General features: G+C 44.6%; 105 protein-coding genes, 1 tRNA gene and 1 pseudogene (1 of these 107 running past the window's edge). 74 read left to right on the forward strand and 33 right to left on the reverse strand.

Annotated features, from left to right (window positions below; genetic code table 11):
• Positions 1–60: 60 nt before the first annotated feature.
• On the reverse strand, positions 61–630 hold the full coding sequence (gene rsxB, locus AKG33_RS01240) for an electron transport complex subunit RsxB (RefSeq protein ID WP_012030888.1): 570 nt from the start codon (positions 628–630) through the stop codon (positions 61–63).
• Positions 627–1,259, reverse strand: a complete 633-nt coding sequence (rsxA, locus tag AKG33_RS01245) for an electron transport complex subunit RsxA (protein ID WP_012030889.1) — start codon at positions 1,257–1,259, stop codon at positions 627–629. The genes rsxB and rsxA overlap by 4 nt, the downstream gene beginning before the upstream one ends.
• A 71-nt stretch (positions 1,260–1,330) precedes the next feature.
• Between rsxA and AKG33_RS01250 the strand changes: the two genes are divergently transcribed.
• The 4 genes from AKG33_RS01250 to AKG33_RS01265 are packed head-to-tail and all read left to right on the forward strand — an operon-like array spanning position 1,331 to position 6,345.
• Entirely contained in the window at positions 1,331–1,975 is a 645-nt protein-coding gene (locus AKG33_RS01250; RefSeq protein WP_012030890.1) for a DUF2959 domain-containing protein, read from the forward strand.
• Positions 1,972–2,436, forward strand: coding sequence for a peroxiredoxin (locus AKG33_RS01255; RefSeq protein WP_012030891.1), 465 nt, complete (start codon positions 1,972–1,974; stop codon positions 2,434–2,436). Before AKG33_RS01250 ends, AKG33_RS01255 begins: the two co-directional genes overlap by 4 nt.
• A gap of 15 nt (positions 2,437–2,451) precedes the next feature.
• Positions 2,452–4,461 (forward strand): excinuclease ABC subunit UvrB, encoded by a 2,010-nt coding sequence (uvrB, locus tag AKG33_RS01260; RefSeq protein ID WP_012030892.1) that lies wholly within the window; start codon positions 2,452–2,454, stop codon positions 4,459–4,461.
• A 30-nt stretch (positions 4,462–4,491) separates the two neighbouring features.
• Complete coding sequence (locus AKG33_RS01265; RefSeq protein ID WP_050707841.1) at positions 4,492–6,345, forward strand: DUF4422 domain-containing protein; 1,854 nt, start codon at positions 4,492–4,494, stop codon at positions 6,343–6,345.
• 3 nt (positions 6,346–6,348) lie between these two features.
• Here AKG33_RS01265 and AKG33_RS01270 read toward each other — a convergent pair whose 3' ends face one another.
• Positions 6,349–6,852, reverse strand: coding sequence for a Smr/MutS family protein (locus AKG33_RS01270; RefSeq protein WP_050707842.1), 504 nt, complete (start codon positions 6,850–6,852; stop codon positions 6,349–6,351).
• Between the two features lie 29 nt (positions 6,853–6,881).
• Here AKG33_RS01270 and dapB point away from each other — a divergent pair, with 29 nt between their 5' ends.
• From dapB to recJ, 31 genes are all read left to right on the forward strand, one after another.
• Complete coding sequence (gene dapB, locus AKG33_RS01275) at positions 6,882–7,706, forward strand: 4-hydroxy-tetrahydrodipicolinate reductase (protein WP_012030895.1); 825 nt, start codon at positions 6,882–6,884, stop codon at positions 7,704–7,706.
• A 69-nt stretch (positions 7,707–7,775) separates the two neighbouring features.
• Positions 7,776–8,132 (forward strand): LapA family protein, encoded by a 357-nt coding sequence (locus tag AKG33_RS01280; protein ID WP_012030896.1) that lies wholly within the window; start codon positions 7,776–7,778, stop codon positions 8,130–8,132.
• Entirely contained in the window at positions 8,133–9,278 is a 1,146-nt protein-coding gene (lapB, locus tag AKG33_RS01285) for a lipopolysaccharide assembly protein LapB (RefSeq protein WP_012030897.1), read from the forward strand.
• Positions 9,275–9,964, forward strand: coding sequence for an orotidine-5'-phosphate decarboxylase (gene pyrF / locus AKG33_RS01290; RefSeq protein ID WP_050707843.1), 690 nt, complete (start codon positions 9,275–9,277; stop codon positions 9,962–9,964). The genes lapB and pyrF overlap by 4 nt, the downstream gene beginning before the upstream one ends.
• Before the next feature lie 9 nt (positions 9,965–9,973).
• Positions 9,974–10,711, forward strand: coding sequence for a CDP-diacylglycerol--serine O-phosphatidyltransferase (pssA, locus tag AKG33_RS01295; RefSeq protein WP_050707844.1), 738 nt, complete (start codon positions 9,974–9,976; stop codon positions 10,709–10,711).
• The gene (locus tag AKG33_RS01300) at positions 10,704–11,384 is read left to right on the forward strand and encodes a hypothetical protein (RefSeq protein WP_050707845.1); all 681 of its coding nucleotides are present in this window, start codon (positions 10,704–10,706) and stop codon (positions 11,382–11,384) included. The genes pssA and AKG33_RS01300 overlap by 8 nt, the downstream gene beginning before the upstream one ends.
• A gap of 1 nt (position 11,385) precedes the next feature.
• The gene (locus AKG33_RS01305) at positions 11,386–12,054 is read left to right on the forward strand and encodes a TIGR04211 family SH3 domain-containing protein (RefSeq protein WP_012030901.1); all 669 of its coding nucleotides are present in this window, start codon (positions 11,386–11,388) and stop codon (positions 12,052–12,054) included.
• A gap of 33 nt (positions 12,055–12,087) precedes the next feature.
• Positions 12,088–12,876: a prolipoprotein diacylglyceryl transferase gene (gene lgt / locus AKG33_RS01310; RefSeq protein WP_012030902.1), complete on the forward strand. Its 789-nt coding sequence runs from the start codon at positions 12,088–12,090 to the stop codon at positions 12,874–12,876.
• A gap of 7 nt (positions 12,877–12,883) precedes the next feature.
• Positions 12,884–13,660 carry a thymidylate synthase gene (locus tag AKG33_RS01315; protein ID WP_012030903.1) on the forward strand — a complete coding sequence of 259 codons (777 nt, stop codon included), beginning with the start codon at positions 12,884–12,886 and terminating at the stop codon, positions 13,658–13,660.
• A gap of 16 nt (positions 13,661–13,676) precedes the next feature.
• Positions 13,677–16,052 carry a penicillin-binding protein 1B gene (gene mrcB, locus AKG33_RS01320; protein ID WP_012030904.1) on the forward strand — a complete coding sequence of 792 codons (2,376 nt, stop codon included), beginning with the start codon at positions 13,677–13,679 and terminating at the stop codon, positions 16,050–16,052.
• An 82-nt stretch (positions 16,053–16,134) separates the two neighbouring features.
• Positions 16,135–17,022: a tetratricopeptide repeat protein gene (locus tag AKG33_RS01325; protein WP_012030905.1), complete on the forward strand. Its 888-nt coding sequence runs from the start codon at positions 16,135–16,137 to the stop codon at positions 17,020–17,022.
• A 9-nt stretch (positions 17,023–17,031) separates the two neighbouring features.
• Complete coding sequence (locus tag AKG33_RS01330; protein ID WP_050707846.1) at positions 17,032–18,969, forward strand: ATP-dependent DNA helicase; 1,938 nt, start codon at positions 17,032–17,034, stop codon at positions 18,967–18,969.
• Positions 18,956–19,615, forward strand: a complete 660-nt coding sequence (gene tsaB / locus AKG33_RS01335; protein WP_012030907.1) for a tRNA (adenosine(37)-N6)-threonylcarbamoyltransferase complex dimerization subunit type 1 TsaB — start codon at positions 18,956–18,958, stop codon at positions 19,613–19,615. The genes AKG33_RS01330 and tsaB overlap by 14 nt, the downstream gene beginning before the upstream one ends.
• Positions 19,612–20,013 carry an acyl-CoA thioesterase gene (locus AKG33_RS01340; protein WP_012030908.1) on the forward strand — a complete coding sequence of 134 codons (402 nt, stop codon included), beginning with the start codon at positions 19,612–19,614 and terminating at the stop codon, positions 20,011–20,013. Before tsaB ends, AKG33_RS01340 begins: the two co-directional genes overlap by 4 nt.
• 3 nt (positions 20,014–20,016) lie before the next feature.
• Positions 20,017–21,501: a GTPase gene (locus tag AKG33_RS01345; RefSeq protein WP_012030909.1), complete on the forward strand. Its 1,485-nt coding sequence runs from the start codon at positions 20,017–20,019 to the stop codon at positions 21,499–21,501.
• Entirely contained in the window at positions 21,437–22,783 is a 1,347-nt protein-coding gene (locus AKG33_RS01350; RefSeq protein WP_041729476.1) for a YcjF family protein, read from the forward strand. Before AKG33_RS01345 ends, AKG33_RS01350 begins: the two co-directional genes overlap by 65 nt.
• Positions 22,776–24,200, forward strand: a complete 1,425-nt coding sequence (tldD, locus tag AKG33_RS01355; protein WP_012030911.1) for a metalloprotease TldD — start codon at positions 22,776–22,778, stop codon at positions 24,198–24,200. Before AKG33_RS01350 ends, tldD begins: the two co-directional genes overlap by 8 nt.
• On the forward strand, positions 24,193–25,536 hold the full coding sequence (locus AKG33_RS01360) for a TldD/PmbA family protein (protein ID WP_012030912.1): 1,344 nt from the start codon (positions 24,193–24,195) through the stop codon (positions 25,534–25,536). The genes tldD and AKG33_RS01360 overlap by 8 nt, the downstream gene beginning before the upstream one ends.
• The gene (gene tadA, locus AKG33_RS01365; protein WP_012030913.1) at positions 25,529–26,002 is read left to right on the forward strand and encodes a tRNA adenosine(34) deaminase TadA; all 474 of its coding nucleotides are present in this window, start codon (positions 25,529–25,531) and stop codon (positions 26,000–26,002) included. Before AKG33_RS01360 ends, tadA begins: the two co-directional genes overlap by 8 nt.
• Positions 25,995–26,366, forward strand: coding sequence for a DUF6394 family protein (locus AKG33_RS01370; RefSeq protein ID WP_012030914.1), 372 nt, complete (start codon positions 25,995–25,997; stop codon positions 26,364–26,366). The genes tadA and AKG33_RS01370 overlap by 8 nt, the downstream gene beginning before the upstream one ends.
• A gap of 10 nt (positions 26,367–26,376) precedes the next feature.
• Positions 26,377–28,086 carry a potassium channel family protein gene (locus AKG33_RS01375; RefSeq protein ID WP_012030915.1) on the forward strand — a complete coding sequence of 570 codons (1,710 nt, stop codon included), beginning with the start codon at positions 26,377–26,379 and terminating at the stop codon, positions 28,084–28,086.
• 10 nt (positions 28,087–28,096) lie between these two features.
• Entirely contained in the window at positions 28,097–28,846 is a 750-nt protein-coding gene (locus tag AKG33_RS01380; RefSeq protein ID WP_012030916.1) for an alpha/beta fold hydrolase, read from the forward strand.
• Between the two features lie 12 nt (positions 28,847–28,858).
• A complete protein-coding gene (pfkB, locus tag AKG33_RS01385; protein WP_228369825.1) occupies positions 28,859–29,809 on the forward strand; it encodes a 1-phosphofructokinase in 951 nt (316 codons plus the stop codon).
• A complete protein-coding gene (locus AKG33_RS01390) occupies positions 29,809–30,378 on the forward strand; it encodes a pseudouridine synthase (RefSeq protein WP_012030918.1) in 570 nt (189 codons plus the stop codon). Before pfkB ends, AKG33_RS01390 begins: the two co-directional genes overlap by 1 nt.
• A 185-nt stretch (positions 30,379–30,563) precedes the next feature.
• Positions 30,564–31,367: an indole-3-glycerol phosphate synthase TrpC gene (gene trpC, locus AKG33_RS01395; RefSeq protein ID WP_012030919.1), complete on the forward strand. Its 804-nt coding sequence runs from the start codon at positions 30,564–30,566 to the stop codon at positions 31,365–31,367.
• A 1-nt stretch (position 31,368) separates the two neighbouring features.
• Positions 31,369–32,001 carry a uracil phosphoribosyltransferase gene (upp, locus tag AKG33_RS01400; protein ID WP_012030920.1) on the forward strand — a complete coding sequence of 211 codons (633 nt, stop codon included), beginning with the start codon at positions 31,369–31,371 and terminating at the stop codon, positions 31,999–32,001.
• Complete coding sequence (locus AKG33_RS01405; protein WP_012030921.1) at positions 31,988–32,686, forward strand: DUF3108 domain-containing protein; 699 nt, start codon at positions 31,988–31,990, stop codon at positions 32,684–32,686. The genes upp and AKG33_RS01405 overlap by 14 nt, the downstream gene beginning before the upstream one ends.
• Entirely contained in the window at positions 32,683–33,612 is a 930-nt protein-coding gene (locus AKG33_RS01410; protein WP_012030922.1) for a glycosyltransferase, read from the forward strand. Before AKG33_RS01405 ends, AKG33_RS01410 begins: the two co-directional genes overlap by 4 nt.
• Positions 33,613–33,622: 10 nt before the next feature.
• Complete coding sequence (locus tag AKG33_RS01415) at positions 33,623–35,035, forward strand: hypothetical protein (protein ID WP_161802452.1); 1,413 nt, start codon at positions 33,623–33,625, stop codon at positions 35,033–35,035.
• On the forward strand, positions 35,032–35,997 hold the full coding sequence (locus AKG33_RS01420) for a KamA family radical SAM protein (RefSeq protein ID WP_081423586.1): 966 nt from the start codon (positions 35,032–35,034) through the stop codon (positions 35,995–35,997). Before AKG33_RS01415 ends, AKG33_RS01420 begins: the two co-directional genes overlap by 4 nt.
• Positions 35,994–37,664 carry a single-stranded-DNA-specific exonuclease RecJ gene (recJ, locus tag AKG33_RS01425; protein WP_012030925.1) on the forward strand — a complete coding sequence of 557 codons (1,671 nt, stop codon included), beginning with the start codon at positions 35,994–35,996 and terminating at the stop codon, positions 37,662–37,664. Before AKG33_RS01420 ends, recJ begins: the two co-directional genes overlap by 4 nt.
• Here recJ and AKG33_RS01430 read toward each other — a convergent pair.
• Both AKG33_RS01430 and AKG33_RS01435 read right to left on the reverse strand, forming a co-directional pair.
• Positions 37,661–37,870, reverse strand: coding sequence for a SlyX family protein (locus AKG33_RS01430; protein ID WP_012030926.1), 210 nt, complete (start codon positions 37,868–37,870; stop codon positions 37,661–37,663). The two genes, recJ and AKG33_RS01430, sit on opposite strands and share 4 nt — an antisense overlap.
• Positions 37,870–38,685, reverse strand: coding sequence for a Cof-type HAD-IIB family hydrolase (locus AKG33_RS01435; protein ID WP_012030927.1), 816 nt, complete (start codon positions 38,683–38,685; stop codon positions 37,870–37,872). Before AKG33_RS01435 ends, AKG33_RS01430 begins: the two co-directional genes overlap by 1 nt.
• 222 nt (positions 38,686–38,907) lie before the next feature.
• Here AKG33_RS01435 and hfq point away from each other — a divergent pair, with 222 nt between their 5' ends.
• The 12 genes from hfq (at position 38,908) to AKG33_RS01495 (ending at position 53,419) form a co-directional block, all read left to right on the forward strand.
• Positions 38,908–39,228 carry an RNA chaperone Hfq gene (gene hfq / locus AKG33_RS01440; protein ID WP_012030929.1) on the forward strand — a complete coding sequence of 107 codons (321 nt, stop codon included), beginning with the start codon at positions 38,908–38,910 and terminating at the stop codon, positions 39,226–39,228.
• A gap of 79 nt (positions 39,229–39,307) precedes the next feature.
• On the forward strand, positions 39,308–40,594 hold the full coding sequence (gene hflX / locus AKG33_RS01445; RefSeq protein ID WP_050707847.1) for a GTPase HflX: 1,287 nt from the start codon (positions 39,308–39,310) through the stop codon (positions 40,592–40,594).
• Positions 40,595–40,613: 19 nt separating this feature from the next.
• On the forward strand, positions 40,614–41,891 hold the full coding sequence (gene hflK / locus AKG33_RS01450) for an FtsH protease activity modulator HflK (protein WP_012030931.1): 1,278 nt from the start codon (positions 40,614–40,616) through the stop codon (positions 41,889–41,891).
• Positions 41,892–41,893: 2 nt separating this feature from the next.
• A complete protein-coding gene (gene hflC, locus AKG33_RS01455; RefSeq protein ID WP_012030932.1) occupies positions 41,894–42,832 on the forward strand; it encodes a protease modulator HflC in 939 nt (312 codons plus the stop codon).
• The gene (locus AKG33_RS01460) at positions 42,829–43,020 is read left to right on the forward strand and encodes a DUF2065 domain-containing protein (RefSeq protein WP_041729480.1); all 192 of its coding nucleotides are present in this window, start codon (positions 42,829–42,831) and stop codon (positions 43,018–43,020) included. Before hflC ends, AKG33_RS01460 begins: the two co-directional genes overlap by 4 nt.
• 49 nt (positions 43,021–43,069) lie before the next feature.
• Complete coding sequence (locus AKG33_RS01465) at positions 43,070–44,356, forward strand: adenylosuccinate synthase (RefSeq protein ID WP_012030934.1); 1,287 nt, start codon at positions 43,070–43,072, stop codon at positions 44,354–44,356.
• A 43-nt stretch (positions 44,357–44,399) separates the two neighbouring features.
• Positions 44,400–46,658, forward strand: coding sequence for a ribonuclease R (gene rnr, locus AKG33_RS01470; protein WP_012030935.1), 2,259 nt, complete (start codon positions 44,400–44,402; stop codon positions 46,656–46,658).
• Positions 46,655–47,383, forward strand: a complete 729-nt coding sequence (gene rlmB / locus AKG33_RS01475; RefSeq protein WP_012030936.1) for a 23S rRNA (guanosine(2251)-2'-O)-methyltransferase RlmB — start codon at positions 46,655–46,657, stop codon at positions 47,381–47,383. The genes rnr and rlmB overlap by 4 nt, the downstream gene beginning before the upstream one ends.
• Positions 47,384–47,635: 252 nt before the next feature.
• Entirely contained in the window at positions 47,636–49,423 is a 1,788-nt protein-coding gene (locus AKG33_RS01480; RefSeq protein ID WP_012030937.1) for a S8 family serine peptidase, read from the forward strand.
• A 39-nt stretch (positions 49,424–49,462) separates the two neighbouring features.
• Complete coding sequence (epmA, locus tag AKG33_RS01485) at positions 49,463–50,413, forward strand: EF-P lysine aminoacylase EpmA (RefSeq protein ID WP_228369826.1); 951 nt, start codon at positions 49,463–49,465, stop codon at positions 50,411–50,413.
• Between the two features lie 222 nt (positions 50,414–50,635).
• Positions 50,636–52,447 carry a S8 family serine peptidase gene (locus AKG33_RS01490; protein ID WP_012030939.1) on the forward strand — a complete coding sequence of 604 codons (1,812 nt, stop codon included), beginning with the start codon at positions 50,636–50,638 and terminating at the stop codon, positions 52,445–52,447.
• 237 nt (positions 52,448–52,684) lie between these two features.
• Positions 52,685–53,419 carry a transporter substrate-binding domain-containing protein gene (locus AKG33_RS01495; protein WP_012030940.1) on the forward strand — a complete coding sequence of 245 codons (735 nt, stop codon included), beginning with the start codon at positions 52,685–52,687 and terminating at the stop codon, positions 53,417–53,419.
• A 57-nt stretch (positions 53,420–53,476) separates the two neighbouring features.
• Here the strand turns inward: AKG33_RS01495 and AKG33_RS01500 are convergent, their stop codons facing one another.
• The 3 genes from AKG33_RS01500 to AKG33_RS01510 all read right to left on the reverse strand — a co-directional run bounded on the left by AKG33_RS01500 (position 53,477) and on the right by AKG33_RS01510 (position 59,646).
• Positions 53,477–55,138: a ribonucleoside-diphosphate reductase subunit alpha gene (locus tag AKG33_RS01500; RefSeq protein ID WP_041729862.1), complete on the reverse strand. Its 1,662-nt coding sequence runs from the start codon at positions 55,136–55,138 to the stop codon at positions 53,477–53,479.
• A complete protein-coding gene (locus tag AKG33_RS01505; RefSeq protein WP_012030942.1) occupies positions 55,125–56,102 on the reverse strand; it encodes a ribonucleotide-diphosphate reductase subunit beta in 978 nt (325 codons plus the stop codon). Before AKG33_RS01505 ends, AKG33_RS01500 begins: the two co-directional genes overlap by 14 nt.
• A gap of 160 nt (positions 56,103–56,262) precedes the next feature.
• Positions 56,263–59,646 (reverse strand): chromosome segregation SMC family protein, encoded by a 3,384-nt coding sequence (locus AKG33_RS01510; protein WP_050707848.1) that lies wholly within the window; start codon positions 59,644–59,646, stop codon positions 56,263–56,265.
• Between the two features lie 140 nt (positions 59,647–59,786).
• Here AKG33_RS01510 and AKG33_RS01515 point away from each other — a divergent pair, with 140 nt between their 5' ends.
• Together AKG33_RS01515 and AKG33_RS01520 are read left to right on the forward strand one after the other, a co-directional pair.
• Positions 59,787–61,631, forward strand: a complete 1,845-nt coding sequence (locus tag AKG33_RS01515; protein ID WP_012030944.1) for a fructose-specific PTS transporter subunit EIIC — start codon at positions 59,787–59,789, stop codon at positions 61,629–61,631.
• Positions 61,632–61,646: 15 nt separating this feature from the next.
• Positions 61,647–62,183, forward strand: coding sequence for a shikimate kinase (locus AKG33_RS01520; RefSeq protein ID WP_050707849.1), 537 nt, complete (start codon positions 61,647–61,649; stop codon positions 62,181–62,183).
• A gap of 34 nt (positions 62,184–62,217) precedes the next feature.
• Here the strand turns inward: AKG33_RS01520 and gyrB are convergent, their stop codons facing one another.
• Positions 62,218–64,620, reverse strand: a complete 2,403-nt coding sequence (gene gyrB / locus AKG33_RS01525; RefSeq protein ID WP_012030946.1) for a DNA topoisomerase (ATP-hydrolyzing) subunit B — start codon at positions 64,618–64,620, stop codon at positions 62,218–62,220.
• 139 nt (positions 64,621–64,759) lie between these two features.
• Positions 64,760–64,836: transfer RNA gene (locus tag AKG33_RS01530), tRNA-Ile, on the reverse strand.
• Positions 64,837–65,102: 266 nt separating this feature from the next.
• Here AKG33_RS01530 and hpf point away from each other — a divergent pair.
• From hpf to hflD, 14 genes are all read left to right on the forward strand, one after another.
• Complete coding sequence (gene hpf, locus AKG33_RS01535) at positions 65,103–65,393, forward strand: ribosome hibernation-promoting factor, HPF/YfiA family (protein WP_012030947.1); 291 nt, start codon at positions 65,103–65,105, stop codon at positions 65,391–65,393.
• Between the two features lie 137 nt (positions 65,394–65,530).
• Positions 65,531–65,767: a hypothetical protein gene (locus tag AKG33_RS01540; RefSeq protein WP_012030948.1), complete on the forward strand. Its 237-nt coding sequence runs from the start codon at positions 65,531–65,533 to the stop codon at positions 65,765–65,767.
• 1 nt (position 65,768) lies between these two features.
• Positions 65,769–66,206, forward strand: a complete 438-nt coding sequence (locus tag AKG33_RS01545; protein WP_012030949.1) for a polyhydroxyalkanoate synthesis regulator DNA-binding domain-containing protein — start codon at positions 65,769–65,771, stop codon at positions 66,204–66,206.
• A gap of 19 nt (positions 66,207–66,225) precedes the next feature.
• Positions 66,226–66,738 (forward strand): hypothetical protein, encoded by a 513-nt coding sequence (locus AKG33_RS01550; RefSeq protein WP_012030950.1) that lies wholly within the window; start codon positions 66,226–66,228, stop codon positions 66,736–66,738.
• Positions 66,739–66,900: 162 nt separating this feature from the next.
• Positions 66,901–68,178 carry an NAD(P)/FAD-dependent oxidoreductase gene (locus AKG33_RS01555; protein ID WP_012030951.1) on the forward strand — a complete coding sequence of 426 codons (1,278 nt, stop codon included), beginning with the start codon at positions 66,901–66,903 and terminating at the stop codon, positions 68,176–68,178.
• A gap of 356 nt (positions 68,179–68,534) precedes the next feature.
• On the forward strand, positions 68,535–69,905 hold the full coding sequence (locus AKG33_RS01560; RefSeq protein WP_012030952.1) for an L-serine ammonia-lyase: 1,371 nt from the start codon (positions 68,535–68,537) through the stop codon (positions 69,903–69,905).
• A 93-nt stretch (positions 69,906–69,998) separates the two neighbouring features.
• On the forward strand, positions 69,999–70,190 hold the full coding sequence (locus AKG33_RS01565; RefSeq protein WP_012030953.1) for a hypothetical protein: 192 nt from the start codon (positions 69,999–70,001) through the stop codon (positions 70,188–70,190).
• 171 nt (positions 70,191–70,361) lie between these two features.
• Positions 70,362–74,270, forward strand: a complete 3,909-nt coding sequence (gene hrpA, locus AKG33_RS01570; RefSeq protein ID WP_050707850.1) for an ATP-dependent RNA helicase HrpA — start codon at positions 70,362–70,364, stop codon at positions 74,268–74,270.
• The gene (locus AKG33_RS01575) at positions 74,267–74,452 is read left to right on the forward strand and encodes a hypothetical protein (protein WP_012030956.1); all 186 of its coding nucleotides are present in this window, start codon (positions 74,267–74,269) and stop codon (positions 74,450–74,452) included. The genes hrpA and AKG33_RS01575 overlap by 4 nt, the downstream gene beginning before the upstream one ends.
• 9 nt (positions 74,453–74,461) lie before the next feature.
• Entirely contained in the window at positions 74,462–75,151 is a 690-nt protein-coding gene (locus AKG33_RS01580) for a 5'-methylthioadenosine/adenosylhomocysteine nucleosidase (RefSeq protein WP_050707851.1), read from the forward strand.
• A 125-nt stretch (positions 75,152–75,276) separates the two neighbouring features.
• Positions 75,277–76,827, forward strand: coding sequence for a glucan biosynthesis protein (locus tag AKG33_RS01585; RefSeq protein WP_012030958.1), 1,551 nt, complete (start codon positions 75,277–75,279; stop codon positions 76,825–76,827).
• Positions 76,812–78,917 carry a glucans biosynthesis glucosyltransferase MdoH gene (gene mdoH / locus AKG33_RS01590; protein WP_119185495.1) on the forward strand — a complete coding sequence of 702 codons (2,106 nt, stop codon included), beginning with the start codon at positions 76,812–76,814 and terminating at the stop codon, positions 78,915–78,917. Before AKG33_RS01585 ends, mdoH begins: the two co-directional genes overlap by 16 nt.
• Before the next feature lie 25 nt (positions 78,918–78,942).
• Complete coding sequence (gene mnmA, locus AKG33_RS01595) at positions 78,943–80,073, forward strand: tRNA 2-thiouridine(34) synthase MnmA (RefSeq protein WP_050707852.1); 1,131 nt, start codon at positions 78,943–78,945, stop codon at positions 80,071–80,073.
• Complete coding sequence (gene hflD, locus AKG33_RS01600; RefSeq protein WP_050707853.1) at positions 80,060–80,671, forward strand: high frequency lysogenization protein HflD; 612 nt, start codon at positions 80,060–80,062, stop codon at positions 80,669–80,671. The genes mnmA and hflD overlap by 14 nt, the downstream gene beginning before the upstream one ends.
• Here hflD and ppsR read toward each other — a convergent pair.
• Positions 80,668–81,483, reverse strand: a complete 816-nt coding sequence (ppsR, locus tag AKG33_RS01605) for a posphoenolpyruvate synthetase regulatory kinase/phosphorylase PpsR (protein ID WP_012030962.1) — start codon at positions 81,481–81,483, stop codon at positions 80,668–80,670. The genes hflD and ppsR overlap by 4 nt on opposite strands.
• Positions 81,484–81,736: 253 nt before the next feature.
• Between ppsR and ppsA the strand changes: the two genes are divergently transcribed.
• Positions 81,737–84,121, forward strand: a complete 2,385-nt coding sequence (ppsA, locus tag AKG33_RS01610; protein ID WP_050707854.1) for a phosphoenolpyruvate synthase — start codon at positions 81,737–81,739, stop codon at positions 84,119–84,121.
• Between the two features lie 56 nt (positions 84,122–84,177).
• On the opposite strand, the gene ung is transcribed toward ppsA, so the two are convergent.
• The 9 genes and pseudogenes from ung to AKG33_RS01655 form a co-directional block, all read right to left on the reverse strand.
• Entirely contained in the window at positions 84,178–84,864 is a 687-nt protein-coding gene (gene ung / locus AKG33_RS01615) for a uracil-DNA glycosylase (RefSeq protein ID WP_041729866.1), read from the reverse strand.
• A 5-nt stretch (positions 84,865–84,869) separates the two neighbouring features.
• Entirely contained in the window at positions 84,870–85,268 is a 399-nt protein-coding gene (locus tag AKG33_RS01620) for an MliC family protein (protein WP_152907705.1), read from the reverse strand.
• Entirely contained in the window at positions 85,238–87,103 is a 1,866-nt protein-coding gene (locus AKG33_RS01625) for a transglycosylase SLT domain-containing protein (RefSeq protein WP_050707856.1), read from the reverse strand. Before AKG33_RS01625 ends, AKG33_RS01620 begins: the two co-directional genes overlap by 31 nt.
• A gap of 15 nt (positions 87,104–87,118) precedes the next feature.
• Positions 87,119–87,811: a lytic transglycosylase domain-containing protein gene (locus AKG33_RS07240; protein WP_123962257.1), complete on the reverse strand. Its 693-nt coding sequence runs from the start codon at positions 87,809–87,811 to the stop codon at positions 87,119–87,121.
• A gap of 2 nt (positions 87,812–87,813) precedes the next feature.
• A pseudogene (locus AKG33_RS07610) lies at positions 87,814–88,206 on the reverse strand (lytic transglycosylase domain-containing protein); the annotation flags it as partial.
• Between the two features lie 1,157 nt (positions 88,207–89,363).
• A complete protein-coding gene (locus AKG33_RS01640; RefSeq protein WP_050707857.1) occupies positions 89,364–90,254 on the reverse strand; it encodes a DUF4339 domain-containing protein in 891 nt (296 codons plus the stop codon).
• Positions 90,255–90,265: 11 nt separating this feature from the next.
• Complete coding sequence (locus tag AKG33_RS01645; protein ID WP_012030970.1) at positions 90,266–91,363, reverse strand: toxic anion resistance protein; 1,098 nt, start codon at positions 91,361–91,363, stop codon at positions 90,266–90,268.
• Positions 91,353–92,222 carry a 5-bromo-4-chloroindolyl phosphate hydrolysis family protein gene (locus AKG33_RS01650; protein ID WP_012030971.1) on the reverse strand — a complete coding sequence of 290 codons (870 nt, stop codon included), beginning with the start codon at positions 92,220–92,222 and terminating at the stop codon, positions 91,353–91,355. Before AKG33_RS01650 ends, AKG33_RS01645 begins: the two co-directional genes overlap by 11 nt.
• 221 nt (positions 92,223–92,443) lie before the next feature.
• The gene (locus tag AKG33_RS01655; RefSeq protein WP_041729871.1) at positions 92,444–92,812 is read right to left on the reverse strand and encodes a YraN family protein; all 369 of its coding nucleotides are present in this window, start codon (positions 92,810–92,812) and stop codon (positions 92,444–92,446) included.
• A gap of 10 nt (positions 92,813–92,822) precedes the next feature.
• Here AKG33_RS01655 and rsmI point away from each other — a divergent pair, with 10 nt between their 5' ends.
• Entirely contained in the window at positions 92,823–93,665 is an 843-nt protein-coding gene (rsmI, locus tag AKG33_RS01660) for a 16S rRNA (cytidine(1402)-2'-O)-methyltransferase (protein WP_012030973.1), read from the forward strand.
• Here rsmI and AKG33_RS01665 read toward each other — a convergent pair.
• Genes AKG33_RS01665 through AKG33_RS01680 form a run of 4 tightly spaced genes read right to left on the reverse strand, consistent with a single transcriptional unit; the run spans position 93,647 to position 97,050 of the window.
• A complete protein-coding gene (locus tag AKG33_RS01665) occupies positions 93,647–94,459 on the reverse strand; it encodes a metal ABC transporter permease (protein ID WP_012030974.1) in 813 nt (270 codons plus the stop codon). The genes rsmI and AKG33_RS01665 overlap by 19 nt on opposite strands.
• 14 nt (positions 94,460–94,473) lie before the next feature.
• Positions 94,474–95,304 (reverse strand): metal ABC transporter permease, encoded by an 831-nt coding sequence (locus AKG33_RS01670; protein ID WP_012030975.1) that lies wholly within the window; start codon positions 95,302–95,304, stop codon positions 94,474–94,476.
• On the reverse strand, positions 95,301–96,146 hold the full coding sequence (locus tag AKG33_RS01675) for a metal ABC transporter ATP-binding protein (protein WP_012030976.1): 846 nt from the start codon (positions 96,144–96,146) through the stop codon (positions 95,301–95,303). The genes AKG33_RS01670 and AKG33_RS01675 overlap by 4 nt, the downstream gene beginning before the upstream one ends.
• 1 nt (position 96,147) lies before the next feature.
• Entirely contained in the window at positions 96,148–97,050 is a 903-nt protein-coding gene (locus AKG33_RS01680) for a metal ABC transporter substrate-binding protein (RefSeq protein WP_012030977.1), read from the reverse strand.
• A gap of 168 nt (positions 97,051–97,218) precedes the next feature.
• Here AKG33_RS01680 and gmk point away from each other — a divergent pair, with 168 nt between their 5' ends.
• Positions 97,219–97,839, forward strand: a complete 621-nt coding sequence (gmk, locus tag AKG33_RS01685) for a guanylate kinase (RefSeq protein ID WP_012030978.1) — start codon at positions 97,219–97,221, stop codon at positions 97,837–97,839.
• A 42-nt stretch (positions 97,840–97,881) separates the two neighbouring features.
• On the opposite strand, the gene AKG33_RS01690 is transcribed toward gmk, so the two are convergent.
• From AKG33_RS01690 to AKG33_RS01715, 6 genes are read right to left on the reverse strand one after another with little or no spacing between them, the layout of a single operon-like run.
• Entirely contained in the window at positions 97,882–99,669 is a 1,788-nt protein-coding gene (locus AKG33_RS01690; RefSeq protein ID WP_041729492.1) for a bifunctional chorismate-binding protein/class IV aminotransferase, read from the reverse strand.
• 55 nt (positions 99,670–99,724) lie between these two features.
• The gene (gene mutY, locus AKG33_RS01695; RefSeq protein ID WP_050707858.1) at positions 99,725–100,768 is read right to left on the reverse strand and encodes an A/G-specific adenine glycosylase; all 1,044 of its coding nucleotides are present in this window, start codon (positions 100,766–100,768) and stop codon (positions 99,725–99,727) included.
• A gap of 25 nt (positions 100,769–100,793) precedes the next feature.
• On the reverse strand, positions 100,794–101,636 hold the full coding sequence (locus AKG33_RS01700; RefSeq protein WP_012030981.1) for a polyprenyl synthetase family protein: 843 nt from the start codon (positions 101,634–101,636) through the stop codon (positions 100,794–100,796).
• 24 nt (positions 101,637–101,660) lie between these two features.
• Positions 101,661–102,611, reverse strand: a complete 951-nt coding sequence (gene rsgA, locus AKG33_RS01705; RefSeq protein WP_012030982.1) for a ribosome small subunit-dependent GTPase A — start codon at positions 102,609–102,611, stop codon at positions 101,661–101,663.
• A 6-nt stretch (positions 102,612–102,617) separates the two neighbouring features.
• Positions 102,618–103,370, reverse strand: coding sequence for an MlaA family lipoprotein (locus AKG33_RS01710; protein ID WP_012030983.1), 753 nt, complete (start codon positions 103,368–103,370; stop codon positions 102,618–102,620).
• A gap of 58 nt (positions 103,371–103,428) precedes the next feature.
• On the reverse strand, positions 103,429–104,490 hold the full coding sequence (locus AKG33_RS01715; RefSeq protein WP_012030984.1) for an AI-2E family transporter: 1,062 nt from the start codon (positions 104,488–104,490) through the stop codon (positions 103,429–103,431).
• Between the two features lie 134 nt (positions 104,491–104,624).
• Between AKG33_RS01715 and prmB the strand changes: the two genes are divergently transcribed.
• Positions 104,625–105,527: a 50S ribosomal protein L3 N(5)-glutamine methyltransferase gene (gene prmB, locus AKG33_RS01720; RefSeq protein ID WP_050707859.1), complete on the forward strand. Its 903-nt coding sequence runs from the start codon at positions 104,625–104,627 to the stop codon at positions 105,525–105,527.
• Between the two features lie 53 nt (positions 105,528–105,580).
• Here the strand turns inward: prmB and AKG33_RS01725 are convergent, their stop codons facing one another.
• Positions 105,581–106,306: a gamma-glutamyl-gamma-aminobutyrate hydrolase gene (locus AKG33_RS01725; RefSeq protein WP_012030986.1), complete on the reverse strand. Its 726-nt coding sequence runs from the start codon at positions 106,304–106,306 to the stop codon at positions 105,581–105,583.
• Between the two features lie 204 nt (positions 106,307–106,510).
• Here AKG33_RS01725 and AKG33_RS01730 point away from each other — a divergent pair, with 204 nt between their 5' ends.
• Positions 106,511–108,001 (forward strand): Na+/H+ antiporter NhaC family protein, encoded by a 1,491-nt coding sequence (locus AKG33_RS01730; RefSeq protein WP_050707860.1) that lies wholly within the window; start codon positions 106,511–106,513, stop codon positions 107,999–108,001.
• A gap of 42 nt (positions 108,002–108,043) precedes the next feature.
• Here AKG33_RS01730 and clpA read toward each other — a convergent pair whose 3' ends face one another.
• Together clpA and AKG33_RS01740 are read right to left on the reverse strand one after the other, a co-directional pair.
• The gene (gene clpA / locus AKG33_RS01735) at positions 108,044–110,335 is read right to left on the reverse strand and encodes an ATP-dependent Clp protease ATP-binding subunit ClpA (RefSeq protein WP_050707861.1); all 2,292 of its coding nucleotides are present in this window, start codon (positions 110,333–110,335) and stop codon (positions 108,044–108,046) included.
• A gap of 12 nt (positions 110,336–110,347) precedes the next feature.
• Positions 110,348–110,728: an ATP-dependent Clp protease adaptor ClpS gene (locus AKG33_RS01740; RefSeq protein WP_321163736.1), complete on the reverse strand. Its 381-nt coding sequence runs from the start codon at positions 110,726–110,728 to the stop codon at positions 110,348–110,350.
• 176 nt (positions 110,729–110,904) lie between these two features.
• On the opposite strand from AKG33_RS01740, the gene pyrC reads away from it, so the two are divergent.
• The 6 genes from pyrC to AKG33_RS01770 form a co-directional block, all read left to right on the forward strand.
• The gene (gene pyrC / locus AKG33_RS01745) at positions 110,905–111,945 is read left to right on the forward strand and encodes a dihydroorotase (RefSeq protein ID WP_187145774.1); all 1,041 of its coding nucleotides are present in this window, start codon (positions 110,905–110,907) and stop codon (positions 111,943–111,945) included.
• A 46-nt stretch (positions 111,946–111,991) separates the two neighbouring features.
• A complete protein-coding gene (locus AKG33_RS01750; RefSeq protein ID WP_012030991.1) occupies positions 111,992–112,609 on the forward strand; it encodes an RNA pyrophosphohydrolase in 618 nt (205 codons plus the stop codon).
• Positions 112,610–112,630: 21 nt separating this feature from the next.
• Positions 112,631–113,530, forward strand: a complete 900-nt coding sequence (locus tag AKG33_RS01755; protein ID WP_012030992.1) for a cation diffusion facilitator family transporter — start codon at positions 112,631–112,633, stop codon at positions 113,528–113,530.
• Between the two features lie 62 nt (positions 113,531–113,592).
• On the forward strand, positions 113,593–113,997 hold the full coding sequence (locus AKG33_RS01760) for a hypothetical protein (RefSeq protein WP_012030993.1): 405 nt from the start codon (positions 113,593–113,595) through the stop codon (positions 113,995–113,997).
• Between the two features lie 60 nt (positions 113,998–114,057).
• Complete coding sequence (locus tag AKG33_RS01765) at positions 114,058–114,864, forward strand: methyltransferase domain-containing protein (RefSeq protein ID WP_012030994.1); 807 nt, start codon at positions 114,058–114,060, stop codon at positions 114,862–114,864.
• A gap of 34 nt (positions 114,865–114,898) precedes the next feature.
• On the forward strand, positions 114,899–115,343 hold the 5' end (the start) of the coding sequence (locus tag AKG33_RS01770) for a uracil-xanthine permease family protein (RefSeq protein WP_012030995.1). The gene runs 770 nt beyond the window's last position; 445 of the gene's 1,215 nt are visible here — the first part of the coding sequence; its start codon is at positions 114,899–114,901; the stop codon falls past the right edge of the window.

The following is a 115,343-nucleotide window of genomic DNA, read 5'->3' on the forward strand; positions in this document are numbered from 1 at the left end:
GGGGGAAACGTAAAACCGCCGTGAAAATGATAAGGCGCCGCCGGCGTTTCCCAAAAACGCTTAAAGAGTTTCATGATGTTCCTGTGTTGATTCTAATGGTGTTTGAGGCGGTTGCCATTGCCAAAAAGCGGCATCGCGCGGTTTCATCACGATGCAATCTACTGGACACGGCGCAATGCATAATTCGCAACCTGTGCATTCGGCGCTTAAAACGGTATGCATGCGTTGCGTACTGCCGACAATGGCATCAACGGGGCAGGCTTGAATGCAACGCGTACACCCAATACACCAATCTTCCACAATCCATGCAACTTGCGGCGGTTTGGGCGCGCCGACTTCAGCGTCTAACAGTTTTGCTGTGACGCCGAGCAGTTCGGCAAGTTTGGCAACGCCTTCTTCTCCGCCCGGCGGGCAGCGATTAATATCGGCTTTTCCAGCGGCGATGGCTTGTGCATACGGTTTGCAGCCGGCAAATCCGCATTGTCCGCATTGAGTTTGCGGTAAAACCGCTTCAATTTTTTCTACGATCGGATCGCTTTCATTGTGAAACCGTTGCGCGAAATAGCCCAGCAATAAACCGAGAAGCGCCATAAAAAAGATTAATCCTAAAAGCGCGAGGAGTGTTGTCATGCCGTCCAACCTCCAAAACCCATAAATGCGAGCGCGAGAATGCCGGCGGTGATTAAAGCAATAGGCGGGCCGCGAAAAGGACGCGGAATATCAGCAGTTTGCAGACGTTCACGCAGCGCGGCAAAAATCACGAGAACGAACGTAAAACCTAAAGCGGCGCCAAAACCGTAGCACGCGGATTCCAGCAAATGATGATGGCGATGGCTGTTTAATAATGCCACGCCTAAAACGGCGCAATTGGTCGTAATCAGCGGCAAATAAATGCCGAGCAAGCGATGCAGCAGTGGACTGGTTTTAGCGATAAAAAGTTCGGTGAGTCCCACGAGCGCCGCGATGGTGACGATAAAAATAATGGTGCGCAGAAATGTTAAGTGATAAGGAATAAGAATATAGTTATCAATAAGATATGTTGCGCACGCGGAAAGCGTTAATACAAATGCCGTGGCAAATCCCATGCCGATGGCGCCGTCGATTTTGCGCGAAACGCCCATAAATGGGCATAATCCTAAAAATTGACTCAAAACGAAATTATTCACCAACGTTGTGGCGAAAATAATACTGATGTAATGCACAAAAGCCTCTATAAAAAAACGATGAGCAGGGCAATTAGAATGTTTATCATTTATCATTTTAGCCTAAACTCAATGAGCGCGATACAATGCCGCCCGTGATTAAAAATGAGCAGAAGGAATTTATAAAGATGAAACGATATTTTTCAATGATATTGGTGCTGGCGGTGGTGGCGTGTTCTTCAACGTATTACGACGCAATGGAAAAATTTGGCGTTTATAAACGCGATATTTTGGTTGATCGTGTGGTGGAGACGCGCGATGCGCAAAACGCGGCGAAAAAAGAATTTGATTCGGCGTTGATGCAATTTCGTTCGGTGGTGCGTTTTTCTGGCGGTGATTTAGAAAAAGAATATAAACGGTTACAAAATGCCTACGATCGCAGCCAAAAAGCCGCCGATGAAGTTAGCCAACGCATTCGCAGCATTGAACGCGTGGCGCAAGATTTATTTCGAGAATGGCAGAAAGAATTGAAATTATATGAAAATCCGATGTTGCGCGAACAAAGCGCGGCGCAACTCGCGCAAACGCAGCACGAATATCGGCAATTGATGCAGGCATTAAAAACGGTAGAAGCGAAAATGCCGCCGGTGTTAAATGTATTCCGCGATCAAGTTTTATATTTAAAACATCATTTAAACGCGCAGGCGGTGAGCGCTTTACATCAAGAATATCGCCGGATTGAATACGACGTGAGTCAATTAATTGCGCAAATCAATCGTTCCATCAATGAAGCCAATCAATTTATTAACAAAATGAAGCGAGCGGCATCATGAATATCACTTTTCCCGAATTGCCGACCACCGACGGCGGCAGTTTTTCGCGCGATGATTTATTGGGCGCGTGGACGGTTTTATATTTTTATCCCAAAGATGCCACGCCCGGGTGCACTTTGGAAGCGCAAGCATTTCGCGATAATTTTGCGCGTTTTGAAGCGTGCGGCGCGCGGATTTACGGCGTTTCCCGCGACAAAATGGCATCGCATGAAAAATTTAAAGAAAAACAATGTTTACCGTTTCCATTAATCAGCGATGAATCAGAGCTATTGTGCGCGGCTTTTGACGTTATCAAACCCAAAAGCATGTTTGGAAAACAATTTTTAGGCGTTGAACGCAGTACTTTTTTAATCAATCCCAAAGGCGAACTTGCCCACAGCTGGCGGCGCGTTAAAGTGCGCGGACATGTTGAAGAAGTTTTGCAAACGCTACAAAAATTGCAAAAAGACTGTGCCGAATAAGGAATCAAAATAAAAGTGGCGACGAAAAACTTTCAATTAGTTGCGGATTATGCACCGGCTGGCGATCAAGCGCCGGCAATTGAGCAATTATTGTCGGGACTTGATGCGGGGCTGGCAAAACAAACTTTATTGGGCGTAACTGGTTCTGGTAAAACGTTTACGATGGCAAACGTGATCGCGCGCGCCAATCGTCCCACTTTAATTTTGGCGCCTAATAAAACGCTCGCCGCGCAATTGTACGGCGAAATGCGGGCATTTTTTCCGCATAACGCCGTGGAATATTTCGTTTCTTATTACGATTATTATCAACCGGAAGCTTATGTTCCGTCTTCGGATACGTTTATTGAAAAAGACGCTTCCGTTAACGAACATATCGAGCAAATGCGGCTTTCTGCCACTAAAGCGATTTTAGAGCGCCGCGATACCGTTATTGTGGCATCGGTTTCCGCAATTTACGGTTTGGGCGATCCGCGCGAATATCTAAAAATGTTGTTACACGTTACCCGCGGCAGCCAAATTGATCAGCGATCGTTGTTATCGCATTTAGCAGAGTTGCAATATACCCGTAACGATACGCAACTTTTGCGCGGAACGTTTCGCGTGCGCGGTGATGTCATCGATATTATGCCGGCGGAAGCGGTGGAGCACGCGGTGCGGATTGCGTTATTTGATGATGAAGTAGAACGTATTCAATATTTTGATCCGTTAACCGGCGCCGTGATTGCCGATGTGCCGCGCGTCAGTATTTATCCGAAAACGCATTATGCAACCACGCGCGATCGGTTGCTTGCCGCCATTGATGAAATTAAAGCGGAATTGCATGAACGCTGCGCGCAATTGCGTGCGCAAAATAAATTATTAGAAGCGCAACGTTTGGCGCAACGCACGCAATTTGATTTAGAAATGATTATGGAATTGGGTTATTGCTCCGGCATTGAAAATTATTCCCGCTATCTTTCCGGACGCGCTGCCGGCGAGCCGCCGCCAACTTTGCATGATTATTTGCCGGCTGATGCGTTGTTATTGATTGATGAAAGTCACGTGACGCTGCCGCAATTGCACGGCATGTATCGCGGTGATCGTTCGCGCAAAGAAACGTTAGTGGCGCACGGTTTTCGGTTACCGTCGGCTTTGGATAATCGTCCGTTGCGTTTTGAAGAGTTTGAGGCGATTTCGCCGCAGACGATTTATATTTCGGCAACGCCAAGCGATTATGAACGCGAACAATCGGGGCAAATCGTTGAGCAATTAGTGCGTCCGACGGGTTTATTGGATCCGCGGGTGGAAGTGCGACCGGTGGCGCAGCAAGTTGATGATGTTTTGGCAGAAATTCAGCGCCGGCGGGCAAAAAATGAGCGGGTTTTGATTACTACGTTAACCAAAAAAATGAGCGAGGATTTAACCGATTTTCTGCAAGAACAAGGGATTGCCGTGCGTTATATGCATTCTGATATTCATACGGTGGAACGCATGGAAATCATTCGCGATTTGCGATTGGGCGTGATTGATGTTTTGGTGGGCATTAACTTATTACGCGAGGGTTTGGATATTCCGGAAGTGTCTTTGGTGGCAATTTTTGATGCGGATAAAGAAGGTTTTTTGCGCGGCGAACGGGCGTTGATTCAAACGATTGGACGCGCGGCGCGGCATGTGGACGGTATGGCGATTTTATATGCCGATCACGTGACGCAATCGATGGAAAAAGCGTTAACGGAAACCCAAAGACGGCGCGAAAAGCAAACCGCTTTTAATGAACAACACGGCATCGTGCCGCAAACGATTCAGAAAAAAATTACCGATATCATGGAAGGCGCGCATCGCGTATCCGAGAAAAAAACAACGCGGACGCCGTCAGAAGAAACATTTTCATCTGATCCCAAAGTAATCATTAAAGAAATTGAGCAATTAGAAAAAGCAATGCTTGCCGCCGCGCGCGATTTGGAATTTGAACGGGCGGCAGAAATCCGCGATCGCATCAAAACATTAGAAAAAGCATTATTAATGCATATGCCGTTAAAAGCATAAAATTTTATTTTGAAATAAGGTATTTTTTTGATGACACACACTATTTCTCTTTATACCGTTTATCATCAGCCGGTGCATTTAATTCAAAATCGTTATATAAAACCAATTCAAGTTGGCAACGGCACAGCAATTTCTGGAATTTTATATCGCGATAATGAAGGCGATCATATTGCGGATAAAAATCCTTTTTATTGTGAATTAACGGCACAATATTGGGCGTGGAAAAATGATCTTAATGCTGATTATATTGGCATGATGCATTATCGGCGGTTTTTCAATTTTAATGGTGAAAAAGAATATGCGGATAATCGTTTTGGTGTCATTGAAACGGAAAGTTTTACTTTAAATTTTACGCAGCAGTTTGGTTTAGAAGAATCGGCTATTGAAGCGCAAGTTTTGCCCTATGATATTGTTTTACCGCAGGCGTGGAGCGTTAAAAATGAAGGTGCAAAAGATTTATTAACGCATTATGCGTATGCGCCATTTCATCATAAGAAAGATTTAATGATAGCGCGCGATGTCATTGCAGAAATTTTTCCGGATTATTTATCAGATTTTGATTACGTAATGCGGCAAGATTCCGGTTATTTTACCAATATGTTTATTCTTAAAAAAACATTATTCGCCGATTATTCGCAATGGTTATTTTCAATTTTAGAACGGGTTGAAAAAAGAATTGATTTTTCTCGTTATCAACAGCAAGAACAACGCGTTTTAGGTTATTTATCTGAACGATTATTTAATGTTTGGATTGCACAATTGTTGCGCAATAATCCTGAATTAAAAGTGAATTATTTACCACGGGTTTTTATGAAAAATACGGCAGAAAAACATTGGATTGCGCAAAAAGTGTGTCAAAAAAATGCGGTTTCTGTTGTTATTGCAGCTGATGAACATTATGTGCCGCATTTAGGTGCTTTAATTTGTTCAATTATTGATCATTTATCTTGTGATGCATTTTTAGATTTAATTATTTTAGATGGCGGCATTGACTTTATTAGTCAAAAACAATTAGCGCATTTATTAGGAAAAAGAGGCGCGATTCAATTTTTAGATTTAAGCGATGAATTTACCGATCAAAAAGTGCATATGCATTTTTCAAGAGCAACTTTTTATCGTTTAATTTTAGATAAATTAATTATCGATCGGAAACGCGTTTTATATATTGATTGCGATACGATCGTTTTAGCTGATTTAGCAGAATTATTTGCTACAGATTTAAATGGAAAAGCAATTGGTGCCGTATTTGATTATATCATGCATCATTTTTGCCAAGTGGGCGTGCGCTCTATTGAATTTACGAATTATTTACCGGCGAAAAAATATTTAGAAGATTATGTGGGATTAAAAGAAAATTGGCAGCATTATTTTCAAGCGGGTGTGATTTTGTTTGATTTAGAACAATTAAAAGCATTAAATTATGCCGATAAAATGATTGCATCATTAACAGAAAAACGTTATTGGTTTTTAGATCAGGATATTTTAAATAAATATTTTGTGGGTAATGTGCATTTTTTAAATCCGTGTTGGAACGTGGTTAATGTGGGAGCGGATATTTATGAAGGATTATCTGCCGAATTAATTGCGGAATTAAAAGCTGCCGAGCGCGCACCGGCAATTATTCATTATGCTGGTTATGAAGCGAAACCTTGGGTGGATTTATCGGCGAAATTTGCGGAATTTTATTATTACTATTTGCGGCAAACTTTTTGGTATGAATCTGTTTTAACGTCAAAAATGCTGCTTAATGTTCGAAAAAAATCGCAAAAATCTGGCGAAAAAAGTTGGCGTTGGAAAATCGCTTACCGCATTTGGTTACGTTTGCCGATCGGAATCCGAAAAATGTTAAACGGTGTGAAAGACTATTTAAAAGAGCGGTTGTAAAGATTAAAAAGTTTGCGCTTTTACCGCGACTACGACGGCGCCACTTTCTCCACGACCGTCGCGCAGCGCACGAATGGCAGAAATTGCAGGGTGGCAACGAAGATGCCCGATAACGGCAAATTTAACCGGTGCGCGGTCGCCAATTAAACTGTTACGTCCTTTACCGTGAATGATTAACCAATAGCATAACCATTTGTTTTTCCTAAAATTAAGTGCATCTTGAATATAACGCAATGCGTCATCAACATATTTGCCGTGGCAATCAATTTCGCGCGCGAAATATAAATCGGGGCGCAACATTTTTTGGTAAGCGCGCGCGGTAAGGTCATAATTTTCATCAATTTCTTGTTCAAAATATTGCGGAATTTCGCGTTTGTGTTGCGCTTGCAGCCGCAAAGGTTGAAGTGTTTTGGCAACGCGTCCAAAATCCGGCGACTGCGGTGGTTTATGAATTTTTTGCACCGCGCCAATTAATTCAGCAAAAGAAGGTGTTTTTTTATCGGTCATGAGAGTAGTTTTTCTGATAACAAGGTTCTATGATACGACCTTTGCCGGCAGAAATTGAAAGGTTTGATATGAATATTGCTATCCACGGAATCAGCGGAAAAATGGGGCAGGAAATTGCAAAAGCGGTTTTGGCTGATGCGCAATGTCAATTAGTGGCGGCGTCCGTTCGCGAAGGACACGCTTGGCTGGGAAAACCGTTGTCTGATGTTGGCGATTTTGCCAGCGATCTAAAGCCGGTGAGCAATTTGGAATTATTGTGTCGGGCAGATGTGGTGGTGGATTTTACGCGCCCTGATGCTACGTTTGCCATGCTCAACGTTTGCCGGCGTTTTAATACCTCTTTAATGATCGGAACTACGGGTTTTACGGCGGAAACGCGGCGCTGGATAGAACAAGCAGCGGAAGATTTACCCATTGTTTTAGCAGAAAATACCAGTATTGGCATAACGATTTTATGCGAATTGACGCGCAAATTAGCGCAAGTTTTACCGCCGGAAGAATGGGACGCGGAAATTTTGGAATTTCATCATCGGCGCAAAATTGATGCGCCATCGGGAACGGCGCTGCGTTTGGGCGAAGAAATTGCTGCCGCGCGGCAAGTAGTTTTAAGCGATTGCAGTTGTTATCCGCATCAACAAGCGCGCAAAAATGGACAAATTGGTTTTTCGTCGCTGCGCGGTGGCGATATCGTGGGAGAACATACGGTTTATTTTATTCACGATGATGAACGCATTGAATTGACGCATCGGGCGCAAAATCGTTCGGTTTTTGCGAAAGGCGCCGTGTTGGCGGCAAAATGGTTGGTCGGGAAACCAAAGGGCTTATATACCATGAGCGACGTTTTAAACTTTTAAAGCGCGCGATAGTTATTATTTCTATGATAAGCTGCCCATCATTAATGACAACATAAAAGGAGTATTGAGATGAAATTGTTAGGTTATTTGATGACTGCGCTGTTGTGCATTTGTTTTGCGTTTGTAGGCAAACTAAATGCCGATGTGGTCAATTTTCATTACGTTTCTTTGGAATGGTTGACTTCTGAACGTTTGGCAGGATTTTTGCCTTTAAAATTAACCGTTAATGCTTGTGAATTACCGGTAATTGTGGTGATGGCAGGCTGTTTTGTGTTAGGCGCTTTGATTACTTTGCTGATTTTCGGCGTGAAAGTGACTTATTGGCGAGCGCGTGCCACCGCGGTTGAGCAACAAATTCGTGATGAACACGAAGAAATGGAACGGATTAAAGTGCGGACGGCTTTTGAAGCTTCTCGAAAAGTATAAATGGGTAACTGGCTGGTCACTTTACTGCTGCCTTTAGCTGCGTGGTCGGGTTGGTGGGTGGCGATGCGAAAAGAGGTGCGCGATTTGCGTAAAAGTAAGTCGCGCGAGGCTTATTTTGAAGGATTAAGCTTTTTACTTAATGATCAAACCGGACAGGCAATCGATGTTTTTTTATCGATGGCAGAAATTGACCAGCAAACTTTTGATAATCAACTCACTTTAGGCACGCTTTTTCGCAAACGTGGTGAATTGGATCGCGCTTTGCATTTACACCAACAACTGCTGGATTATCCGAATGCAACGCCATTGCAACGTCAATCTGTCGCCTATGAATTAGCCGAAGATTGTATTCAAGCGGGCATGTATGAACAGGCAAAACATTTGTTGGAATCTTTGCGCGATGAGCATTTTCGTTTGAAAGACGTGTTAAATACTTTGTACCGATTATATGAGCGCACCGCAGATTGGCAGGGCGCTATCAAAGCGCGGGAACTTTGGCAAAACAGCGGTTTTGGCGATTGTCGGCAGCAAATTGCGCATTATTATTGTGAAATTGCCCAACGTGCATTGGCACAGAATGAAACGCAAGCGGCGCATGCGGCGGTTGTGTCCGCGCTGCAAATCGATGCCCGCTGTGGGCGTGCTTATTTAATGCGCGCGCAACTCGCAGAACAACAGGGTGAATACGTCAGCGCCATTCATAGTTATCAATCTATTGCCGAACAAGCGCTTGATTTCTTGCCGGAAATTTTGCCGTTTCTCATGAAAGCGTATCAACACATCGATCGCGAAGATGAATATTTAGCGTGGCTGGAGCAAAAGGAAGCTGAACAACCTTTTGTGCGATTAACGCTGGCGTTAGTGCATATTTTGGAAAAACGTGCGCCTGATGCGGCTTTGCAATTGCTGGAAAAGCGTTTACAAACCAGCGCAAATCCCTTATTGCTGGCGGATTATTTACGCTTGCATCAAAGTGATGACATTCGCGCGCTTTATCAAACATTGGGCAATGTATTAACGCCGAAAACGGTTTATCAATGTAATCAATGCGGTTTTCGGCAACAACGGGTTATTTGGCATTGTCCGGCTTGCCACGCGTGGAGCAGTTTTCGCCCCGTTTTAGAATTAAAATTGGAACAACGATGAATCATTCTCCAATCATTATTGCTTTGGATTTTCCTCAAAAAGAACCAGCGCTTACTTGCGCTAAACAACTTTCGCCGCAGCACTGTCGTTTAAAAATTGGCAGCGAACTTTTTACACGTGAAGGCGCGCCGTTAATTGCGCAATTGCGAGAATTGGGTTTTGAGATTTTTCTTGATTTGAAATTTCACGATATTCCAAACACGGTTGCCGCTGCGGTGCGCGTTGCGGCAGATTTGGGCGTTTGGATGGTTAATGTACACGCAAGCGGCGGACTTGCCATGATGCAAGCAGCAAAAGAAGCCGCTACCGCCGCCAAACAAGCGCCTTTGCTAACGGCGGTTACGGTGCTGACGAGTTTTGATGATGCAGCTTTGGGCAGCGTTGGCGTTGACGATCTTATGGAATCGCAGGTTCGGCGTTTAGCGCGATTGGCGTTTACCGCGGGTTTAGATGGTGTGGTGTGTTCGGCAGCAGAAGTGCCCGTAATTAAAAAAAGTACCGCGCCCCAGTTTTTAACCGTCACGCCCGGAATTCGTCCCCAACAGAGTGCACATGATGATCAAAAACGCGTATTTACACCTAAGGAAGCGCTGGCTCAAGGAAGCGATTATTTAGTGATCGGACGACCGATTACGCGCGCCGCCGATCCTGCGCAAGCATTAAATGCCATCATGGCAACATTATGAGGAAAAATCATGCAAGAACATAAATTAGCCTATTTGCTCCCCAATTCTTTTACCACCGCCTCTTTATTTTGCGGTTTTTACTCCATTTTGGCGGCGACCAACGGCAATTTTCGTAAAGCTGCCGTTTTGATATTTGCTGCCATGATTTTTGACGGCTGCGATGGTCGGGTGGCGCGTTTAACTAAAACGGAAAGCGAATTTGGTATTCAATACGATTCATTATCGGATTTAGTATCATTCGGCGTTGCGCCGGCGATGGTGATGTATCAATGGTCGTTACATTTGATGGCAGAAATTTCCATGGTGCCCACGCGGTTAGGTTGGATGACGGCTTTTATTTATACTGCTTGCACCGCGCTGCGTTTGGGACGTTTTAATGTTCAAGTTGGCAGCATCGATAAAGCGTATTTTATTGGTTTACCGAGTCCATCGGCAGCAGCGGTTATTGCTGGTTATGTTTGGGTGGGCAGTAGTTACGGTTGGCAGCCCAAACAATTCGCTTTAATTTCAGGAATGTTGCTGCTTTTTTGCGGACTGGCGATGGTTTCTAACATTCGTTATTTCAGCGGTAAAAGTATCAATTGGGAAGCGATGAAACCTTTCCATATTTCCGTTTTGCCGGCGTTGGTTTTGGGGTTGATTTGGTTAGAGCCCGCCATTGTTTTATTTACGATTTTCCTTTTATACGGTTTACACGGTCCGGTTTTATTATTGTGGCGCATGTACCAACAGCGTCATCATGAATAACGTATTAATTCCGACTGCCGCGCAAAAAACCGCGTGGCAATTATTGGGTTATCGGCGCTGGATTGAACGCAAAACGGTGCGGATCGCTGCTCAAAGCGCGCGCCGTGAACAATCATCATTGCAAACGACTGCCGCCATTTTGCGGCAAAGTTTTGCGGCAGAACAAACACCGAAAAACGTTTCTAAAATAGAATTGCCGTCCAGTCAAACCATTACCGAAAACCCTCAAACTACCACCACCGCCAGCGTTTTTCATGCGGCAAATGGGGCGTTATATGCCGTGCCGTCGATGACGGTATTGGCTGCTAACGATAGTCATTTTTTGTGGATTTTACCGACATTATGGTGGCAAAACGCTCGTTGGCGTCTTTTTGCTGATGCTTTGGAAATGCAATTGTGGCAACAGGCATTAAGCGTTTGCGGTTTGCAAAAAGAAGCGGCGGCTTTTAGTGATTTTGATACGTTAACGTTACCAAAACCGCAGCCGATGGCGATTCCAGAATTTGCTGAACGGAAAAAATTGTGGATCGGCACGCGGGAATATTGGCAAAAAATCGTCTCTACGGCGGCAGCCACGGATATTTATTGTCCGCATCCGGCAATTTTATTGCGTAAACCGGAGCAAAAGTATCAATTGTGGCAGACTTTTATTCACTTATCACATTGTGGTTAAAATGCGTAATTATTTCATTTTATTTAGTTTATTTTTAATAAACGGTTTTGTTTTTGCCACTGAACCTATGTGGATTATCGATCGCGTTCCGGTTTCTATTAGCGATGCGCCGAATATTCACGCGCGTTTTGTTGGCACTGTTCCGGCTGGGGAAAGCGTTACGTGGCTGGAAAACAGTAATGATGGACGTTATGCACGCATTAAATATGAACAATTAGAAGGCTGGATTTATGCGCGTTATTTAACGAGAACGCCGAGCGTATTAAGCCAATATCCGCATTTAAACAATGCATTAAAAGAAGCGCAGGCGGAAAATGTGCGTTTGAGTACGGCGCAGGAAAATAAAGAAGACGGTCTTCAAGAATTACAAGAACAGTTGCGCATCGCCAAAGCCCAATTAGAACAAGTCAGCGGCGAGTACGCTGCTTTACAACGCGCGTCGGCAAACGTGGTTGCTATCGATCAACAAAACCGCCGTTTACAAGCGCAATTAGTGGCGCTGGAGCAAAAAAATCTCCATTTAACGCACAGCAATATCCGCTTAAGCGAGTCTGATGCCCATCGGCAACTTATCAGCGGCGGATTATTGGTGATCGGTGGTTTTCTTTTACATTGGTTTTCGCGCGTTTTCTTTTTCCACGGACGGCGGAGTAGCATTCATGATTTGTGATATGATTGCCGCGTTTTTTTTCGCGATAGGTTGATGCCGATGGCTTTGGTTCACCCTCAAATAAATCCCAATATTTTTGAAATCGGTCCCATTCATGCCACATGGTATGGATTGATGTATGTCATTGGTTTTATGCTCGGTTATTGGTTGGGCAAACGACGCAGCCAAAAAACGCCGAACTGGAACGCTGCCATGCTCGATGATTTGCTGACATATTTAATGATTGCCGTGATTTTAGGCGGTCGCGTGGGCTATGTTTTGTTTTACGGCATGAGCTATTGGGCGCAAGATTGGCTTTATCCTTTGAAAATTTATCAAGGCGGCATGTCGTTTCACGGCGGATTATTGGGCGTAGTGTTTGCTTGTTTTCTTTTTGCGCGCAAATACCACATGAAAACGTTGACGGTTGGCGATTTTGTGGCGCCGCTGTTTCCGTTAGGGCTTTTTTTCGGCAGATTGGGCAATTTTATTAACGGCGAATTGTGGGGACGGGTAACAGATGTTCCGTGGGCAATGATTTTTCCGCACGCGCCCGATTATTTGCCGCGGCACCCAACGCAATTATATGAAGCGGCGTTAGAAGGGTTGGTTTTATTTATCGTACTTTATTGTTATGCGCGAAAACCGCGACCGCGTGGACGCGTGGTTGGCGTTTTTTTGTTGGGTTACGGTATCGCGCGTTTTATCGTTGAATTTTGGCGGCAGCCCGATGCGCATTTGGGTTTTATTGGATTTCATTGGTTAACGATGGGGCAAGCGTTATGCATTCCAATGATTGTAATTGGTATTGGATTATGTTTGCGCCCAGTTAAAGCGCAATGAGGGCAACATGCAAACTTATTTAACTTTATTGGAAACACTTTTAACAACGGGCGTTGATAAATCCGATCGCACTGGCGTTGGCACGCGCTCATTATTTGGTTATCAAATGCGTTTTGATTTAGCGGCAGGTTTTCCTTTGTTAACGACCAAAAAAATGCATTTTAAATCCATTGTTTACGAATTATTATGGTTTTTATCCGGCAATACCAATATCGCTTATCTTAATCAAAACGGCGTCAGTATTTGGGACGAATGGGCGGATAAAAACGGCGATTTAGGGCCAATTTACGGCAAACAATGGCGAAATTGGGCAGGGCGCGATCAAATTCATCAGGTTTTAACCAGTTTAAAAACCAATCCCGATTCGCGGCGCATGCTCGTTTCCAGTTGGAATGTGGCGCAATTGGAAGAAATGGCGCTGCCGCCGTGTCACGTTTTATTTCAGTTTTACGTTGCGAATGGGCGTTTATCTTGTCAGCTTTATCAACGTTCGGCAGATGTTTTTTTGGGCGTGCCGTTTAATATTGCCAGTTATGCTTTGTTAACGATGATGATGGCGCAGCAAGCGGATTTGGAATTAGGCGATTTTGTTTGGACGGGCGGCGATGTGCATTTATATCGCAACCATTTTGCGCAAGCGCAAGAGCAATTAAAACGCCAACCGTATCCGTTGCCCAAAATGCATATTAAGCGCGCAAAAAGCATTGATGATTATGTTTTTGAAGACTTTTTGCTCGTAGATTATCGCTGCCATGCCGCGATTAAAGCGCCGGTTGCTGTTTAAATTTTGGAGCGTTTTTGTGCTTAAAATTTTAAGAAATTTCTTTTATTTATTAATCGCTTTAGGCGTTTTCGGCATCGCAATTGCTGCTTTATACGCATTCAAGCTGGAAAAACAATATCATCTTGACGACCAAAACCTAGATGGCGCGTTGTGGTCAATGCCGGCGCGGGTCTTTGCGCGTCCTTTAGAGATTTTCGTCGGTAAAGCAATGACGCCGGAATATTTGGTGCAGGAATTGACGTTATTGGAATATCAAAAAACCAAAAACCCCATCAAACCGGAGCAATATTATCATCAGGGCGATACCGTGATTTATTATGCACCTGAATTTCATTTTTGGGATCAAGCACGCGCACCGCGCAAAATTCAAATTACTTTCGCCGACGGTAGAATCAGTAAAGTAGAAAATTTAACCAGTTTAGAGCAAGTCGCCATTGAGCGTTTAAATCCCATTCGCATTGCCAATATTTTCCCGCAACGCAAAGAAGACCGCATTTTAGTCAAACGCGAAGATGTGCCGGAAGTATTAATTGATGCCTTAATTGCAGTTGAGGATCGTAATTTTTATCACCATTTTGGTATCGATATGCGCGGCATTATGCGTTCGATTTACGTCACCTTTATCTTGAAAACCGATCAACAAGGCGCCAGTACGCTGACGCAACAATTCATTAAAAATCATTATTTAACCAATGAACGAAAAATATCGCGCAAAATCAAAGAAATGTTAATGGCGATCGTTTTGGAACGTCATGTAGGTAAAAAAGCGATTTTGGAAGGTTATCTCAATGAAATTTATTTGGGACAAGACGGGCAGCGCGCCATTCACGGCTTTGGTTTGGCGAGTGAATTTTTCTTTAATAAAAAACCGCACGAATTAAAACTTCATGAAATTGCGTTGCTGGTTGCTTTAGTGCGCGAACCGGGCAATGCCGATCCCAGACGTCACCCTGAATATGCTTTAAAACGGCGCGATTTGGTATTAAATGTGATGGCAGAGCAACGATTAATCAGTCAAAAAGAAGCTCGTTTAGCAAGTCAATTGCCGCTTGATGTTGTTGCTCACGAAATTACCAGCGATCGCATTCGTTTTCCGGCGTTTGTGGATTTGGTTTATCAACAGTTATCCCAGCAATACAGCAAAGCGGATTTAACCTCTCAAGGATTAAATATTTACACCACTTTAGATCCGCAAATTCAAATTTCAACACAAAAAGCCGTTGAAAATCAGTTGCCTAAATTAGAACGCAGCAAAGGATTAAAAAAAGGATTTTTGCAAGGCGCCGCCGTGGTTGTTGATATTGGCAGCGGTTCGATTCGCGCATTGGTTGGTTCGCGCGTGGCTGGTGAACAAGGATTTAATCGCGCGATTTCTGCCAGCCGGCAAGTTGGTTCTTTAATTAAACCCGCCGTTTATTTAAGCGCGCTGGAATATCCTACTTTATATACTTTATCGACTTTGGTTGATGATAGTCCTTTGAATTACACGCGCGGCAAAAGCACTTGGTCGCCGAAAAACTATAATCGGCGCACACGCGGAAAAGTATTGTTCATCGATGCTTTGGTTTATTCCTACAATATTCCTACGGCGCGCATTGCGCTGGATTTAGGCATTGATGACGTGGTGAGTACTTTGCGGCGCTTGGGCGCGTGGTCGGAAATGAAACCGTATCCTTCGCTGGCGTTGGGCGCGGTGCAAATGACGCCTTTGGAAGTAACGCAAATTTATGAAACCATTGCCAACGGCGGCATTTTTCAACCATTGCGCGCGGTCAGTGAAATCACCACTCAAGAAGGGGAAGTAGTTGATCGTTTTGATATGAAAACCGTCCGCGCGATCGAACCTACACCGCATTATTTATTGGTTTATGCGATGCAGGAAATCCCTCGCCGTGGCACGGCTCGGCGCATTTACAATCAAGAAAATTTTGACAGTCATTATAATTTTGCCGGTAAAACGGGCACCACGGACGATTACCGCGATAGTTGGTTTGCAGGTTTTTCTGGAAATTATTTAACGGTTGCGTGGGTGGGTAACGATCAAAATCAATCAACGCGTTTGGCAGGCGGCAGCGGTGGATTGCCGTTGTGGATTGATATCATGAAGCAACTTTCTCATTATCCGCTAGATGTGCCGCAGCCAGAAGGCATTGTTACCGTTAACGTTAGTAAATCAACGGGATTGCAACCGGGCGCTCAATGCGCGGAAGCAACGATTTCTTTACCTTTCATTTCGGGCTCGGAACCCAGATTTGGAAAGAGCTGTTATGCACCCGTGGAAGAGTCCATTTATGACGATTCAGATTGGTTTGCGCCACCGCCGGTTGATAGCACGCCACCTGCTTTTGATGCCCAGCCGAACTGGTTTAACAACGATGCCAATTTCAATTAGAATTAGCAGCGTTTTTATCAATAAAATAAAGATGTCACGAAGCAACGTCTTTTAATAAAATTAATAAACTAAGGGTGAATTTATGAAAAAAATGATTTTTCCAGCGTTGGCGTGCTTAATGGGATTAAATGCGTGTACGGGCATGATGTATGGCAATCAAGTAGCGCCGGTGACCAGTCAAAATATGTATTATGAAAAACCGGTTGCGGTGGCGGGCAATAAAAAAATGTTTACACCAGCACCAACACCCGCACCGCGTTATCCCGCGCCACAACCCATTCAATTAAATCAACCGCAAATCAATCAACCACAACCTGCACCAGTTAGACCGCCCGTTACCGTTAATACGCGTCCGGCGCAATATCAAACAAAACCGCCGGTAGTGGTCGCGCCGGAAGATGGTTGGTCAATTCGCCCAAGCAACGAAGCGCCGCAATCTGCGTCCAATTCCGCCGTTGTTGATACGCCTAAAGAACAATCCATGGAGCCAGCTGCGGATCAATCAGTTGCCGCTGCGCCCGTCAACGATAAAAAAAATGAACCCAAACCCATTCGTCCTAACGTTAATTCCGAAGAAACCGCGCGCGAAACTGCCAGCGCCACCGAACAACAAACCGCGGCATTAACACCAGCAGCGAAAAAACCGGCAAAAGGCAATTCTTCCGTTAATTCCTTGCTTAAACAAGCTTCTTCTGCTTTAGGAAAAGGTGATTTAGATGGCGCCGTTGCTTATTTACAAGATGCGCAACGTTTGGATAGTTCTAATCCAAAAATTTTGTACGACATTGCCAATATTCGTTATCACCAAGGAAAATATAACGAAGCAGAATCCGCAGCCAGTCGCGTGGTGCGCGTGGGTGCCAGCGATGCCATGATGAAAAAAGCGTGGTCTTTAATTGCTAATTCGCGTAAAGCTTTGGGCGACAATCAAGGCGCGATTACGGCTGCCGAACGCGCGGCGTCATTCTAAATTATTCTTGTGCCCACATTAGATTCTTTCTTTTCAGAGCAAGGTGCGCTGTCTTCAGCATTAAAAGGCTATCAAGTACGAAAAGAACAAGTGCATCTTGCTGAAACGATCGCGCGCCAAATTGAGCGTAAAAGCGTTTTATGCGCAGAAGCCGGAACGGGCATCGGCAAAACGTTTGCTTATTTGTTTCCGTTATTATTGAGCGCAAAAAAGGCGTTAATTTCCACGGCGACAAAAACGTTGCAAGAGCAAATTTTTTATCACGATATTCCGTTCGTGCAAAAAATATTGGGCAACTCGCGCAAAATCGCTTTATTGAAAGGGCGGCGCAATTATCTTTGTTATGAACGTTATGAGCATTTAGCCCATAAACCGCCGCAAAATGCGCAAGAGCAAAAATATCGTCAATTGATTGATGATTTTGCCGTGCGCAGCAAAGATGGCGATTTGGCACAACTTGATATTCCCGAAAATCACGACATTTTGCGCGCGGTCAGTTGCACGGCGGAACAATGTTTAAACGCTGATTGCCCATTTTTTGCACAATGTTTTGTACAAAAAGCGCGGCAGAAAGCTAAAGATGCCGATTTAATCGTGGTGAATCATTATTTATTGCTGGCGGATCTCGTATTAAAAAATGATGGTTTTGCCGAAATTTTGCCGGAAATTGAAACGTTTATCATCGATGAAGCACATCATTTACCGACGATTACGCGGCATTTTTCGGGCATAACGTTATCGCAGCGGCAATGCCATCTTTGGTTAAAAGAATTTGATGAGGCGGTGATTGAACACGCGCCCGATGCGTTAACTTTGCGCCATGCGATCAAAACCGCACAAAATGTTATGCAGCAATTTCCCAGCAGTTTGCAAATATATGACGAGCGCATTTTAGAAATGCCGGATTTGCAGGCGCATCATGATTTTTGGGAAATCATTGCCGCGTGGCAGCAAGCATTGATGAAACTATTATCAGCGTTACAACCGCAATTGCCGCGCGCGGCAGTTTTGCATACTTTTGAACGGCGCCTTGAAACGGCTTTAAACAGTTTGGACGAATTTTTAGCGCTTAAAGATGCCAACGAATCATCGCCCGAAACGCCAGAAGCAAAATGGGTGGAAGTGCGCGCGCAGCATTTAGTATTAAATCGTGTGCCAGTTAATGCCGCATTGCAATTCGGAACATGGATTGAACGCAGCGATGCGGCATGGTGTTTTTTATCGGCGACGTTAACCATTAATCAAAGTTTTACGCATTTTTGCCACGAACTGGGTTTAAACGCGTCGGTGGAAACTTTATATTGCGCCAGTCCTTTTGATTATCCTAAGCAAGCGCTGATGTATCAGCCGACGCAATTGCCCAATCCCAACCACCCGCAATATACCGAATCATTTATTGCAGCCGTTTTGCCGATTTTGCGGCGCAGTCAAGGGCGTTCTTTTTTATTATTTACCAGTTACCGCGCATTAAAAATTGCAGAAAAATTGTTGGCAAATGAGGAATTTGCACTTTTTGTGCAAGGCAGCGCGCCCAAAACGAAATTATTAGCCGATTTTTGTCAAACACCGAATGCGTTATTGCTGGCAACCGCGAGTTTTTGGGAAGGTGTTGATGTGCGCGGCAAACAATTAGTATGCGTAATGATCGATAAATTGCCTTTTGCGGCGCCTGATGATCCCGTCAGCAGAGAACGGCATCGTTTGCTGGAAGAGCAAGGTTTGTCGCCTTTTATGTACGATACTTTGCCGCAGGCGGTGATCAGTTTGAAGCAGGGCGTGGGGCGTTTAATTCGCGATCAAAAAGATTATGGTGTTTTAGTGATTGGCGATCCGCGGTTGCGGCAGAAAAGTTATGGAAAAATATTTTTGGAGAGTTTGCCGCGCATGACGCGCACGTCTAAACTCGATATTGTCTACCGATTTTTTAACTATCATGAACATTCCTGATTTATCAAAACCTTTATTAGCTATTGATACGGCAACGCCTTCTTGTTCGGTTGCCGTGCGCGTAAATCAGCGCATTATCGCGCGCGCTGATCATAGCGTTGCCAAACATACGCGCGTGATTTTGCCGATGATAAAAGACTGCCTCGATGAAGCGCAGCTCGCGATGACGGATATCGCCGGCATTATTTTAAGCGCAGGACCAGGCGCGTTTACGGGATTGCGCGTGGGCGCAAGCGTTGCTTCGGGATTGGCTTATGCCAGCAATATTCCCATTGGTAAATTGTCTTCTTTGGCGCTTGTTGCCGCAACAAGTGGCGAAACGGGCATCGTGTTACCGCTTTTAGATGCGCGGATAGAACATTGTTATGCAGGTTTATATCATTGTTTTGACAATCAAATTGAAGTGTTAGCGCCCGATACTTTATGTGCGCCTGATGAATTACCCGAAGATTGGCAAACGCGCGCGCAATGTGCGGTTGGTTCGGGACTGATTTATCGCGATAAAATGCATTTTGCAACGGCAAAACTTTTGCCCGATACCGTTCCTTTGGCAGAAAAAGCGTTTTCCTGCTTATCAGCGGTTTGTTGGCAATCTGCGCAAACGCCAATCGAACTTTATTATTTACGCAACGAGATTACTTCATGATGCCTCATTCTATTTCAACGCAATTAACCGTCCGCATCAGCGATATCAATTACGGCGGTCATCTCGCCCACGATCGACTCGTCAGTCTTTTGCATCAAGCACGCTGCGATTTTTTAGCGCATTTTTCAGCCAGCGAAGCCAATTTTTTTGGCACGGGGCTCATTATGCGCACGCTTCATGTGGATTATTTAGCAGAAGCGTTTTATGGCGATAACTTATTGATTACGATGCACGTAACGGAAAGTGGACATACTTGGTTTATTTTGGAATATCACGTGCAAGTTGATGACAAAACCATCGCCACGGCGCAGACGAAAATGGTCGCTTTTGATTATCACAAACGGCGCGTGGCAGCGTTACCCAAAGATTGGCGCCATTTGACCGATAAACAGGAATAAAAGATGAAGCAAAGTGTGAGTTTACTGCGGCGCCTGTTTACCGTACTTACGGCGATTATTGTGCTGGCAGTATTGCTGTTGATTTTTCAGTTTACTGATGTGGCTTTTAGCGTTTGGGGACGTTTGCAGGAGTTATCCGTTGGTTTTTTATGGGTTTATTGCGTGGGCGTGGTCTTTATTGCCGCGCTGGGCATGATTTTGATTTATAAAATTTGGACTTTGGGGCGCGCGCGATCGCCGCAATCGTTAACTAAAAAACAACGCAGTTTGGCAGAAATTCAGCAACGTTTACAAAAAGCCCAAGCGCAAGGCATTGATACTACGGATATTGAATACGAATTAGCGCAACTTCAAGCGGATACGCCCAACGTTTTTTTGGAAATTGCTTTTTTCGGCAAAATCAGCACGGGCAAAAGTTCGCTGATTCAAACTTTATTACCGCAGGCAAATATTGAAATTTCCATTATCGGCGGCACCACGGCAACCATCGATCGTTATCATTATCAAACGGCAAACGGCGTGCATTTAACTTTGCTCGATATGCCGGGCACGCATCAGGCGGAAACGTTGGCGCAGTTAGATGAAACCGTGTTACAAGCGGCGCGCAAAGCGCATATTGTGTGTTACGTTTTAGATCAAGATATGACGGCTTCCGATTGGGAATCGATAACGCAATTGCATCATTTTCATAAACCGATGATCGTCGTGCTCAATAAAATTAATCGCTACAGCGAGCAAGAACAAATGCAGTTAAAAAATCGTATTCAAAGCCGGTTGCCAAAAGATACGCCGCTTGTGCTGACTGCCAGCGCTTATCCGCAGCACGTTAAATTCATGCGACAAGATGGTTCAGAAGAATGCATTGAGCGCGTCGGCGGCGGAGATGTTCAAGCTTTATTACACGCCATTACCGATTTAGAAAAACAACGCGGTTATTTGGTTAACAGTCAGCGGCAAGCAATTATGGCTTTGGCTGATGATGCTTTAAATATGCGCATTGGGCAGCAACGCAAGAAAAAAGGCGAAGCGCTGGTAAAAAGTTATGCGCGCAAAGCGATGTTGGGCGGCGTGGCAGCGGTGGGGCCGGGCACGGACGTTATTATTCAAGGTTATTTGGGCATGGAAATGGTCAAATCGTTATGCAAACTTTACGATGTTCCCGCCAAACATATTGATTTACAAACTTTAATTGAATCGGCAACCGGAAAAGTGCGTACGCAAATGACGGTACTTTTAGCGCTGGCGGGCAATGTATGCAAAGCTTTTCCAGGAATTGGTACCGTGATTGGCGGCGCATCGCACGCATTAGCTTATGGTTTAATTTTTGAAAGTTTGGGCAATGCCGTGGTGCAAACTTTAGACCAACACGCAGAAGCATTTAATGATCAAAACATCATCAAACATTTCGAGGAGCAATTACAGCATGACTTGGAAAAACGAGCAGTCTCCCTGCTCAAATCCACCTTCAACGACAAAACCGAATATTGATGGCGCATTTCATCTGTTAAAAGCGCGAAATTCTTTGGTGCAATTACTTGACGATAGCCGTTTATCGGCGGCGGCGCGGGCGCGGTTGGCAGAAGATTATCAACATTTACAACGTTTTTTAGGCAAAATCGAACAAGGCACCATTCACGTGGCAACATTTGGACGCGTGGGCGTGGGCAAATCAACATTATTAAATGCGCTTTCTGGAAAAAATGTTTTTTTAACTAGTGTGTTACACGGGCAAACCCAGCGCAGTGAAGAAGTTTTATGGGAAAATGCCGGCGACGGCATCGTTTTTTTGATTGATACCCCTGGCATCGATGAAATTCACGGGCAAGAACACGCTTTAATCGCTCAAACCGTTGCCCAAAATGCCGATATTATTTTGTTTGTTATCGATTCGGATATGACCGATATTGAACTTTCCGCGTTGCAACAATTGCATCATCAAACGCAACCCATCATTTTGGTGATTAATAAATCCGATCAATTAAGCGCCAAAGAAGCCTTGAAATTACAAAAACATATCCGTTGGCGCGTTGCCGAAATGATTCCGCCGGAACGCGTGGTGATGACGGCGTCGCGTCCTGATGAAGAGTTGATCGTTAAAGAACGAGAAAACGGCAACGTTGAAGAAATCTGGCAAACGCGGGCGGTTGATATCGCAGAACTTCAAAAAGTCTTGCAGGATTTAATCGCGCAATTTGGACGCAGTTATGTGGCGCTTAATGCCAGCGTTTTTGCCAGCCGTTTATCGGATAAAGTGGTGGCAGAAGTGATGGCGGTGAAACAAAATGTTGCCGAGCATGTGATTCGTCAATACGCTTTATTTAAAGCCGTTGGCGTGGCGATTAATCCGCTGCCGGCGGTGGATTTATTAGCGTTAGCAGCAGATAGCGGCATGGTGGTTCATTTAGCGCAGATTTATGGTTTTTCTTTAACGCGGCGCGAAGCCGGCGCATTAATGCGCACCATCGCCCTGCAAACGGGATTATTAATCGGCACGGTGTACGGCGTACAAATTCTATCGTCAACCTTAAAAGGATTAACTGCGGGTTTGTCCACCGTATTAACCGCGGGCACGCAAGCCGGACTTGCTTTTTACGGCAGTTATGTTGTCGGCAAAGCGGCGCAAAAATATTTTGCCGCCGGCGCATCTTGGGGCGAAGGCGGCGCAAAACGTGTTATTGAAGATATTATTGCGGATTTGGATAAAGAAGCATTGATGATGGAAGCAAAAAATTCGATTCGCCAAATTTTAGGAAAGGAACAGCATGACTAACGATATATTTCCCGCGGAAATTTCGGCAGAAATTCTGGAAAAAGGTTTAAATTTATTAACATTTTCTGGAATTGACGATGGCGATATTTATCTTCAACGTTTGCGCAGTGAATATTGGTCGCTTTCCGAGCATCGCGTTAAAAATGCGCAATATCATGCGGCGGCAGGATTAGGCGTGCGCGCCGTTGTGGGTGAGCAAACGGGTTTTGCTTATGCCGATATGATTTCGCAAGAAGCGTTATTTGATGCTTGCCGTTTTGCGCGGCGCATCGGAAAAGCGGGTCAAAACGGAACTGTACGCGTGCCCAAATGGCAGGAACAAACCGTAAAACCGCTTTATCCTGCCGTTGATCCGTTAACGCGTTATGCCGATTCAGAAAAAGTGCGGTTATTACAATTAGCCGATCAATACGCTTATCAAGAAGATCCGGCGGTGGTTGATGTATCGGCATCATTTGCGGCAACTTATGAAGAAGTATTTATTCAACGTTTAGACGGCGGTTTTGCGCGCGATATTCGTCCGCTGGTGCGTTTTAACGTGAATGTTGTCTTGGAAAAAAATGGGCAACGTGAAAGCGGTTATGCCGGCGGCGGTGGTCGCGGCGATTATCAGCATTACTTTTCCCCCGAACAAATTCGAAATTATGTGCAAAAAGCCGTTAAACAAGCGCAAATATTGTTAACGGCGCAAGCGGCGCCGGCAGGAGAAATGCCCGTTGTTTTGGGCAACGGTTGGACGGGCGTTTTATTGCATGAAGCCGTCGGACACGGTTTGGAAGGCGATTTTAATCGCAAAGGCAGTTCTATTTTTAGTGGGAAAATCGGCGAACAAGTCTGCTCACCGTTATGCACCGTTATTGATGACGGCAGTTTATTAGAACGCCGCGGATCGTTATCGGTTGACGATGAAGGCACGAAAACGGCAAAAAATGTGTTGATTGAAAACGGCATTTTAAAAGGCTATTTGCAAGATCGCATGAATGCGCGTTTGATGAAAATGAACGCAACGGGCAACGGTCGGCGCGAAAGTTATGCGCATTTGCCGATGCCGCGCATGACGAATACTTATCTGGCAGCCGGCAAACACAAACCAGAAGAAATGATTGCCAGCGTTAAACGCGGACTTTTGGTGACAGAAATGGGCGGCGGACAAGTTGATATCACTAACGGGCAATTTGTTTTTTCGGCGACTCAAGCATGGTTGATTGAAAACGGCAAAGTAACGGCGCCGGTTAAAGGAGCGAGTTTAATCGGACAAGGAATTGAAGTTATGCAACGGATTTCGATGGTGGGCGATGATTTTGCGTTAGACGGCGGCGTGGGAAATTGCGGCAAAAGTGGGCAAACGGTGCCCGTTGGTGTGGGGCAACCCAGCGTGAAAATCGACCGCTTAATCGTAGGAGGAACGCATGCTTAGTCTCGAAAAATTACGCGCTGATGCCGAATATATATTAAAAACGGCGCAGCAAAACGGCGCCGAACAATGTTATGTCAGCGTTCATACGGCGTTAGGTAATCACGTTGGTTTTCGCACGGGCAAAATAGAAGCTTTGGAACGCGTTGAAGATTTTTCCTTAGCACTTACCGTCTACCGCAAACACCGCAAAGGATCGGTAGCGATTTCCGATCGCAGCGAGCAAGCCATGACGCACGCCGTTAAAACCGCGTTATCGCATACGGAATTCACTGAAGACGACCCCGATTTTGGCATTGCTGCGGCAGAAGATTATGCGCGTTGTTGTGATGATGATTGGCAGGCGCTGCAGTTGTGGGGCAATCCGCCGGATATTGACGCATTAACGCAGCTTGTTTCATCAGCAGAAGCTGCCGCGCTTGCCTGCGATCCGCGGATCGTGTCGCATCACGGCGCGCAAGCTTACGGCGGTGAATCGGCTTTTTATGTGGCAACGAGCAATGGATTTCGCGGCGGCGCTCAAAGAAGTAGCGTTTCTGTGAGTGTGAGTGCATTAGCGCGCGAGGCAAACGATCAACAAAGCGCTTACGATTATGATCATAAAATCTTAATCGATGATTTACGCGCTGCCGCCGATATCGGCAAAACCGCGGCGCAAAAAGCGTTAGCCGCGTTGAAACCGCGCGCCGTAAAAACGGACGTTTATCCCGTGTTATTTGTGCCGGAACTGGCTTCTGGATTAATGGGACATTTATTGTCGGCGCTCGGCGGTTATCGTCAATATCGAAAATTGGGTTTTTTGCCGGATTCTTTGGGAAAAACTGTATTGCCGGCGTGGTTAAGTTTGCATGAAAATCCTTTATTGCCCAAAGGTGCCACTTCTGCTGTATTTGATGGCGAAGGCATTGCCGTGCGCAATCCGGTGCTGATTCATGAAGGAACGGTTGAGCATTATTTGCTTGGCAGTTATGCCGCGCGGCGTTTGCATTTAACGCCCAGCGGAAATAGCGACGGCGTGCATAATTTGCAATTGTTGGCAACGCCGGATCACGTTTTATCGCTTTCTGATTTGTATCAGCAGATGGAACGCGGTTTGGTGGTTACAGAATTAATGGGGCAGGGCGTGGATTTGTTAACGGGCAACTATTCCCGCGGTGCGCGCGGTTTTTGGGTTGAAAACGGCGAGATTGCCTATCCGGTAACCGGCGTGACGATTGCCGGATCATTGCCAACCATGCTGCAAAATATCATGGCAATTGGTGATGATATCCGCTCATTGGGCGCCGTACACGCGCCTTCCATTTTGTTACGAGAAATGACGGTTGCCGACGGTGAATGACGTTGATTTTATGCGTTTGGCGCTGGAGCAAGCGCAATTAGCCGCAGAAATCGGCGAAATTCCCATCGGCGCGGTTTTGGTTTATCAGCAACAGGTGATCGCGGCAAATTTTAATCGCACGATCAGCGCTTGTGATCCCAGCGCGCACAGCGAAATTTTGGTTTTACGCGAAGGCGCGCAACGCATTAAAAATTATCGTTTAACAGAAATGGCGCTTTATGTGACCGTTGAGCCGTGCGTGATGTGCGTCGGCGCATTAATCCATGCGCGCATTGAAAAATTGGTTTTTGGCGCGTATAACGCGCGCGGCGGCGCGTGCGGCTCGTCTTTTGATTTAACGCGTCATGCGCAATTAAATCATCATATTAACGAAGTTAAAGGCGGCGTTTTGGCGGCAGAGTGTCAGTTGTTATTGCAGCAATTTTTTCAAAAACGGCGAAGTCGTTTGGGAGCAGAAGATGCGTAGTGAACGTTTATGGTTTAATTTTTTTGTTTTATTGGCGTTAACGTTGAGCTGTAGTTTTGTGTACGGCGAATTGGGCAGCCCCGAATATCACGAAAAAATGGGATTGTTTTTTGCCTTTGTGGTCAGTTTGATTTGTACGGTTTTAAAGTTTGGCGATCGAACGCAAATGGGATCTTTATTGATGGCAGCGAGTTTGGTCAGCGATGTGCAATTATTAGCCGCAATTTTGGTATGGACGTTTTCCGTGGGTATGCTTGATGGCACAACGATGGCGACTATTGTTTCTTTTGCTGCCGGCGCGATGGTGGCGAATATCGTTTCTGTGATTTTAATTATTATCGAAACAACGACTTTGCGTCGTTAGGGTGATTCTGATGAACGAAGTCGTTTATCTTTTTTTCCGGCAAATGCGCCGCCCCGCGTTGGTATTAATTGCGTGTTATACGGTTGCTATTTTGGGCATGTCGATGATTCCAACGCTCGATGATAACGGCGAGTTGATCTATTTCTCGATTTTTGATTCTTTTTATTGGATTACGATTACCGCGACCACGATGGGGTACGGCGAAGAACCTTATGGTTTTTCGCATTGGCAGCGTTTGTGGGTGATTTTGAGTATTTATTACACGGTGCCGGCGTGGCTTTATGCCGCGGGTAAAATTATCGCAATTTTGCAGGATCCGGTTTTTCAACACGCATTAAAAGAAAACAGTTTCGCGCGCCGCACGGAACGCCTTAAACAACGTTTTGTAATTATTTGTGGTTTGGGCGAAGCCGGCGCGAAATTAGCCAAATTGTTGTTGAAAAACAATTATCAATGCGTGGTGATTGAAAAAAATGAAAACCGAGTGGCGAGTATGGCGTTGGAACCGGAATTTCATAATGTTTTATCGACGGTGGGTGATGCTTCCGATGTGCAATTATTGGAAAAAGCAGGCATTCGTTCGCCGTTTTGTCGGGCGGTAATCGCGATTACGAATGATGAAGCGGTCAATATTAAAGTGGCGTTATCGGCAAAATTATTGTCATCGGAACATTATCGTTTTCAAATTATTTGCCGAACGACTTCCGCCAAAGGCAGCGCGCATGCTAAATCGTTTCATACGGATATGGTTGTGAATACCAATCAAGTTTTTACCGAACGGCTGACGATGGCGCTGCGGCGTCCGGCAATTGCCAGTTTGATGGCGCGCGCGTACGCCGAACCCAATTCCACTTATGAACCGTTGCCGCAACCGCCCAGCGGTAAATGGTTGTTATGTGGTTTTGGTGAATTAGGGCAAACGCTCCAGCAATTTTTAGAATATGAAGGTGTGGAAAGCGTGGTGATCGATGAAGGCAGCGATGAACGCATCGATATCCACGGCACGGGCACCGAAGCGGTGACTTTGCGTGAAGCGCGGATTGATCGGGCGCAGGCAATCGTTGCCGCGCATGCGTATGATCCCGATAATTTATCGATTGCGATGACGGCAAAAGCGATGCGCCCGTCGTTGTATGTTGTAGGAAAACAAAACCGCACCAGTAATGAACATTTGTTTCAAGTGGCAGGATTTGACCGCGTGATGGAAGAAGCTGATTTACTCGTCAGCCAAATTTTTCCACAAGTAGCGCGACCATTATTAGCGCGGTTTATTCGTCTTTTACGGCACCAAGATGAAGCTTGGGGACAAAGTTTGGTGCAACGTTTGGACGCGTTGGGCAAAAGAAGCGATGGGCAAATTTTAAATCCCAAACATTTTATTGCTCGCATTGATTACGAACACGCGCCCGCCGTGATGGATTATTTAAAAAGTGGGCATTTATTGCGTTTGCAAACGTTATGGATGCACCCTAATGAACCGGAAACCTTGCACGAAGTGGTGCCGTTATTATTGTATCGTCAGGAAAAAGAATATTTATTGCCGAATCCTGCGATGCATTTGGAAGTTGGCGATCAAGTTTTATTGGCTTATGTTGAGCGTTCGGCGGGTCATCGCATTGGGCGAAATTGTTTTGATTATGCGGCGCTTTATTGGGCACAACACGGGCGCGAGCGCATGAATTCTTCCGTTTTAAACTACATTTACCACAAACTACAATAAGGAGCGCAAAGTGACGGATAAATTGTTTTATCAAAGCTACGGCGACCACGAGCGAAGTTTAGTGCTTTTGCACAGCGGCGGCATGGCAGGCGCGGAATGGTCGCCACAAATTCCAGCGTTTTCAAAACGTTATCGTGTTTTAGTGCCCGATTTATTGGGACACGGGCGCAGTTTGTTTCACGGCGAACGCTTATCGATGCAATTATTAGGAGAAGCCGTTTTGGCAATGTTAGATGCCGAAGGAATTGCAAAAGCATCGTTTTGTGGTTCATCGATGGGCGCGGCGGTGACGATGTGGTTAGCGCTGAATTATCCGCAGCGCGTGGAAAAAGCCGTTTTTTACCGCATTACTTATCACAAAAATGCCGAAACCTATGCGCAAACTAAAATGATGGCGCAGCCGGAATATTGGCAACGATTTGGTTTACAAAAATGGTTGGAACAATTGCATGCGCCGCAGGGCGGAACTGATGCGTGGAAAACCGTTATTGGACACGTCGCGCGCGCTTTGGATCCCGAATATTCCGATCATCATCATCGTTTGGAGGATTTCGCGCGTTTATCGATGCCGGTTTTGTTGATTGTGGGTGACCGCGATCCGGTGGCGCCGCTTGCAGAAATTTTGGAATTGTATCGAATCATTCCCGATGCTGGATTATGGGTGATACCATTTGCCACACATATTACCGCAAGCAATACTTGGCGCAGCGGTGCGTTTGCTGAAGAAGTCATTCGTTTTTTAGCGCGCCGCAGTGCTTGATAAAAAGGAGAAATGATGAAAGTCGTTTGTGTTACGGCGAATCCGGCAATTGATGTGACGGTTCATGCCAATAATTGGCGGCAGGGGCGCGTTAACCGTGGACAAAAAATTGAAGAAACTGCCGGCGGCAAAGCATTAGGCGTGGCAATTAATTTACAAAATGCTGGAATGACCGCGATCGCCAGCGGTTGGTTGGGCGAAAATAATGAAAAAACGTTTATCGATACGCTGAAAAAACAAAGCGTTACCGATGCATTTATTCGCATTCCCGCGGCAGAAACGCGCCGTTGCATCAAAATCATTGATGAAAATACCAGCGAAACGACGGATATCAATATGCCCGGCATCGAAATTCCGCGCGCGGCGCAGCAAAATTTGATCGATTATTTAGATGAAGTGGTCGATCAGCAAACGGTTTTGGTTTTTGGCGGCAGTTTACCGCCCAACGTTGCCGAAGATTTTTATGCGCAAATGACGGCAAAATTTCATGCGCGTTGTCCTTTTATTGCCGTAGATACCAGTGAAGCGGCGTTAAAAAACGTGATGCGTTCTGAAATCTTGCCGCAAGTGATTAAACCTAATCTTGATGAATTGGCGTTTTTATGCGGTCGGACGTTGCGCAATGATCCTGATATTGTTTCGGTGGGCAGATCATTTGTTGCCCGCGGCGTAAGACTCGTGGTGATTTCTTTGGGTGCGCGCGGGGCGTGGTTTATTAATGAAACAGAAGCGTTACACGCACAACCGCCGCAGGTGAAAGTTGTGAGTACGGTGGGCGCTGGCGATGCGATGGTGGCAGGTATGGTGCGCGGCATGATTTTAGGCAGTTCGTTAAGTGATATTGCTAAAACGGCAACCGCTTATAGCGCGGCTAATGTGCAGCATTTAGGCGCTTATTTACCGGCTGCGGAAATCGTTGAGCAATTAAAAAATCAAGTAACGATTGTGCGGTTTGAAGATTGATGAATGCAGCCATTATTCGTCCGCGCGCAGGGAAAAAATTGTTGCGCTTTAATAAACCGTATGGCGTTTTGTGTCAATTTAGCGATCAACAGGGACGCAAAACGCTGAAGGATTTTGTACCCGTGGCAGATGTTTATCCGGCGGGACGTTTGGATTATGACAGCGAAGGTTTGGTTTTATTAACTGATGATGGACGTTTGCAGGCGCGGATTGCGCAGCCGCACAGTAAATTGCCCAAAACTTATTGGGTGCAAGTGGAAGGCATGATTACTGAAAACGCTGTGCGGCAATTGGCGGCGGGCGTGCGGTTAAAAGACGGTATGACTCAACCAGCGAGGGCACGGATATTAACCAAACCAACATTATGGGCGCGCGAGCCGCCGGTGCGGTTTCGTAAAACAATTCCAACCAGTTGGCTGGAATTAACGCTTTATGAAGGGCGCAATCGTCAGGTGCGGCGTATGACGGCGGCGGTGGGTTTTCCAACTTTGCGTTTGGTACGAGTGGCAATTGGTATGTGGCGATTAAATGATTTGGCATTGGGCGCTTATGAAGAAGTCGTTTTCTAAAATAATAAGTTGAGAAAGATTATTTTTATTTAACTTTTTGTAAATTCATTATTTTTTTATCTCTATTTTTCTTTTTCATTGAATCCTGACGACGAATAGCGAATAATCCCCTTACTTGTGTTTTTGTTGGCTTTGCCCGATTAAAAACATCTTAAATGCAGATTTATTTGTACTCGGAGAGAATAATGACAAAGATTCTTGATGATATTGTTGCTTATAAACAACAAGAAATTGCCGCTTTAAAACAGCAAAAAACAGAAGCCTCTTTGATTGCAGAATTGGAAACGTTAACCGATGCGCCGCGTGGTTTTATGCGTGCATTGCGTGATTGTCGAGATCGCGGCGGCGTTGCCGTTGTTGCCGAAATTAAACGCGCGTCACCGAACCAAGGTTTATTGCGGGAACAGTTTATGCCGGAACTTTTAGCTCAAGAATGCGTGCAATACGGCGCCAGTTGTCTTTCCGTATTTACGGATACGCATTTTTTCTACGGCGATGTGGCTTATTTAAGCGCGGTAAAAAAGGCGGTGCCGGTGCCCGTTTTGCGCAAGGATTTTATTATTAGCCGTTATCAAATTTTGGAATCACGACTTTTAGGCGTCGATTGTATTTTATTGATTGTGGCAATTTTAACGGACGAACAATTACAGGAATTCGTTGTTTTAGCGCATGATTTGGGTATGGACGTGTTAATTGAAATCCACGATGAAAACGATTTGAAACGGGCGCTTAATGTGCCGGTGCGGACGTTGGCAATTAACAATCGTAATCCCGAAGATTTTAATGCTTCATTGGAAAAATCGGCGCAATTGCGGCAACAATTGCCGAAAGATTATTTTGTTATCAGCGAAAGCGGTATTAATACGCATGCTGATGTGGTGTATTTGCTCAATTGCGGGCTTGATGCCGTTTTAATTGGCGGCGCGTTGATGAGTGCTGAATTTGCTGGAGAGGCGTTACATCATTTAATTTATGGAAAAGAGGATTGAAATGGAACCGAAAGTTTATGAAATTAATCATCCACTCGTACAACACAAATTAACCACTTTGCGCCGCAAAGAAACGCATACGATGGAATTTCGCACGATTACGCGAGAAATTGGTTTGTTGTTGGCTTATGAAGCTACGCGCGATTTTCCGCTGCAAGATTGCGAAATTGAAACGCCTTTGGAAAAAATACGTTCTAAAGAATTGCAAGGTAAAAAAACGTGTATTATTAGTATTTTAAGAGCAGGAAATGGTTTATTAGACGGTGTTTTAGAATTATTACCGGCGGCAAAAGTAGGCTACATTGGCATGGAACGCGATGAAGTAACGCATAAACCGCGCGCTTATTATTGCAAATTGCCCAAAGCGATGGACGAACGCATTACTTTAGTTGTTGATCCGATGTTGGCAACGGGATTTAGCGCAATTGAAAGTATTTATAAAGTCAAAGCATTAGGCGCTATCGATATTCGTTTTTTATGTCTTTTATCAGCGCCGGAAGGTTTAAAAGCAATGCGAGAACATCACCCTGATGTACCAATTTTTACCGCCGCTATCGATCGCGAATTAGATGAAAATGCTTATATTCGTCCTGGATTAGGCGACGCGGGAGACCGTTTATATGGGACGTTATAGTTTCTTATGCGGATTATTGTTGCTTTTCGTGGTGCCGGCGATGGCGGTGCAAAATTATCGCGCTACTTATGCGTTGCGCATTCGCGGCGTGGGCGCCGGCGAGATGAGTCATGACGTTTTTTTTACGGATTTTACTTACCGCGTTGATACCGTAGCGATGCCGGCAATTACGGCAAAAATGCTGGGTTTTGATGAAATGCGCGAATCGGTTCGCGGGCTTAGAAAACAACATGACGTTATCCCGCAAGTATATTGGCGCGAAATGGAAGGCAGCAGTAAATACCGCCTGCATTATGATTTTCACCCTGATCAACATCAAATCGAGGCGGTGATCGGTGATAACTCAAAAATGCTCGATTATGACGCACAACTTCAACCTTTAGATACTTTATCGATGATCGTCCAATCATTATTGGATATCGAAAATAACGTGAAATCGACGGAATATACTTTAGTCAGCGACGATGAAATTAAAACCTACCAAATCGAGGAATTACCCAAGCAAAAATGGAAAGATGCTCAAGGGAATACCACTTTGATTCGGGTTTATCGCCAAACAAATGGCAGTAAGCAGACGATGGTTTATTTTGCGGAAAATCCTTTGCGATTAGTGAAATTAGAACAATTTCGCAAAGGGGAATCTCGGTTTCAAATTACTTTGACCAACTATCAAACACTCAAATGAAAACGCTTTTAATAGAATCTGTGGAACACCCTTCACTGACGCAAATTCATGACGGATTGCGTCACGCGACGGGCACCTGCGAAGTTTATACGTTAACGAGCGATCATCTGGAAAATATGGAACGTTTTTTTCAACGTTTTATCCGTCTTGAACAATACGATCGCATCGTTTTGCAACTTTCCCAACAAATTATTTACGAACAAAGTCCTTTTTTGCGGCAACTGCCTTATATTTGTTTTTTATCGTTTAATGAAGTATTTACTTCTGCCGATCGGCACCGTTTAATGCAAAATATGAACGTGATGCCGTGGGCGCGTTTGATCAGCGATGATTTTTCAATTATCAAATGGCAAATGGAATGCGGACACGATGCGCATTGGTTAAAACCCATTTATAACCCGTCTACTTATCCGCTTCCGCGCAAACCCAGTGCGGAATTGACTTGTTATATTTACGAACCTTCCGGACGCTTTTATGAAATGCGCGGCAGACAACTTTCCGCAATGGCAATGAAAACGCTGGAAATCGCCGATGTTGGCGATGAACTCGCGTTATTAGGCAATGGTGATTTATTTGTTTGTTTGCCGGAATATATTGAAGATTCATCGCGGCTGATTATTCGCGCGATGGCATACGGCGCCGTCGTCATTACTTTAGATCCGGGCAGTGAGCAGCGGTTGCGCTACGGTTGGCAAAATACGCGCAATTGTATTTTTGTTTCCAAAGTCGAAGAAATTATTCCCATGCTCGGCGTGTTAAGCGATCAAAAAGAAACGCGTTTGGAAATTGCCGCGGAAGCCAAAAAACACATTGAAAATTTTTATCCTTTCACCGTGGGACAAATGTTAGGCGCGGTTTTATTAAAACCGATTCGCAAAGCGGCAGATTATCCCCGTAAAACGCGAGTATTTGGTTTTGAAATTTGAACGGATTGTGATGCGACTGGCGCAGATTTTCGCCGCTGATAACCGTGGCTTTTATCTGCTCATTATGGGAATGAGTTTATGCTCATCGGGCATCGTTTGGTTTAATTACGGACAAGTTTTTGATATTTCGTCTTTGCAGCAATTATGGACGATAAAAACCGCGCCAGAAACGTGGTTTCATTATTTATTGCGTCCTTTTGCTTTGGGCGGTGAAGCTTGGGTCGTATTCGCGATTGCGGTTTTTACGGCAATCATCATGGTGCAATTTGCCAAAATCAGCACCATGATTGGCATCGGACACAAAGCATTATTTACCTTATTTCTCTTTTTAAATTTTTTACCAGAATTCAATCACGTACGCTTTGCCGTCACCCCGTTCTGGTTGGGATTATCGGCTTGGTTAAGCGCGATTGGGTGCTTTTTATTTTATTATCCTGCGCGGTTTTATCGGGGATTTTGTCTTTGGGCAGGATTTTCTTGGCTGGCAGGATTTTGCGATCCGATTTTCTTTTTTTGGGCGCTGGGTTTTCCGCTGTGTTTTTTATTTTGGGCGGGCAAAAACCATCGTTGGTGGGAACTATTATGGGAGCGCGGTCGATTTTTACTCGTTTACTACGCATTAATCGCCATTGTCATTGCGCTGGTTCCGGCGTGGAGCAGCAGTTTTATCAACAGCGCGATTTTATTATTCAACCGCATACAAAAAACGGCGATCGTCATCTCTTCATTATTCAATCGCGATAACAGCGCGGTGGTGAGTTTTATTTTAGTGATGGCTTTTATTGCGCTTGACGTCATTAAAACCGCCGGCGTACTCGTATTAATTTTAATTTGGATCAGCCACGATCGCGGCATCAGCTCGATTTTATCGCCGCAAATCAAACGTTTTTTTGGGTTATTACTCTTTTTTGCTTGGTTAACGCATACCGCGTGCGTATTTTACCGCGGCGCGTTGTTATCCAGTTTGTATTATTTATTGATATTATTGCCCATTTTATGGTTGTGCGCGGGCGGCGCGTCTTATCTGGTTCACCGTTTATTAAGTGGAAAAATGCCGCCGCAACGCGCGGTGGTAATGTGGTGGTTATTGGTTGCGTTAGCCATTGCCAGCATGGTGCAATTTGGTCCGAGCGCCGATTATCAACGTTTGGCAGGAAATTATCTGGCGCAATTAGCACCGGAGCGCGTCTTGAGTAATTCAAAAACAGCTTTATATTACGCGCGCACAGCGCCAGACGATCAACATTTCAAAACCTTATCAGAATTTTTAACGGCGGCACATCATTATCCGCCAGAAACATATTATATTTTCCGTCATCATCGTAACGATCCTGTGCCGGCTGTACTTTCGCAGCAAACGATTATTGCCGAATTTGCCAATCGTCACGGCGATAAAGCCTACATTTTAAAAGTAACAAAATGAACTCAATCGATAAAAAAACATTTGCTGCCGATGCTTGGCAGCCGCGCGTGACGCGCGATTATCCCGTTCGCATCAGTAAAACGATGAACGATCTGATTAACCACAGCGCAGCCATTGCCCGTCAATTTTTGCCATCAGAAGATGAATTAACGGTGGCGCCGGAAGAATTGCGGGATCCGATTGGTGATGAAGCGCATTCTCCAGTGGACTTTTTGGTGCATCGTTACCGTAATCGCGTGTTATGGAAAGTAACGCAAGTTTGCGCGGTGCATTGCCGTTTTTGTTTTCGTCGCGAATTAATCGGACAAAAAGGCAGCCGTCCCGATGAAGCTGCCATTCAACAAGCGCACGATTACATGCGGCAACATCATGAAATTGAAGAAGTTATTTTAAGCGGCGGCGATCCGATGACTTTATCCGCTGAACGTTTGCGTTTATACGTGGCGCCGCTTTTGGAAATAGAACATATTCGCCGGATTCGCGTTCATACGCGCATGCCGATCGTTGCGCCGGAACAAATTAAGGAAGAATGGTTAACGACGTTGCAAAAAACCGGCAAACAAATTGTTTACGTTTTGCACGTCAATCACGCCGATGAATTTAATCCCGCGTCTGATTCTTTACTGGCGCGATTGGCAACCGATCATCTTTTATTATCGCAAACCGTATTATTGCGCGGCGTTAACGATGATGCCGCAGTTTTAGCGCAATTGATGGAAGCGTTTTTAGCGCGACGCATTAAACCGTATTATTTGCATCATTTGGATTTAGCGCGCGGCACCGGACATTTTCGCGTCACGATCGATGAAGGTCGCGCCATTTATCAACAATTACGGCAATACGTCTCTGGCATTGCATTGCCGACGTATATCGTAGAAATTCCCGGCGGCGATGGCAAAATCGCCGTGATGACGTTAACCGCCGCAGAAAAAGCCGCATTGCACGCTGCCGGCATTAAATGAAGGTTGTATCGTATCCAAAGCGTTGCGCGCCGGAGCGATTTCCAAAAGATTGGCATGCGCTGGTGCGCGCGATTTATGCCGCAAGAGTGGATAATCCCGAAGAAGTGGCAAAACCTTTGCGGGCTTTATTGCCGCCCGATAGCGTGCCGGATATTGAAAAAGCCGCGCAGCGTTTATTAACGGCGATCGTTCAGCGCGAATCGATTTTGATTTTCGGCGATTATGACGTTGACGGTGCCACGGCTACCGCGTTATGCGTTAGCGTTATTGAGCAATTAGGCGGCAAAGTGGATTATTTTATTCCCAATCGGCAGCGGCACGGCTACGGTTTAACGGTTCGCGGTTTAAAAACTTTATCAACTTTGCCGGCGCTGGTGATAACGGTAGATAACGGCATTCGCAGTTTTGAAGCGGCAGAATGGTTGCAAGCGCATAATGTAGCGCTCGTTATCACCGATCATCATCAAACAGATACTACTTTGCCGCGCGCGCAGGCGGTGGTTAATCCCAATCGGCAGGAGCATCATTATTTGGGCAATTTATCGGGTGTGGGCGTTGCTTTTTATGTGTTATTAATGTTGCGACGGTTGTGGTACCAACAATTCGGTAATTTCCCTGTAGATTTAAATAGTTATTTGGATTTAGTGGCTTTGGGAACGGTTGCCGATAAAGTGCCGCTGGATCGTAATAACCGCATTTTGGTTGCGCACGGCATTGCGCGCATGCGAACGGGACAAAGTAATTTAGGCATTCAAGCGTTGATTGCGGTCAGTAATCAAACACCGGAAATGATGACGACGCGCGATATTGATTTTTCACTGGCGCCGATTTTAAACGCCGTGGGCAGACTTTCAGAAATGAGCGAAGGCGTGGCGCTGTTATTGAGCGCGGATTGGCAAACGGCTTGCGATAATGCGCAATATTTGGAGCGATTTAACCGCAGCCGTAAAGCGTTAACCAATGAAATGGAGCGACAAGCCGCATTGCAAATTAATCCCGATGCCGTGATTGCGAGCGCCTATCAAGCGGATTGGCATGAAGGCATTATTGGCATTGTTGCGGCGCGATTGAGTCAAACTTTGGCGCGACCGGCGTTGGTGGCAACACAAAGCGATGATGGTTTGGGTATTAAAGGCTCGATGCGTTCGATTGCCGGCGTTGATATTCATCGTTTATTAATTGCGGCGGTGGCGGATTTGCCTAGCGATTGTATCCAGTTCGGTGGACATGCAATGGCAGCGGGATTTACCGTGTTAAAAGAATGTTATCCGTTATTATTAACAGCGTTAAAACAACATTTTGAACGCCAAATTGGCGCCCGCGTGCCCGAACAACCGCTTTATTTTGATGCCGAATTACCCATTGATTTATTGCAGCTTTCGTGGGCACATTTTTTGGAAAATTTGGAACCGTGGGGCGCGGGATTTCCACCGCCGCAGTTTTGTAATCGTTTTATTGTTGCTGATTGCCGCGCGCTGGGCGCAGGGCATACGCGTTTGGTGTTACGCGAGCCGATAAACGGTCAACTTTTTGATGCCACGTGGTTTTTTCATAAAGAGGATTTGCCGTCGGGAACGGCGGTAAAAGTGGTTTATCAATTAGAAATTAACCGTTTTTTTGGCGATGAACGCTTAAATTTGTTGATCAATGCCCTTGAAATCGTTTAATAATGCGGTGGAATTTCCGCGCGGATATTGCCTAAATGCGCATTTGATGCACAACGCAGGCGTTCTATTTCTTGGATTAACGCGCGCAATTGGACTTGTTGCGCGCTCATTTGTTGATTTAATAAAGCGACAGTATCGTTTAGGCTGTTGATCATATCTTGCTGATATGAAAGTTTAATTTCGATATCAATTAAACGTTCTTCCATTAAATCACTCCCAAAGTGCGCAAAGCATGCGCGATGCCGTCTTCTTCAACGGTGCCCGTGATATAGCGCGCAACGGCTTTTACTTCTTCGCGTGCGTCGCCCATCGCCACGCCAAATCCCACCGCGCTAATCATTTCAATATCGTTTAATCCGTCGCCAAACGCCATTGTTTCTGCCAATGGAATATTCCGCGCCGCGCAAATATCATAAATGCCGCGCGATTTGGCGCCGTTACGATGAAAAACGTCAATACATAACGGGTGCCAGCGGATCAGTTCATAAATTTCTTCATCGATAATTTCGTCATCAATGAGTTCTTGCGTTTGTTTGGCATTGATAAATAAAAGCATTTGATAGATATCGTGATTGAGCGCGTAATCCGGCGCAACTTGCTGACCGCCAATGCCTTTTAATGCCGTATTGACGCGTTCGCTATCGGCGGAGACGGCTAATATTTCCTCGGAAACGCTGGCATAATCCCAGCCGCGTTTGCGCATCGCCGTGGTTAAATTATGAATAAAATCAGCTTCTAACGGGTAACTGGAAATCGTTTTTGGAATGGCGTTTTCATAATAACAATTGTATTGACCGTTAACGCTGACTAATAAATCCATCAAACCGTCGGTAAATAATTGACGAATATGCGCTGGAAAACTCGCGGGCGTCCGTCCGGTAGCGATTGCGGTATGAATGCCTTGCGCGCGAACGGCTTTTAACGCATCACATACCGAATCCGGCATAAATTGAGTTGCTTTACGGTGTAGCGTTTCATCAATATCGAAAAAAATTAGGCGGGGTTTAAAAGTCGTGTTCATAATCCAGCTCACACAAAATAATGCGGCAGTATAACTGCCATAAGCAGCGGTTAAAAGTCAGAACGCGGTGGAAATAAATGCTTGGTAAAAAATGGGAACGTAAAAAGGATAAAAAACGTGATACGATGCTCGCGATTTTTTCTGACGCAAAAATCGATTTTAAGCGGAAGGAAAAATGCCCGCTTTCAAGCGGATCATGATCATTATGGAGAACAATAACAAATGAGTAAGTCACAATCTCTTCAAGACCCGTACCTAAATGCTTTGCGTAAAGAACGCGTGCCGGTATCGATCTATTTGGTAAATGGAATTAAATTGCAGGGGCAAATAGAGTCTTTTGATGCTTTTGTTATTTTGCTACGCAATAATATTTCACAAATGGTATATAAACATGCAGTGTCAACCATTGTTCCCTCTCGTAATATTCATTTAAGTCGGGAAGAAATGGGATTGGAAGATGAAGCCGGCGAGGAAATCAGCGCCGAATATACTCCAAACGCAGAAGGACAAGCGGAAGCAACCGCCGATCCGTTATACGATTAATGGCGATGGATTAATTTTTAGGGCGTTTGCAAAATTGCTTTGCAAACGCTTGTTATTTTTATAAAACATAGAGGATTCTGTGTTTGACGTTGAACACTCTCAAAAAGGCGAACGCGCGGCATTAATTCAAGTTGATATTGGGCGCGCTTTCGATGCAGCAGTTGAAGAAGAATTTCATTTATTAGCGGCTTCTGCCGGCGCACAAATAGTTTGGACGAAATCGATCGTGCGCGGTGAAGCAGAAGCGCGTTATTTAATCGGAAAAGGGCAGGTGGAAGAAATTGCGCGCGCCGTTTGCGAACATCAAATTGAACTCGTGATTTTTAATGCGCAATTAACGCCATCGCAAGAACGTAATTTAGAAAAAATATTGCAAGCGCGGGTGCTCGATCGCAACGGCTTAGTTTTGGATATTTTTGCCCAACGCGCTCGCAGCCACGAAGGTAAACTACAAGTTGAACTGGCGCAATTAAATCATTTATCCACGCGTTTAGTGCGCGGTTGGACGCATTTGGAACGGCAAAAAGGCGGCATTGGTTTGCGCGGGCCGGGAGAAACGCAATTAGAAACCGACCGCCGTTTATTAGCCATTCGCATTCGTCAGTTGGAGAAAAAATTAGAAAAAGTAGCGCGGCAGCGCGATGAAACGCGTAAAAATCGCGCCCGAAAAGACAGACCTACCGTCGCGCTGGCGGGATACACCAACTCTGGAAAATCCACTTTATTCAATTTGTTAACCGATGCCAACGTGTTAACGCAAGATTTATTATTTGCAACTTTGGATCCCACGTGGCGAAAACTCAATCATGCCAGCAATATGATGATTTTATTGGCGGATACCGTGGGTTTTGTCAGCGATTTGCCGCACGAACTCGTCGCCGCGTTTCAATCGACATTAGAAGAGACGATTTACGCGGATTTGATTTTACAAGTAATTGATATTTCAGATAAAGAATATATTGCGCGCACGGAAATCGTTGATGACGTTTTAGCAGAAATTGGTGCGGAAGCGGTGCCAAGGATTCGGGTGTATAACAAAATCGATCTCGTCGGCAAAGAGCCGCAAGTGATCGTCGATGAACACGGCTTAGCGCGCACGGTATTTGTTTCGGCATTAACCGGCGCGGGACGAGATTTGATTGCCGATGCCATCGTGCAATTTTTCCAACAATATCAAAAAGAAGGCTGGATTACGTTGCAGCCGCATGAAGGCGCATTGCGCGCGGAACTGTTTAATGAAAAAGCGGTGCTTGAAGAACGAATCGCCGCTGATGGTGCGATGAATTTGCGCATCGTGATCGATGAAAAGCGTTTGCAACAATTGCAATCTCGGTATAATCGCCGCTTTGAGCTAAAGTCATATTAGATAAATAACAAAGGTGAATATGTTTAACACGATGTTTGGCTGTCTTTATTTCATGGGCAGGAGAAAAATATGCCGTCCGCTGGCGATGGCAGAAGATCCATGGGGCAATCGTTCTCATTCGGATAAAAATGAACAACCACCTGATTTAGATGAATTTTTCTCCAATTTGATTCGGCATAAAAAAAAGTCTGGCGGTAATGAACCGTCAAACGACGAGCGTCCACCTTTGGGCAATATGCCGGATAAAAAAATTATTGTTTTAGCGAGTTTTTTGGCTGCGCTGATTTGGGGCGCTAGCGGCATTTATACGGTTAATGAACGTGAAAATGGCGTCGAAATATTCCTCGGAAAATTTACCACGACGACCGCATCGGGTCTTAATTGGCATTGGCCCGCGCCCATCGGCACCGTGGAAAAAGTAGACGTGCAATCGATTTCAACCATGCGCGTGGGCGAATTTCAAACGCGCAAAGGCAGCGTCAGCACGCATAATCAGCGCGAAGGGCAAATGTTAACTAAAGATGAAAACATCGTTGAAATCGGCGCCGCCGTGCAATATCGCATTAATGATGCCAAAGCGTTTTTGTATCAAGCCAAAGATCCGATTGAAGTTTTGCGCGATGTGGTGACCAGCGCGATTCGTGAAGTAGTCGGCGCCAATACTGTTGACGAAGTATTAAAAGATCGCCGTAACGATTGGCCGCAAGAATCGCGGCAAATTATTGAACGCACGTTAAAAGATTACGACATCGGCATTGAAATCGTTGCTTTTGAATTGCAAGACGCGCGTGCGCCGGCGGAAGTTCAAGATGCTTTTGAAGACGCAGTTCGGGCGCGCGAAGATGAAGAGCGTTTGCGTTTGGAAGCCGAAGCGTATCGCAATGAACGCGTTCCCGTGGCGCGCGGTGAAGCCGAGCAACATATTCAGCGTGCTTTTGCTTATGCCGTCAGCGTGGAAGAACAAGCTAAAGCGCAGGCGAGTAAATTTAATGCATTATTAGCGGCTTATCGTCAAGATAAAACGGCGATGCGCGATCGGTTGTATTTAGACAGTGTGGCGCGCGTTTATACGCAAACCCAAAAAATCTTGGTCGATAACGATAATGCGCGTCCAATCATTAATTTACCAACTCCAGTTGCTTCAGAGACGGTCGTTTCACCGCAAACGATTTCCGCCGTTGAAGAACCGCGCGCGGTTGTCGAAAAACCCAAAGATAATAAAACAGATAAAACGCTTACAACCGTTCCCGTGCGCACGATGAATGGTCGCGAACGTCCCAGTCGGACAGGAGAATAACAATGTTGCAAAAATTACATATCGCAGCAATGGCGCTGATTTTATTATTCATTTTGTCGCTTTCTTCCGTCTATATCGTCAATGAACGCGAATTAGCAGTGATTACGCAATTTTCGCGTTTAGTCAACACGCAAGAAAAAGCAGGTTTAAAATTTAAAATGCCGTTTATTCAACGTGTTGAATTTTTTGATAAGCGCATTCAGCGTTTGCAAGTCGATCCGGAGTTGTTTTTAACGCAGGAAAAGAAATATTTAATTGTTGATTATTATGTGGAATGGCGCATCAATGATATCCGGCGCTTTTATACCAGCGTTCAAGGCGATATTCAGCGGGCGGCGCGTTTGGTGGATCAATTGGTTAAAGACGATTTGCGCGGTGAATTTGTGCGTCATACAGTTTCCGATATCATTGCCGAACGCGGTAAACGGACGCCTAATGAAACGAGTCGGGCGCCGGCTTATTTGGGCATGGACGATGTCGCGCAGCGTTTAAATCAAAATTCTAGCCGTTATGGTGTAGAAATTGTGGGAATTCGTTTGAAACGGGTTGATTTTTCTGACGATATTCGTGATCGGGTTTTTGATCGTATGCGGGCGGAACGCGAACGCGTTTCTAAACAATTACGCGCACAAGGTCATGAACGGGCGCAAATTATTCGTGCTGAAGCCGATCGGCAGGCGCGGGAAATTATTGCTAAAGCTGACGCGCAGGCGGAAATTACGCGCGGAAAAGCCGATGCCAAAGCTGCCGAAATTTATGCTAAGGCATACGGTCAAGATTTAGATTTTTATCGTTTTATCAGAAGTATGCGCGCTTATGAAGAAGGTTTTAAAGCGGGCGATGTTTTGTTATTGGATAAAAATAATGCGTTTTTGCAACGCTTTTTCGAGCATCGATGGCTTGAAAATTTAGAAAAAGAACCCGAACGCGTTGCGCCATGAGCATTTGGTGGTTATCTTTAGCTTTGTTGCTGTTTTGCGAGGGGGCGGTGATTGCCATCGCGCCCAAACAGTGGCAAAACGCAATGCGACAATTAACGGCTTTACCGCCGCAAATACTCCGCCGCATGGGTATCGCTTTGGTGAGCGGCGCGTTTATGATTGTGGGTTTAATGCTTTATTTTGGTTAAAAGTTCATCGCGCGCGCTTTGCGATGCGGTGATGTTTAAGGAGCTTGACATGGGGAAAAAATTAGTCGTCATCGGCGCTCAATGGGGCGATGAAGGAAAAGGGAAAATCGTTGATTTATTAACCGAACGCGCCGGCGCCGTGGTGCGTTTTCAAGGGGGACACAATGCCGGTCATACTTTGGTGGTGCACGGCAAAAAAACGGTGTTACATTTAATTCCATCAGGCATTATGCATGATCACGTGATGAGTTATATTGGTAACGGCGTGGTTTTGTGTTTGCGGGCTTTATTTGAAGAAATCAAGGCGTTGACCGCTGAAGGCATTCCCGTAAAAGAACGGTTGCGCATTTCTCCTGCTTGCGCATTGATTTTGCCGAGTCATATCGCTTTGGATCAAGCCAGAGAAACCGCGCGCGGTAAAGATAAAATTGGTACTACCGGACGCGGCATTGGACCGTGTTATGAAGATAAAATTGCACGCCGCGGTTTGCGTTTGGAAGATTTGCGTCACCCCGATGATTTTCGGCAAAAGATGCAGGCTTTGATGACGTATCACAATTTTTTATTGGAAAACTATTATCATCAAACCGCGGTCGATATTGATGCAACGATTGAAGAATGGTTGGCTTATGGCAAAGACGTTTTGCCGTTGATGGAAGATGTGACTTTAGCGTTGCAACGTCATCAAGAACAAAACGTGATTTTTGAAGGCGCACAAGGTGCGATGTTGGATATTGATCAAGGTACTTATCCTTTTGTGACTTCTTCAAATACCGCCGCCGGCAGCGCATCTTGCGGCAGCGGTGTGGGTCCTCATCAATTAGATTATATTTTGGCAATTACGAAAGCGTATACAACGCGCGTTGGCAGTGGACCGTTCCCGAGCGAGCAAATTAATGACATTGGAGAACATTTAGCTAAAGTCGGTGTTGAAGTTGGCGCCTCAACAGGTCGTCGTCGTCGCTGCGGTTGGTTGGATTTACCGGCTTTACGGCGCGCGCTGCTCAATTCCAGTTTTGATGGCGTTTGTTTAACCAAATTAGACGTTTTAGATGAATTAGACGAAATTAAAATATGTACCGCGTACTGTCATCACGAGCAAATAATAGACGTTGCGCCGTTGGGATCAGAATCATTGGCAGAATGTGAACCGGTTTATGAAACTTTTACCGGCTGGAAAACGTCAACATTCGGCATTAAAAATGAAGCAGAATTGCCCCAAAAAGCGCGCGATTATATTGCCAAAATCGAAGAATATTTAGGCATTCCGGTCGTGATTATTTCTACCGGCGCGGATCGTAGTCATACGATTATGCGTCAATCATTATTAGAATAACGTACGTGCCGCCCAAACAGGCGGCATTTTTTTAGGAGCATCGATGGTGAAAAAAATCAGTGAAAATTGGCAGGAACGCGATCCTTATTACCGCAGAGAAATTGAAAAATATGGAAAAAATCCGTTGCCAAGTCGCGAATTTATTCTGTTGTGGTTGGAAGAACAGGGTAAATTGTTAACTTTTCCGCAAATTGTTAAAGCGTTTAACATGAGCGAGGCGCGCGGAGATTTGTTGCATTACCGTATTAAAGCGATGATTGCTGCCGGACAATTAATGCGCAATCGTCAAGGTTTTATTGGCGTGAGCCATAAAATGGATTTGGTCAGCGGTTATGTGATTGCGCACCCTGAAGGTTATGGTTTTTTAAACGTTGAAGGCGATATCGACGACGGTTTTATTCCGCCGCAATATATGCGCGAATTGATGCACGGCGATAAAATTCTCGCGCGCATTAAGCATGTTGACGGGCAGGGGCGCAAAGATTATGTGCCGGTTGAAATTTTGCAGCGCGGGCAAAAACGTGTTGTTGGTAAATTGCTCAATAATCAGGGAATTTTTTCCGTAATTCCCGAAAATCGCCGGTTAACGCAGCCGATTATGATTCCTAAAGCCGCGCTGGGTGATGCGGTTGCCAATCAAATTGTTTTAGCGGAAATTACGGCTTATCCCAGCAAACATCAGCAAGCCATCGGTACCATCGTAAAAGTGCTTGGCGACGAAATGGCAGCGGGATTGGAAGTGGCGATTGCGATTGAAAACTATAATATTCCGAACCATTTTTCTGATGCCGTACGTGCGCAAATTGAAAAAATGCCCGATGCGTTGCAAGAAGCTGATTATGTTGACCGGCTGGATTTGCGCTATTTGCCGATGGTGACGATCGATGGCATTTCCGCGCGCGATTTTGATGATGCGCTTTACGCGGAAAAACGCGGCGAGAATTATCGTTTATTTGTTGCCATCGCTGATGTTTCTTATTACGTAAAACCCGATTCTCCACTCGATGAAGAAGCTTATGCACGCGGGACTTCGGTTTATTTTCCGGATCGCGTGGTGCCGATGTTGCCGGAAAAATTATCTAATGGTTTGTGTTCTCTCAATCCGCATGTGGATCGTTTGTGTTTGGTTTGCGAGTTGACGATTACGCCGAGTGGACAAATTAAAAATAGTAAATTCCATCAAGCGGTGATTCAATCGCATGCGCGGTTGACGTATGAAACCGTTGAAAAAATTCTCTTTTTACAAGATCCCTTGATGCAGGAAAGTTTTGCGCAATTGCGCGCGCCGCTTGAAGATTTGCGCGTGGTTTACCAAATTTTGCGCACGGCAAGAGAAAAACGTCAGGCAATTCGTTTTGATTTTAAAGAAGCGGAATTTTTGTTTGACAGTGAAGGAAAAATTGAAAGTATTCAAGCGCGTAACGAATTAGAATCGTATCAATTAATTGAAGAATGCATGGTAATTGCCAACGTGGCGGCGGCAAAATTTTTGCAAAAACATAAATTAATTGGTTTATATCGCGTGCACGATAAACCCAGCGCGGAACGTTTTGAGAAAGTTTTTAATTATTTTGCCAAATTGGGCTTTAAAACGCCGAGTTTTGACACGGTGACGGTGGAACATTTTGCGCATTTATTAAAGAAAGCAGAAGGGCGTCAAGATCGCGCGTTATTAGAAAAAATGATTTTGCGATCTTTGCCGCAAGCGCTTTATAGTTCTGAAAATCGTGGGCATTTTGCTTTGGCTTTGAGTCATTACGCGCATTTTACTTCGCCAATTCGCCGCTATCCGGATTTATTGGTGCACCGCGCGATTCGTCATTGTCTTCAAGAAGAATCATCAGAAGTTAGCCTTTATTCGTTGGAAAAAATGGACGAAATGGCAAAACATTGTTCCATGACCGAGCGCCGCGCTGATGATGCCAGTCGCGATGCTATGGATTTTCTAAAATGTGAATTTATGAGTCACCGCATTGGCGATGAATTTTTTGGCGAGATTTCGAGCGTGACGAGTTTTGGTTTATTCATTACGCTGGACGAGTTTTTTATTGATGGTTTGGTGCACGTTTCTACTTTGCCCAGCGATTATTATCATTATGATGCCGATAATGTGCGGTTGCTTGGCGAGCGCAGCGGTCATAGTTATCAATTGATGGATAAAGTGCGCATTCGCGTGGTTCAAGTCAATATTGAAGATAAGAAAATTGATTTTGAATTGCTGGAGCATCAGGGTAAAAAGTTAAATAAGAAAAAACGCACGCGCACTGATAAACGCGGTCGCGCACGCAAAGGAAAATTATGAGTACAATTTGGATTGGCGGCATTCACGCGCTGCGGCAGGCTTTAAATGACGGCAATTTATTACGATTGGAAGTCAGCGAAGGAAAAACGTCAAAAAATTTAGCGAGTTTGGTTGCAGATGCAAAAGCAGCGCAGATTGAAATCATCACGGTGCCACGGCATTACATCGATCATCGTTTGCCGGACGTGCGCCATCAAGGTATTGCGGGCGAATGCCGTTTAAGCGCGCAAGCCAGTAATTGGCAGCAAGCAATTAGCGGCGTGGAACGTCCTTTTATTCTCGTTTTAGACAGTATTCAAGATCCGCATAATTTAGGCGCATGTTTGCGTACGGCGATGGCAGCGGGCGTTGATGCCGTGGTTTTGCCGAATAGTTGCGCTGCAGATATTACGCCCGTGGTGCGCAAAATTGCTTGCGGCGCGGCAGAAGCGTTAGCCATTTTTCGAGTGGCAAATTTAAAGCGCGAAGTGGAAATGATGAAGGAAAAAGGTTTGTGGGTGGTCGGCGGCGCTGGTGAAGCGGAAAAATCGTTATTTGATTTGGATTTGAGCGGCGGGCTGGTGATGATCGTGGGCAATGAGGAAAAAGGCATTCATTATGGTTTGCGGCAAACTTGCGATTGGTTGGCAGCCATTCCGATGGCTGAAACGATGGAGAGTTTAAATGTTTCTGTTGCCTGCGGCATTATGCTTTTTGAAGCGCGGCGGCAACGGTTAATGCATTAATATATATTAATTTTAATAAATCTATTGCTGGCGAGTGATTTGCTTTATTTAATTTGCTCGAGGTGATTTTTTTCAGCATACGATCGGCGCGATTAAAGAGGGCGCGGTTTTTTTAATGCAATTAGTAAAATGAAAATATTTTATTCTTTGGTTTTTTGCGCTATGATCTTGGCACTAGTGAAAAGAAGTTAATCTCTAGTTAAATCCCGTTTTCTCCACCCCACGTACTCAGGTTATTTTTAGGTGAAACTCATGAAACAATCCGGAATCAATGGCGTTAAAACGCTGACCCTTGTCGTATGCGCCGCGCTTGCAAGCCAAGCTTATGCCGCCGTAAATTACGAATCCGCTAATTATATTGGCAGCCAACCAGAAGGCAGCGTTCGCTTTATCATTAAATACAAAGATAAAAGCCAATCCCAACAAATGATGACCAACCGCAGCACAACCAGCGTTATGAATAATAACAACATTACAATTGCTGGATTTAATGCTCAATTCGTGCGCACAATGACAATTGGCGCGGGCATTTTTGCTGTACCCGATTTAAAAACAACGAAAGAAGCGCATTTGGTAATGGATACCATCGCTTCCAATCCTGATGTTGAATACGTTGAAGTTGACCGTTGGCTTCGTCCTTTTGCCGCTCCAAATGATCCGTTCTATAACGATCAATGGCACTATTACAGCGAATATGGCGTTAAAGCCGATAAAGTTTGGGATCGTGGCATCACAGGAAAAGGCGTAACTGTTGCCGTAGTAGATACAGGTATCGTCAATCACCCTGATTTAAATGCAAACGTAATTCCCGGATCTGGTTATGACTTTATTCAAGAAGCGGAAATTGCTCAAGATGGCGATGGTCGTGATTCTAATCCTGCTGACGCCGGCGATTGGCACAGTAACTGGGCGTGCGGTAAGTATCCCGATCCGCGTTATGAAAAAAGAAACAGTTCTTGGCACGGCTCTCACGTTGCTGGAACCATTGCAGCCGTAACTAATAACCGCATTGGTGTTTCTGGCGTTGCCTACGATGCGAAAATTGTTCCGGTGCGTGTATTAGGTCGTTGCGGTGGTTATAACTCTGATATTAACGAAGGTATGTATTGGGCAGCGGGCGGTCATATTGATGGCGTGCCTGATAACAAACACCCAGCCCAAGTTATTAACATGAGTTTGGGCGGACCTGGTGTTTGCGGTTCTACCGAACAAACTTTAATTAACAGAGCTACACAATTGGGCGCAACCATTATCGTTGCAGCAGGTAACGATAATATCGATGCATACGGAGTAACCCCAGCAAGCTGCGACAATATTTTAACAGTGGGTGCAACCACTTCTAACGGTACTCGCGCCTATTTCTCTAACCACGGAAGCGTTGTTGATATTTCTGCACCGGGCGCCGGCATTACTTCTACCGTTGACTCTGGAGCACGTTATCCAAGTGGTCCGAGTTATAGTTTGATGGACGGTACTTCTATGGCGACACCGCACGTTGCTGGCGTTGCTGCATTAGTAATTTCTGCCGCTAATAGCGTCAATAAAGAAATGACACCGGCACAAGTTCGCGATGTTTTAGTGCGCACAGTTAGCAGCTTTAACGGTACTCCAGATCGCAGAATCGGCGCAGGTATTGTTGATGCTGATGCTGCTGTTAATGCCGTTTTAGATGGTAATGTTGTTGAACGTCCGATCGACGAATTAAAACCGCAAGCGGAATACCGCAATCCTCAAATTAAATTAATTCGCGATTATCAAATGATGTTCAGCGAAATTAAGGTTAACGGTCGTCCAGGAAATACTAAATTTGCGGTTGTAAAAGCAGATATTCGCCATACTGATCCGAGTCAATTAAAACTGCGTCTCGTTTCTCCGAAAGGTTATGAATATGCTGTTCATTATGACAACATTAAAAATAAATCCTCCGAGCTCATCACTTTCCCAAGAGATGAACAAATGAATGGTTATTGGAGACTGAAAATCGTGGATACCAAACGCGGTGTTACCGGTTATACCAGAGGTTGGAGTGTTGCATTCTAACTTTATTGAGTTGTCATAATTCAATTAAAGCCTCCCGTTTTGGGAGGCTTTCTTGTTTTTTATTTTAGGAGACTTGTCATGCGTGAAAAAATTGCGGCACGCGCTCAATTTTTAACTTCTATTCGCCAATTTTTTGCTCAAAAAAATGTGCTCGAAGTGGATACGGCTTTATTATCACCAGCGGGAGTGACGGATATTAATTTGCGATCATTGGCGGTTGAAGATTTAGGTTATTTAATCACTTCACCAGAATATGCGATGAAAGCATTATTAGCCGACGGCGGCGGCGATATTTATCAGTTGTCACACGTTTTCCGCGGCGACGAAAATGGACGCAAACACCGCCGCGAATTTACATTACTTGAATGGTATCGTTTGGGTTGGACACATCAGCAGCTCATTCATGAAGTCAGCGAACTTGTGCAAACGCTCTTCCCGAAAACGGAAAAATTCCCCGTTAAAATCAGTCCTTATGCGGATTTATTTCAAGAATATCTCGATTTGGATCTTTTTAGCGCCGATGATGCGCTGATTTTGCAAAAATGCGTGGCAATTGTGCCCGAAAGCCGTCAATGGCAACTTTCACGCGATGGTATGTTGGATTTGTTATTTACCCACCGCATCGAACCGAATTTAGGAGCGAATTGTTTGCAATTTGTTTGTGAATATCCGCCGTCTCAAGCGGCATTAGCACGAATTATGCAGAATAAACAAGGACATAATGTTGCCGCGCGCTTTGAGTTATACATTGATGGCATTGAATTGTGTAATGGTTTTTGGGAATTAGCAAACGCTAAAGAACAACGGCACCGTTTCGAACTGGATAATCAAGAGCGTTTAGCCGCAGGACTCAAACCCATGCCGATTGATGAAGCTTTTTTAAGCGCATTGGAGCGCGGTTTGCCCGATTGCGCAGGCGTTGCGCTCGGCGTGGATCGGTTATTCATGTTAGCGCAAGGAAAAAACCATATTGCGGAAGTGATTTTATAAACGAATAAATTATTTTATCGATAATATTTTTGATAATTTTTTGAAAAATAACAAATATTTTTTATTAACGCAGTGATTTTTGATTAATTAATATAATTAATATAACCATTTTTTAAAAAATTTTTTTGCTATTTATCTTTCATTTACGTAATATACTCAGTGCTGAATAAATAAAAATTAATTATTTAGCAATTATTAATGAAATCAATAACAGGTGAAAGCATGAATCTATCGAACATTTCTGCGGTAAAAGTATTAACACTGGTGGTTAGCGCTGCCATCGCTGGTCAAGTTTGCGCGGCTGAAAGTATCGTCAACTATGAATCAGCAAATGCCATTAGCAAACAGCCAGAAGGCAGTGTGCGCTTTATCGTCAAATATAAAGATGGCACGCCATCAAGCCAAGGTTTGAAAACACGCAGCACAACTAAAGTAATGGCAAGCGGTATGCAAGTTGCTGGTTTTGAAGCACAATTTGTGCGCACAACCGGTTTAGGCGCGGGCATTTTTGCTGTACCAGAATTAAAAACAACCAAAGAAGCGCATTTGGTGATGGATACCATTGCTTCTAATCCTGATGTTGAATTTGTGGAAGTTGACCGTTTAGCGTATCCAAAAGCTGCGCCTAATGATCCGAGCTATCGACAACAATGGCATTATTTCGGCAATTACGGCGTTAAAGCTAATAAAGTTTGGGATCGCGGATTTACCGGTCAAGGCGTAGTTGTGAGCGTCGTGGATACTGGAATTTTGGATCACGTTGATTTAAATGGAAATATGTTGCCAGGTTATGACTTTATCTCTAGTGCGCCCAATGCCCGAGATGGAGATCAACGCGATAATAATCCTGCCGACGAAGGCGATTGGTTTGATAATTGGGATTGCGGTGGTTACCCTGATCCGCGCAGAGAAAAAAAATTCAGCACTTGGCACGGCTCTCACGTTGCTGGAACCATTGCCGCGGTAACCAATAACGGCGTTGGCGTTGCAGGCGTTGCTTATGGCGCGAAAGTAATTCCGGTACGCGTATTAGGAAAATGCGGCGGTTATGATTCTGATATTACAGACGGAATGTATTGGTCAGCAGGCGGTCATATTGACGGCGTTCCTGATAACCAAAATCCTGCTCAAGTAGTTAATATGAGTTTAGGCGGCGGTGGCGGTTGTTCACAAAACTCACAACGTATGATTGACAAAACCACTAATTTAGGTGCATTAATCGTTATCGCTGCCGGTAATGAAAATCAAGATGCCAGCAGAACATGGCCGAGCAGTTGTAATAACGTATTAAGCGTTGGCGCAACCACACCAAAAGGAAAACGCGCTCCATTTTCAAACTACGGCGCCCGAGTTCATTTAGCCGCACCGGGTACAAATATTTTATCAACTATTGACGTTGGACAAGCAGGACCTGTTAGAAGCAGTTACGGCATGAAAGCCGGTACATCAATGGCGGCTCCGCATGTTTCTGGCGTTGCAGCGTTAGTGATTTCTGCGGCAAATAGTATCGGTAAAACTTTAACACCGTCAGAATTAAGCGATATTTTAGTACGCACTACCAGCCGTTTTAATGGTCGTTTAGATCGGGGATTGGGATCAGGTATTGTTGATGCCAATGCTGCGGTTAATGCTGTTTTAGGCGATCAAAATCGCGCTCAACCTCGACCGCCGGTTAATCAACCCATTAATTCTGGAAATAAAGTTTATAGAAGCGACCGCAGGGTTGCCATTCGCGATTTAAGATCAGTAACCAGCGGTATTCGTGTTAACGATCAAGCACGCGTTGGATCTGCCAATATTACGTTGACTTTAGACATTCGTCACGGCGATCGTTCACAATTAGCAGTGGAACTGATTGCGCCATCAGGACGCGTCTATCCGATCTATCATGACGGCAAACGTCAACCCAATATCGTGGGACCGGCGACATTTAGCGTGAAGAATGAACGGTTACAAGGAACTTGGACTTTGAAAGTAACCGATAAAGCGCGCGGCGTGACCGGTTCTATCGATAGTTGGAGTTTGACATTCTAATTTTTTGTTAACCTTTTAATCACAAAAATCCTCCATTTCTGGAGGATTTTTTATTTTTAATTCAATGCGTTAATGAAAATGTAGTTATAAGTTAATATCATGAAGAACGGGATAACAATTAATTAAATAACATTATGAATAAAAAAGTTCCGGCAAAAGTCTCTATCATTTCCGCGGGGTTAATTTAACGACCTCTATTAATTAACCAAAATTTATTTTCTTATAAGGTGATACACGATGTATAAAACATTCTCAAAAATGGCGTTGATTCTTTGCTTAACACCGGCATTTTTATTTGCTCAAACTTATAAAGTAGTGGTCAATCCCAATTCACCGCCCAAAGCATTCCGCGATGAAAGTGGTTTATTTATCGGCATTGATGTTGATATCATCAAAGCGATTGCGCAATCTAAAGGATTTGAAGTGGAATTTTTCGGTTCTGACAAAAAATTGCCCACCATTGATGACGGCAGCAACGATATTGCACCAAGCATCGTAATCACTGATGATCGCAAAGCAAAATATGGCGTCAGCGATTCATATTTCACGGGATACACCACCGCGTTACACAAAAAAGCGTTGGCAGACAACAATCTTGAAAATTTACCGTCCGATCGCACAGCCGTTGTTTTTGATACCAACAAACACAAATTGTTAAAAGAAGCTGGACTTTCGCCCATCAAAGCTGATACCACTTTTTTAGGCATTGCGATGGTATTCCAAGGAAAAGCGGATTATTTCGTCAGCGACGACTCCATTTTGAAATACACCATCAAGCAAAATCCCAAATTGAAAGCGGATTTAACAAATTTAATGGTGCACGGCGTTCTTGAAGAATCTCATTACGGCTTTGTCGTTAAAAAAGATCAAACCGAATTGCTTAACAAAATTAACGCCGGTTTAGCAGAAATTAAAGCCAACGGCGAATTCGATAAAATTGTTGAATCATGGATGGGTAAAGCAGGAAACTAGTCATTCACTCTTGAAATTTCTGAAAAAAACCTCCTAAAAAGGAGGTTTTTTATTTGATTACGCTTCACAACTTTGACAATGCAATAAATTGCGATTAAAACGCTGCGCCGCACTCATACTATGTTGATAATAAATAGATTTAACGCCTAATTCGGCAGCCGTTAAATAAAGCTGATTAATATCGCGCGTTGGCGTATCGGGGTGAATCATCAAATTAATGCTTTGCCCTTGATCGATATATTTTTGCCGCTGCGCCGCTTGTTGAATAATGCTTAACTGATTGATTTCTGAAAACGTTTTAAAAATGGCTTTTTCTTCATCGCTCAAATCCGGCAAATGTTGCACGGAACCATCATTTAACAAAATACTTTCCCACGTTGTTTCCGTATCCAAACCTTTTTCCGCTAATAACGCCACTAAAAACGGATTTTTATAAGTCGTTTTAATTTTTGCTAAATCTTTGACGTGATAATTCGATTTTAACGGTTCTACTGACGGCGAAACGCTGCCCAAAATAAAACTGCTCGATTTTGTCGGCGCCACGCTCATCAACGTGGTATTGCGGCGACCGTAACCGCGCAAAATTTCTGGTTCACCTAAATGTTCGGCTAACGTGCGCGAGGCGCTTAACGTTTTTCGTTGCAATAATTGAAAGATTTCATTATTTTTTTGCATGGCAGCCAAACTGTCAAAAGGCAAATGTTGCGATTGCAAATAACTATGCCAGCCTAAAACGCCCAATCCCAAAGCTCGATGACGCATCGCAAAACGCCGCGCGCGTTCTAAAAAGGGCAAATCCGCGCTTTTTTCAATAAATTCCGTCATCACCGCATCTAAAAAGTAAACGAGCAATTCCACCGCATCGGTATTTTTCCATTCCTCGTAATACAACAAATTCATTGACGACAAACAACAAACAAAACTTTCCTCTTCGCTCGCCGGCAGCATAATTTCCGTGCATAAATTGCTGGCATAAATCGGCAGATTTAAATCTTTGTAAACGTCCGGACGTCCAGCATTAGCGTTATCTTTGAAAAATAAATAAGGAATACCGGTTTCTGATTTTCGTTGCAAAACTTTCGCCCAAATGCGCCGTTTTTCGCTGTCGCCGGCTTTCATCTCCGCCAACCATTGATGACTGATGCATACGCCGTAATACATCAATTGAATGGGATTGCCTTCGGTATGAATATCCAACCATTCTTCAATATCGCCGTGCTCAATATCGATATAACCGGCAAATTGTCCTTTGCGTGATGTGCCTTGTGAAATCACATCGATGACGGTATCAAACAGTTTCGAAAAATTAAAAGAACCATCTGATTTACCGTTATCGCGAATATCGCTACCGCGCGGGCGAATTGCGCCAAAATAGGCGCTGGTGCCGCCGCCAATTTTGCTCATCATGCCGACTTCTGCCGTGGTGCGCATAATGTCGTAAATCGAATCGCCGATATAACTACCAAAACACGAAATCGGCAAACCGCGCGCCAAACCAAAATTCGACCAAATCGGCGAAGAAAAAGAATAATAACCGCGCGCTAAATAATGAAAAAAGCGCTGTTCAAAATCAGCAAAAGGCAGAATTTCGGCAGCGCGGGCAACGATTTCCTTCATTCTTTTTTCGGCGCTGGTGCCGTCTAACAAATAACCGCGTTGCAGAAAAAGACGGCTGTCATCGTTGAGCCAAAAAAAATCAGGACGATCAGAAGAGATCATCGGCAGTAATTTGTTTGGTTTTTTTGCTGTAGTCGGTGCTGCGTTTGTAGAAGAAGTCATTTTCCTTTCCTGAAAGTATTTCAATATCAAACCATTGCGTTTCTTTTAATCGTTCTTCATCAACCGTATACGGCGATTCAATTCCCAAAACACTTAAGGAATTGTTGTAACGATTAACAATATAATTTTCCACGGTTTTTTGTTGTAAAAAGGGCAAATCGCCGTTTTCAAAAATCCAATTTAAAATGCCGCGTTCGGCTGCTAATGCTTGATCTGCCAACGTTTTTAAATGGTGATAAAAAGAATCGGTGAATAAATCGGGGTGTTCTTCTTTGATGATGTGATACAACGCAATGCCAAATCGTCCGTGAATTTCTTCTTCTTTGGAAGTCGCTTCAACCGCGTTAGAAATCCCTTTGAATAAATTACGATATTTATTAAACGACATCATAATTAAAAATTGTCCAAACAAAGAAATATGCTCAACAAACAAAGAAAACAAAACCAGCGATAACACCAACTCCTGATTATTTTTATCTTTGTTGCGCATAAACGCTTCCATATATTCAATTCTCGCCATCAGCGCGGGAATATGCGTAATTTGCGTAAACAATTCATTCATGCCCAATTGTTCTAATAAAAACGAATACGCATCTTTATGACGCACTTCGCTTTCTGCAAACGTACCGCCCACATCGTCAATTTCGGCTTTGGGAAAATAATGATACAAATCGCCCCAAAAACGCTTCACGCTCACTTCAATTTGCGAAATCGCCAGCATAGAACGCGTTAACGCAGTGCGTTCAGCGTCGCTGATTGCGGTTTTATAATCTTGAATATCGCCGGTAAAATTAAATTCGGTATGCAACCAATAAGAATGGCGAATAGCATCTTTAAATTCCAATAATTCGGGATATTCGTAGGGTTTAATCTGTATGCGTTTTTCAAATAAACTGCGGGGCATAAAAGCGCTCTCCAAACAAGAAAAGAGCGCTCATTTTAGATGGTAAAAATTTTGATTCAACGGAAAAATTCTTTCAGGTTGAAATATAGACAAAAAAATATTTACACATCATCATGTATTTTCTAAAAATATAACACTATATATTGTGTTATCTCGCGCGTTACGGAATTTTTGCAGATTCGTTAGATTCTGCCACTTTAACCGCCACCAAACGCGAAACCCCCGGTTCACTCATCGTCACACCAATTAAATGATCGCACGCCTGCATCGTGCGTTTATGGTGCGTAATCACGATAAACTGCGTATTGGCTGCCATTTCTCGCAATAATGCCGTCAAACGCATCACGTTAGCTTCATCGAGCGGCGCATCAATTTCATCTAGCAAACAAAAGGGCGCCGGATTTAATTTAAATAAAGCAAATACCAACGCCACCGCCGTCAATGCCTTTTCTCCGCCAGACAACATACTAATATTTCTTACTTTTTTTCCCGCCGGACGCACGGTTAACGCGATGCCTGCCGTTAATAAATCCGTTCCCACCCACGTTAAACTGCCTTCGCCGCCCTGAAATAAAACCGGAAATAAAACGCCAAAATATTGATTAACCGCCGTAAATGTTTCGCGCAAACGCGCCTGCGTTTCTTTATCTAAAGCCGCAATTGCTTCTTCCAATAACGCTAAACTCTGTTGTAAATCCTGACATTGCGCCGTTAACTGCTGAAATTCGGCATCAATTTCGGCAAAATGCGCGATCGCCGCGGCATTAACCGCGCCCAAATCATCAATTTTTTGTTTGATTTGCCGTAAATGACGCGTTAACGCGGTCTCATCGAGCGCCGCATCATCAGCAAAAACCAGCGCCGACCACTCATTTTCTGCCAACGCCGCCAATTTTTCCTGCCGCCGCGTCAATAAAGTTTCCTGATATTGCTGACGACTGTTTAAACGTTCCTGCAATAAATGCGCTTGATGACTGGCTTCATTTAAACGATCTTTATTGATTTGCCATTGTTTTTGTGCGGTTTCGGCGGCAATTTGCGCCTCTTGATACAATACGCCGTGTTCTTCAAGCGCCCATTTTTGTTCCGCGAGCGCCGCGTCCGCCGCGGTCAATTGCGCGCTTAATTGTTCATAACGCGCGCGGCATTCTTCCTGCTGCGTTTCTACTTCACATTGATCAAAATGCAAACGCTGCTGCTGTTTTTCGTAAGAATCGAGAAAAGCTTGCAACGCCGAACGTTCCTGCTGATATTTTTGCTGCAGCGCCTGTGTTTTTTTTAATTCGGCGTTACCGTGCGAAAAAGCCGCTTCACTTTTTTGATACGAATCCGTCAACGCTGCCACATTCGGTAAAACTTGCGCGCGGGCGTGCTGATAATCGCGTTCACATTCCATAAAACGATTTTTAGCCTCAACAATATCTTCTTCAAGTTGTTTGCGCGCGTGGCATTGTTGCGCGTGTAACTGCTGTTGATGGGTTTGTGCTTGCTGTTGTAATTGTAAAGCGTGCTTTTTTTCGTCCAATTCGCGCTGACAATGACGCACCAATTGTTGGGCATTTTGATATTTTTGTTGACATTCTTCGGCGGCAATTTGCGCGCGGTGTTGTTTTTGTTTGAGCGCTGTCAACGCAATTTGCTGCTGTTGCAATTCTGTTTCCAATTGCGATAACTGCTGATAACGGGCTAATAAACCATGATGTTCCTGCGCGCGACTGGGCAAATAACAATCGCGCCCCACCAAACTGCCAGATAACGTTAAATAATAACCTTCTTGCAACGTCGAAAAATCCACCGCGGAATCGGGAAGCGCTAACGGCTGAAGATGTCCCAATAATGCCTGCAAAGAATAAGAACTTTCTATAATCGATTGCCACTGTTTTGGCGGTGCGCCCGCGCCCAACCACGCCGCTTCAATGCCGCAATTATGCGTTGCCGCCGTCAGCGCTGGGTGCAAATAACGCTCCAAAGCAGATTGCCATTTTTCTTCAATCACAAGCGTTTCATAAAGCGCTTTTTCTGATTGATTGGCAACGCGCGGTTCAGGCAACCATTGTTGCAGCGTTTCTGCGCGCGCTTTTAATCCGTCTAACGCGCGCTCGGCGTCCATTAAAGCCTGTTGCTGTTGTTGTAATATTTGTTGGGCTTCTGCCGCGCTTTTTTGCGCCTGCATTTCCACACTAAGCGCTTCTTCTAATTGAAACTCTTTCATTTCAACCGCGGCACGCGTTTCCTCTAAAACATCTACGGTTGCTTGCAACGCTTCATCGGGCGCGTTTTGCGTTTGTAAACGTTGCTCGAGCCGCTGCCAATGCGTTTTTGCTTCCTCATAACGCGATAAACAGTGCGCCACATTATCTTTTTGCTGCTGGCATAACATTTGACCTTGCCGCAATGCCGCGCGCTGCTGTTCCATATATTCACGCGCGGCGGTCAGCGCAGTTTCCAATTGCGTAATATGAATACCGCATTGTTGGCTTTCGTTAATGATGGTTTCTAAAGCGATTTTTTTTTGTTGATATTGTGCGGTGTCGTCAGCATTTTCTGCTGCCAAACGTTGCTGCCGTTGATTTAATTCTGCAAGCCGTTGTTGCACGTGCTGCCATTCGCTTTTTTCTCGAGCGCTGCGCATTTCTGCTTGTTGATGTAAATGCCCCAATTCTTGATAACGCTGTTGCGCTTGTTTTTCCAACAATTGCGCGCGTTCTACGGCGCTAGCAGCTTCCGCACACGTTTTTTGAGCTTCTTCATGCGTTTTTAGCGCCGTTTCAAGCGCTTGTTCTTGCTGCTGTTGATCATTTTGTGCCGCGATTAATGAGCGTTCTGTTTCATGCAATTGCCAACTCAATAATTGGCGCTGTTCTTGAGCGTATTGTTGTTGATGTTGTTGATATTGTTGCGCAATTTCGGCTTCATCGGCGAGTCGATCGCGTTGTTTTTTGAGCTGTTGTAACCGTTCATCATGCAGCAAAAGATGAGCGTGGACTTGTTGCATGCGTCGCTCGGTTTCTTTGCGTTTTAATTTGTAAATGCCCACGCCGGCGGCTTCTTCTAAATAAACGCGTAATTCTTCGGGTTTTGCTTCAATAATGCGGCTAATCATGCCTTGCTCGATTAAAGCATAACTGCGCGCACCCACGCCGCTGCCTTTTAATAAAGCAACAATATCTTTGCGCCGGCACCGTTGTCGATTAATGCTATATTCTGAAACGCCATCAGAACTGACTTTTCGTTGAATAACGATTTCGTGATAATCCGCAAATGCGCCGCCGGCGCTGTGATCGTGGTTATCAAAATGCAAACTCACGCTTGCCAAACCGCTCGCGCGTCGCAATTTTGAACCGCCAAAAATCACATCGGTTAACATTTGCCCGCGTAATTGTTTGGCAGCGCTTTCGCCTAAAACCCAGCGCACGGCATCAACAATATTGGATTTACCACAACCATTCGGGCCAATAATGCCCGTAATCGGGGCATCAACGGGAAATAACGCACGATCAGCAAAAGATTTAAAACCAATAAGTTCAATAGCAGTGAGTTTCATTTAGGAAATTTAATTTTAAGAAAAATTTAGTATGCAGTAATTGCCTAAAATTTGAAACTATTCCAATGCACGCTCATTTAAAACATGGTACGACTATAAAAAAAATACTATGATTTGCTAAATTTTTATGGAGAAAAGGCATGTTGTTAACAGCAAATTTTGTTCGTTTGGGCGCCGCGCCCACTGATAAAACTGCCGCAATTTGTGAAGCGGCAGCAATTTTGGTTGAAAATGGTGCCGTGAGTGCGGAATACATTCAAGGAATGCTTAATCGTGAAGCGCAGGAAAACACTTATTTAGGCAACGGCGTTGCTATTCCGCACGGCACGCCCGAATCGCGTGAATATATTCATAAAACCGCGGTTGCCGTATTACAAATTCCGCAAGGCATTGATTGGGAAGACGGCGAACGCGCGCATTTAATTGTGGCAATTGCTGCCAGCGATGCCGAACATTTAACGGTTTTAAAAAAATTAAGCCACGTGGTTGGCGATGAAGACGTTGCCGCGCAATTAGCACAAACCACGCAAGTTGATGATATTGTGCGCGCTTTATCCGCGCTCAACGATGAAGAAACTGCTGAATCCGCGCCAGAATCTGCTGCTAAAGGATTGATTGTTGGCGTAACTGCTTGTCCAACGGGTGTTGCGCATACTTATATGGCGCAAGAAGCTTTAGAAAAAGCCGCCGAAACTTTGCATTATCACTGCAAAATTGAAACGCAGGGTAGCGTCGGCGTTGATCATGCTTTAACGGCGGAAGAAATTGAACGCGCCGATGTCGTTATTATTGCTGCTGATACCAACATTGATTTAGATCGTTTTGCGGGTAAAAAAATCTATAAAACGAGTACTAAAGCCGCTATTAATGATGCTGCCGCCGTGATTGCGCAAAGTTTTCAAGCCGGAACTTTTGCCGCCGGAGAACAAAAAATTGCTGCAAAATCAGAACAAAACGGTATTTATAAACATTTAATGACCGGCGTTTCTTATATGTTGCCGTTTGTCGTTGCCGGCGGATTATTAATTGCTTTGGGCTTTGCCATCGGTTCATTCATGTTTGGCGCGCAGGGCATTTATATTTATCAAGAGCAATTTGCTGGAACTTTGGGGCAAACGTTATTCCAAATCGGAAAAGATGCTTTTGCTTTATTTATACCAATTTTAGGTGGTTATATCGCTTATTCTATTGCCGGACGCGCGGGCATCGCGCCAGCAATGGTCGGCGCTTATATTGCGGCAAATACCGGCGCGGGCTTTTTAGGCGCGATTATTGCGGGTTTTATTGCCGGTTATTTTGTTTCCTTTTTAGCAAAACTGATCAAGTTGCCGCAAACTTTAGAAAGTTTAAAACCAATGTTAATTTTGCCGTTAATTGGCACGGCGGTGACCGGTTTATTGATGTATTACTTGATTGCGCAGCCGATGGCACAGGTGCAGCATTATATGGAAACGTGGTTAACGTCCATGAATGAAACCAGCGCGTTTGTTTTAGGTGCAACTTTAGGCGGCATGATGGCTTTAGATATGGGCGGCCCTATTAATAAAGCGGCTTATTTATTTTCTACGGCTTTAATTGCGTCTGAAGTTTTTGCGCCGATGGCAGCCACAATGGCAGCTGGCATGACGCCGCCGATGGCAATTTTCTTAGCAACAATATTCTTTAAAAACCGCTTTACCGATGAAGAACGCCAAGCCGGCAAAGCTACGGGCATTTTAGGTTTGAGTTTTATTACGGAAGGCGCGATTCCTTTTGCCGCTAAAGATCCTTTGCGCGTGATTCCAGCGTTAGTTATGGGATCGGCGGTTGCAGGCGGTTTATCAATGGCATTTGGTTGCGGATTACGCGCGCCGCACGGTGGCGTTTTCGTGTTATTTATTCCCAATGCCGTGATTCATTTAGGACTTTATGCTTTAGCCATTATTTTAGGAACATTGGTTTCCACTGTTTTATTGGGCGTCTTAAAACCTAAATTAAGCCATTAAAAAAAGGGGCATTTTGTGCCGCGCAAAATCGTATTGATCGGACCGATGGGTGCTGGAAAAACCTCTTTGGGAAAACGGCTGGCGTCAAAATTGCGTTGGGCGTTTGCCGATACCGATCATATGATTGTGGCGCGCACGGGTGCGGATATTTCTTTACTTTTTGAACGCGAAGGAGAAATGGGATTTCGTTGCCGCGAGCATGAAGTTTTGCGCGATGTTTTGGCAGAACCGCGCGATATGGTGGTTTCTTGCGGTGGCGGTATCGTTTTATTGGCGCAAAATCGACAATTACTGATGGCGCAGGCGTTGGTGATTTTTTTAGATATTTCGGTGGAGCGGCAATTGCAACGTGTGAAAAACGACCGCAATCGTCCGTTGCTTAAATATGCGGATCGACGGCAGAAATTGCAGCAATTGCGCGAGGAACGCTGGGGATTGTATGAAGGCATTGCCGATATTTATTTGAGCACCGATGAAAATCATTTCACAACTTCTTTTCAGCGTTTAATCGTCAGCATCAAAGAATTTGCGCGCCAACAAAGCCATCGTTAAATAAAAACCCCGCCAAAAGCGGGGTTTTTTCTGTCTAAATATCAATATTTCCGGCGCGAATTGCGTTTTCTTCAATAAACGCGCGCCGCGGTTCAACTTCTTCACCCATCAACGTGGTAAAAACCTCATCGGCGTGCATCGCATCTTGAACTTTAACTTGCAACATGCGCCGAACGCTGGGATCTAAAGTAGTTTCCCATAATTGTTCGGGATTCATTTCCCCCAAACCTTTATAACGTTGAATTTCATACGATTTTTTACCTTCTGCAAACAATGCTTGCATCACGTCGCTAAAATAATGAACGGCAACGCGATCTTTATCGTTGCTAAAAAAGGCGCCTTCTTGCAGCAATCCGTGGGTTTTTTGCGCAAAATCTGCGATTTTTTGATATTCACTCGCTTCCGCAAAATTTGCATCAAGATAATTGTGAATTTCGTTTGCATGTTGATCAATGACGATGTGAACGCGCGGCGTGGCGGCATTATGATCGAGATGCGCCGTTAAACGCACGCCCGCTTGAGCAAAGCGATCGAGGTGAAATTGATAGTCTTTTAACCATGCTTGCAATTGTTCGGGCGCGAAAAAAACGTCGCGATTTAAAACGGGCGCATCCATCAGCGCTTTTAAAACGCGGCTATCAATGTGATGCGAAAAACGTTTAATTAAAACTTCCAACGCCAAATATTCGCGCGCTAATGCTTCAAAAGCGGGTTGCGCAATTGCCGGCGCATCTTTGTTAACGTGTAATTCCGCGCCTTCCAAAGCATGATTGAGCAATAATTCGTTTAATTCGTGATCGTCTTTTAAATATTGGCTTTGTTTACCTTTTTTGACTTTGTACAGCGGCGGTTGCGCGATATAAATATGACCGCGTTCTACCAATTCTGGCATTTGCCGATAGAAGAAAGTGAGCAATAAAGTGCGAATATGCGCACCATCGACGTCGGCATCGGTCATGATGATGATGCGGTGATAACGCAATTTGTCGGGATCAAAATCTTCTTTGCCGATACCCGTGCCGAGCGCGGTAATCAAAGTGGCAATTTCTGCGGAAGCAAGCATTTTGTCAAACCGCGCTTTTTCAACGTTTAAAATTTTACCTTTTAACGGCAAAATCGCTTGAAATTTGCGATTACGACCTTGTTTAGCAGAACCGCCAGCGGAATCGCCTTCCACCAAAAATAATTCTGATAATGCTGGATCTTTTTCCTGACAATCGGCGAGTTTTCCCGGTAATCCCGTGATATCTAAAGCATCTTTGCGCCGCGTCATTTCGCGGGCTTTGCGCGCGGCTTCGCGGGCGCGGGCGGCGTCAACAATTTTATTGACGATGATTTTGGCTTCGTTGGGGTGTTCGTATAAAAATTCTTGCAATTTTTCTGATAACACGCCTTCAACCAAACCTTTTACTTCGGAAGAAACCAATTTATCTTTGGTTTGCGAACTGAATTTCGGATCGGGAATTTTGATGGAAACAACTGCCGTTAGTCCTTCACGGGCGTCATCGCCGCTGGTTGAAATTTTGGCTTTTTTGGCGATGCCTTCTGCTTCCATGTAGTTATTGAGTGTACGCGTCATGGCGCTGCGAAAACCTGCCATATGCGTTCCGCCGTCGCGTTGAGGAATATTATTGGTGAAGTAGTAAACATTTTCTTGATAAGAATCGTTCCATTGCAAAGAAATTTCTACGATAGAAGCATCTTTTTCAATGGCGCAATGAAAAATGGTGTCGTGAATGGGCGTTTTATTGCGGTTTAAATAGCGCGTAAATGCAATAATGCCGCCTTCATATTGAAAAACTTCCGTTTTATCTTTGCGTTCATCGGTTAAGACGATGCGCACGCCGGAATTTAAAAAGGATAATTCTTGCAAACGTTTTGCCAAGGTATCGTAATCAAATTCCACGTTATGAAATGTTTCGCGGCTTGCCAAAAAACGGATTTCTGTTCCCGTTTCTTCGGTATCGCCGATGATTGCTAAAGGCGCTTGCGGTTCACCGTGGCGATATTGTTGGTAATGAATATGACCATCACGGCGAATGGTTAATTCTAATTTTTCGGACAGAGCATTGACCACGGAAACGCCCACGCCGTGCAATCCGCCAGAAACTTTATAAGAACTGGCATCAAATTTTCCGCCAGCGTGCAAAATCGTCATGATGACTTCCGCGGCGCTGCGTCCTTCTTCTTTATGAATATCAACCGGAATGCCGCGCCCATTATCGCGCACGGTAATCGATTCGTTTTGATGGATAATGACATTAATTTCCGTGCAATAGCCGGCTAATGCTTCGTCAATTGCGTTATCAACTACTTCAAAAACCATATGATGCAAACCGCTGCCATCATCGGTATTACCAATATACATACCCGGGCGGATACGTACGGCTTCTAAGCCTTTTAATACACGAATCCGTGAAGAGTCATAACTGCTCATTTTTTCATTACTTCCGATAGTTCAAAAGCCGCAATTATACCATAACCACGCGATACCAATACCGCGCGCGGTGGCAAAATCGTTGGCAAATAACAGCAAAATAAAAGAAATAATCTATTGAAAATGAATAGAAAAAAGATGGTGGGCCCAGAGGGACTTGAACCCCCGACCAAGCGATTATGAGTCGCCTGCTCTAACCGACTGAGCTATAGGCCCTAAAATAAGGAGGCGGGCATCATACTGGATTTTGTCGTTTTTGTTAATATTTTTTATAGAAAAAGCCAATATCATGCCGCGATGGTGATTTTTAAAATCGTTTTGATACGGTTTTTTTGATGAGAATGCCGCATTATGCGCCCCGAGAAATGGTTTTTTGTTTTTGATGAAATCGCGCGGTTTTAAATAATAAAAATATTGAATCGCTGATTAAGTTTTGCTACCGTGAAGAAACTGCTTTGCAGTATTGACCAAAGGAGTATGTTATGCAATTTAATATTACCGGTAGACATTTAGACATCAGTCCTGCCTTGCGTGAACATATTGAAAAAATGCTCAATCGTCTTGAGCAAACTTATCAAAATATCACCAGCGCCCAAGTAACGCTGCGCATTGTTAAACATGAAAAAATCGCGGAAACAACCTTATCCATCGCTGCCAGCAATGATATTCATGCCGAAGGGCGTCATGAAGATATGTATGCCGCGATCGATTTGTTAGCGGAAAAGCTGGAAAAACAATTGCAGCGACAAAAAGAAAAACTCGAAGAACGTTAATCATCATTGAAAATAAACGTTCGGAAAACCCTGCCGCGCAGGGTTTTTTATTAACCCCAATATGAAAAATAAACTTTCCTGATTTTATAAATGGCTTTGCTAAAATGTTTTTTACGAGCTCAATTGACGAGGATTTTATGTTTCGTTTTTTACTGCCCTTATTTTTAATTTTAAATCTTGCCGGTTGTAGTCCTTCAAATACCCCGCAAGCTGTTGGCGAATATAATCTTTCGCGTGGCGATTGCTACGTTGAACCGTGTTCATCATCAGGAAAACGCTGCGCGCGCATTCGCGACAAAATGACGCAAGACAGTTGCGCGATGGTTGAAGGAAAATTTGTGCCGCGTAATCATCAAGAAATGCATTGGTTTTAAAATGGCAACACGGCAAATTAAAAAATACTCAAACCGTCGTCTTTATGACACGGGATCCAGTCGCTACATTAAAACCGAAGATTTGCGGCAGTTATTGTTACAAGGCGAAAATTTCAGCGTGGTTGATGCGCAAAGCGGACGTGATATTACGCGCTCCATGCTGTATAGCATTCTTGCGGAAGCCGCATTAAATAATGATATTACGCCGGTGCTGACGCAATCGCTGTTGGCAAAAATTGTCAGTTTTAATAACGACTATCTCGCCGGCATTTTAGGACGATATTTAGAGCAATCTTTGGAAGTTTTTTTAACCCATCAAGCGGTTTTTCAACAACAAATGCGCAATTTCGACGTTGAAGATCCTTTCTCTACCATCGAACGTTTAAAAAATATACAAGATAAAACTTTGGAAGAACTTGCCGCCAAATTAAAAGATTAACTCAATCAAAGGCGTATCAATGATGCTGATTTTTTGGGCTGTTTTTTTCATCTTATTAGCGATTCATTTAAGCGTATTGGCAATATTTTGGGATAAAAATGACGCTAAACAGCGATGGGGACAATTTTTAGGATTATGTTTCATCGTCTTTTTCATGCTTTTCATAGGGATAGCGATGATTTTTTCGACCGAATTCAAACGCGCGGCGCCGCCAATCGTCCCCAAAATAGCAAAAGTCAATGCGCCACAAAAACCGCAAACAACGATCGTTATTGAAAAAAGCGCGCGGCAACGTCAACAAGAATTAGCAGCTTATACAATATGTTATGACTATATTTTCCGCACCAGCGATTATCCCGAATCTTTAGAACCGCATCAGTTTAAAAGCCATTTTTCCTACGATGAAGAAGGTCAGTTAACGGTCATCGTGCGTTTTTTTGCGTTAAATAGTCAACAAAAACGCGTATCCATGATTGCTGAATGTCAATTTTCCGACGGCGAGTACCCCAGTTTAACCGTTTGGAGTGAATAATCTCCTGATAAAACAATTTAAAATTACCGTCTCAAAAAAATATCAAAATTGTTGCTGTTGAATCAGTTATTTCAAGCATGAACATCATGATTTTTTAATTTTATAAAGATAACGCAAGGTGTAGTATCAGCGCGCTTTATTGATTTAAACAGAGATATTTTTATGTATTACGACATTGTGATTGTGGGCGGCGGCGCCGGCGGTTTGGAACTAGCAGCGCGGTTGGGACGTTGGTTTGGACGCGAACAAGGTGCGCAAAAAGTGTTACTCATCGATCGCGCAAGTGTTCATATTTGGAAGCCAACTTTGCATGAAGTCGCGGTGGGCACGTTAAACACGCAACAAGAAGGATTGTCTTACCAATCTTTGGGACGGCGCAATCATTTTAGTTTTATGCGCGCGCAGCTGCAGCAATTACACCCCGAAACGCATCAATTGACGTTAGCGCCCGTTTGCGATGTTCAAGGCGAATTTATCATCGCCGAGCGTACGATTGAATTTGGAAAATGCGTGTTAGCGCTGGGCAGTGGTTCCAATTTTTTTGGCACCAGCGGCAGCGAACATGCTTATGTTTTAGAAAATTTGGAAGACGCGGAACGTTTTTACAATCAATTATCCCATTTATTTTCTTGGGCAGAATATTCGGATCATCACACGTTAAACGTCAGCATTGTTGGCGGCGGCGCCACCGGCGTTGAATTAGCAGCAGAATTGCGTGAAGCCTATCGTTTATTTGCGGCAGAACGCGCCACGCCTGCTTTTCAATTAAATATTACGTTAATCGAAGCCGGCGCGCGGATTTTGGCAACGTTGCCAGAGAAAATGTCACAAAACGCGGCGCAAATTTTGCAATCAAAACAAGTCACTGTATTGACTTCCACCAAAGTATTAGCGTTGCACCGCGATCATATTACGACTTCCGCCGGCGAATTAGCTGCTGGTGCCATCGTCTGGGCGGCAGGCATTAAAGCAGCGGAAACAAATCGCGATTTTGGTTTAACGGTTAACGCGCTCAATCAATTTATTGTTGATGAACAATTGCGCACATCAGCGGCAGATATTTATGCCATCGGTGATTGCGCGGCGTGTTTATGGCGCGACGGAAAAAATGTGCCGGCGCGGGCGCAGGCAGCGCATCAACAAGCATTTTTCCTCTTTAAACAATTACGCGCTATTGCGCAAAATAAAGCGTTTCGCAAACGTTATCGTTACCGCGATTTTGGTTCTCTTATCGCGCTTGGCGGTAAAGATAATATCGGTAATTTAATTCCCAATTTGTTAAAGCGCCATATTTTTATCGAAGGCATAATCGCCAAATATATGTATTTATTACTGCATCTTGCGCATCATCAATTGTTGCTGGGATACGGAAAAACGTTTTTATTAGTGCTCGCGCGTTTTGCGCAAAATCGCCTTTCCGGTCGCTTAAAATGGCATTGATCGGTGGGGTTAATCACATGCCGCGCAGCGCATCAATCTTCTGCGCAGCGATAATCTTTATCGCTACGATGTTCCCTTATTTCGCTGCAAAAAACTAATAAACGCTCAATAGTCATTGGTTTATCCAAAAAAAGCAGTGTGCACAGTTTTTTCTAAAAAAATTCATTGAGTTTTTCCGCTGTTAAAAGATGGCTGCGTTTAAATTGCCAAACGATTATAATGCTGGCGATTACCAAGTAGTCGCAAAAAGACGGTTTTCGGTATCTGTTTATTTTTAAAAATAAAATCTGTAAACCGCACAATTTTAAAGAGGAGACAGAGCATGCTCTGTGCGTCACTAAATATTGGAGGCAATTATGATTAGTATTAAATCAATTTTGAAAATCGGTATCGGACCATCGAGTTCCCACACGATGGGACCCATGCGCGCGGCGGCTGTATTTCGCACTCATCTTATTGAAAAAGGATTATTGGATAAAACCACGCGCGTGGTCGTGAATTTATATGGTTCTTTATCCGCAACGGGCAAAGGTCACGCAACCGATAGCGCCACGATTGCCGGACTCACCGGCGATGATCCGCAAACCGTTGATACCGATTCTTTGCCGGAACGCATTGAACGCATTAAAAAAGAAGGAAAATTGCCGTTAAGTGATACGCATCAAATCGCTTTTAATTATGATCGCGATATTATTTTCGAAAAAACGGCATTGCCGCAGCACGAAAATGGTATGACTTTGAAAGCATTCAATAATGATCAGGTTTTATACGAAGAAACCGTGTTTTCCATCGGCGGCGGTTTTATTGCCAGCGCTGAAGAATTAGCTCATCAAGGTAAACAAACCCGTGAAATGAATGTGCCTTATCCTTTCCAAAAGGCAAAAGACGTTGTGGCATTATGTCAACAGCATAAATTGCGGTTTTCTGATTTAATTTTGGCAAACGAAGTGGCTTTATTGGGCAGCGAAGAAGCGGTTAATGAATATTGTCAACGTGTTTGGGCGGTGATGAATCATTGCATTGAAGGCGGATTATCTAAAGAAGGATTTTTGCCGGGCGGATTAAAATTACCGCGGCGAGCAGCAAAAATGCACGCGCAATTGCAAGCGGCTGAAAAAGAGGGCGCAGCCGATCCTATGCGAGTAGTGGATTGGGTCAATATGTTTGCTATCGCTGTTAACGAAGAAAATGCGGCGGGTGCGCGCGTGGTTACGGCGCCAACTAATGGCGCGTGTGGTGTCGTGCCGGCGGTTTTAGCGTATTACAATCGCTTTATTAAACCGATCGACGAAGAAACCATTATGCGTTATTTATTAACGTGTAGCGGTATCGGCGTTTTATATAAATTAAATGCGTCTATTTCTGGGGCGGAAGTAGGTTGTCAAGGTGAAGTGGGCACGGCTTGCTCTATGGCTGCCGGCGGTTTAGCCGAAATTCAAGGCGCAACGGTAGAACAAGTATGCGCAGCGGCAGAAATGGCAATGGAACACAATTTAGGGTTAACTTGCGACCCAATTGCGGGATTAGTTCAAGTGCCGTGTATTGAACGCAACGGCGTGGCAGCAATGAAATCAATTAACGCCGCGCGCATGGCATTGATGCGTACTGATAACACATTCGTTTCTTTAGATGATGTTATTCAAACCATGCTGGAAACTGGACGCGATATGCATTCAAAATACCGCGAAACTTCCCAAGGCGGTCTTGCTGTTCACGTGAAATATTAAATATTGAGAATAAAAAAAGTAGGCATATAAATTGCTATAAAACGGTAATCGATAATTTTATCGGTTACCGTTATTTTTAATAAGAGATAAATTATGGCACAAACACAATTTCAAGTTGATACGATTAAAGGCAATCCTGAAAAAGCCGAGAAGTTACAAAAAGACGGCATGAAAATCGCCGGTGTGAAATGGGTAAACGTTAATCAACAATCCGGCGTGGTAGTTGTTACTCATGAAGCTGCTTTTAATCAGGCAGATTTTCAAGGCTTGATTGACGCGCTATAATCATTGCGTTTTTGCAAAAAAAGCCCTTGTCAAAAGGGCTTTTTTTATGGTGCCGTCCGGTCAAAATTAAAATCAGCGCGGCGTTTAAAACAGATTTTTTTCGACCGCTAAAATGCGGTCAAAATATTATTATTTTTCTATTAAAACAGCGTGTTATTAAAGGAAAAGATTATGAATAATGCCATTCGTTATGATTTTAATACGGTTTTATGCCAAGACCGTCACGCTTTAAAAACGCTGTTTTATCGTCTCAAAAGGCAAACGCGGCAAGGTTTTAATACGGAAGCATTGCAAGCGCAACTCAATGAACGTTATCAAAAATCGCAGGAACGTTACCGCCACCGGCAAGAAAATCTGCCGCGCCCTCATTTTCAAAACGATTTGCCCGTTTTAGCGCAAAAAGAACGCATTAAAGAACTGATTGCGCAGCATCAAGTCGTTATTATCAGCGGTGAAACCGGTTCCGGAAAAACCACGCAATTACCGCAAATATGTTTGGAGCTGGGTTTGGGCGCCGGCGGACAAATCGCGCATACGCAACCGCGCCGCATTGCCGCACGCAGCGTTGCTGCAAGAATCGCGGAAGAATTATCCGTACCGTTGGGGGCGGCGGTAGGTTATCAAGTGCGTTTTGATGAACAATGTTCACCGGATACCGTCATCAAATTAATGACCGATGGATTATTACTCGCGGAAACGCTCACCGATCCTTATTTATATCAATACGAAGTCATCATCATCGACGAAGCCCACGAACGCAGTTTAAACATCGATTTTTTACTCGGATATTTGCACCGTTTGCTTGAAAAACGCCGCGATTTAAAGCTCATCATCACTTCTGCCACAATCGACGCCGAAAAGTTTGCCCGTCATTTCCATCAAGCGCCGCAAATTAACGTTTCCGGACGCACTTATCCCGTTGAAATTCGTTACCGCGAACCGCCCGCCGACAGCGATTTATCGGAAGAAATTTTGGCAGCAATTGATGAATTAGATTGCGAACAACGCGGCGATATTTTGGTTTTTTTGCCCACTGAACGCGATATTCGCGAAACGGCTACGTTTCTTTCTCGCGCGCAATTGCCGGCAACCGATATTTTGCCGCTTTTTGGGCGCCTTTCTTTAGCCGATCAACAAGCCGTTTTTCGTCCTAAAAATCAGCGCCGCATCGTGCTGGCAACCAACGTTGCTGAAACCTCGTTAACTGTGCCGCGGATTAAATACGTTATCGATACGGGCACCGCGCGCATGAGTCGTTATTCATTGCGCACCAAAACGCAGCGCCTGCCGATTGAAGCGATTTCACAAGCAAGCGCTAATCAACGCGCCGGACGTTGCGGACGATTGAGCGCCGGTGTTTGTATTCGTCTTTATAGCGAAGAAGATTTTCAAAATCGCCCCGAATTTACGGAACCGGAAATTTTGCGCACCAATCTGGCGGCGGTTATTTTGCAAATGTTGCTCTTAAATCTTGCGCAAAATGGCGATGATATTGCGCGTTTTCCCTTTGTTGATCCGCCGGAAATGCGGCAAATTAATGACGGTTATCGTTTGTTATTCGAGCTAAAAGCGGTTGATAACCATAATCGCCTCACCGATTTGGGACGAAAAATAGCACGTTTGCCGATTGATCCGCGGTTTGCGCGCATTGTTTTTGCCGCTGAAGAGCACGCTTGTTTGCATGAAACGCTGATCGTGCTTGCCGCGCTTTCCATTCAAGATCCGCGCGAGCGTCCGTTTGATAAGGAACAACACGCCGATATGCGGCATCGTGAATTTGCTGACAAAACCAGCGATTTTCAAACTTTGCTCAATCTGTTTGCCGTTTATCAAAAACAACGCCGGCAATTGTCAAATAATAAATTGCGGGCGTGGTGTAAAAGTTATTTTTTAAACGCCGCGCGCATGCAGGAATGGCGGGCGCTGGTGAATCAATTGTTGCGCGATGTGCATCAGCAAAAGTTAACGATTAACGATTATCGTCCGCGTCCCGTCATCAGCAACGAAACGGGAGAAAAAGGCGGTTTGGCTTTAGAAAATCCCAATTTAATGGGATTGCACCGCAGTTTATTGGCGGGATTTTTGGATCAAGTGGGTTTGTGGGACGAGCAAAATAAAGAATACGCGGGGCCGCGGCAACGCAAATTTTCGCTTTTTCCGGCGAGCGTTTTGGCAAAAGCGCGTCCGCAGGCGGTGATGGCGGCTCATATTATGGAATTAAATCGCGTTTATGCGCGCATGTGTGCGCCGATTGAATTGCACGAACTCGAGCAACTCACCGCGCATTTGACGAAAACTCAATTAAGTGCACCGCATTGGTCAAAACGCGCCGGCAACGTTTTAGCAGAAGAAACGGTATTACTTTATGGTTTGCCGATTGTGGCAGGCAGAAAAAAACCGTTGGCAACGCAAGATAGAGACAGCGCACACGAAATTTTTATCCGCGAAGCTTTGGTCAGCGGTGAAATTAATACACGTTTAACCGTTATCGCGCGCAATCAAGCGTTACGCGCGCAGCTTGAAACGCTGGAAGATAAAACGCGCAGCCGCGGCATTGTGGTTGATGAAGAACAAGTAGCAGATTTTTATTTGCAGCGTTTACCGGTAACGGTTTATTCCACCGTCACTTTGGAGCAGTGGGCAAAAAAATATCATGAACATGATTTATTGATGACGGAAGCTGATTTATTGATGCAAGAAGTTGCGGTTTCCAAACGCGATTATCCCGAAAATTTAGCCATTCGCGGTTATCAGTTTCCTTTGAAATACGTTTTTGATCCTACGCAAAGCGATGATGGTATTACGGTTTTATTGCCGCTGACCGCTTTAAATGCCGTTTGCGCCGCGGATTTTGAACGATTAGTGCCGGCGATGTTGCAAGAAAAAATTGAAATGATTTTGCGGCGTTTGCCCAAAATGTGGCGTCGGCAAATGGTGCCGATTCCGGATTTTGCGCAAGCACTTTATGAACGCATTGTGGAGACGGAAACGCCGTTAATTCCGGCATTAATTTCGGGAATTGACGCGATGAAAGGGCTCAAAATTCCTGAAGATGCTTTCGATCAGGAAAAAATCGATGATCATTATCGAATGAATTTCCGTTTATTAGACGCGAAAAAACAAGTAATTGCAGAAGGGCGCGATTTGGAAGCGTTACAAAAACAATATGCGGCAGAAGCCAGTTTGCAGTTTCAAAAACGCAGCCACAGTCAACTTGCCAGCGATGAAATCGTTACGGATTGGTTGTGGGAAAATTTACCGTCACAAGAAAAAATGCGCGGCGGCATTATTGGTTATCCAGCGTTAACGTTGGAAGACGGGCAATTATATTTGCGGCTTCATGATGATCCCGAACGCGCCGAACGTGCGCACCGCGTGGGTGTACGATTTTTATTAATGCAAAAATTATCCAGCCAAATTAAATATTTACATAAAAATCTTCCTTACAAAACGCAGATGAGTTTGCACTATCGCAAAATAAGCAGCGATATTTATTTGCTTGATGATATTATTTCGGCTTTGGTGGATCAGGTGTGTTTAACGGCAGCGGTGCCGCGCACGCAAAAAGATTTTTCGGCGGCGCTTTTGCAGGGTGAAAAAAAATTGGTTGCCGGCGGACAGCAATTAGCCGCGGTTTTGGTGGATTTACTTGCGCAGTACAGTCGCATTAATGAAGCGCTGCGATCGACGAAACCCGTTGACGCTAAAAATGATATCGAACGACAATTAGCGCGTTTGGTTTTTCCCAGTTTTATTCGTTTAACCGAACGCGCGTATTTAAACGATATTGCGCGTTATTTGCACGCCGTTGAATTGCGTTTACAAAAATTGGCGCGCGATCCGCAAAAAGATGCGCAGCGACAAAAAATCATCGCGCCGTGGGAAGAAAAATTAAGCGCCAAAATGCAGCAATGTGCGGTTACGTATCCATTAACCGCAAATACGCCAAAAACGTTGCAGCGCTTTTTTTATTTATTGGAAGAATTTCGCATTCAAGTTTTTGCGCAAGAATTGGGAACAAAGGAAAAAGTTTCAGAAAAACAATTACAAATCTTATGCGATGAAGGAGAGCAATCATGAAGCTTTTAAAAATTTGCATGATGGGAGTATGTTTATTATTAGGCGGTTGTTTGGGCGGCAGCTCGATGGTTTATCGAATCGATAGCGGCAGTACCGGCAACCATAAAATAGGCATTTATCACGATGACGGCGGCACGAATGTTTATGGCACCGTGGGCTCGTCAATATCATTTACTCAATAGGAATTAATTATGATCGGTGTAATCGCAGCGATGCCGGAAGAATTAGCGGCATTACGCGCTCTTATGCAGGAATGTGAACCGCTGACATTGGCAGGGAAAACGGCTTACCGCGGCACTCTTTCTGGAAAACCAATTATTTTGGCATTATCAGGAATCGGCAAAGTCAATGCGGCAGCGCTTTCTACTTTATTATTAACGCAATATCAGCTCACCGCCGTGATCAATATCGGCAGCGCGGGCGGCATTGATGCACGCGTTAAAATTGGTGATGTAGTGGTGGCAAATCAAGTGGCTCATCATGACGTTGATTTGCGGGCATTTGGTTACAAAAAAGGGCAATTGCCTGATTTACCGTTATTTTTTCCGTGCGATAAAAATTTATGCGCACTCGCGGAAAAAGCAGCCGCGGCATTTGACAGCGCAACCGTGCACCAAGGACTCATCGTCTCCGGCGACCAATTTGTTGACGGCGGCGATAAATTAACGCAAATTCGGCGGCATTTTGAAGGCGTTTTAGCCTGCGAAATGGAAGCAGCAGCGATTGGGCAAATTTGTTATCAGGCGGCGTTACCGTTTGTTGTGATTCGCGCGCTTTCCGATCACGCCGATGTGATGGCAGAAAGTCAGTTTGATGCTTTTATCGAGCAAGCGAGCAAACAATCAGCAGAAATGGTTGCGCGTTTATTGGCATTATTATGAATTTATTACGTTTTTAACGCTTAAATGATGCTTTTAACCATATTCGATTTCTCGCGCTTTGAGTATAATTTTCACCTTTACCGCATATCAACAGCGGCTCGTTTGAGATGACAAGGAATTTTTTCATGAACAGACGCAAATTCGTTGCAAGCAGCGTGGTTGGCGCTGCAGTCGTTGGTACAGCCGGCGCACAAACGCCACCCGTTTCCGCGCCCGAAGATCGCAAACATTCTTTTGAGCGCGTTATTTTGCTTGCCGAACACTTATCAAAAAGCGCTTATCAAGAGGATAAATTAACCTTAAACAGCGCATTTAAAGATTTGAGTTACGACCAATATCGCGGCATTCGTTTTCGTCGCAGCGCTGATCCGTTCGCGTCCCAAAAATTAACGGAGTTTGGCTTAGATTTATTACCGCCCGGACGTTATTATCAAGACAGAGTACGGATTTCCATCGTGGAAAAAACGGGCGAAAGCGCAGAAATCGCTTTTAATCCCGATTTTTTAGAATTTGATCCCAATTTATTTGTCACCGATAACCTCGTTTTTTCAGATGACGATAAAGCTGGTTTAAGTTGGTCGGGATTTCGTTTGCGTTTTCCAATTAATTTTGCCGAAGTTGCCGATGAATTCGTGGTTTTTCAAGGCGCCAGTTATTTTCGCGCGGTGGCAAGTGATACGTTTTACGGCTTATCGGCGCGCGGTTTAGCGCTCAAAACCGGCGATCCCGAAGGTGAAGAATTTCCGCGCTTTTCGCAATTTTGGATTTATCGTCCACAAGCGGGCGCGCGTTCCATTCATATTGACGCATTACTAGAAAGCGCTTCCGTTACCGGCGCTTATCGTTTTGAAATTTTTCCCGGTTTGGAAACCGTATTTTCAATAAAAAGTCACTTATTTCCGAGAGTCAATCTATCGAAATATGGCATCGCGCCTTTAACGTCGATGTATTACTTCAGCCCGTGCCGCCGGCAACGCATTGACGACTATCGTCATGCCGTTCACGACAGCGACGGTTTAGCGATGTACACCGGCAGCGGCGCGCGTTTGTGGCGTCCATTAACCAATCCCGCGAGTTTACAATTTTCTGCTTTTGTGGATCAAAATCCGCAGGGATTTGGCTTTTTGCAACGCGCACGCGCATTTGCCGATTATCAAGATGCCGAAGCGCGTTATGAAAAACGACCATCAGCGTGGATTGAACCGCTCGGCGATTGGGGACGCGGCAACGTATCGTTGATTGAAATTCCGGCAGATAGTGAATTTAACGACAATATGATCGCGTTTTGGAACGGCGCCCAAACGTTGGAAGCCGGCAAACGTTATGCGTTTGATTATCAATTGTTATGGTCAAAATCAGGGCCGCAATTTTCTCAACGCGCAAAAGTTATTGCCAGCCGCATTGGAAAAGCCGTTAATAATCCAGCCGCGTATACCGTAATCATTGATTATCAATTTACGCAAAAACCGGCTTTGGAAACGCTGCAATTTTCGGTAACCGCCAATAAAGGGCGCGCGATTAATGGGCACGTTTTACTATTACCTGATGAGCAAACCGTGCGCGCGAGTTTTGAATATTATCCAGAAAAAGGCGCGGCAGCAGAATTGCAAGCTGGCATCGCGCAAAATGGAAAATCAGTTGCAGAAACATGGTTATATCGATGGCAAGCCAATTAAATTTTTTGCCCAGCGTTCCGCCGCCAGCGCCTTTGGCAATGCCGGTGCAAAATTTAAAACTCAAACCGCGGCGCCGGCGCTTTCAAAGCGCTTGGCGTACGTACGGCGCGCGGTTCATCGCTTTCGGCGGCACGATATTAATCGGCAGTTTGGGCACGCTGGAAATGTATCGCGCGCTCGGCAATCACATCACTTTTTTGCAATGGTTATTGTTGGGATTGTTTTCTTTGACGTTTTATTGGGTTTCTTTTTCAACGGCTTCCGCGCTCGCCGGCATTATTCCGCCGCTTTCGCGTCGAGAAAAACTCAATCCAGAAGGCGGAAAATGCGCCATCGTCATGCCGGTTTACGGCGAAGATCCCGCGATGACGGGCGCCGCATTATTAGCCATCGCCGATGATTTGAAAAATTCTGCAATTGCCGCGCGCTGCGAATTATTCATTCTTTCTGATACGCAAAACGTTGATGCGTGGCTGAAAGAAACGGCAGCTTTTTCATTATTGCGCGCGCGGTGTGCGTTGCCTTTGTGGTATCGCCGCCGCAGTAAAAATATCGGGCGTAAAGCGGGAAATATCGAGCAATTTATTAAAACGTGGGGCGGTCGTTACGCCTATTTTTTATTGCTCGATGCCGACAGTTTAATGAGCGCAGAAACGATCGTTAAAATGGTTGCCCGCATGGACGCCGATCCCAATTTAGCGTTATTGCAAACGCAGCCGCGGTTATTAGGTGCGGAATCGCTTTTAGCGCGCACGATTCAATTTGCCGGCGGTTTATACGGCAAAATCGTTGGACGCGGCATCAGCGCGTGGCAAGGTTATGAAGGCAATTATTGGGGACACAATGCGTTAATCCGAACGCAAGCGTTTGCCGAAAGTTGCGGGCTGCCGGTGTTAAAAGGGCGCCGACCAATTGGCGGTCATATTATGAGCCATGATTTCGTTGAAGCGGCTTTATTGTGTCGCCGCGGTTGGCAAGTGCGTATGGATAGCGATTTAAACGGCAGTTATGAAGGTTTGCCGCCGACTTTGGAAGAACTTTCTCGCCGCGAACGCCGTTGGGCGCAGGGTAATTTGCAGCATTTAGGCATTATCACCGCGCGCGGTTTGCGCGGTTGTAGCCGTTTGCATTTTGTCATTGGTATTGCCGGTTATTTGATGAGTCCTATTTGGTTATTGATGATTACGGTGGGACTTTTAATTACGACGCAAGCGTTATTTACGCAGCCGGAATATTTTCCGCTAGCATATCAATTATTTCCCAATTGGCCGACGTTTGACGCTAAACGCATGTTTGAACTTTTATTTGCCGCGCTGATTTTATTGTTGTTGCCCAAAATAATGGGGTTATTTTGCGTATTGATTCATAAAAGACGCCGGCGATTGTTTGGCGGCGCGCGGGCGGTGTGTCGCGGATTTCTTTTGGAATTGCTGATTTCTACTTTGTACGCGCCGATGATGATGGCGTTGCAAACGCATCATATTGTGGAAATTTTTTTAGGACGCGATTCCGGCTGGACAACGCAAAGCCGCGACGGCGATTTATTGCCGTGGAAAACCGCGCTGCGGCATACGTTTTTTTATGTGATTTGCGGTTTATTGCCGCTTTCGATGTTGCTTTGGCTCGCGCCGCAGCAAATTTTTTGGTTATCGCCAATTTTGTTGGGATTGCTGGTGTCGCCGTGGTTGGCGCGTCATAGCGGTAATAAACGTTGGGGACGCATTTTGGCGCAGCGAAAATTGTTATTAACGCCGGAAGAAATTGATCCGCCGCGGATTTTATGGCAGGCGATGATGAAAAAAAATTATTTTTTATCAATATCTTGCATCACGTTAGCCACTATTGCGCAATCGCGGCAGCATTTAGAGCAACATTTGGCTTCATTGGAGCAGCAGGAACCGCCGTTATCCGATGAAGAAAGTTATTTATTGTGGATTACGGCTTCGGCAAAATTAAATGCGGCGCGCGATAGCGCGCAAGCATTGCAGTTTCTCACGCCGCAAGAAGCGTTAATTGTGGCAAGTAGTGCTTCATTGTTGTGGCAATTGCATCATAAAAATGCGTCCGCTGATTCAGCATTATCTGTTTGAATAAAATATTATTTTTGGAGTGACGATGGCTTTTGTTTCTTTTCAAGCGCCTCAAGGTTCAACGATTGCCGTTGGTATGTCCGGCGGCGTTGATTCTTCTGTAACGGCGTATTTGCTCAAAAAACAAGGTTATGATGTTTTTGGGATTTTCATGAAAAACTGGGAAGAGACGTTTTCCAGCGGTTATTGCAGCGCAGCAGAAGATTTGGAAGATGCGCGCGATGTTTGTCAAACGCTTGATATTCCATTGCATACGGTCAATTTTGTGCAGCAATATCACGATCGGGTTTTTCAATTATTTTTAGATGAATACCGCGCCGGACGCACGCCTAATCCTGACGTTTTATGCAATCGCGAAATCAAATTTGCCGAACTCGCGCTTTATGCCCAACAATTGGGCGCCGATTTTCTCGCCACCGGACATTATGCGCAACGTTTGCAGTCTGAACATCACGAAGCGGCGCTGTTTAAAGGCGTTGATGCGCAAAAAGATCAATCTTATTTTTTGCATCAAATCACGCCGGCGCAGTTAAATAAAGCGATTTTTCCTTTAGGCGGATTGCAAAAAAAACAAGTGCGCGCTATTGCCCGCGAGCAGGGTTTAACGACTTTTGATAAAAAAGATTCCACGGGCATTTGTTTTATTGGTGAACGACCTTTTCGCGCGTTTTTACAACAATATTTGCCGGCGCAAAAAGGTTTAATGAAAACGCCGAATGGAGAAATCGTCGGTGAACATATGGGTTTGATGTATTACACCATCGGGCAACGGCAAGGTTTGGGCATCGGCGGCATCGCAGGCGCATCGGAGGAGCCGTGGTACGTTTTGGAAAAAGATCTGAGTAATAATGTGTTGATTGTTGGACAAGGCGATCACCCGTTGTTATATCACCGCGTTTTAATCGCTGGACAATTATCGTGGCTTAATGAAGCGCCGATCGCGGGTCGTTTTTATCACGCTAAAACGCGTTACCGGCAAAGTGACCAAAAATGTCGGGTGGATTATGCCGCCGATGGTCGTTTGCAATTGACGTTTGAACAACTGCAGCGCGCTATCACTTTAGGACAATATGCTGTGATTTATGACGGCGAGCGCTGTTTGGGCGGCGGCGTAATTGAAGCAAGAATGCAGGGAAAACAAGATGTCTCAAGCTAACGCGCACGAGCAGGCGCTGGCATTATCGGCAGCGATGTTGGCAATTGATGATGTGATTTTATTAGCAACCACGGGGCAATGTCCGGAAAGAGATTTATCGGCACTGTTGCCTAGTTTATTGCGGCAAAATCAGGCGCGGCTTGAAGATTATTTTTTAGAGATTGCTCCTTTTGAAAAGGGGCGCGCGTTATTGGTTAATTTTTTAATTAATGGCGCGTCTTCGGAACATGTGCGTTATTTGATTCAATTGACGGTTTTGGAGGAAAAATTATCAGCAAATCGTGCATTATTTGCGCAATTATTGCAGCGCTTAAATGAAGCCGAAAGTGCCGCCGAACATTTTCCGTTGCTTCATGACGCGATGATTGCGCGCTTTGCTGATATTTATCAAGCAAGCGTTTCGCCGGCGATGCGCAAAATTTTAATTCACGGCAATCCCGATTATCTCAAACAACCGCAAATTGCCGCGCGTGTGCGCGTGTGCTTATTGTGTGCGGTGCGGGCGGTGGGATTGTGGCGCGCGTACGGTGGCAGTAAATGGCAAGTGATTTTCTTTCGGAAACGTTTTTTAAAAGCGTTGCGCGCGTTACGTTTTTAATAACGCCGTTTTAAATGGCAGGTTTGCATAATATGCACCGCGAGCTCTTCAACGGATTTATGCGTGGTGTTGGCGTACGGCAAATTAAAACGATAAAACATTGCTTTGGCGTCGCTAACTTCGCGTTTGCAGGTCAAAATATCGGCGTATTCCGAATTGGGACGGCGTTCCTGTCGAATTTTTGATAATCGTTCGGGATCAATCGTTAAACCAAATAATTTGTTGCGAAACGGTTTGACCATATTGGGCAAATTGGGACTTTGTAAGTCTTCAGGCGTGAGCGGATAATTGGCAGCGCGAATGCCGTATTGCAATGCGAGATATAAACAAGTTGGCGTTTTGCCGCTTCGAGAAACGCCGATCAAAATGACTTCCGCGTGTTGCAAATTTCTATCGCTGGAGCCGTCATCATGATTTAAGGTGAAATTCAACGATTCCATGCGCGCATCGTAACGTTCAGTGTTGATAATGCTATTAATGCGCGGCGAAAATTGTAAGGCGCTGACGCCCAATTCTTTTTCTAATGTGCCCAAAAAAGCATCAAAAAAACTCAAATGCAGTCCAGCGCTGCTTTTAACAATATTGCGAATTTCTTCATCTACGATGCTGGAAAAAACCAGCGGGCGCAGCGCGCTTTTTTCGGCGGTCGCATTGATGATATTGACTAATTGGTGCGCTTTTTCCGGCGAATCGATAAACGGGTGATTTTCTCGTTTTAAATTGACTTCAAATTGGTTGAGCAAAGCATCTCCCATACTTTCTACCGTGATACCGGTGCGGTCGGAAATGAAAAAAGCAGTTCTTCTTGGCATTATTTTTCCTTGATGAATCAATTCGTTATTTATTGTACGCCACGCATTTTTAATGCTGACGAAATAAATGGGGCGTTATTATGCCGCGCGGGCAAAAGATTTTCACGGCGAAAAATAATTTAAAAATAAAACGGGCAAGCTTTTGCCGTACGCCGGCGCGTTTTAGTGCGGTGATTTTATCGCGATTGAGGTTTTACTATATTTAAGCGAACTATTAGAATACGCGCTTTATTTCTTAACGAGGGTTTGTGGCATGGTTGATGAGTACGTCATTTGGTTTGAAAATTTGCGCATGAGCGATGTGGAACGGGTCGGCGGCAAAAATGCATCTTTGGGAGAGATGATCAGTCAGTTAACGGAAAGAGGCGTGCGCGTTCCCGGCGGCTTTGCCACGACTGCCGCCGCTTATCGCGCTTTTTTAGCGCATGACGGTTTGGATAATCGCATCGCCGCGGCGCTTAAAGATTTAAATGTTGATGATGTGGTTGCTTTGGCAGAAGTTGGGCAAAAAATTCGTCAATGGATTTTGGAAACGCCATTTCCGCAAGCGTTTGATGAGGCTTTAGCAAAGGCGTGGAAAAAAATGGTTGCCGATGCCGGATCAGATGAGATTTCGGTTGCCGTGCGTTCTTCTGCTACCGCTGAAGATTTACCGGACGCATCATTTGCCGGTCAACAAGAAACATATTTAAATATCAAAGGATTAGATAACGTTAAAGAAGCCATTCATCACGTTTTTGCTTCTTTATATAACGACCGCGCAATTTCTTACCGCGTTCACAAAGGTTTTGCCCACGATATGGTGGCGCTGTCTGCCGGCGTGCAACGTATGGTGCGCTCTGATACGGGCGCTTCTGGCGTAATGTTTTCCATCGATACCGAAAGCGGATTTAATCAAGTGGTTTTCATCACCGCGGCATACGGTTTAGGCGAAACCGTGGTGCAGGGCGCCGTTAACCCCGATGAATTTTATGTACACAAACCCACGTTAGCCGCCGGTCGTCCCGCGATTTTGCGCAAAACTTTGGGCTCTAAACGCATCAAAATGATTTTTAGCGATACCGCACAAGCGGGAAAATCCGTGCAAACAATTGATGTTTCTTTGGCAGAACGGCAACGTTTCGCGATTTCTGATAAAGAAATTACGGAACTCGCGCAATTTGCCGTGTTAATTGAACAACATTATGGTTGCCCGATGGATATTGAATGGGGACGCGATGGTTTTGACGGCAAACTTTATATTTTGCAAGCGCGCCCAGAAACGGTGAAATCGCAAGAACAGCATCAAAATACGCTGCGCCGTTATCAAATTACTGGCGAAAAACAAGCGTTATGCCGCGGACGTGCGATTGGGCAAAAAGTCGGTCAGGGGCGCGTGCGCAAAGTTAGCGATGCTTCTGAAATGGATAAAGTGCAAGCCGGCGATATTTTGGTTACCGATATGACCGATCCCGATTGGGAGCCCGTTATGAAGCGTGCGGCAGCCATCGTTACTAATCGCGGCGGCAGAACGTGCCACGCGGCAATTATTGCTCGTGAATTGGGCATTCCTGCAGTGGTGGGTTGTCATAATGCTTCTGAAGTGTTGCAAGAAGGGCAGGAAGTAACGGTTTCTTGCGCGGAAGGCGATACGGGTTTTGTATACCGCGGCAAATTAAACGTTGATATTCATGATTTTGCGCTCAACGATATGCCAGAACCGCCCGTTAAAATTATGATGAATGTGGGCAATCCGGAATTGGCGTTTTCTTTTGCTCATTTGCCAAATGAAGGCATTGGTTTGGCGCGTATGGAATTTATTATTAACCGTCAAATCGGTATGCACCCCAAATTATTATTGGCTTTTGATGAACAAGATGAAGAAGTCAAAGAAGAAATTGAAGACCGCATTGCGGGATACGATTCGCCGGTGGATTTTTATGTGCGTAAGATTGCAGAAGGCGTGGCAACAATTGCGGCATCGGTTTATCCGCGCAAAATCATCGTGCGACTTTCTGATTTTAAATCAAATGAATACGCAGGTTTGATCGGTGGTAAACAATACGAACCGCACGAAGATAATCCGATGTTGGGTTATCGCGGCGCAGCGCGTTATATTGCGCCGGATTTTGCGGATTGCTTTGCTTTGGAATGCCGCGCGCTGAAATACGTACGCGATGAAATGGGGCTCATTAATGTGGAATTGATGATTCCTTTTGTGCGTACTTTAAAAGAAGCGGCTGCCGTTGTAGAAACCTTAAAAAACAATGGATTGGAACGCGGTAAAAATGGTTTGCGCTTGATTATGATGTGCGAAGTACCGAGTAACGCGATTTTGGCAGAACAATTTTTGGAATATTTTGATGGCTTTTCTATCGGCTCTAACGATATGACGCAATTAACTTTAGGCGTTGATAGAGATAGCGGCGGCGTTATTGCAGCAACTTTTGATGAACGCGATCCTGCGGTAAAAGCCATGTTGCATTTGGCAATTACGGCGTGTCGTAACCAAGGAAAATATATTGGTATTTGTGGACAAGGTCCTTCTGATCACCCTGATTTTGCGCGGTGGTTAGTTGAAGAAGGCGTTTCTTCAATTTCTTTAAATCCTGATACGGTGATTTCAACTTGGTTGTATTTGGCAAACGCCAAACAGTAAAAATAAAACCGGCGCCGGATTTTAAAACTGGCGCCGGTAATCATTTTTCTTAAATATTACACTTGCCAATTAATCGGCGTCTTTCCGTGCGCGATTAAATAATCATTGGCGCGCCGAAAATGATCGCAACCGATAAATGCACCGCCAGCGAGCGGCGACGGGTGCACCGCCGTTAAAATGCAATGTTTTTCCGCATCAATAAATTGCGCTTTCGCTTTGGCAAAATTACCCCATAACATAAAAACAATATGTTCCCGTTCATTTGATAACGCTTCAATAGCCGCGTGGGTAAATTCCTGCCAACCGATAGCGCGATGACTGCCGGCTTTTCCGGCTTCTACCGTCAGCGATGCGTTTAATAATAAAACGCCTTGTTTTGCCCACGCGCTTAAATCGCCGTGATCGGGTACCTGAAAATCCGGATAACTGCGTTTGAGTTCTTTATAAATATTGAGCAAAGAGGGCGGTGGGCGCACGCCTTTAGGCACCGAAAACGATAATCCCATCGCCTGACCGCGCCCGTGATATGGATCTTGCCCAATAATAACGGCTTTTACCGCATCAAATGGCGTTTGATCAAAAGCGTTAAAAATCAATTTATTAGGCGGATAAGTGACGATTCCTTGCGCTTTTGCCGCGAGTAACGTTTCTTTAATGCGCACAAAATAATCTTGGGAAAATTGTTCATACAACACTTTCTTCCAACTTTCCTCGATGCGCACATTTTCCGGACAAACTTCGATCATAATTACTCCTGAAGACGGCAGCCCGTCACCAGCACATTATCAGAATAGGGCGCGCCGATAACGGCATGACGTCCATCGCTAAAAAAAGCCAGCGTTGCATTTTGATAAATCACCGGACGCGTACTTTCTTGTTTTTGCAAATGATATTTTTTCCCTTGATAAGTGAGCGTCAGCTTTTTTTTTTGATGATCGCGCAGTTGCGTTTCAATTTTTTCACCACGATCACATTGCCAGCGATGCCGTCCTAAAGGAAGATGCACTTGCTCGGGCTCTTGTTCATCGATAATGGTTTGTTTTTTTTCTAATGAAGATTGGCAAGCGCATAAAATCACAGCCAATATCGTTAATAAACTGATTTTATTCAACATAATTACCACATTCGTATGTTTTTCTGTTGCCACGGCTGCACCGGCAAACCCAAACGGTACTCATAGACTTTTTCATATTCCAAAACTTGCTTAACGTAATCGCGGGTTTCATAAAAAGGAATTTGAGCAATCCATTCATCGAGCGGCAAATTGGGGCGTTCCTGCAACCATTTATTAACGCGCGCCGGCCCCGCATTATAAGCCGCGGCGGCATAAGCTAAATGCCCAAATTGGTTTAAACAATCGTACAAATACCAACTTCCCAAACGAATATTAACGGCAGGATCAATTAAACTGGCGCTGCCGCTATAAGGAATATTATGTTTTTTTGCCGTGTGATGAGCGGTTGCCGGCATGATTTGCATTAAACCGACAGCACCCGCCGCGGATTTGATTTCCGGTTGAAAAATACTTTCTTTGCGCATAATGGCAAAAATTTTTGCCGGCGAAATTGCCAATTGCTTTGCCATCTGCCGCACCAAATCCTGATGATGCAAAGCAAAACGCTGCTGCAAATAATCCCATTTTTTAGTTTTCGCCAACGTGCTCACGGCTTGCACCGACCAACCTAATTCATCAGCAAAAAGCGCCAATTGTTCGAGTTGTTCGGGCGTTAACTGCTTTTGCAAACTGTAAAATTCTTGCAACGCGCGCCGTTTTTCGCCTAATTGCCAAAACGTTTTTAAACGATAAGTTTCGGGGCGCCGCATAATTCTATGATAATCGATTGTTTTTACTAATGATTTATTATTAAAACGATAAGATTGCTTCATTTTTTCGGCAGCAAGAAAACCAAAAAAATCACGTTCCAACGCCGCGCGCCGATAATAATTATCAGCTTTTTCTTGATGTCCAGAACGTTCAAAACTTTTGGCAATCCAATACAAAATTTCCGGTTTTTTCAAAGTTTCCGCGTCCAAAGTATCGAGCAATAACGGCGCCAAACTCGATAATTTATGTGTGCGCAAATGATGCGCAATCACATCAAAAACGGTATTCATTTGTTGCCGATCGCGCGGAATAGCGTGATAAATAAACAATAATTCCGGTGCATCTTGTTGCGCGAGTTTTGCCGCTAAACGATTAAAACTCTCGGCTAACGCTTCATCTTCTTCCAGCGAAACATTTTGCCGCAGCGCTTCCAAAGCTAATTGCGTGGCGGCTGTTAAATCTTTTGACGCCAAACGCGTGATGCCGTCGGCTAAAATCGCGCTTTTCCACGTTTGCGGTAATAAAAATGCTTTTTCTATCGGCTCATTGCGGCGCCGAATAGACAACCATAATTGCGCGGCTTGTTGATCGCTGCCCGTCATCAAACGCGTTAAATATTGTGCCAGCGCAAGATTATTGGCGCGCAAAGTGCGTTTAAAGCGTTCTGCAATCAGTGCCGGCGGAATTTTGATGTTGGGGTGCGCAAAAACGGGATCGCAGGCGCTGTCGATATTGCCATCTTTTAACCATAATTCTTCAATATGTTTTTGTGCGGCGGCGGTTTTTCCCGTTGCCAGCAGCGCTTGTCGCCAAATGCATTCGCAGCGTTCGCTGGCAAAATGCGGGGAATATGCTGCCAAAATCGCGTCCGTTTGATTGTTTTTTAACCAAATCGGAAAAATTTTAACGGCTAATTGTGCGGCAAATGGGCTGCGGGCGTGTTGTTGCAAAAAAGTGACGATTTCCGCGCTGGCGGTGGTTTCGCCGTGTTGCACGTAAGCTTCATATTGCAAATAGGGATATAAAGGGTGCCCAAAAAATTGTTGGTAATCGCTCAACGGCGCGCCGGCACGCAACGCTGCCTCCGCTTCCAATAAACGATTGGCACGCGCGCTGGTGATGATAAGAAAAAAAGCCAATAAAATATTTTTAAACATGAACTTCTCGGCTGATTATTGAATATGCATTTTCCACTCGTTTTGATAATGCCCGCGATACGCTAACACGCGGTTAACGTAATTTTGCGTTTCAGGGTAGGGCGGAATCGTGTAATGATATTTTTTCACGGCTTCGGGGCCAGCATTGTATGCGGCGAGCGCTAACGCTTCATTACCATTAAAATAAGTCAGCATTTGCCGCAAATAACGAACGCCACCATCAATATTTAAAGCAGGATCAAATGGATCGTTAACGTTTAACGCACTGGCAGTTGTCGGCATTAATTGCATCAAACCAATAGCGCCTTTATTAGAAACCACTTCAGAACGATAAGCCGATTCCACCGTAATCACCGCGTGAACCAAACTGGCATCAACTTGATGTTTTTTGGCTAATTCATTGATTAAATTCTTCATTTCATTTTGACGTTTTTCAAATTCGCCGCTGGGTTTGCTCACCGTTTGCGCGCCGGTTTTGCCGCTGGGTTTTACGATACATTGATGACGAATGCGAATTAACACGCCGTTAATCTTTAATTCTGCTTTGCAGGCGGAAGAAACCGAAGTTTTCGTGGTCAACGGTCTGCCCAAACTGCAGGGAATATAATGCGTTTTACCATTTTTAACGTAACTGCCGCAGGAACGCGCGGCAAAACAATGAGTAGCAAACGCGTTTAACAGTAAAAAAATGATAAATTTTTTCAGCACAATCACAAACCTATCAAAGACGGATTACTTTTATAACGGCGGTAATATTGCATAACTTTTGGCACATAAGCGCGAGTTTCAATAAACGGCGGAATTTTATAACCATATTTGCGCACATTGCCTTCCCCCGCGTTATAACCGGCAACTGCGAGCTCTAAATTGCCATTAAATTCGTTGAGCAACCATTTCAAATACGTTGTTCCTCCGCGGACGTTTTCGCCAGTATGAAAAGCATCGGTTACACCAAAACGCCGCGCCGTCGCCGGCATCAATTGCATCAAACCTTGCGCGCCCGCGCGTGAAACAGCTTTGGGTTTATAAGCCGATTCAGCAGAAATCACCGCATGCACCAAAAAGGGATCGACGCCAATCGTGCGCGCGATGCGGTTAATTTCGGCAGATAATCCGCGTTGACGTTCCAAAAATTGTCCACTGACGGGAATGTCTAACGTTTTAATATAGGCGGCTTTAATTTTGCGCGCTTCAACAATCAAAGCGGCAGGGCAATCTTTTGTGGGCTCGAGGTGAAAAATTTTGCCATCAGCGCTGGTTACCGTTCCGCCGCAAGAACCTTCAACGTTTAAATAATTTTGATACGGCGCAACCGTTGCCTGCTGCTCGCCATAAACAACCACGCCGCCGCTGCTGCCGAGCGTAAAATCATAAGAACGCGTGGCGCATCCATATTCACGTTTTACGCCATTAAAATGCACTTTTCCCGCGCCGGTGCAACGAATAGCAGCGGTTGCCGTTGGTTCTGGTTCATTAAGATTTTGCACGCCTTGAACCGCTAAATCGCCTAAAGAACGCGGCTGTGTAGATTGTTGTTTAAAACGCGCTTTGGCGCTGGCAAACGAACGAGAAAAAAAACTGCAACGTCTAAACTTAGTTTGTTGATTTTCCGCAACATAACTGGCGCGCCCATCTTGATCAAAACATTTATAAATATCCATCGGCGGTGAATCCGTAACGGCAATTTCGCCTTTTCCTGATGATTTTTCGGTGGTGGGTTTGGACGTCGTTTTTTTCGGTTTGGGTTGCCACGCATCGGCTTTTTTAGCAAAAAAACGGCATTGTTCGTGAGGCGGCTCCGTGGCTTCTAAAATTTCATCGCCATTAGCATGAATACAAATATAAAGATTAACGGGTTTGGGTTGATTTTTTTCTTCTTTTTCAACGGTTTTCGTTTCTGGAATTTGATTTTTATTGAGCGCGGCAGGTTTTTCTGATTGCCCCGCTTGAACCTTGGGTTGCTCGATAAAACGAAATAACTGCGATGCCGGAATGCCTTGTTCGGGAACGTTTTTTTCAGGAAGCGCGATCTTTGTTGCCGTCGGTGGCACGGGAGATACCGCTTTCGGTGGCGCGGAAGTTGTTTTTTGTGGCGCAAACATTCCTTTTGTATAAGGCACGCAATTTGCGGATTTTTTTTCAGCAGGAACAATCGTTTGCATACCGTCCGGCGCAGTGCAAACAAACAGCGCATTTTGCGCAAAAGCGCTGCCTACAAAAATAAACGTCGCGCCCACAAAAAAACGGTAAAAAACGTTCATCATGATTTTCTTCTTTTCATCACGTCAATACAGACTTTTACCGGCAACCATTGCCGCATTCCTTTTTTCCAAATTAAATCGCGCTCGTCGATGCTGCCGTTATTCAAACCTGCTTCCAATTCCGCCATGCTAAACGGTCCAATTTGTTCCCCATTTTGCACGCGGAAAAATTCGCGCCGTGTGGGAAGCGTTGAGTTTGACGCATGATGAACAGGCGCCGGTTCATTTTTTTTCACCGCGTTTTTTTCGGGAGAGTGTGCAGACGGTTCCGCTGATAACGGCAACGGCGCGGTTTCTTCAGCGGCAATCGTCAGCGCATTGATTTGAATGCCTTGCGCGTTGAGCGTTCTCATTAAAGATTCGGTGAGAAATTGCCCTAAACCAACGGCATGCTTTTTAATATCTTCCGCGGGCACTTTTTGTGCGCGCAAAATATCAACCACGGCACGCGCAATAAAATCATTAATCGCGTCCATACCGGATAAATAAGATAAATCACGGAAAAATTCGCAAAACGCCGCCGGCGCGGTAATCGTGAATTCATAATTTCCTTCAAGCGCCAAAGTCAACGCGGCTTCGGGCAAGGTATAACGCGGATAATGCCAAACGTTGCGCGATGGCGTGTGGCAACGAAAATTAATCAAATAAAGCGGCTGTTGATGATGAAAAAGCTGCAAATCCGTTTTATGAATCACATGTTCACCGCCGATAAATAAATGGCTGGATTGTTTTTTTTGCAATAAAAAAGCCATTTGATCTTTGGGCACAAGCAAACGATCGCCTGCCGCGATTTTATGAAGTTCCGTCACCGTTAAACATTGTTGCTCGGGCAATTGCGGCGCCGCAATTTGGTTTGACGAATGAGCAAAAAATTTATTTAAAAAAGACATCTTATTGATTTTTATGAAGCAGTACTAATGGTGGATTTTAATGCGTTTTTAAGCTCTTGCTCGGCAGCGATTAAACGATCCTCGGTTTGTTTGCGTTGAATACGGGCTTGTTCATGAATTTGAATGCCTTCTTCAATGGTTGCAATTAACAGCCGATTGGCTTGCTCGACGGCTTCAATATCAAAAATACCGCGTTCAATTTGTTGCCGACTTTCACGATTGGATACTTGCAAAGTTTCGGCGTTTTTCATCAATAATTCGTTCGTCAGATCGCTACTTTCTTTCAGCGATTGCGCCGCTTGATGAGAGCGATAAATCGTAATCGTTTGCGCGAGTTGCTGACGCCATAAAGGAATCGTATTCAATAAAGTGCTGTTGATTTTATTAATCATGCCTTTATCGTTTTCTTGCACTAAGCGAATGCTGGGCAAGGCTTGCATGGAGACTTGTTGCGTTAACCGCAAATCCGCCAAACGGCGCTCGATTTCATCGCGCATTGCTTGAAAATCGCGCAAACGTTGGGCGCTTTCCATGGTTTGACTTTCTTCGGTGCGCGCTTTTAAAGCGGGCAAAGAATGTTGATCGGCGTGTTCAATGACTTGTTCGGCAGCGGCAACGTAATGACGCAAATCGCGGTAATAACCCAGCGTTGCTTCATAAAGTCGATCTAATGAAGTGATATCCAGCAATAATTGTTGTTTGTGCTGCTCTAATTCATTAGCGATGCCGTCGATTTGATCGTTGACGGATTCAAATTGTTGAATAAACGATTGCACGCCGCTGGCTTTGCCCAATAATTTATTCCAAAACCGCGGTTTTTCGTACAATTGTTTTTCTTTTCCTTGAAAACCACGCAACGCGCTGACCATATTATTCAATAAAGCGCCGGCGCCGCCGAGATCTTTATTGCGCACATCTTTCAGCATATTATTGGCAACGCTATTGATTTGCCGCTGTGCATCTGATCCAAAACTCAATATTGATTGACTGCTTTTAATATCAAGCTGCGCCACCAATTGCCGCACGCGCTGCGGATCTAATTGATCGGAATCCTCTTGTTCGGTTATCGTCAAAGCATTTTGCTGCTCAATTTGGATATCATTTGTCATCTTTTTTCCTATGATTGCTATGCAATTGTTGGTGTAAAACGTCCATGCGAACATCAAGTTGCTCATTTTTTTGTTGTATTAATTGCATACTTTGTTCTTTAAAACTGTGCTCTAATTGCTCCAAAACCATCATAAATTTTTTCCGCTGTAACCCGCGTTGATCCACGGATAAATTAAGATAATCCTCGCTAATTTTAACTAATTCTGGCAATTGCACCACAAAAAACGTCCGCGAACGGCGCACGTGATCCGCGCTGGCGCTTGATAATTGCGCGATTTGTCTGGCATCGCTACTGACGGCATTCATTTTCCAACCCAATAAAAAATCATCGGGGTATTGTTTGAGTTGTTGCGCGCGCTGCGTCAAAAAAACCAAATGTTTATCCGTTTCTTGCAACATTTTGCGCAAAGTTGGCGTTAACGCGTCGGGAGAAATATCGGTTTCTGGTTCGAGCGCGGTTATTTTTTCGTCGTCAAAATAACTAAAACGGTAACCATAACCGCTTAATGCGGTAAGAAAAGTCATGCCGATAATGCCCAAAGAACGCAGAGAAAAGGTAATAATCAACACGCCCAAACACAATAAAAATAACGCAATATAACGTTTATCATCAATAAGTTGCGCCTGATTATTGAGCAAATTACGGCGTTTTTGTAAAAAATAATGCCGCGTAAAACGGGCGCTGGTTAAAAAACACGCAAGAGCAAGGATTGCCGCGGTCATTTTCCGCCAATCGTTTTGCATGATGCCGGCAAAAAATGCAAGCCACAAAGGAAATTGCAAAATATATAAAGCCGCGCCGCGAATGGCTAATAATTTTAAGCGCAGAACGTGTTGAATATGAGCGAAATCGATCATTATTGAACTCAAAAAATTACTGCATCAACAGCATAAAAGAAGTGATTCCCATAGAAATAAACAAAAAAACAAATCCTAAAAATTGCCGCACTGCCGAACTCCTCACTCACTTACGCCGGCTATGATGTGTTTTTACGAGGTTTTTTTCAAGAGCCGCTCCTCATTATCGTTTGGCAAACCGCATTTGTTTTAATAGAAAAAAATAAAAAAACGGTAAACGATTAAAAAATCACATTTTTTAACCATTCAATTTCATGATGCGTTTGATATTGCGTGATGAGCACCGCATCAAAACGACAATCCGGCGGTACCGCATAATTCTTTTGAAGGTAATCTTGCGCGCTTTGATAACAGCGGCGCAGTTTTTCCGGTGTAATCGATTCCGCCGCGCTGACTAATGCCTGCGCCCGCCGCAGTCGTACTTCCACAAAAACCAATACCCGATCATCTTGCGCAATCAAATCAATTTCGCCGTACCGCGAATAAACGTTTTTCGCTACAATATTGAGCCCGTGCGCGGTTAAATAATCAGCCGCAAGCAATTCTCCATATTGCCCGCGTTTTTTCGTGGTCATTTTTTTATTGTTCATAGGAAATTTCATGTCTCAATCATTGCCGACTGCCGGTTGTTTATTTATCGTTGCTACGCCCATTGGCAATTTAAAAGATATATCAACGCGCGCCCTCGAAACGCTGCAACACTGTAGCGCCATTGCCTGCGAAGACACGCGCGTCAGTCAACATTTGTTAACCGCATTCGGCATTCAAAAACCGTTGATTGCGTTGCATCAACACAATGAATATCGCGCCGCAGACAGCATTTTAGCGCGACTGCACGCCGGCGAAGATATTGCCGTGATTTCTGACGCGGGAACGCCGCTGATTTCCGACCCCGGCGCCATCATTACTGCGCTCGCCCATCAAAATCAAATCCGCGTTATTCCCGTTCCCGGCGCAAACGCCGTGATTACCGCGTTATCTGCCAGCGGTTTGCCGGCGGATCGTTTTGTTTTTTCGGGATTTATTCCTGCAAAAGCCGGCGAACGCGATCGTTTTTTAACGCAACACGGACATTATCCGCTGACCACCGTTTTTTATGAAACACCGCACCGCATTAAAGCCACGCTTGATGCCTGTCAACAACAATTTTCTGCCGAGCGCAAATTAGTAATCGCGCGTGAATTAACAAAAACCTTTGAACAAATCGTTTCAACAACTGTCGCTGATGCGCCTTCATGGTTAAACGCTGATAAACAACACGAAAAAGGGGAATTTGTTTTATTGCTCGCCGGCGATACCGAACAAAAAACCGCGGAGCATTGGCAAACATTAGCCGATGATTTAGCAGAAGCGGGATTGAGTAGTAAAACGATTGCCGCGTTGCTGGCTAAACATTGCGCCGCTCATAAAAAAACCGTTTATAACTATCTCATCGCGCGATAAATGCACGCACTCATGAAAATGATGCCTTGGCTTAAAACAATGCAGGCTGCCGGCGAAGCGTTCCAATAAAAACTGGCTAATAATCCGCTGAAACTCGCTAAAATTGCCGAAAAAACAGCAACTATCAACATCATTGAAAACCGGCGGCAACACATTTGCCCCGTTATCCCCGGCGCAACCAGCATCGCAACGATTAAAATAACGCCAACCGCTTGCATTGCCGCCACAGCAGTTAATGCCACTAAAACTAATAAGGTATAACGCAAATGCTGCCGCGATAACCCACTGATATGGGCATGATTTTCATCAAAAACATATAATAAAAAATCTTTCCATTTCAATAAAATAACGATGATGACGGCAATGCTTATCAGCAGCGTTTGCCAAAAATCTATCGCTTGAATGCCTAAAATATTGCCAAATAATATTTTGCTTAACGGTTCGGCAGGTTGAAAAATACTGTAAAGCAGCATGCCCAATGCCATCATGCCGGAAAAAACTATGCCGAGCAGACTGTCCGCGGGTAAATGCGTTTGTTGATCCAACGCATCTGTTGAAACAACGCATAATAACGCCGCTCCTAAAGCACCAATACTGATAGGAATGCCAATTAATATTGCAATAACAACGCCTAAAGTCATGGCATGCGCCATCGCATCGCCTAACATCGACCAACCACGTAATACCAAATAACACGAAAGGAGCGCGCAACTACTACTGATAAACAAAGCAATCAATAAAGCCTGTTGCATAAAAGGGTAGGTCAGCGGTAGAAAAAAAGCATTATCAAACATCATCTTTTCCTGATTTATTGCGTCCGGCGCACAACAAAATCACGTTGAGCTGTAAATAAAAAAATCAAAACAAAAAATAGAGTTTGAATGACGACGATTAAAGGCGCAGTGGCGCTGTGCAAAAAGTAACTTAAATAACTGCCTAAAAAACCGCTCAAACCGCCAATAATCGCTGAAAATATCAATACAATTCCAAAACGACGACTACACAAATATGCTGTTGCTGCCGGCGTAATCATCAGCGCGGTTACTAAAAGTGCACCAACTGCCTGAAGAGAAATAACAACTGATATTGTCAGCAATATAAAAAAGAGTAAGCGCAGCAAACGGCAATTTAAACCACAAATAAACGCTTGAGTTTCATCAAAGAAAATCAGCATAAAATCTTGCCATTTCAAAGCAATAACACACAAACTAACGCTGGAAATGCACAATAATTGCCATAAATCTTCCGAAGAAATCGTTAAAATCTGCCCGTAAATGATCGCGTCTAAACTAATGGCTGTAGGATTAATGGAAATAATCAATAAACCAAGTGCGAAAAATAGCGATAAAACAAAAGCGATAATGGCATCGCTATAAACGTGGCTGCGCGTTTTAAGTAACAACATTGTTAAAGCGGCGCACACCGCCGCAATCAACGCACTTAATAAATACGGTAATTGAAAACAATAAGCGGTGGCGACGCCCGGCACTACAGCGTGCGACAAAGCATCGCCTATCAATGACCAGCCTTTTAAAATTAAATAAACCGATAAAACCGCACACAAAATGCCCACAATGGTTGCGGCAATCATCGCCGTATTCATATAAGAAAACTGAAATGGTTCAAGCAGATTGATCATTTTTCTTGTTCCTGCGTTTGAATAATGGCGCGTTTGCCATAAAAAATCGCGGCGCGTTCATCATCGGAAATAATGGTGACCGGTAAACCTGATGGCTGCGAAAGATGTACATTTTTTAAAATACCGCCAAAAGTTTGAGCGAGATATTCTTGCGTAAAATAAAGCTTTGTTTCACCCGCAACGATTAAGCGGCGATTAATCATTAAAACCTGATCGCAATAATCGGGCACACTGCCCAAATTATGCGTTGATACGATAATCAAATGACCATTTGCGCGCAATTGCCGCAATAATTGCATGATTGCCGTTTCTGTAGTGACATCAACGCCGGTAAAAGGTTCGTCCAATAAAATAATGGGGCTTTGTTGCGCGAGCGCGCGGGCTAAAAAAACGCGTTTTTTCTGTCCGCCAGAAAGTTCACCAATTTGACGATCACTTAAATCATTAATGGCTAATTTTTCTAAAGCATCTGCCACAATTTTGCGATCAATTGAACGCGGACGGCGGAAAAATCCCATATGTCCAAAACGTCCCTGCATCACAACATCGCGCACCAAAATAGGAAAATGCCAATCAATTTGTTCCGTTTGCGGTACATATGCCAATAAATTTTTAGAAATTGCACGGTGAACGGATAATTCATTGATACGAACACAACCATTTTGTGGTTTTATGATTCCCATCATACTGTTAAATAAGGTCGATTTTCCAGAACCGTTAACGCCGATCAATGCGCAAACGCAACCACCACTTAATTCAAAAGAAATTTCTTCCAGTGCTTGATGTCCATTGCGATAGATAACGCTTAAATCGATAACGGTTAATTTTGGTGGCGTATTCATTTTACTTAGCGTTTTTATTGAGTGCAGATTCAAAACCGCTGATTATTGTATCGGTAGTTACTTTCAATAAATCTAAATAAGTAGGTACCGCGCCATCAGCAGTAGAAAGTGAATCAACGTATAAAACGCCGCCATATTGAGCACCAGTTTCCTTAGCAACAACTTTTGCATGTTTATCTGACAGGGTACTTTCGCTAAATACGACAGGAATTTGATGTTTTCGTACAGTTGCTATTAAATCGGCAATTTGTTGTGGAGTGCCTTCTTGCTCAGAGTTAACCGGCCACACATAGGCTTCACGAAGGTGATAATCGCGTGCTAAATAGGAAAAAGCGCCTTCTGTGGTTACTAACCAACGTTGTTGTTCCGGAATTTTGGCAAAAGCTTGCTGAAGATGCGTATCAAGCGCTTGAATTTTTTCTTTGTAACGCCGTGCATTTTCAGCGTAATCATTGGCGTGTTCAGGATCATATTTTTGCAGTGCTTGAGTGATATTATCAACATAAATCAAAGCATTATCGATCGACATCCATGCATGTGGATTAGGAATGCCAGAATCACCTTCAATAGGAATGGGTACTACCCCCGCACTGACTGTTACTGCTGGCACATTTTTTAATGATTGATGAAAACGCTCAAACCAACGTTCTAGTTGCAATCCATTATGTAATAAAAGTTGCGCTTTTTGGGCGGTAACCAAATCATGAGGCGTAGGTTCGTAATCGTGGATTTCAGCGCCAGCTTTAGTAATAGAAAAAACATCAGCGTGTTCACCAGCAATATTTTGAGCAATATCAGCAATGACGGTGAATGTGCTTACAACAGTGAATTTTTGCGCCATCGCTGCCGAGCAAAAAAACGTCAAAATGAGTACCATCATTGAGTTAAGAAATGATTTTTTCATATTTTTCTCCAGTAGATAAAGTTAGTAGGGGGAGAATTTTATTCTTATTGAGAATTATTATCAAGTACAAAATTGCTGATTTTTTTATCTAAAAAACGGGAATTGGTGCAAAAAAAATGAAAAATCGGTAAAGTAGCGCCACTTTTTTCCCTATTTCAAGGAATTTATATGAAAGGTCAGCTTTGGATTGTTGCCGCGCCATCGGGCGGCGGTAAAACATCACTCATCGCCGAAACCTGCCGTCAATTGCCAAAAGTGATCGAATCCGTTTCGCATACCACGCGCGAACAACGCAACGGCGAAATTGAAGGAACGCATTATTATTTTGTGACCAAAGAAACGTTTGCCGCCATGCGCGCGCAAGGCGATTTTTTAGAATGCGCGGAAGTGTTTCATAATTCGTACGGCACCTCCGCGCAGCAAGTCGATCGATTATTAGCGCAAGGTTATGATGTGATTTTATCGATCGATTGGCAGGGAGCGCAGCAAGTGCAAGCAAAACGCGCTGATGTAACGAGTGTTTTTTTATTGCCGCCATCTTTGGCAGCGTTAAACGAGCGTTTAACCAATCGTGGTCAAGATCGTTCGGAAATTGTGCAACAACGCATGCAAGAAGCAAACGCGCAAATTGCGCATTATGTGGATTTTGATTACATCATTATTAATGACGATTTCAATCGCGCGGCAAAAGAATTGCAAGCATTAATCATCGCCTCACGCTTGCAACGTCAACGTTGTGCAGAAGAATTAGCGCAGTTAGTCGATCAACTCGCCCACGATCATTATTGATATTTTTCAAGCAATAAGCGCTCAATCGTCATAACGCGGCATTTATGTTACATCGATCAAAGTTACAGGAATAATGCCGCGCAAACTATTGGTTAAAATAATTTTTTCCGCGCGTTGCACATCGAAAGCGGTAAGTTTTTCCTGCAAAATGCGCTCGGCGCCGATGAGTTCGGGTTGTTCTAAAATCGTTTGCCGCATCACGCCGGCGAGAATATGAAGTTGAAGCGGCGGCGTATACCATTGATGATCAATACATAAAAAAACGTTGCTGCGTCCGCCTTCCAATAAAAAACCGCTTTGATTGAAAAATAAAGCATCAAACGCGTGATTTTTCACCGCAAACTGCCACGCCGCATCGAAAATGCCGCGGTAACTGGTTTTATAACAACGCAAAATATCTTCATCAGGCAACGCGTCAGGATAAAGCAAGCAGCGCGGTGCCGGCGCTTTTTGCGGCAGCGGATCAATGTTTACCGATAATTTTGCTTTGCTTAATGTGATTTTTAAACGTTGCGGCGCGTCATCTTGTTGCGCGGCTAAACGTTGCAAACGTTCTTTGAGTTTTACGATATCCACCGTCGGCAAAGAAAGCGCGGCGGCGCTGTTTTTTAAACGCTGCAAATGAGCGTCCAGCCGCAAAACGTTCCCCGATTCCACGCGCAACGTTTCAAATAAATTGATTTCCGGCGGTAAATTTAAAAAACGGGTTTTCACGCGGCATTCTTCATATTCGCCTTCGGCGCTGCTGTCAATCGTGATGCCGCCGCCAACGCCAAACCGCGCGATTTGGTTTTGAATGGTAAGCGTACGAATGGCGACGTTTAACACGCTGTGAATGCGTCCATTTGCCAGCGGTTCAACATAACCAATGCTGCCGGTATAAATGCCGCGCGGGCGGTTTTCTAATTGATCGATGATGTGCATTGCCATTTTTTTGGGTGCGCCGGTAATCGAGCCGCAGGGAAAAGTAGCGCGAATAATATCGCTTAAACCGCAGCCGTAACTCATTTTCGCGCGGATTTTGGTCGTCATTTGCAACACGCTGCCAAACGCCGCAACGTGAAACGGATTTTCTACGCGTACGCCAAACGGTTCAGCGATTTTAGATAAATCATTGCGCAATAAATCCACGATCATTGCGTTTTCGGCGCGGTTTTTTTCGTCATGCGCTAATGCATTTTTAGCGGCGGCAACATCGGCAGCGGCGGCAGGTTTTGCCAATGTTCCTTTCATGGGTTCGGTGGTAATTTCTCGACCGTGAATGGTTAAAAAACATTCCGGCGATAAACACAAGGTATAACCATCATCAGGGTGATACATCAATGCGGCATACGGCACGGGTTGACGTTGACGCAACCGTTGATAAAGCAATAGCGGATCACCGGTAAAATGCGCCGTGCGTTCCAACGTGAAATTAATTTGATACACATCGCCTGCCAAAATATGCTGATGAATGCGGTCAATAAAATCCCGATAATCGTCTTCAGAAACGGAATAATGCGCATCAATAAACATACCTTGCAAAGGATTATCCAAACGGTTAATCGCTTCGTTTAATAAATCGGGAATTTGCTGGCGCGTCAGCATATGGCAATCTTGATACCAATCAATGGCGAGCGCGGCGGGTTTTGTGGGCAGACGATAAAGCGCTAAACCCAATTCATAAGGAATTCTCAAAGTGCAATGCAATCCTTGCTGCCAACCTTGATATAAAAGCGCGTCTAATTGATCGAGTTGTTCGGCGGTGAGCGTATCGCGATGATGAAAATGATGATAATGCCGCGCGCGCTCTTCGCAAATGTTATCGAGTAAAGCAAAAGGTGAATTCATTTCTTCGTGTTTTATAAAAAATCGTCCGATTATAACGGCTACCGACGGCAAACGATCAGGAAAATAACGGCTTTTGTGGATCGTTTTCTGCGTTCAATAAAGTCATCAACGGCGCCGGTAATGCCATTTGAGCGACGGCATCGGGCGCATAAAAATCCGTGGATTTTTGCGTTGTTTGCGCAGTGAGTAAATACATGGATAAATGAAAATGCGTAAAACGGTGCATCATCACGGGCGAATCCGACGACGATTGCCACGAAAATCCCTGCGCCGCAATCCACATTTTCGCCTCATGCTCCGTTTCAAACCACGGTAGCGACCATAATCCGCCCCAAATGCCACGACGGGCGCGTTTTTGCAAATAAATTTCACCGTCATCATTGCGACATAACACAAAATAACCATTCCGCGCGGGCGGCGCTTTTTTCGGTTTACGCCGCGGCAACTGCATTTGTTGTTGATTTTTTAACGCATAACAATCGGTTTTTACCGGACAATCTGCGCATTTTGGGCGCGCACGCGTACAAATCAAACTACCCAAATCCATTAAACCTTGCGTATAACTGCGCAAATCGTCGGCAGCATCAGGCAATAAAGCTTCCGCCAGCGTCCATAATTGCTGCTGCGTTTTGGGCGCTTCAATAAAATCCAAAATACCGTGATGACGCGTTAACACGCGGCGCACGTTGCCGTCACAAATCGCTTCTTTTTTTCCAAACGCAAAAACACAAATTGCCGCTGCCGTTGAACGTCCCACGCCTTTTAATTGTTCTAATTGCGCGCGCGTGTTAGGCAATTGACCGTTTAATTGATGAACAACGTATTGCGCCGCGGCATGCAAATTGCGCGCGCGAGCGTAATAACCCAATCCGCGCCACAAAAATAATACTTCTTCTTCCGGCGCCGCTGCCAAAGTGTCAATATCGGGAAAACGCGCGATAAAACGTTGAAAATAAGGAATTACGGTGACAACTTGCGTTTGTTGCAACATAATTTCAGACAACCAAACGTGATAAGGATTGCAGTTTTGCCACGGCAACTCATGCCGCCCAAAAGTGCGTTGCCACGAAATCAAACGAGCAGAAAATGAAGCGTTCAAAAAAGTTCCTCAATCAATAATGACGTTATTGTTGCCGATGAAAAATTAAATCGATCACCGCGCTTAATTGTTGCCCGCAATTGGGCAAAGCATTTAATTGCTGCCGCGTGCATTGTTCATGATGCGCGATTAGAGATTGAATGTTTGCCGGCGAAAAAAAGTTCATATAGGTATTTTTTAATTGCTGCGCATCTTTGCCGGCGGTTTTGCCCAATGTTTGGCTGTCGCTGGTGGCATCGAGCATATCATCGATAATTTGATAGGCGATGCCGATATGTTCGCCAATCGCGGTTAATTGCGTTTGATAATGCGCGTAATCCGGCGACGGCAGCGCGCCCAAATGCAACGCGGCGGTGAGGAGGGCGCCGGTTTTTTTTTGATGAATGATTTGCAATTTTTGCACGTCAATTGCGGTGCCGGTATAAATCATATCCAAACTTTGTCCGCACACCATCGCGCCCGCAGCAGCGCTCAAACAACGAATTTGCGCCAAACCATTTTTTTCATCGCGCGCCAATAATGCAAACGCCAACGTATTAAGCGCATCGCCGGCTAAAATCGCGGTTGCCTCATCGAAAGCTTTATGACAACTGGCTTTACCGCGGCGCAAATCATCATTATCCATCGCCGGCAAATCATCATGAATCAGCGAATAAGCATGAATGCATTCAAGCGCGCAGGCGGCGTTATCAACCAGCGACAACGGCAAAGAAAAATCTTCTGCAACGGCATAAATCAATGCCGCCCGCAAACGTTTGCCGGCGTTTAATGTGCTGTAGCGCATGGCTTTTGTCAGTAGGCTTTCATCATGCGGCAACGCGCGTTCCAAAGCGTGTTCGACGCGGTCGCGATAATTGTTTAAATTCATAAAAATTTCATTAATTTTAGAGTGTTATACTTCGCGTTCGGCGCATATTTGCATCATGCTGTTAAAACGTTCCAGAGAAATATCGCCGCGTTCCAGCGCGCGCTGCACGCCACAATCAGGTTCGTGCTGATGGCTGCAATCGTTAAAACGGCATTCGTGCGTATACTGATGAATTTCTGGAAAACCGGATACGACTTCAGAATGTTGCAAATGAGTGAGCGAAAATCCGCGTACGCCGGGCGTATCGATAATTGCCGTATGAGCATCAAGCGGATAACGGCGCGCGTTTCGCGTGGTATGTTGACCAAAACCTCTGGCGGCAGAAACGGCTTGCGTCCAAACGTCAATATCGGGCATTAAATAGTGAATGAAGCTGGATTTTCCCACGCCTGATTGCCCGCAAATAACGGTTTGTCGCCCCGAAAGCCAATGTGTGAGTTCTTCGAGTCCGGTTTTTTGATAAATACTGCCGTAAAACACGCGGTAGCCCAGCTGATGATAAATTGCCAGCCGATTTTCGGCAGCAGCAAAGGTTTGAGCATCGAACAAATCGCTTTTATTGCAAAAAAAAGCCGGCTCAATATGCGCTTGATGCGCGGCAACGAGAAAACGGTCGAGCAAAGCATTTTGCCAATCGGGCACGGGCGCAAACGTAATTAGCAATTGATCGATGTTGCTGGCAACGGGTTTTAGTTTTCCAGCGTGTTGTTTGTATAACGTTTTTTCGCGCGGATAAATGCCTTCTACGATGGCGTGTTGCGGTTGATCGCGGGTGATTAAAACGCGGTCGTTAACGGCGATGGCGCCGAGTTTTTGCCGCCAATCGGCAGCGAGTATTTCGCCGTGGTCGTCAACAATTAATTGATAGCCCAAATGCGCAACGACTAACGCAGCATCGGCGCGGTCGCCGGCGGCTAATTTATTTTGACGGTGATTGTGAATGCGTCGTTGTTGTTGGTGGCTTAATTTACTCAAAGACGATTACTCGCTGGTTTCGGGCGCAAAAAGGGCGTCAACATCTTCATTGTTTTCTAACGCTTTGATTGGCGTGCCTAATTGTCCCCAACGATGTTGTAACCATGTATCGCGTATCATCGTGTAACGATCAGTTGCCGCGCCGGAGATTTGTTTTTCCATGGGTAATAATGCGGCGCGTTTTTGAATGGTATCGCTGCCAATCATCGTCCAATAGAGTTTGTCGTTTTCAACGTAGGTAACGAGCGTCATGTAATGATCGGGGATTTTGCTGACGGCATCGCGAACGGTGGAGGGCCCGAATAAAGGTAAAACTAAATAAGGTCCTGACGGCACGCCATAATGCGCGAGTGTTCCGCCAAAATCGCGGTTAATTTTGGGATTGCCCATTGGCGTAGCGACGTCAAAAATGCCACCCAAACCGTATACCGTATTATTAATAACGCGGGCGGTGATGCCGGCGGTTGCTTGTCCGTCTAATTGCAAAACGGCGTTGCCCAAAGAGCGCACGTCGTCAATATTGCTGAAAAAATTGTGGATACTTTTGCGAATCGGCTGCGGAACTACGGTTTCATAACCTTTAGCAACGGGTTTTAATACGGCTTTATCCACGGTTTCATTAAAAGCAAATACTTTGCGGTTAACGGGTTCTAAAGGATCGTGCGCATAACCTTGTTCATCAACGGCGCTGCTGCACGCGGTTAACAATAATACGGGAGTAATCGCAAATAAAAAATGGCGAAAAGCGGGATTGTTCATGAGCGTTCCTTGTTTTTAATGCATTGAATAAATGAGGGTGATGGTTGTTTAGTGGTCATCATAAGCTTGAATCCTTTCGTTGATAAACGTCGCTTTTGAGATAATGTTCTTTCATGGAAATTAAAAAAACATTGATCACGGCAGCGCACGGCAATGCTAATAATACGCCCATAAAGCCAAAAAATTGACCGCCGGTGAGTACGGCAAATAATACGGCTACGGGGTGGAGTCCGGTTCGATCGCCGACAAATTTGGGCGTTAAAAACATGCCTTCCATCATTTGTCCACAAATAAAAACGGCAGCAATAGCAAAAAGATGCAACCAATCTTGAAATTGAATCAAAGCAACCAGCGCCGAAATACTCATGCCAACGACCAATCCCAAATACGGCACAAAACTCACCAAACCGGAAAAAAATCCGATGAGAATGCCTAAATCAAGACCCACAATCGATAAACCAATGGCATAAATAATGCCCAAACAACACATAACAATAAACTGTCCGCGCAAAAAACCGCCCAAAACTTCGTCCGATCTTCGCGCGAGCAGACAAATATCGTCGTGATACTTTCTCGGCAATAATGCTTGAAATTTAGCAAGCAATTTATCCCAATCGCGCAAAAGATAAAAAGTAACAACGGGAATTAAAAAAAGATACATAACGCCCGTTATCACCGCACGCGCGGGCTTTTTCAAAGAACTGAATAAACCATTTAATACTGCCGATGCGCTTTTAATGTTGTCTTGTAAAAACTTTTGTGCATTATCGGCGTTAATCGTTTCTGGACTGATATCGAATAATTTTTGAATGGTCGGCGTCATCACTTTTTGCACGTGATTGAGATAATTAGGAACGCGCCCGCTGATTTGGTCGACTTGTTGATCAATCATCGGAATAATCACCAACACGATAACGGCAAAACCAATCAGCAGCAAAGCAAAAAGCGTTACCACCGCCCACAAACGCGGAATTTTGCAAGCTTCGATTCGATCAACCAAAGGATCGCCCAAATATGCCAACACGGCAGCAAACAAAAAAGGCGTTAAAACTGGGCTAAGTAAATATAATAAAAAGCCGCTCATCACAAAAACAATGAGCCAAAAAAAACGTTCTTGCATTCCGTTACTCGTAGAAAAAGGCAAGTAATTGTAACAGAAAACCCTTATTTTCGGTGCTGCTCCCTATTCAAACGGCGCACCGAAAAAATTGGGTAGATTAATAGATAATATATTGAATTAAATAAGGAAAAATAATGAAAAATCTTAAAACCATCGTTGACTGGATTCGCTACGGCGCCAGCGAATTTGCACGGCAATCGCTTTTTTTTGGTCACGGCACGGATAATCCTTTAGATGAAGCCGCCGCGCTCGTGCTCGGCATTTTGCAGCTTCCTTTTAGTTTAGATGCTTCTTATTGGGGCGCGCATTTAACCGATAAAGAATGCGCATTATTAGCTGATGCTTTTCGGCGCCGCATTGAAGAACGTTTGCCCGTGCCCTATTTAACGCAGCGCACGTTATACGGCGGTTATGAATTTTATATTGATGAACGCGCACTTATTCCGCGTTCGCCGATTGCCGAACTCATCGATCGCGGGCTGGCGCCTTATTGGCAAGGCGATGATCCCGAACGGATTTTGGATTTATGTTGCGGCAGCGGCTGCATCGGCATTTTAGCGAAATATCATTATCCCGACGCCGAAGTGGTGTTAGCCGATATTGACGAACAAGCGCTTGCGGTCGCAGCCATTAATCTGCAGCGCGCGGCGATGGAAGATGACGGCGTGGAAATCGTTCAAAGCGATATTTTTACTGCCGTCACCGGTACTTTTGATTGGATTTTATGCAATCCGCCTTATGTTGAAGCAGAAGAGATGACAACGATTGCTGCGGAATATTACCACGAGCCGCGGCAAGCTTTGGTTTCCGGCGCTGATGGTTTGGATTTGACGCGGCGAATTTTGTCGCAAGCGGCGCATTATTTAAATGATAACGGCGTTTTGATTTTAGAAGTGGGCATGAGTTGGCAAAATTTGGAACAAGCTTATCCGGAAATTGGTTTTGATTGGGTGGATTTTGAACGCGGCGGCGAGGGCGTTTTTGCTGTGAGTCGCGACGAATTGTTGGCGTGGCAATGCGCGGGACTTTTATCGTAAAAAACAAAATGGCGCCAAGCAATTGACGCCATAAAATTATTTAAAACAATAGATTAACGATTTTGTATCGCGGCAAAAAAGCGTTCAAAAATATAACGCGATAGCAAACGAACGCCGCTATTGAATTCTGGGTGCCATTGCACGCCCAACATAAAACGATGTTCCGGCAAACTGATCGCTTCCATCATGCCGTCGCTCGCACTGGCTTCTAAAAAAAGCGCCGGCGCCAGTTTATCAATGGCTTGTTGATGCAGCGAATTGACCATGGCAGTGGTACCGAAATCCGCCAAAATGCCGCCGCGATGAATGCAAATATCATGCACTTCTTGATATTGCACCGCCAAAGGATCGGTTTCATTTTCTAAATGCGGCAAATAATATTGTTCTTTTTTGCGCCAATCGGGCGTTAACGTGCCGCCAAAAAAAACGTTCATTTCCTGATGCCCGCGGCAAATCGCTAAAAGCGGCAAATCATGATCTCTTGCATAAGCTAAAAGATGAAAACTTAAGGTGTCACGCCCTAAATCAGAATGGGGTTCGGCGTGGGTTGCGTGATAATGAAAAGGACTGACGTTACTGGCGCTACCCGTTAATAAAATGCCGTCTAATTGCGCAAATAACTGATCCCGCTGCGCGCAATGATTGAGTTGTTGCGGCAATAAAATGGGAATGCCGCCGGCTTCAACGATGGCGTTAATGTAGCTGTCATGCGCTTCTTGAATGCCGTAATTTGCTAATGTTTTGTGGCAACAAATAATGCCAATTAAGGGTTGTGTCATCGCTCTGCCTGTTCTTTGAAAAGAGGAAATTCTAACCGAATTTTTTCTTCAAAACGCGGAAAAAATCGTCATAAAAATTTTTAACATCATAGGTATAGCATCTTTCAAAGAATTCATGTTTAATATGCAGCCTTTTTTTTGCACCATAAAGGGTTTCTTTCATTTTTTATGAAGTTTTTGAGTTAATCTGCGCAAGGAGTTGACATGGCAAATCTGTATCAGGCAATTCGGTGGCGGTATCGCGTTTATCGTAAATTTTCCACCGTGGCTTTGGTATTGGTCATTTTTTCATTATTTTTGTGGCTCGCCAAAAGCCATGTTTCAGGGGAAAGTTGGGGGATTTGGTCGTTATTGCCCACATTGCTCGTTTTATTCGTGGCGATTATTACGCGTCGCCCGTTTGAATCGATGATTACCGGCGGCGTTGCCGGATTGATCATGCTCGATCCCAGCAATTTAATTACGCCGTTTGCCAGCCAAATTTCAGCGATTTTTGGAAATGCCACCATTGTTTGGGTGATTTTAGTATGCGGTTTGATGGGTGGTTTTATTCGCATTTTAGAAATCAGCGGCAGCTCAAACGGTTTTACTCAATTTTTAACCAATGTAGTTAAAAGTCGGCGGCAATCATTATTGGCAACCGTTGCCGTGGGCATCGTGATTTTTATTGACGACTATTTAAACTGCCTCGCCGTTTCCAATTCTGTTAAAAAACTCACGGATTACTATAAAGTTTCTCGCGAAAAATTAGCCTACATTATCGACTCCACCGCGGCGCCAACTTGCGTAATCGTGCCGGTATCAACGTGGGCGGTTTATTTTGCCGGATTGTTAGAAGAAGCGGGCGCCGTTGAAAAAGGGCAGGGCATTGCGATGTACATTAAAAGCATTCCCTACATGGTTTATGCATGGATAGCGCTTATTATCGTCGCTTTAGTTGCCGCGGACGTTATCGGCGATTTTGGTCCAATGAAAGCTGCCGAAGCGCGCGCTAAAGCCGGAAAACCCATTCCAGATGGTTTTCATGCTTCTGATTTAGTAGAAGATAACCGCGCGCTCATTCAAATCAGTTATCGGCGGCGTTTGTGGAATTTTATTTTCCCGATGATTTTATTAGTAGCGGCAACGGTTTATTTTGAAATTGATTTATTGCGCGGTGTGATTTTAACCTGCGCGGTGACTATTGCATGGTTTTGGTTGCAAGGATTATTAACCTTTGAAGAACAAGTTGAGTCATTATTTCACGGCTTCAAAATTATGATGTATCCGCTGGCAGCAGTGATTGCTGGTTACTTTTTAAAAGGCGTGAACGACGAATTGGGCATGACTAAATTTGTGATTGAAGCCGCGATGCCGTACGTCAGCGCTCAAACCTTCCCGATAATTATTTTTATCGCGATGGGCATCGTCGTTTTTTCAACCGGATCCAGCTGGGGCGTATTCGTTATTACCATTCCGATTGTGGTGCCGATTGCGCAACAATTAGGAACGCCAATGCCGTTAGTAGTCGGCGCTTTGCTTTCTGCTTCTTCTTTTGGCAGCCACGCTTGTTTTTTCAGCGATTCCTCATTGTTAGCTTCGCAGGGTTCGGGGTGTACACCGATGCAACACGCGTTTACTCAATTGCCGTACGCTTTATTAGGCGCCGCACTCGCCGCTGTAACGCTGCTTATTTTGGGATACACGCTTTCTTAAACGCTCAAAAAGTCCGCATCATGCGGGCTTTTTTTTGCGCAATTATTGATACAACGCACTATCAATATTTAATTCCGATTCTTGACATTGCGCTTCCACTTCTAATACCGGAACATCATTGGCAATTAATACGCTGACATGACCGCCATTTGCCAACTTTCCAAATAACAAATGTTCTGCCAACGGCTCTTTAATATATTTTTGAATCGTCCGCGCCATAGGTCGCGCGCCCATTTTGGCGTCGTAACCGTGTTGCGCGAGCCAATTTTTGGATTCTTCAGAAAGAGTAATTGTCACTTGTTTTTCTTCTAATTGTTGCTCCAATTCAATAATAAATTTATCAACAACATGACGAATGGTTTCTTCGCTAAGCGGCGAAAAGGGAATAATGGCGTCTAAACGATTGCGAAATTCGGGAGAGAAATAACGTTTCACCGCAGTTTCTGATTGCGTTTTCGCGTGAACGTTGTCATCAACATGACCAAAACCAATGCGGTTTTTCTCCAATTCAAATGCGCCCACGTTACTGGTTAAAATCACGACTAAATTACGGCAATTCACCTCGCGACCGTTGGCATCGGTTAACACGCCGTGATCCATCACTTGCAACAAAATATTCATGATATCGGGGTGCGCTTTTTCGATTTCGTCCATCAACAGCACGGCATGCGGATTTTTCAAAATTTTTTCCGTCAAAATGCCCGCTTGTTCATAACCAACATAACCTGGAGGCGCGCCGATCAGTCGCGAAACCGTATGCGATTCCATATATTCACTCATATCAAAACGCAGCAATTTAATGCCCATCACATGCGCCAATTGTCGGCAAACTTCCGTTTTGCCCACGCCAGTTGGTCCCGTAAACAAAAAGCTGGCGATCGGCTTTTCTTTTTCACGCAAACCCGCGCGGCTCAATTTAATTGCCACGGATAAAGCATGAATGGCTTCATCTTGACCAAAAACCACCGTTTTTAAATCGCGCTCTAAGGTTTTCAAAACATTGCGATCATCGTTGGAAACGCTTTTTTCCGGAATTTTCGCCACGGTAGCAACGAGTTGTTCAATCATCAAAGCCGTGATTTCTTTTGATTGTTGTTCTGCCGGCAAAATGCGCATTTTCGCGCCGATTTCGTCAATTAAATCAATAGCTTTATCAGGTAAATTGCGATCATTGATATACCGATCGGATAACTTAACCGCCGCCTCCAGCGCTTCATCAAGATACTGAATTTCATGAAATTCTTCATAACGTTTGCGCAAACCTTTTAAAATCGCGATGGAATCGTCTAAAGACGGTTCGGCAACATCAATCCGCTGAAAACGCCGCGCGAGCGCGTGATCTTTTTCAAAAATTTGTCGGAATTCTTGATCGGTGGTGGCGCCGATGCAGCGCAAATCTCCATTTGCCAGCGCGGGTTTGATGAGATTTGACGCGTCCATCGTGCTGCCGGTGGTGGCGCCGGCGCCGATGATGGTATGAATTTCATCAACAAATAAAATGGCGTTTTCTAATTGCAATAATTCTTTTAATAACGCTTTGATCCGATTTTCAAAATCACCGCGGTATTTTGTGCCGGCGAGCAAACTGCCCATATCCAAACTATAAATAACGGCATCATTTAAAATTTCTGGCGCTTCTTTATTGACGATGGCGCGTGCTAAACCTTCGGCGATTGCCGTTTTACCCACGCCGGCTTCACCCACTAAAATGGGATTGTTTTTCCGCCGCCGGCATAATGTTTGCGTGAGCCGTTTGAGTTCTTTTTGCCGTCCAATCAACGGATCGATTTTTCCTTGTTGAACCCTTTCATTTAAATTGATGGTAAATTCTTCGATTGCAGATTTTTGTTTGCCCGCCGTTTGCGTATTTTTATTGTGCTGCGTTTCGGTTTCTGGCACGGACGCTTCATCTAAATGCGCGATATAAGTTACTAAATCTAATCGTGAAATTTCTTGTTTACGCAAAAAAAAGGCGGCATATGAATCGCGCTCTGACACGATGGCAACCAGCGCATTTAAACAGCTGACTTCTTCACGACCGGCATTTCTGGCATGCAAAACGGCGCGTTGAATCATGCGCTGGAACGCTAAAGTAGGTTGCGTATTGCCTTCGCTTTGCTCGCGGGAAAATTTAGGGCAATGTTCTTCTAAATACACATTAATCTGTTCACGCAGCGCCGCAATATCGCCGCCGAGGTTTAAAATCGCATCGATAACGCTTTGTTCTTCTAAAAGCGAGAGCAGCAAATGTTCGAGCGTTAAAAATTCATATCGCGCCTGCTGCGCGTTACGAAAAGCCCGATCAATAGCCTGATCAAGAGTAGGGGACAGCATATTATTCTCCAATTATTGTGGGCGGATACTACACATCAGCGGGTGTCCTTTTTCACGAGCGTAAGCAATCACTTGACGCGCTTTGGTTTCGGCAATATCGCGCGGGAAAATGCCCACCACCGCCGAACCTTCAAAATGAACTTTAAGCATCAATTTTTCTGCTACTTCTGCCGTTTGATAAAAAAAGCGACAAATGACCTCAATCACAAAATCCATGGTGGTGTAATCATCATTATGCAAAACCACTTCAAAAAGATCGGGTTGTGCAACGTCTGATTTTTGTGCTGATGGCGCTAATAAAAGGTCATTTTGTGAGGAAGTACTCATTGCCGTATCCAAAAATAAATTGTTCTTATTATGGGGACGCGCAAAAGCATTGCAAGATAAATTCACGCTTTTTAACCTACAACCATCGTTTTATAAAAACGTCTCTTCTCACGGTTTTGTTGTTGAAGTGATAAAATTGCGCCGCCTTGAATTTTGGGAATAAACCGCGCTTTTTTCCTCATCAACTAACGCGCATTCAGCGCCCCGCAAAACGCTATTAACCACCACATTTAAAGGAGAAGATCATGCAAACATTAGTATTACCGCGTTTTGACGACATGCACACCCATGTTCGCGATAACGTTTTTTTAACGCGGACAGTGCGCGATATTGCGGCGTGGGCAGGACGCGCGGTTATCATGCCGAATTTGGTGCCCGCTATTGATACGATTTCTGCCGTTGAGCAGTATCGCCGCCGAATTGAAGCGCATCTTCCTCCAGAAAGTGAATTTACGCCGTTGATGACGTTATATTTAAGCGCAAATTTAACAATTGACAGTATCCAGCAGGCGAAAAACGCGGGCGTGGTTGCCGTTAAATGGTACCCCAAAGGCGCGACCACGCATTCCGCGCAAGGTATTGCCCAAATTCATGCGTTTTATCCGTTATTGGAAGCGATGCAAAAAGCGGGATTATTACTGTTAATTCATGGCGAAGTGACCGATGATGATATTGATATTTTTGATCGTGAAGCGGTATTTATTGATCGCGTGCTTGAGCCGTTGCGCCGCGATTTTCCACAATTGAAAATGGTGTTAGAACATATTACGACCGCCGCGGCGGTGGATTATGTGATGCATGCCGCATGTAATCTTGCCGCAACCATTACGCCGCAGCATTTACTTTATAACCGTAATCAATTACTCGTTGGCGGTTTAAAACCGCATTATTATTGTTTACCGATTTTAAAAACCGAACGCGACCGCAAACGTTTATTAGAAGCCGCAATCAGCGGTGATCCGCGGTTTTTCTTAGGAACTGACAGCGCGCCGCATTTGCGCACGCAAAAAGAATGTAGTTGTGGTTGCGCAGGGTGTTATAGCGCTTTTCACGCGCCGGCTTTATATGCCACGATTTTTGAACGCGCCGGCGCTTTGCCGCGTTTACACGATTTTGCCTGCCGATTCGGCGCAGATTATTACGGCTTACCTTATAATAACGGCAGCATTTGTCTGCAACGGCAAGAATGTATTGTTCCTGATGTTCTTAGCTATGGTGAGGGCGAACTGGTTCCTTTATCCGCCGGAATGAGTTTGCCATGGACGTTAGCAGATAAAAACTGATTTTAAAAAAGCGATATTGCAGGCGGATTAAAGCAAAAGAATAGATATGGATAATGCGAATTACGATGAAAACGTCTTTGATGGACAGGGCTACCGCTACAATGTGGGCATTGTTTTGCTTAATACGCAAAAACAAGTATTTGTAGGAAAACGCAAAGGTCAAGAAGCATGGCAATTTCCTCAAGGCGGCATGCACGGCGGCGAATCGGGCAAAGATGCGATGCTGCGAGAATTATTTGAAGAAACAGGACTGAAAGCGCATCAAGTCAACATTTTGCAGGAAACGGAAAAATGGCTGCATTATCGTTTACCGGTGCGATTTCGTCGGCGAAAATTTCCGGGGAAAATTCAATGTATTGGACAAAAACAAAAATGGTTTTTGTTGCAATTAAAAGATGACGACGTTTGTTTTGATTTAAACGGCGACGGCGCGCCCGAATTTGATGCATGGCAGTGGGTAAATTATTGGCAACCAATTGAATTTGTGGTTCATTTTAAACGTGATGTTTACGCGCAAGCGCTGGAAGAATTATCCGTTGCCGTTCCCGAATTGCGCGCGCAAAAACCTGCTGGTTTTCATCAACGCGGGCGGCAGAAAAACGTTAAACATCATCTCAACCCCCAAAAAGCGCCTTCTTTTGCCCGCCGTAGACGTCATAACTAAGCAATTTTTATGGAACATAAAATGAGTGATCGAAGTGTTTTGCTAAAAAGGGCGAGCGCGGCATCAGTTTGTGTAGCAGTAACATTAATGCTGCTCAAACTGCTGGCGTGGTGGTTATCGGGATCGGTGAGTTTACTGGCTTCTTTGATGGATTCGGCAACCGATATTTTAGCCAGCATGATCAATTTATTTGCGGTGCGTTTGGCAATGTGTCGCGCCGATAATAATCACCATTACGGTCACGGCAAAGCCGAAAGTTTATCAGCATTGTCGCAAGCGATGTTTATCACGGGTTCATCATTTTTCTTAATTATCAATGCATTACCGCGATTATTTGCGCCGCAACCTTTATCGCATAACACCATTGGTATCGTGGTGATGCTGATTTCTTTGGGCGCGACTTTGGCGTTGGTTCGTTATCAACATTTTGTGTTAAAACAAGTGGATTCCCCTTCAGTGCACGCCGATAGTTTGCATTATTTAAGCGATACGTTAACCGGAATGGGCGTTTTGCTGGCGCTAGTTTTAAATAGCGCATTTAATATCGCCATCGCCGACCCGATTTTAGCGATTTTGATCGGAATTTATATGCTTTATGGGGTTTATCAGATTGTTTATGATGCGGTTTCTGCATTGATGGACGTAGCATTGCCAGAAGCAGAAATGGATATGATTCGTGCGGCAATTGCGCGCGTTGATGGTTATATTGGCGTGCATCGGCTGCGCGCGCGCAAAAGCGGCGCGTGGCGCATTATTGATATGCATATGGAATTTTCTGATGATATTTCTTTGCAAAATGCGCATAAAATCAATGATCGAGTTGAAAAATCGATTGCCGCTTGTTTTGATGCGCCTTGCGAAATTATGATTCATTTGGAACCGAGCAGCGTTGCTTTTGATGATCAACATAAAATTCAGTAATTCATGTTTCTTTTCTTTTTCTCTTTTTGACGTACAATGCCGCCGGAAATTTAGGAATTGAGATGAAAAAATTTTTGCGAAGCGTCTTAAAAATTTTACTAAGTCTCATACTCTTGCTAGTCATCACCGTGATTTTTGCGATATGCGGAATTGGCAAACATATCCTTCAAAATGACGGAATAAATCCTGCTCAAGCAAATGAAGACAATGTCACAAAAATGCTTTTTTTCTTGATAGAAAAGTACGCGACCTTATCTTTGAAAGCTCAATGTGATCAAATTATTAAAAAAGATGAAGGGTGTCGGTGCTTTGCAAAAGAATTTCAGGTATCAGCAAAAACTGTCATGTCCAATTCTGATGAAAAAACGCGAGAAAGCGATGAAAAATTGGCAATCGATAAAATGACCGCCTGCGGATTTACGAAAGAAGAGATGGAACATTTTGCAAAAGCGTTAGAAAAACAATAATTCCTCCAATATTTTTTAAAAACCGAGCGGCAATTAGTGCCGCTTTTTTTGGGACAAACCATGGTAGTAGCACACAATCCAACCGAGACGAATCCTGATCATCATTATTTTGAAGAAATCGGCGACCATTTTTTAAAACAGATTTATTACAACAATAAAGGACGCATTCGTCTTGCCGTTTTAAAACGCGATTTGGCGCCTTTTATGCGCACTCCAAAACCATTAGAAATTTTGGATATCGGCGCCGGCGCTGGACAAATGGCACTTTGGTGCGCTGCTTTTGGACATCGCGTGACGCTTTTTGATGCGTCCGAGCGGCTGCTTGCTCAAGCGCAAAAACAAGCACAAAAAGAATCTTTAAACGCACAATGCACTTTTATTTGCGGTGAAATTACGCAAATGCCCGATGTTTTGGGCGCGCGGCAATTTGATTTTGTGCTTTCTCACGCCGTTTTAGAATGGCTGGAAGACGGCGCGCAATTATTTGAACGTTGTCAACAATATTTAAAGCCTAACGGATTGTTATCATTGATGTATTACAACCGCAGCGCTTTAGAATTCATTCAACACGTTTTTGGTAATTTTTCTTATGTTGATTCGGGATTAGTTGCCAAAAAAACGGCGAAACTCACCCCTAAATATCCCCGAAGCAGCGATTGGGTTGCCGCGCAATTAGGCGCATTACCGCTTAAAAAACAAAGCGGTATCCGCTGCTTTTACGATTATATGAAACCCGAAGACCGCGCTGCCAATAGTATTGAAAGCATCATCGCTCATGAATTATCGCTATCGCTGCGCCGCGAATTTTTGCCAGTAGCGCGTTATATTCATGAAATACGGCAACGCACCATCTCAACCGCTAACTGATGTTGGCATATTGTTATAAGGAGAAAATGTGAGAGTGTTAAAAGAAATCGTCATCGGCGCACAAATGCTATTTGTCGCCTTTGGCGCCTTAGTACTCGTGCCTTTGCTCACGGGATTGAGTCCCGCCGTGGCGCTCTTATCCGCCGGAATTGGCACGCTGATTTTTCAGTTTTTAACGGGAAGACAAGTGCCCATTTTTTTAGGCTCGTCTTTTGCGTTTATTGCGCCGATTATCGCCGCGCAACAACAATGGGGACTTGCCGCAACGCAGGGCGCGATTTTATCGGTATCGCTGGTTTATTTTGCGTTTGCGCTGGCGATTTATTTTTTAGGCACGGGTTTTATTCACCGTTTATTTCCGCCGGTAGTGATTGCGCCGGTGATTATGGTGATTGGACTGTCTTTGGCGCCTTCCGCCACCAATATGGCGATGGGATTAAGCGGCGACGGTTCACAAGTTTTATTTAGTAAAACCAACG

The organism is Dichelobacter nodosus (genome assembly GCF_001263335.1).
Classification (GTDB): Bacteria; Pseudomonadota; Gammaproteobacteria; order Cardiobacteriales; family Cardiobacteriaceae; genus Dichelobacter; species Dichelobacter nodosus.

Coding starts and splice junctions, on each gene's coding strand:
- rsxB (WP_012030888.1), bottom strand. CDS start 630: ATGACAACACTCCTCGCGCTTTTAGGATTAATCTTTTTTATGGCGCTT.
- rsxA (WP_012030889.1), bottom strand. CDS start 1,259: ATGATAAATGATAAACATTCTAATTGCCCTGCTCATCGTTTTTTTATA.
- AKG33_RS01250 (WP_012030890.1), top strand. CDS start 1,331: ATGAAACGATATTTTTCAATGATATTGGTGCTGGCGGTGGTGGCGTGT.
- AKG33_RS01255 (WP_012030891.1), top strand. CDS start 1,972: ATGAATATCACTTTTCCCGAATTGCCGACCACCGACGGCGGCAGTTTT.
- AKG33_RS01265 (WP_050707841.1), top strand. CDS start 4,492: ATGACACACACTATTTCTCTTTATACCGTTTATCATCAGCCGGTGCAT.
- AKG33_RS01270 (WP_050707842.1), bottom strand. CDS start 6,852: ATGACCGATAAAAAAACACCTTCTTTTGCTGAATTAATTGGCGCGGTG.
- dapB (WP_012030895.1), top strand. CDS start 6,882: ATGATACGACCTTTGCCGGCAGAAATTGAAAGGTTTGATATGAATATT.
- AKG33_RS01280 (WP_012030896.1), top strand. CDS start 7,776: ATGAAATTGTTAGGTTATTTGATGACTGCGCTGTTGTGCATTTGTTTT.
- lapB (WP_012030897.1), top strand. CDS start 8,133: ATGGGTAACTGGCTGGTCACTTTACTGCTGCCTTTAGCTGCGTGGTCG.
- pyrF (WP_050707843.1), top strand. CDS start 9,275: ATGAATCATTCTCCAATCATTATTGCTTTGGATTTTCCTCAAAAAGAA.
- pssA (WP_050707844.1), top strand. CDS start 9,974: ATGCAAGAACATAAATTAGCCTATTTGCTCCCCAATTCTTTTACCACC.
- AKG33_RS01300 (WP_050707845.1), top strand. CDS start 10,704: ATGAATAACGTATTAATTCCGACTGCCGCGCAAAAAACCGCGTGGCAA.
- AKG33_RS01305 (WP_012030901.1), top strand. CDS start 11,386: ATGCGTAATTATTTCATTTTATTTAGTTTATTTTTAATAAACGGTTTT.
- lgt (WP_012030902.1), top strand. CDS start 12,088: ATGCCGATGGCTTTGGTTCACCCTCAAATAAATCCCAATATTTTTGAA.
- AKG33_RS01315 (WP_012030903.1), top strand. CDS start 12,884: ATGCAAACTTATTTAACTTTATTGGAAACACTTTTAACAACGGGCGTT.
- AKG33_RS01325 (WP_012030905.1), top strand. CDS start 16,135: ATGAAAAAAATGATTTTTCCAGCGTTGGCGTGCTTAATGGGATTAAAT.
- tsaB (WP_012030907.1), top strand. CDS start 18,956: ATGAACATTCCTGATTTATCAAAACCTTTATTAGCTATTGATACGGCA.
- AKG33_RS01340 (WP_012030908.1), top strand. CDS start 19,612: ATGATGCCTCATTCTATTTCAACGCAATTAACCGTCCGCATCAGCGAT.
- AKG33_RS01345 (WP_012030909.1), top strand. CDS start 20,017: ATGAAGCAAAGTGTGAGTTTACTGCGGCGCCTGTTTACCGTACTTACG.
- AKG33_RS01350 (WP_041729476.1), top strand. CDS start 21,437: ATGACTTGGAAAAACGAGCAGTCTCCCTGCTCAAATCCACCTTCAACG.
- tldD (WP_012030911.1), top strand. CDS start 22,776: ATGACTAACGATATATTTCCCGCGGAAATTTCGGCAGAAATTCTGGAA.
- AKG33_RS01360 (WP_012030912.1), top strand. CDS start 24,193: ATGCTTAGTCTCGAAAAATTACGCGCTGATGCCGAATATATATTAAAA.
- AKG33_RS01370 (WP_012030914.1), top strand. CDS start 25,995: ATGCGTAGTGAACGTTTATGGTTTAATTTTTTTGTTTTATTGGCGTTA.
- AKG33_RS01375 (WP_012030915.1), top strand. CDS start 26,377: ATGAACGAAGTCGTTTATCTTTTTTTCCGGCAAATGCGCCGCCCCGCG.
- pfkB (WP_228369825.1), top strand. CDS start 28,859: ATGATGAAAGTCGTTTGTGTTACGGCGAATCCGGCAATTGATGTGACG.
- AKG33_RS01390 (WP_012030918.1), top strand. CDS start 29,809: ATGAATGCAGCCATTATTCGTCCGCGCGCAGGGAAAAAATTGTTGCGC.
- trpC (WP_012030919.1), top strand. CDS start 30,564: ATGACAAAGATTCTTGATGATATTGTTGCTTATAAACAACAAGAAATT.
- upp (WP_012030920.1), top strand. CDS start 31,369: ATGGAACCGAAAGTTTATGAAATTAATCATCCACTCGTACAACACAAA.
- AKG33_RS01405 (WP_012030921.1), top strand. CDS start 31,988: ATGGGACGTTATAGTTTCTTATGCGGATTATTGTTGCTTTTCGTGGTG.
- AKG33_RS01410 (WP_012030922.1), top strand. CDS start 32,683: ATGAAAACGCTTTTAATAGAATCTGTGGAACACCCTTCACTGACGCAA.
- AKG33_RS01415 (WP_161802452.1), top strand. CDS start 33,623: ATGCGACTGGCGCAGATTTTCGCCGCTGATAACCGTGGCTTTTATCTG.
- AKG33_RS01420 (WP_081423586.1), top strand. CDS start 35,032: ATGAACTCAATCGATAAAAAAACATTTGCTGCCGATGCTTGGCAGCCG.
- recJ (WP_012030925.1), top strand. CDS start 35,994: ATGAAGGTTGTATCGTATCCAAAGCGTTGCGCGCCGGAGCGATTTCCA.
- AKG33_RS01430 (WP_012030926.1), bottom strand. CDS start 37,870: ATGGAAGAACGTTTAATTGATATCGAAATTAAACTTTCATATCAGCAA.
- AKG33_RS01435 (WP_012030927.1), bottom strand. CDS start 38,685: ATGAACACGACTTTTAAACCCCGCCTAATTTTTTTCGATATTGATGAA.
- hfq (WP_012030929.1), top strand. CDS start 38,908: ATGAGTAAGTCACAATCTCTTCAAGACCCGTACCTAAATGCTTTGCGT.
- hflK (WP_012030931.1), top strand. CDS start 40,614: ATGTTTAACACGATGTTTGGCTGTCTTTATTTCATGGGCAGGAGAAAA.
- hflC (WP_012030932.1), top strand. CDS start 41,894: ATGTTGCAAAAATTACATATCGCAGCAATGGCGCTGATTTTATTATTC.
- AKG33_RS01460 (WP_041729480.1), top strand. CDS start 42,829: ATGAGCATTTGGTGGTTATCTTTAGCTTTGTTGCTGTTTTGCGAGGGG.
- AKG33_RS01465 (WP_012030934.1), top strand. CDS start 43,070: ATGGGGAAAAAATTAGTCGTCATCGGCGCTCAATGGGGCGATGAAGGA.
- rnr (WP_012030935.1), top strand. CDS start 44,400: ATGGTGAAAAAAATCAGTGAAAATTGGCAGGAACGCGATCCTTATTAC.
- rlmB (WP_012030936.1), top strand. CDS start 46,655: ATGAGTACAATTTGGATTGGCGGCATTCACGCGCTGCGGCAGGCTTTA.
- AKG33_RS01480 (WP_012030937.1), top strand. CDS start 47,636: ATGAAACAATCCGGAATCAATGGCGTTAAAACGCTGACCCTTGTCGTA.
- AKG33_RS01490 (WP_012030939.1), top strand. CDS start 50,636: ATGAATCTATCGAACATTTCTGCGGTAAAAGTATTAACACTGGTGGTT.
- AKG33_RS01495 (WP_012030940.1), top strand. CDS start 52,685: ATGTATAAAACATTCTCAAAAATGGCGTTGATTCTTTGCTTAACACCG.
- AKG33_RS01500 (WP_041729862.1), bottom strand. CDS start 55,138: ATGATCTCTTCTGATCGTCCTGATTTTTTTTGGCTCAACGATGACAGC.
- AKG33_RS01505 (WP_012030942.1), bottom strand. CDS start 56,102: ATGCCCCGCAGTTTATTTGAAAAACGCATACAGATTAAACCCTACGAA.
- AKG33_RS01510 (WP_050707848.1), bottom strand. CDS start 59,646: ATGAAACTCACTGCTATTGAACTTATTGGTTTTAAATCTTTTGCTGAT.
- AKG33_RS01515 (WP_012030944.1), top strand. CDS start 59,787: ATGTTGTTAACAGCAAATTTTGTTCGTTTGGGCGCCGCGCCCACTGAT.
- gyrB (WP_012030946.1), bottom strand. CDS start 64,620: ATGAGCAGTTATGACTCTTCACGGATTCGTGTATTAAAAGGCTTAGAA.
- hpf (WP_012030947.1), top strand. CDS start 65,103: ATGCAATTTAATATTACCGGTAGACATTTAGACATCAGTCCTGCCTTG.
- AKG33_RS01540 (WP_012030948.1), top strand. CDS start 65,531: ATGTTTCGTTTTTTACTGCCCTTATTTTTAATTTTAAATCTTGCCGGT.
- AKG33_RS01545 (WP_012030949.1), top strand. CDS start 65,769: ATGGCAACACGGCAAATTAAAAAATACTCAAACCGTCGTCTTTATGAC.
- AKG33_RS01550 (WP_012030950.1), top strand. CDS start 66,226: ATGATGCTGATTTTTTGGGCTGTTTTTTTCATCTTATTAGCGATTCAT.
- AKG33_RS01555 (WP_012030951.1), top strand. CDS start 66,901: ATGTATTACGACATTGTGATTGTGGGCGGCGGCGCCGGCGGTTTGGAA.
- AKG33_RS01560 (WP_012030952.1), top strand. CDS start 68,535: ATGATTAGTATTAAATCAATTTTGAAAATCGGTATCGGACCATCGAGT.
- AKG33_RS01565 (WP_012030953.1), top strand. CDS start 69,999: ATGGCACAAACACAATTTCAAGTTGATACGATTAAAGGCAATCCTGAA.
- hrpA (WP_050707850.1), top strand. CDS start 70,362: ATGAATAATGCCATTCGTTATGATTTTAATACGGTTTTATGCCAAGAC.
- AKG33_RS01575 (WP_012030956.1), top strand. CDS start 74,267: ATGAAGCTTTTAAAAATTTGCATGATGGGAGTATGTTTATTATTAGGC.
- AKG33_RS01580 (WP_050707851.1), top strand. CDS start 74,462: ATGATCGGTGTAATCGCAGCGATGCCGGAAGAATTAGCGGCATTACGC.
- AKG33_RS01585 (WP_012030958.1), top strand. CDS start 75,277: ATGAACAGACGCAAATTCGTTGCAAGCAGCGTGGTTGGCGCTGCAGTC.
- mdoH (WP_119185495.1), top strand. CDS start 76,812: ATGGCAAGCCAATTAAATTTTTTGCCCAGCGTTCCGCCGCCAGCGCCT.
- mnmA (WP_050707852.1), top strand. CDS start 78,943: ATGGCTTTTGTTTCTTTTCAAGCGCCTCAAGGTTCAACGATTGCCGTT.
- hflD (WP_050707853.1), top strand. CDS start 80,060: ATGTCTCAAGCTAACGCGCACGAGCAGGCGCTGGCATTATCGGCAGCG.
- ppsR (WP_012030962.1), bottom strand. CDS start 81,483: ATGCCAAGAAGAACTGCTTTTTTCATTTCCGACCGCACCGGTATCACG.
- ppsA (WP_050707854.1), top strand. CDS start 81,737: ATGGTTGATGAGTACGTCATTTGGTTTGAAAATTTGCGCATGAGCGAT.
- AKG33_RS01625 (WP_050707856.1), bottom strand. CDS start 87,103: ATGTTTAAAAATATTTTATTGGCTTTTTTTCTTATCATCACCAGCGCG.
- AKG33_RS01640 (WP_050707857.1), bottom strand. CDS start 90,254: ATGTCTTTTTTAAATAAATTTTTTGCTCATTCGTCAAACCAAATTGCG.
- AKG33_RS01645 (WP_012030970.1), bottom strand. CDS start 91,363: ATGACAAATGATATCCAAATTGAGCAGCAAAATGCTTTGACGATAACC.
- AKG33_RS01650 (WP_012030971.1), bottom strand. CDS start 92,222: ATGATCGATTTCGCTCATATTCAACACGTTCTGCGCTTAAAATTATTA.
- AKG33_RS01655 (WP_041729871.1), bottom strand. CDS start 92,812: ATGAACAATAAAAAAATGACCACGAAAAAACGCGGGCAATATGGAGAA.
- rsmI (WP_012030973.1), top strand. CDS start 92,823: ATGTCTCAATCATTGCCGACTGCCGGTTGTTTATTTATCGTTGCTACG.
- AKG33_RS01665 (WP_012030974.1), bottom strand. CDS start 94,459: ATGTTTGATAATGCTTTTTTTCTACCGCTGACCTACCCTTTTATGCAA.
- AKG33_RS01670 (WP_012030975.1), bottom strand. CDS start 95,304: ATGATCAATCTGCTTGAACCATTTCAGTTTTCTTATATGAATACGGCG.
- AKG33_RS01675 (WP_012030976.1), bottom strand. CDS start 96,146: ATGAATACGCCACCAAAATTAACCGTTATCGATTTAAGCGTTATCTAT.
- AKG33_RS01680 (WP_012030977.1), bottom strand. CDS start 97,050: ATGAAAAAATCATTTCTTAACTCAATGATGGTACTCATTTTGACGTTT.
- gmk (WP_012030978.1), top strand. CDS start 97,219: ATGAAAGGTCAGCTTTGGATTGTTGCCGCGCCATCGGGCGGCGGTAAA.
- AKG33_RS01690 (WP_041729492.1), bottom strand. CDS start 99,669: ATGAATTCACCTTTTGCTTTACTCGATAACATTTGCGAAGAGCGCGCG.
- AKG33_RS01700 (WP_012030981.1), bottom strand. CDS start 101,636: ATGAATTTAAACAATTATCGCGACCGCGTCGAACACGCTTTGGAACGC.
- AKG33_RS01710 (WP_012030983.1), bottom strand. CDS start 103,370: ATGAACAATCCCGCTTTTCGCCATTTTTTATTTGCGATTACTCCCGTA.
- AKG33_RS01715 (WP_012030984.1), bottom strand. CDS start 104,490: ATGCAAGAACGTTTTTTTTGGCTCATTGTTTTTGTGATGAGCGGCTTT.
- prmB (WP_050707859.1), top strand. CDS start 104,625: ATGAAAAATCTTAAAACCATCGTTGACTGGATTCGCTACGGCGCCAGC.
- AKG33_RS01725 (WP_012030986.1), bottom strand. CDS start 106,306: ATGACACAACCCTTAATTGGCATTATTTGTTGCCACAAAACATTAGCA.
- AKG33_RS01730 (WP_050707860.1), top strand. CDS start 106,511: ATGGCAAATCTGTATCAGGCAATTCGGTGGCGGTATCGCGTTTATCGT.
- clpA (WP_050707861.1), bottom strand. CDS start 110,335: ATGCTGTCCCCTACTCTTGATCAGGCTATTGATCGGGCTTTTCGTAAC.
- AKG33_RS01750 (WP_012030991.1), top strand. CDS start 111,992: ATGGATAATGCGAATTACGATGAAAACGTCTTTGATGGACAGGGCTAC.
- AKG33_RS01755 (WP_012030992.1), top strand. CDS start 112,631: ATGAGTGATCGAAGTGTTTTGCTAAAAAGGGCGAGCGCGGCATCAGTT.
- AKG33_RS01760 (WP_012030993.1), top strand. CDS start 113,593: ATGAAAAAATTTTTGCGAAGCGTCTTAAAAATTTTACTAAGTCTCATA.
- AKG33_RS01765 (WP_012030994.1), top strand. CDS start 114,058: ATGGTAGTAGCACACAATCCAACCGAGACGAATCCTGATCATCATTAT.